This window comes from Caballeronia sp. S22 (genome assembly GCF_964261745.1).
GTDB lineage: Bacteria > Pseudomonadota > Gammaproteobacteria > Burkholderiales > Burkholderiaceae > Caballeronia > Caballeronia jiangsuensis.
This window is the reverse complement of record NZ_OZ180040.1, coordinates 173,015-288,357: the sequence shown is the minus strand read 5'-3', so window position 1 is coordinate 288,357 and position 115,343 is coordinate 173,015. Positions and strand designations below refer to the sequence as shown.

Below are 115,343 nucleotides of genomic sequence, written 5' to 3'. Positions count from 1 at the left end.
TAGTCGATTGCATTCGCCGCTATCGTTGAGATAACCTCGTCCGTGAGCTCGCGGATCACCTTCGCGGGTGACCCGATGATCAAGCTTCGTTCGGCATATGACTTGCCCTCTCCAACGAGGGCGCCCGCCCCGACAAGGCTATTTGCCGCGATGACTGCGCCGTTGAGGACAATCGCTTGGATACCCACGAGGCAGTTTTCGTGCACCATGCAGCCATGGAGCATTGCTTGATGACCAATCGATACAGCTGTCCCAATGCTGACGGGAAAACCGGGGTCCGCGTGTATGATCGCGCCGTCTTGAACATTGGCGTCACGGCGGATCAAGATTTTTTCGTTGTCGCCGCGGATGACAACTCCTGGCCAGACTGACGCTCCATCTTCAATCTCAACATCACCGATAATCACGGCATGTTCAGACACATAAGCGCCAGGATGGATTACCGGCCGACGTGATTCGAGCTGATAGAGAGGCATGTTACTCACTCACTGTAGGGCTAGCGCAAGTCTCCCGCGTCTGTTTTTCCAGCAAGGCGCGCACATCCTTCTTCGTGATCTTTCCATAGGCCGACTTGGGCAGTGCATCCCAGAACACGACGATCCGCGGCCACTTATACCGCGCGAGCTTTCCTTCCAGGTGATTGATCAACTCCTCGGGCGCGACTTCAGCATTTGTTTTGCGGACAACCACGGCTACACCGAGCTCGCCCCATTTAGGGTCGGTCATTCCCAATACCACCACCTCACTCACGCCCACATGAGTCAGTAATGCCTCTTCGACTTCGCGGGGATAGACATTTGAGCCGCCGGAAATGTACATATCAGAAGAGCGGCCCGTTATGTACAGGAATCCCTCTTTGTCTAGGTGCCCGAGGTCACCGGTATGAAACCAACCGTGTTTGAACGCTTTCGTGTTCGCATCTGGATTGTTGTCATATCCGAGCATTACCGCAGGTCCTCTTACGCAAATCTCACCCGTTTCATAGGGTGCCAGGCGCTTTCCCTCGTCGTCGAAGATGGCAATGTCGATGCCGGTGCGCGCATAGCCGCAGGTACCGGCGCGACAGTTTGGAGCAGCATCGTCTTCTTCGTGCAGCGAGGGGGGCAAAACTGTAATGTTCCCGGTGACTTCGCCAAGGCCGTAATACTGCACAAGGACGCGTCCGAGCTTGAGCAGTGCATGCTTCTGATCCGACCGATACATTGGTGCACCAGCGTAAATAACGAACTTAAGCGAGCTGTGGTCATGGCTGTCCACCGCTTCATGCTCAGTTAGCATTTTGACGATGGTTGGCACCGTGAACATGTTATCTACTCGATGCTTCTCGACCAGCGACCATACCTCATCTGGGTCCATGCGCTCCGACCCCGGCAGAACGCTTGCTGCGCCTCTCGCGGTATTGACGATTGCATGAATACCTGCGCCGTGCGACAGCGGCGCTACAACAAGCGAGCGCGAGCGATAGGTAATCCCGGGCATCAGATCTGCCAGATGATTGGTTACAACAAAGGCCATTTGCCCGTGTGTCAAGGTTCCGGCTTTTGGATGGCCGGTCGTGCCCGACGTGTAGAAAAACCACAACGGGTCATCGCGATCTACCTCTTCTGCCACAAATGGCGCCGAAGGGGCCGAACAAAGGGCCGCGTACGCCAGCTCGCCTTCGCGCGGCTCGCCCAACGCAACAACAAGTTCGAGTGCGGAGGATGCCTCACGGACTGTGTCGACGTAGGCATCGAATCCGCTGTCATAAATCATCACTCGAGCGCCGCTCGACTTAGCAAGATAAGCGGCCTCAGGCGGCGCAATGCGGTAGTTGGTCGGAACCCAGACAGCGCCGAGTTTGAACGCAATCCATGCGCTTTCGAAGAGGGGCAGGTTGTTGCGTGAGTGCACAAGGATCTTGTCGCCTTTTTTGATCCCGCGCCCGCGCAGTGCCGCACACACGGCGTCTACGCGTTGATTAATCTCGGACCAAGTGTGTGTCTGCGCGGGCGTGATGAATCCTGCTTCGTTTGGTAGGCGGCGAGCGACCTGCGTCAACAGGTCACCGAGGTTCATGACAGTCGTGAGCATTGCTAGTCTCTTTTATCGAAATGTTGAAGTGCTCAAACGCGGCGTTCGAGGATGCTCAGATAATTCGTGACCGCTGCACCGCCCATGTTGAAGACGCCGGCGAGGTTGGCGTTCGGAATCTGCATCTCTCCGGCTTCCCCCGCGAGTTGCATCGCCGCCATCACATGCATCGAAACGCCAGTTGCGCCGATCGGATGTCCTTTCGACTTGAGTCCGCCCGACGGATTGATCGGCAGCCGGCCTTCCTTTGTACTAACGCCGTCAAGAATCACGCGCGCTCCTTGACCCGGCTTAGCGAGACCCATCGCTTCGTATTCAAGCAATTCGGCAACGGTAAAGCAGTCATGCGTTTCGACAAACGCGAGGTCATCGAGCGTGAGTTGCGCGTCGCTGAGCCCGCGTTGCCATGCATGCCGCGCCCCGGCAAACTCTGTGCGATCCCGCCTTGAGAGCGGCAGGAAGTCGCTCACCTGCACCGATGAACGGAACGTGATCGCTCGGATCGCCTCTCCGGCCACTTCAGGCGCGGCGATTACCATCGCGGCCGCCCCATCGGAGACCAGCGAGCAGTCGGTGCGCTTCAGCGGACCAGCCACAAACGGATTTTTCTCTGATGGCGTGCGACAAAAATCGAAGCCAAAGTCTCGCCGCATGTGCGCGTAGGGATTCGATACACCGTTGTGGTGATTCTTGGCGGCGATCGCGGCCAGCGCATCGGATTGGTCGCCATATCGATCGAAATAGGCCTGCGCGATTGTGCCGAAGATGCCCGCGAAACCGCCGGGCACGCCTGCTTCTTCCTTTGCATAGGAACACTTCTGTAGCACGTCACCAACTTCCTTCGTGGGCAAGCTTGTCATTTTTTCATAGCCGATCACCAGCGCGTACTTCGAGCGGCCAGCACGGATGGCGTCGAGCGCAGAATAAATAGCCGCTGACCCGGTAGCGCAGGCGTTCTCGCAACGCACTGTCGATATGTAGCGAAGCTCAGGGATCGAGTTGAAAACAAGCGCAGACGGAAAGTCTTGATATACGAAACCACCGTTGAAGGTGCCGACATGGACTGAATCGATTAAGGTTGCGTCGATGCCGGCGTGCTGCAGAGCGGCAATTGCGGTCTTCGAGATCATTTCCTCCGGTTCAAGCGCGTCGAGTTTCCCGAAAGGAAGATGGCTCCAGCCGATGATAGAAGGTTGCATGTTTTGCTCCTTGAAATGGAATGTCGGTTCCTGGCAATCGCCAGGACAGGTTTTGTTCGTGTCGTTGCGGCGTCGACTGGAAGCGTCAAGCGCTACCTAGTTGGCGGAAAGCCAGCCATCCGGAAATTGCTATGCATTCCCCCCGTGTCTCAGAGGGCGCGATGCCTGCATCAAAGAAATCCGGTCGAGATCCAAGGGACGAGCGCTACCGCGACTACCCCTACGACTAGCGCCACCATGTAGTACAGAAGTGGGCCCACGCCTTCATCCGGGTTGACTTTCCCAACCGCGCAAGCCGTGTAATAGCCCACCCCAAAAGGCGGTGCGAACAGGCCGATGCCCATGGAAAGAATTACGACCATTGCGTAATGGACCTCACTAATCCCGACCATCTTCGCGATCGGAAACAAGAGCGGCCCAAACAGAACGATTGCGGGAATACCCTCAAGCACGCTACCCAAAACGATGAATCCCGCTACAGACGCTGCCATGAAACTCCATTTGCCACCAGGTAGGGCGGTCGCCGCTTGCGCGAGTGCCTCGGAAAAGCCGGACTGTGTTAGCGCCCAAGCCATGCCGGTAGCTGCGCCAATGATGAGCAAGATGGCGCCTGACAGTGAGGCCGCATCGACGAGCATCGTCTTGAGTCGCTTCCACTCAAATTGTCGGTACACAAGAAGTCCGACGACAATCGCATACGCGATACCAATAGTTGAGACTTCCGTTGCTGTCGCGACGCCCTCGACGACGGCGAAGCGGATCAAAAAAGGTAGGACAAGTGCCGGTAAGGCAGCGACGAACGCGAGGAGGATGTCACGGCGGGACTGCTTCTTCCCGGCCGCCATTTTGATCGTTCGGTTCCGGAACCACACGGCGACGCAAAGCATCGCGCCCACGACCAGTGCCGGCAGAATACCGCCCGTGAACAAGGCCGTAATTGACACACCCGTTACCGAACCGACCGTGATCAGAACAAGACTAGGTGGAATGGTCTCGGTTTGAGCGCCGGAGGCAGAGAGTAGTGCGACCAATTCACCTGGCTTGCACCCTTGCTTTCGCATTTCAGGGAAGAGCGCCGGAGCAATAGCAGCCATGTCGGCAGCCTTAGAACCAGAGATCCCAGAGACGAGGTACATCGCACCAAGCAGAACATAGGACAGACCGCCGCGGACATGTCCGAGCAGCGCTGCAAGGAACGCAATAAGCCGCTGAGCCATACCGGTCATCTCAATCAATAAGCCCAAGAAAACAAACAAGGGAACTGATAGCAAGATCATGTGCGACATCCCTTCAGCCATCCGGCCAACCAAAATCACAGTCGGCGTGGTGGTGGTAAGCGTCAGGTAAGCTAATGTTGAAAGTCCAAATGAGAACGCGATAGGAACGCCAGAGAACACACCGACGCTGAGCATCCCGACAAAAAAGATTACAAGGTTGAAGTTTCCTAAAGTAACAAGCCATGGCTTTGCGAAGACCAGGATGGCGGCGACGATGCCGATTACGAGTGCTGCCCGAAGAAGAGTTGTCAGCCGAACCGACCCGATCAAGCGCAAGAGCGCGCTTCCAACCATGAGCACGGCGCCAACCGGAAGCGCCGCCGATCGCCACGCGGCCGACACGTCGAGCGCTGGGAGCGTCATCATCTGCTCGTCGACCGCAAACTCGTATGCGGGCTCAAGGATTAGAAAAAGAAAGACGACGGCGATGAGAGTTGAGACAATGTTAAAAAACGCCTGTGTGTCAGCTGACATCTTGTTGACGAAGGAAGACATTCGCATGTGCTCGCCGCGACGGAGGGCCACGACTGCTCCGAGCATTGCTAGCCACAAAAACAGGACTGAAGCCAACTCATCAGACCAGGTCAAAGGTTGCTTCACCACATACCTCGCGATGATGCCGGCTAGCAATAGCACGATCTCGGCAACGACGAGGAGTGCCGCGGATATTTCGACGGCGTACCCGATGAGGCGTTCAAAGCCAAGCGCGAGAGAAGTCAGCCCTCGCGGCGGTGCTACAGTAGGCGTCGAGGACGGCGTTGGCATATTCCGAAAGGAGGTCATGACATTCTCCAGCGGGCCAGGGCACGGACCGCCTCAAAGGGGTAGGTAAAAGCCAAGCAGGGCCGACGTGCAGACGAGCTTGCGCGCCTGCGTTGTAGCAAGCTTGCCAATCAGGCAAGTTTGCCCGTATAAGCTTCAAGTTGAGCCCAGGCTTCAGCCCCAAATTTTTCCTTCCACGTTGAGTAAAACCCGGCCGCCACGAGCTTTTTCTGGAACGCCGTGGCGTCGATTTTGTTGAACACAATTCCTTTGGAAGACAGCTCTTGCTGAAGAGACACAGCCAGTTTCTCGCTGTCCTCGCGCTGTGCGACCGCGCCTTCATTAAAAATCCGATTGACCACGTCACGCAGAGCCGGGGGCAAGGCTTCCCATGAGCGCTTGTTGCCCAGCAGCCAGTAGCCGTCCCAGACATGCGACGTCAGTGCGCAGCGCTTTTGAACCTCGTACAACTTGGCGGTGGCGACGATCGGAAGCGGATTTTCCTGGGCGTCGATCACGTGAGTCTGCAACGAGCTGTACAACTCGTTGAAGTTGATCGGAGTGGGAGAAGCGCCGAGAGACTTGAAGAGAGAGAGAAGCAGCGGGCTTACCGGCACCCTAATCCTCATGCTCGCAAGTTCGGCTGGCGTATTGATCGGAGTGTTCGAAGTGATTTGTCTAAAGCCGTTGTCCCATACTTTATCGGCAACAATGAGACCGGTCTTGGCGATATGACTGCGGATGTAAGCGCCAAGATTTCCGTCCATCGCCTTCCAGACCGAAGGATAGTCGGGGAAAGCAAATCCAACGCTGTTCAGCGAGGCCATCGGCGCAAGGTTAGCCAGCACCACGCCGGGCAGCGTGAGGAAGTCAATCCCGCCACTGCGCACTTGGCTCAGCATCTCAGTGTCGCCTCCCAGCTGACCACTTGGAAAGACGCGGATGTCAACCTTCCCCTGGGTTTCGGCTTTAATCTTCTCGCTCGCTTCCTTTAATCGAATATAAATAGGGTGCGTTATGGGTACATTTGTTCCGACTTTGTAGTTAAACTGCGCGGTCTGAGCAAAGAGCGGACGTCCGGCAATGCTCGCGAGTCCTAATGATACAGATACCTTTAGTACGTCGCGGCGAGAGATGTTCATGATTGTCTCCGATATATCGTTTAGATGGTTGCTGCGCTCGGTCTAGGCGCAGCGGCCCGTGAGTCCGCCATCGACTACAAGACTCGTTCCGGTGATATATCTGGCCTCATCCGAGGCGAGAAACAAGGCAGCGAGGGCGGTGTCCCAGCCGTTACCCATCTTCCCAGTGGGAACCTGCATATCGCGCTTGCCGACCATCGCATCGACGTCGCCACCGTACGTTTCCTTCAGCGGTTCGCGGATGAGCGGCGTGTCCATGAAGCCTGGAAGGACGCAGTTCGCGCGGATTCCGTCTGCCGCATACTGCACGGCCATGTTTTGAGTCATTGCGAGCATGGCCGCCTTCGCCGCACTATATGCAAGATAGGGAAAGCCAATCCAGCGAATCGCGGCGATTGAAGCAATATTTACGATTGCGCCGGACTTGCGCTCAAGCATGTGAGGTAACACATGCTTGCAGGTTAGAAAGACGCTTGTTTGATTGACTGCGATGACTTTGTGCCATGCCTCTTCACTGGTCTCGATGGGACCGCCCACTTCTACAATTCCGACGTTGTTGTGAAGAACGTCGATCTTGCCGAATCGCTCGATACATTCCCGAGCCATCCTCTTAACGTCCTCCGAACTAGCGACATTGGCGCGTCCGGCGACGCAAACTCCACCTTCACCATTGATGATGTCGGCCGTTTCCTGCGCAGCCTCGAGCCGATTGTCTACGGCGAAAACCTGCGCCCCTTCGCGTGCGTAGAGAGCCGCTGCTGCCTTCCCGTTACCCCATCCCGGGCCCGATGACCCCGCGCCTGTGACAATGACAACCTTATCTTTCATGCGATCAGTCATATCGACCTCTTAGTTGCGAAGCAGCTTCCACTGCTGAGAATACTTCTGGCAGGCCTTTTAGCTAAGGCAGACCGGTCTAATTAGTAGTACAAAACAAAGCCGATACGGCTTTATTCGCAAATGCTTCGAAAGCGCGCTCTGAGGTCTTCTTGACCGGCGTGAAGTCACGGTGCGCAATGAAGTCCGGACGTGTGGGGCTCTGGATAGCATTTGAGACTGCGGAAAGCGTCAGGTAGACGATCCGCCGGGGATAGGGGGTAATGTTGCCTGCCGATCCATGAACAATATTGCCGTGGAACATGAGAAGACCACCCGCCTTTCCAGTGGGCGCCAGAATGGAATTATTTTGAACGAGATCGGTAACCGTCTGGTTATCAAGGGTCCACAGCGGGTAAGAAGTCGTTTGCAGGTCATGCGACGCTTCGAGCGCGCCTGCCTTGTGGCTCCGCGGGACGATCATGAGCGGCCCGTTGATAGGAAGAACGTCGTCTAAAAAGACAGCGATGTTCATCGCTCGGGGCTCAGGCATCCCATCGTCCTTATGCCAGGTGGGGAAGTCCTGATGCCATTGCCACACTTCGCCGGTAAATGCGGCTTTGGCGTTGATCTTAAACTGATGCAGGTAGACTTCTTCGCCAAACAATTGCTCAACGGGTTCAACGAGGCGTTCGTCTGAGGCAAGCAGACTGCACGCTTCGCTATATTGATGGCATGCAAACGCGGTCCTCGGCGCGCCGTTCTTCTCCCGCCATATCTCGGGACGCTCCTGACTGAAGATCTCGTTCGATGCATGACGAAGCGCTTCGACCTGAGCAATCGGAAACGCTTCCGGCATGAAGATATATCCGAGTTCGTCAAATTCTTGAAGTTGCTGTTCTGAGAGTTTCATGATTCATCCTCGATTTTCGGAAAAAAGCTCGCCCGCCCCGGGTGAGCGGGGTACGCGACACTTAAACGGTCCTGAAGAGTGCTGCTAGGTGTTGGTCGTAACCACCAATTCCGTCAGCTTCTTGTACATGTCCGTGCTGGCTCGCTGGAGATGCCTCGCGGCCAGTTCCGAAGCGTCCAAAACATTTCCAGCAAGCACGTTTTCGGCTATTCCGTCATGTTCTTCCCACGCCCTACCGGGTGTGTATGGATCATCAAGGACGATCAACATCGACCGCATGAGATGAGCCCATCGCCCACTCATCATTTGTCCAATAACGGCGTTCCCAGACAGCTGATAGAGCGCTGAATGAAATTTGTAATCCGCTTGAATGAGCAGCGGCAGTGACTCGTGATGGTCATATGTCCGGTGCCCGTTCTCTAACGCATGTTTCAAGGCGTCAATTTCAGCAGTTGGCGCTTTACGGTCCGCAATCCGTTGTGCGGCTAGTCCTATCGCAGTCACCTCTAGCGCTTTGCGGGCCTGGTAGAGCTGCCGCATGTATTCGGGGTCGATCGGGGTTACCTCAACTCCCTGCCTCCCGGCATCCCGAACCAATCCCTCGTGCTTCAAAAGTTGGAGAGCATGGCTGATTGGCTGACGTGAAACATTCAGCCGAGCGGCCAGCGCCGCCTGTCTGATGCGTTCGCCGGGCTTTAATTCGCCCACGGCGATTGCCTTCAGCAGACTTTCGAAGACCTGGTTGATGAACAACGGGCTGTCTTCGACTAGAGTTTCTTGAATTCCGAATTCCATGATCGTAGAGTAGAAGTCCGGTTAATAAACGTCAATCGATATTACCTAGGTAGTTTCCCTTTTGGTTGGAATTCCGCGCCTTGCTGGGAATGGTGGCTCAACGCGCTACATCGCGCACACGCCCGCTCAGCGGGGCAATCGCGCCGAAAGCTGACAAATCGTTCGGAACTGAAATCGCTGTCGAATCGGTCAAGTAGTAAACCCGTAAGAGGGAATACCCTGCCGAAAATGGCGTTGACGGGCTTCAGAACCCCACGTAGTCTTCAAAAAAACGGAATTCCGAATTCCGTAGTGCCGTAGGTTGCCACGGCGAGCCCGAAAGTTAGGCCTTTTCAAAAGTACCCGCCAGCAATTTTTCCCGCCTTGTTTGGGCCGCTGCTGCCGGAGTAAGCCCACATCCACCCTTGGAGCTGCACATGGAAACGAAATCTGACAAGCCGAACCATGACGCGACGTCGAAGAAAATGATCCCCTACGGCGGTTATTTCATGAGCAAAGTACCGGCGGCCGATCCGGAACTCACAGCAGTGGGCCCTGGAACGCCGATGGGCGAATATATGCGCAGCTTTTGGACCCCTGTTTGCATGTCTGCGGAAATCACCGACACGCCTGTGTTTGTGCGAATCCTGGGTGAGGATCTCGTCACTTTCCGCGACAAGAGCGGACGCATTGGACTGCTGCATGCGCATTGTGCACATCGTGGGACTTCGCTCGAGTACGGGGCAGTTCAAGAACGTGGCATCCGTTGTTGCTACCACGGGATGGTGTGGGACGTTGACGGAAGCTGTATTGAAGTCCCGTTTCCAAAGGGCGAGGAAAAGGAAGCCGAGAAATATGCGTGCACGGTGAGGCAGGGCGCGTATAAAGCATTCGAATATCACGGAATTGTCTTCGCCTACATGGGCAACCCAGCCAAGGAGCCTCCGTTTCCCAAGTGGGAGGAGAACTTCACTGTTGGCCCTGACGATGACCTCGTTCCATACAGCCATTGGCAGCACTGCAACTGGCTCCAAGTGCAGGACAATGCCGCCGACAATTTCCATACTGCCGCGCTGCATGCGGCCAAATACGTCGTAGACGGTAAGTTCCAGGGAACGACCTTTAACGAGAATACGTATGGCGCCTTGGAAGTCGCACCGGACATGCTTTTCGTTCCAGTCCATGGTGGTAGGGGACTGTCATGCACCGGGGCTCGTCGCGTCAACAAAGACCGCATATTTGTGCGCGTTCAGCACCAAGTATTGCCAAACATCAGCCTGCACGCATATGTGCACGAGGACGGATCGGAACGCAAGCACTTCGGGCGCTTGAATCTCGTGCGTTGGACGGTTCCCGTCGACGATGTGAACAGCAAGATGATCGGTTGGCAAATCATGGGCCCCGGCGTCGACGTGCGTAACAAACAGAAGCGCGAGATGGTCGGGTATGAAGCGATCGATTTTCTGGACGGCCAGGTTGCCATGCGGCGCCCAGAACGCTTCGGCACCTACAAGATTGACGACCTGCCGCCTATTCCGCCTAATCACAGAGAGCGGTCTTGCTACAAGGATGCACAGTATGCTCCGGGCGACTACGAGGCAATCGTTAGCCAGCGGCCCACGGCAGTGCATGCTCTAGAGCACCCAACTAAATTTGATACAGGGGTCTACCTGTTCCGCAAGATGTTACGCGAAGCGCTTCGCGGATCTAACCCGGCCACTGGGGCCGAGGGCTTCCTGGACTGGTTTGTCTCAGAAGACGGGGCTCCCAACACCTACTGCTCCGACTACGTCCTAGAGATCCCAGAGGGAAAGACGATCGAAGAGGAAGTCCAACGGCGTCGGTCCTTAACCAAACAGATCGTGCAAATCCTTACGTCAAGCGACAAGCTCAAAGGTGCCGCCCGTACCGCCTTCGTAACTGAAAAAATCGCGGAGCTTGAACGAGCGATGCAGGTCGTGTGAGAGAACGCCGCTACGCCCCGTTTCCAAAGCGCGAGAAGGCGGCGCCCGCAACATCGGCGCGGCGGCACATTGGTCGGCCCCGACCTCAGGAGACTTTCAATGAATGCAATTTCGCAAGCGGCGAATTCGGCTTCCCGCCTGAAGCTGATGATCCGGCAAGTTGCGTACGAGGCCGTTGGGGTACGCTCGTATGAATTGGTCGACCCAACTGGCGAGGACCTCCCTCCGGTCACCCCTGGTTCGCACATTGACCTACATCTCGAAGACGGCACGGTACGGCAGTATTCGCTTTGCAACGATCCGTCTGAACGGCATCGATATGTGATCGCTGTTCTCAAGGAGGAATGGGGACGTGGCGGCTCGAAGGCTGTACACCAAAACTTTCATGTTGAACACACCGTCGATGTTGGCGTTCCACGCAATAGTTTTGCGCTTGATCCGCAGGCGACAAAGCACATTCTCATCGCCGGTGGCATCGGGGTCACACCGCTGAAAGCCATGGCGCACCAGCTGCAGGCCAACGGTGCAGACTATGAACTTCACTACTGTGCTAAGACCCCGGCCCACGCTGCGTTTTCGCGGGAGTTGCTGGACCGGCTTGATTCCGACATGGTCTCACTGCACTTTGACGGCGGCAATCCTGTCGACGGACTAAACATCACCGATCTGCTCCACGAGCAGCCCGATGGGGCACATTTGTACTACTGTGGACCGGAAGGATTTATGGCCGCGTGCGACAAGGCTGCATCTCATTGGCGACCGGGCACTGTGCATTTTGAGCATTTCAAAGCTCCATCGCCTTCCAAGTCGGTAGTAGACTCGGCCCTCTCACCCGTGGCCCAGCCGGGCGAGGCGGAGTTCTCGATCCAGATTGCAAGCACAGGACTAGTGTTTGAGGTGCCTGAGAATCGCACAATCGCGCAGGTATTGGCAGACGCTAATATCCCGATCGAGACGTCTTGTGAAGCCGGGCTGTGCGGCGCATGCAAGATTGGGTATGTGGAAGGCGAGGTCGACCACCGTGACTTCATCCTCAGTGACGAGGAACACCAAGGGTGTCTTACCGCGTGTATATCACGAGCGAAGACTCCATTGTTGGTACTTGATCTTTAGCGAATGGGCGCGGTAGTTTAATAGCACCGAGCGGTTCTTGGTGTGTGACTTGAACGCGCGTGAGACTTAGCCGCAGCTCCGTAAATTTTCGCGCCATCCGATGCGGGCAGTAGACGCGTCCCCGTTTTCCAGTCGCGCTTGAACGGCGTGCGCGGGTTGCCAATTTAGGACGCTTCGTGAACTTCATGTCACCCTCCTCGTATCCGCGCTCCCGGATGATAGTTCATCCAGGTCCTTTCAATCCGACGCGAATCCAGAGTCGTCAGGCGAAGAGCGCGCGTCATATAAGACTTCAGCTAGCCCCGGGGTTGAGCCTCTTTGAAGCGCTCGTACGGCCGCTCAAAGCGTCGGGTAGGTGTGCGGCGCCGTGCACAGGTGGTCGAACGAGCCTATCAACTCGGATTGATCGGCAATTAGTACTACGCAACCGTCGAAATCGGATGGATGGATATTGATTGTCGTTCGTAGCAAACTCCGCGAGGCCTGACGTGGGAAGTTTTTCCCCGCGTCAAATGCAATTAAGGAGGCGCCTAAAAAACAAGTTAAAGCGATGAAGTAGTAGTTCGTTTCGAACCCAAGACCGCGATGCTTGAGTGGTGGCACAGAGAATCGGCTGCGTTAATCGTCATCACCATAGACGCCACATTTTCCAGTGCGAGATTCGCATTTACCCTACGCTACTACCGTAGTAGCGCGGTCTTTGTCGCGGAGCAGTTGAGGCCTCGTCATTACCGTCGGCGTGAACCCGAAGACTGCGCCTCAAGCGACCATGCCGCCGGTCCTCTCCCCTCTCGCGCATCCAACACTCTACCGCGAGCCTGCCGAATTCGGTGTTCGTTGAAGGCGAGAATGCGGCTGGTGTAGTGGTCCACTAAAAATCCCTATCTTTTGGCAGGTGTCCACCAATCTGTCGGAGCCTAACGTGTTAGCTACGGGACGCGCGGTCGTTCTACCACATTGTGCCGGCACACGTCGGAAGCGCCAGGAACTGCGTCCGCCGACGCAACGTTAGACCATCGGAGATAGGAAACAGCAATGACGACGCCAGCAAAGGAAAACGAGCAACTTGTGATCGGATTCTTCGAGACACTCAGCGCTGGGGATTCTTTCCGCGGTAAGCCGGGGTCGCAGTTGTTACGGGCTTGCTCCCAGAAGCAGACGTCGGCTGATAGTAGCCGTTTCCTCCGTTCCAAACCTTGCTGAGACCAAGGGAACTCACGCGGTGTCTGTTGAGTCTTCCGTTGGGAAGGTTCGGATGGCGTGTGGCGCTGGTGCCGATGTGAAGAGTGCTAGTGACGGATCCGGGGCGAGCAGCGAACCTCCGAGCGCGCAGAGAACTTAACATAAAGGCATTTACCGCTAATCGATTCATAATCCTAATTATTGTTTTGGACTTGGGCTTATAGTGGAAGTGCTGCAACCGCATGGCTAGAATGTAAACTGCGGCATGCACTTCCTGGATCTGATTCAGGAAGGCAATATTGGCTTGATGAAGGCCGTGGACAAATTTGAGTATCGACGTGGCTGGAAGTTTTCCACCTATGCGACATGGTGGGTACGGCAAGCTGTGACGCGTTCGCTTGCAGACCAGGCACGCACGATTCGCGTGCCGGTGCATATGATCGAATCGATCAATAAACTCAATCGGATTTCGCGCGAGATTCTGCAGCAGACCGGAAAGGAAGCTCATCCTGCATTACTGGCGCAGCGCATGGAATTGACCGAAGAAAAGGTCCGGGACATGTTGAAGGTCGCCAAACAACCGGTGTCGCTCGAGATGCCGGTGGGCGAGAATGCGGACGCAACGCTTGGCGACATGATCGAAGATCCGATGGCGGCGTCTCCCGCGGACGCGGTGGGGAACGCGAAGTTGCGCGCGGCGATCGACGAGGCGCTCGACGCGCTGTCGCCGCGTGAAGCGAAGGTACTGCGGATGCGATTCGGGATCGATACCCCATCCGACTTCACGCTCGAAGAGCTTGGCGAACAATTCGACGTGACGCGCGAGCGGATTCGACAGATCGAAAGCAAGGCCATGCGAAAGCTGATGCACTCGAGTCGCGCGGACAAGCTGCGGCAATTCCTTGACCACTGAGTCACGGGCCGGCGTCGAGGCCTTGGGACCTGATCTCGGAGTTACAACAATATCGCTTGCTGCAAGAGCTCTAGTGCTTTCAACTCGTCCAATCGACCCGTGCGTGCTTTGCCCGCAAGCGTCTTGATCAAGGCTTCCGCTATCGGTTCGATACCGTGAAGATGGTCCAGGCTGGTCACGGAAAGGGAGGGGAGCGATACGGCTTCTCGCTGGGGGAGCGCGTAGGCGAGCGGCGGCGCCATTGTTGTGGGTGAGGCTGGTGGGAAATGCCGCTCGCTCTCGTCACGTGAGTGGCCAGCAAGCTCGCTGAGAGAAGCACTGGCATGACCCTGCGGGCCGACCATGATCGTCTCTTCCTCACTCGGAACATTTGCCGCCCCAGCTAAGCTTTGGGCATCAGCCGGTGCGTCCAGCGGAGCGCCTTCTGGGCCTGCTTTTGCAGCGGCGCGCTTCGCCGGCACGCTGTTTTCGATTGCAAGCGCGAGCGGCTCGTCGTGTTGAGCAGATGCGCGGCCGCGCGAAGCAGGGGTAAGCAAACGTGACACCGACTCCGGAATTTCGGCTTCAGAGCGCGGCGTGTCGAGCCAGCCAACTGGCAAGCCAAGGCGTTCCGTGAAACGGTCAGCTTCAACATCGTCCATGCGTTTTTTGCCATGCAGCCGATGGGCCATGTTAGACCCGCTCAACGCCATGACCACACCAAGTCTTACTTTCGATCCGTTGCGGGTCGTCAAAACGTGAAGGTTAGCGCGTCGAATGCTTTCAACATCGTGGCCGTCGCTGAGGGGCAGTGGGTGTTGCTGGGTCGTCTTTCTCGATGCTTTGGATTTCGAAGGTGCGCCCCTAAGCGAAGCATCCCGGTTCGGCTGCTTAACCATTTCGCTCCCACTACTCCTGTTAGACTGGGGCGAGCCGCCCGCTGGTTTCCTTGGCATTTCCGCTTCCTCGGAAGAACTGACTTCAATAGATGGTTGCTGGTTGACGTCGGGGACTGAAGCAGGCTTACGTATTTCCGACTCTGCTTCCGCCTCCTCGTCCGATTGAACGAAGTCGAGCGGTGCCTTCAGGCGAGCAATGGTCTCGGGCGTGAGTACCGGATGAGGCTGATCAAAAAAGCGGTGTGGCAACCCGAGCGTAGTTTCCATGTGAAAGGCGGTCTCGGGCGTGAACCTTTCACCCTTCAAGAGTTCGCCCACTCGCGTCATGCTCGAATCCAGTCCTAACGCGATATTCTCGGCGCCCACTGCATCGACCAGAAACTGAAACGAACGCGTTTTGAAAATCGAGGCTGTTTGGGCAGAGTCTCGAGAAGGCGCCTTCGCGTGCGACGGTTTCGGCCGGTTGGACGAGGGTTGGTTCAGGTGGCGAGGTTGGCGCTTGCCGCTGTCTCGAGATCCCGCATATCGGCCGCGGGGTTGACTCATAGGGTAGGGCTCCATGCAATCGTTGATAGCTAACGTTTGGATTATAGTCGAGGCGGGATTGATGTCCGACCGGAGACAAACGGGAAAGTATGTCTTCAGAAGACCGCAGCAACGTGGAACGAGTGCAGTGTCGCGATTGGTCCGCGAGGAACTAATCATCGGGAAAAAGCGGCACCCGGATCAGCATCGGAGAATCGTAAAGTTGATAAATCAAAGTACCAACTAAAACCGATAGCGCGTTCATTTCACAGCCGTGCAACCGATTTCCCCACACGCAATCTTTGGGGATAGCTGTTCGGAGGTGTGGTGAGGCGTGCGTGACGAAGAACACTCCGTCGCTCCGCGCTCGAACGTACCTACCTGGATGACCTTCGCAACCGGCACCATGCCGCTGCCTTGCGGCTCGACTTCCTGTACTCGGACCCCGGGTGACGCTCCTGCGGAACCTAACTCTGGCGGCCGGACGCACAGGGCCGGGAGTGTAAGTTCTTGATGCAGGAGCAACATCCTGATGCTCGACACCGCCGTCTCGGCAACGGTTTTGACGATGGCGTCTTTCTTGGACAACTGGTTTCCAGGCGCCGAGCTTCAGCAGGTCATGGCGGCTATCGAAGCCGCGAAGGCGGGAGGCGCCAAAGTCCTAGCGGGCGGTACGCGCCCCGAACCGCAGATCGGACCGTGACCGGCGTTTCTTTGGGCTTTCGCTGTCCGCGAATTCTGTCTATAATGAGACGGCAGTTCGTCTATTTCGATACGGAGCGCTAGCCATGACGCTTGGTCAGAAGTCACATGCCAGACGCCAAGTTGGCGGCCTGTCCGCCCGGGCGGACGAATTTTCTACGATCGTCTACGAGCCAGAAAAAGGGGTTGATGCTTATGTGCGCGAGGTGAGTGCTGCTACGCCAATGGAAATCGTCGGGCTCGAACGGCACGGCGTACAGGGCATCCTTTTGAAAGATTTGTCAAAGAGGATGGCGCTTCCTGCGTCGCGCTTCTTCACAATTATCGGCGTGCCTAAAGCGACCGCGGAGAAGAAGGCCGCTGCTGGCGAGTTTGTCAGCGGCGCCGGCGGCCAAGCAGCGATAGGAATGATCAAGCTTCTCGGCATCGCACAGGACATTGTTGGAGACAGTACGGCGGAAGCTGCGAACGAGTTCGACGCTGCCAGGTGGCTGGGCGAGTGGATTGAGAGGCCGCAGCCCGCGCTCGGCGGCCGAAAGCCATCGGAGCTCATTGATACGCCCACTGGAGTTGACGTTGTCGCTCGGCTGCTCGGCTCGCTCGAGAGTGGCTCGTATCAATGAAACTTTGGCGCATTGCAACCGAGACTCGAAAGTATCCCGCCGACGATATGAGTGGTGCAGGCGCAGCGAGCAAGCCCGGGCGATGGAATGACACAGGAAAAGCAGTTATCTATGCCGCGCCGACGATCGCCATTGCGGTGCTCGAGACGGCGGCCTACGTCGACGACGGCGGCTTGCCGTTGAACCGCTTTCTGGTTGAACTCGACTTACCTGACGACGTGTGGAACTCCCGGGAAGAGTTGAATGCGTCGTCGTTGCCGCCAGCATGGGCAGCAATTCCTGCCGGCCAAACGAGCGTCAAAATCGGCTGTGATTGGCTGGACTCGATGAGGTCGCCCGTTCTCCTCGTGCCGTCCGTGATCGTGCCAGAAGAGAACGCCGCACTGATCAATCCGAAGCATGGGCCCTCGCTGAAGATTACGTCCCGAGTGGTCCGTCAATTCGAATATAACCGTCTGTTCCGTACCTAGCTGCAATAGCCATTGGATGTAGCAAGGATCATATTCGAAGGTGACAGTCGCCTACTTCTCCGACGAGTGTTTGACATAACGCCGTCGTGTCGTTCGTCGCATCAATCTGCGATTCCTGTTTCATATCAGGAACATAGCACTTGGTTTGGGGGCGTTATTTACACGGTTATCCACGTAAGATGTGGATAAGTTAAGTAAGCCCCCTGCGGCCCCGTGCAAAGCGGAAGCGGCTCCGGATCGCTGCGATAGCGACCTCGTGGAATTTCCGGAGTCCGGCCATGATGGAACATCCCAGATTGCCGTCGATCGGACGCTCCGACGTCAGCTTCGCTTCCGGGAAGGGCCATACAATCGACGGCGCGCCCCTTGCCCGTTGGGACAGTATTCGGCGTCGCTGGCGCATGGCGGATATGAGCCGCAACAGCAGTCTAGTTGTCGAACCCTTCGCCACCGCACAGCCCGGTTTAGCGCAAGAGTTCACCTGCAGCGCCGGTACCGTTCAGTTTGTTCGACGCCTGCCCTCGATTCACGGCTCACGAGCCAACGACAACGCGTATGGGGCGCTTCAAACCTCGATGAACAATGCAGCAACAGTGTGGCGCTGATGTCGGCGCCTCGATGCGGGAACTCATGGGGATGTGCGCCCCGACTCAGCGGCCATGTCGGAGAGTAGCGCGAAGACCTGATCGGTCAGCGCTTCCGCGAAAGGAGTCCGCCGTAATGCGGTTGATTGCCGGTTGGTGTCGACCAAGCTCTCGACCAGTCTGACCGTCGCCGCGATCCTGCAAAGTCCAATTCACGAAATACGAAAAAAGCCGCCCAATGAGACGGCCTAAAAGACATGACCGAGGTCCGATGTCCTGAGAGAACTGTGATTGTACTGTGTTGTTATATGTGATGCTTAACACCATTTGTCGAACGTGTACGTTTTTTGCCCATCGTTGATGCGATATGTTTTTACAAAGATCTCGGGCTTCCTCTTCCCATCTAGGAGCGTCGAGAATGAAGGGCATTGACCTAGAGGTGCGGAACCGCTAGACGACTGAATTTCTTCCACAAGGCCTTCATCGCGTCGTGGTCCTCCGCCGCTCGCGAGGCGAGGTACCCACGCGCGAATCCTGCGCCCGCTGCGGTTTCGGGCTTAGTCTCTCCTAACGACCGGAGCAGTCCGCTTGCCACGACGACGTCGTTGCGCCAACCCAGGTCGTCCTGCAGATCGCTCAGGGCGTTGATGTAATGCTTGACCGCCCGACGATCAAACAGGGAAGCAAAGAACTCGGTCGCATAGCGCACTTTCTTAGCCGCAATGCGTGCTCGATGGCGCGTTTCATCATCGAGTTCAGCGAGGCCGTCCCCTCGCTTGAGCAGTTTCTTGTGCCGGCGTTTGAGCGTCTCGCTGGCGAAGCCGGTGATGGGCTTGTCCAGCGTGTCGAGGAATTCCTTCGACTGATTCGTCCGCCATCCCTTTAGGTTGATCCAAAGCGTGAACTGGATGATCAAGCGCGTGTAGCGCACGGAGTTGACAGCGGCAACGGCGGCCTTGCGGTTCTCTGTCGCGATGGCCTGCGCCGCGTGCTGTACTGCCGTTGCGTCGGCGTCATCGGCAGCCGAACCAAATGCTTTTTTCAGCGTCGCACCTGCAAGCACTTTCCAGTCGCGCGCCTGGCCCAGCTCCCCGGCGATCCATCTTAATTCGCTGTCGAAATCAGTCGGCGCGGGGATGACCGGTGCGAACAGGTCGAGTGCGGAGCGCAGGCGGCGAAGTCCGACTCGCATCTGATGCACGCTTGACGGGTCCTGACCGAACACCACGCCTCGTTCATTGCCGTGTATTTGAGCCAGACAGTTTCTGGCGATCGCCCGAAAGGCTTCTTCGACGGAATCGCGCTTCTTCAGCTTGAGCGGCTCGGCTCTTACAGCGGCGCTCGGCTCTTGCACGAGCAGACCATAACCTCGGTCCGCCTTGCTGAGATGATCGATGCGAAGCGGTACGTCATGCAGTATCGCCAGCGCAAGTTTATAAAGTTGCTCAGGCTCGCCGCTCTTTAGCTCCAGCTCGATGCCGTGGATGGGAGCCGACGGTCCAGCGGTGGCTTCGACTGCGCCGTCGTCCATCGCAAGCTCGAGTTCTGTCCCGTCGGGCAACTGCAACGTGGCGGCGCATCGACTGATGCGGGTGAGAAAGAGCGGATCTAGGCGCTCGGCGAGCTCAGGCTCGGCAAGTATCTGGATGGCCTTCGAGTCTTTCGGTATCAGCGCGAGCAACGCGTCGAGGTCCGGGCGATCTTCGTTCACTGGGCACTCGAACTCATCGCGCTCAAACAGACCAGCGGTGATGGTCCCTTCCAGCTTAAGCGTTTGAAGGCGTTGCTCACCCACGGTGCGCACGCGCAGGGAGGCGCCGCTCTTACGCAGATGCATGTCCGGCGTGTCGAAGTAGGTGCTTACAAGATCGTCCGAATATGCCGAGCCGTTCATTAGCCGGCTGACTGCCGGGGCATGCATGATCTGGCTTGCCTTGCCAGCGGTCACCTGCAGCTTGAGTTCCTTTTCCATCGCGGCTACGTCCCCAGAAGACAATCACACGTGATGTAGCATGATTTGTACTTGGCTAACTGCGAGTCCTTTTGTTAGCTAGGCGGTGCCAATCGGAGGAACCTTCAACGGTCACGCGCAGTCATTGTTGCAATGCAACATCAACGACGTGACGAGAACGACCGTGAAGACACAGACCGTATTGGCGGTAGTGCGCGTGGAAACTCGCGAGATAGCCGCGGATTTCGAGGTTGCGACCGGGCGCTTGCTCATCTTCGAAGGTTCGACTGTCTTTGAGGACATCGGCCCGCCGGACTCATGGATGGCGTTCGCATCGTTAAGCGGTGGCAGCGCATGGGGAACGCGCCCGACTTCTGTTGACTTGCAGACCTTCCTCGAGCGCTATGTGGCCAGCCACCCACGTTTTCAGCTCGTTTGACGTTTGGCCGACAGCGCAAGGCGAGCCTTCGCCTCGGGGCTGCCGTCGACGTAATACTTGTCGGCCCAACGTCGATCGCGCTGCAGGCGCAACGGCGTTTTGTCCGTGCTATGCGTCGTCGCGGCGATGGCGAGTGCCCGCGCGCGATAGTGCTCGTATAGCCGCAGAAACTCCGCCAGATAGATGCCTGCGACGCGCGCATCGCGGATCTCGAGCAAGTTCTCGTCGTTGCGATGCTCGGAGTTCTCGCTCATGTTCGCGGATCCCGAATAAACGATCGGCTGTGCGCCTTCCGCGTCGATCACCACGAACTTGTGATGCACGACCACCGGCGGGAACGGCGGCGGTTTCTCGCCTGGAAATTGCCGCATCTCGACGTCGAAACCTTCGGGGACCGTCGCCTGCGTGAAGAATTTGCCATCGATCACATCGCGATTCGTGCGGCTGCGGTGATAAAGCTCGACCGCCGCGAGTTCGGACGCGTTCAGGATGGCGCCGTCTTCTTGCTTGTCTTCTCCTGTCTGCGCCGCGCGTGCAGAGATGGCATTGACGAGCCCGAACATCATCAGGCCCTTGTCGCCTGCGTCGAAGCACGCCTTGCGTAGCGCCCCGTCGGTTGGCGAGAACAGACAGAAGAGGACCGAGTGCTGCGCGCGGGTGATCGCCTCGACAATCGTATCGATCTGCGTTCGCTGGGTCGTCGGCTCAGGCGCGAACGACACACGCACCGACGCGCGGCCGACATGAACTCGTTCGCTCCAACCATCGTGCAGCTTTCGGGTAGCCGCGAGCGTCGGGTCGCTGGAAAGCTCTCGTGCGCGGTCGTCATAGTGTTGAGCGAGTGTCGGCGACTGAAACAGGTGCAGAAGATTCGCCTGTTCGGTCACCCCTTCGGTCGTGAAGTTTGCCGAGCCGGTAAGCAGCCGCGCGGGTTGCCCGTTGCTGTCGCGGCTGTCGGTCACGATGAACTTGTCGTGCATGATGTTCGAGGCACGGCGCGGATGAAAATCGATTTGGTCGCCAAGCGCGTCGACGGCCGGTTGATTGGGCGACGGTGTGGCTGCGCCGCCCTTCGGTGCATCGCCCGGGTGCGCGTCGTAGACGACGGCGGCTGCGTGAGGGCCGTTCGCGTGCGCAAAGCGTTTCAGCGCGGGAATCACCCAAAGATTGTCGGTCAGGTGATAGATGGCCGACGTGGCGCGCGTCGCGCCTTCGAGGACGGCAGTGAAACTCTGATTCAGATCGTTGGCAAGCCAGCTACGCAGTTCGCGCGCCTTGTCCGCGGGCGGGGGCTTTATGCGATCGAGGCCCATCGCGGCGACCTTGCGCGAGAACGCCTGCGAACTCACGACGGCACGATTGAACCACGTGCCAATGCCGTCCTCCATATGCGCCGGCAGCGTAACCTTCAGCGTGGCGGCTTGGTCGTCCAGCAATTGCGGCGACTCGACACTGTCGACGACCGGGTACGCGACATACTCGAAAGACGTTTCCCGATCCGGCTCGTCGATACGCGCGTCCCACCACATGAACTTCTGAATGGGCGCATGGTTCGACGGCGCATCGGCGTGTCCGGCGCGCACTGGGCCCTCGAACGTGAGGCGGTTTGGCAACCAGCTGTGTGCTTCGCGGTATGTGCCGTCGGCAGACCAGAAGCCGGGCGAGCGCCGGATGGCAAAGCCCAGAAAATCGGGGCGCGTTCTGCCGTCTTCCCAGTTGAGCGCGAGCAGCACGAGGGTGGGCGAAAGATAAGCGCGAATCTCGATGGCCATGTTTTTCTCCGAAGCGCGGCCATAGTAGACCCATCGCGTGACAAATCATGTCTCGACGATGACATGCTAGATTATGGGCAACGTCCATTGAGCAAACCCCACGTTCTGCGCAGCATTCAGGAGTTCGAACGCGATCTCGCTGATCTCCTCAGCGCGCGCCTGACAACAGACCAGTTCGACGAAAGGGTTCGAACGGCTGTGGGACCACATCAACCAGGTCGCCGCCGCGAAAATGCTTTCGCCAAGCGGCCGGCCGTACATCGCTCTTTTGTCCCGCATGCACGCTGTATGGGCATATCGAAAGCTCTCCGCCACGTCTAGACCGGGCGCGTATGCAATCCATTAACGGGTTCTCTTCCGCTCGCCTAGATTGTCGCCCCGGCAAGGCTCGGCGATCCGACGCGCCATGTGCTATTACCAGGCAAGTCACGGCCCGCACTTGTCGCAACTGACGCATCAAGATCGCTGGCGCACCGGCGGCGACCATACGGTATGCGCCGGCCGGATCAAGGATGTCTAAGAAACGACCGTGGCTTTTAGACGTCACGAGCACGCGATGGGCGAGGGCTATCGACGAGGCTTCAGAGCGTTCGAGGCGTCAGATCCCGCCGCTCCCGGCGCGTCCCCCGATGGTTATAGCGACTTCCTGCTTGCACTACGCAATGAGGTGGTCGCGTTTAAGCCGGTCGCCTATGTGCACGGCGATTCGCACTACTTCCGCATCGACCTGCCATTTCAGGATGCCCAAGGCCGGCGACTCGAAAACTTCCTGCGCGTCGAAACGTTCGGCGACAATCAGGCCAACGGCAACAACGACGTGCACTGGCTGAAAGTTTTCGTCGATGCCCGTTCCTGCGAAGTGTTTTCCTTCCAGCCGCAGATCGTGCCGGGAAACAGAACCGCTGTTCCGCAGCCCTAGACCAACAGGCTAGCGCGCGTTGAGAGCCGCGAGGGACCCGAACCCGCGGCATGCTGCGTGCTCTTCAGTCGTGTTACCACTAGTTAAGAGAGGCCAGCATGTCAGATGCTCAGACCGACCCGAAGGCGGACCCTTCGAGCGAACCGTTGACGCATTGCCGCCTGCGGTCGCGAAGAAGACGATTATCGTTCTGACTTCGGACCATGGCGACTATGCGGGCGCCCATGGCCTGATCTCGGGTAAGACCGGGACGTGCTACGAGGAGGCGTTTAACGTCCCGCTCATCGTCGTGGATCCGACCGGGCAGTACAACGGAGATCTTGATGTCGTTCGCAGCGGCCTGACGTCGTCCGTCGACATCCTGCCGATGTTGGCATCAATTGCGAACGGCGGTACGCGAAGCTGGATGACTGGAGATTACGCGCAGATGTACGGGAATCGGCATGACATGCTTCCGATGCTGAAAAGCGCGAGCGCGCCAGGCCGGCCGTATGTGGTCTTTGCATCTGATGAGATCGTGCCCGAGGTGTACAACTTCAATTCATCGGCATCGCACATCATTGGCGTAAGAACTGAGGCCGGCAAACTCGGGACGTACTCGTACTGGGCGCCATCGACGACCACTATCAGCGGTTCGAGCGATCTCGAGTATTACGACTACGGAACCGAACATGGGAGGCTCGAGCTGGACAATCAGTCTAGTTCGCGCGCGGCGCAGGACCTGTATCAGCAGTTGATGAAGGACATCCTTCCGAATGAGCTGCAGGCCCCGCTCCCAGGGAAATTCGTCGCCGCGCAGGATACGGCGCAGTCGCGGTATCTCGAGTACATCAGCCTGATCAACAGCGGGGGGAACTTCGAACTGCCGTTTAAGATCGGGGACGTCTAGCATCATCGGGGTTGCCTGGGTCGAAAGGCCTACCGGCCTACCGCACTATCGATGACGCGATCCGAAAAAGCAACCCGCCTTTTCCTACACGGTTCAGGCGGCCTTTTTGTGAAGTATCGACATGCGTTAGGTGAAAACCGTGGGCCCGGCTGACCCCTTTTCGTCAGAACACGCGAAACTAGGATTCTCGGGCGATATGCGGCCGGGCCGTTGGCTGAACCCGACGTAGCACGCGCGGATACGCCGGGACTTCGAACACGGGTTCATCGGACTGACGCCTGGGTACGGCGCGGCGGCGGCGCGAGCGATGCGAAACGGAGTGAGGGTGTAGGGGTTATCCGGTTCGTGGTCGGATGGTCGGCGAGCGGTGCGCCGCTTATGTCGGAAATCGGACATTCGCTTCGATCCAGATACGACCCCACAAAGTCGCATACTTGACGGCTTCGACGTTGTCATAGAAGAAGTCGAGATCATGGAACGTGCGGGCTTGGCCGCCTTGCCTTTCGATCCTAATGCTGGCCGTGTGCAGGCCGTCCCGCCGAGGTCCGGCAGATGCAATCAGACGAAAGCCTCGGTAACGTGTTCGAAGAGATTGCATCGACTCGAAGAGATAGATTTCAGAAACGGAGAAAGCTCATATCACCGATCGCATCATGCTCACCGCGGTTTACGCGGCGATGACCGAACGCGCGTCGGCAGTCATCGCTGCGTGTTCTCGAGAGCCTCGATCAACCCGGTGGGGCGTTCCCACTCGCCATGCTGTGCCCGATTTCCTGCAAGCAGCCCTCTCCAAACGAACTCCGTGCGGTCGCGTTGACTCTTCGCTCGTTCATGGGCCTCTTTGATCGAAGAAAACGCCGTCAGCGGTCAGCACGGTTTTTTTTTGCAAATCCAACCTGACATCGAGGCGGGTCGTGGATTACGGCAAGCCGACTATTTCCGATCGGGTTCGAGATGCAATCCGCTCCGATCACGCCGCTTTCTTCGGCACACGGCATCGCGCTTAAGCATTTGTTAAGAATAGCTTACCGCCCCGTCGGGCCTGCACGATGCCCTCGGCCAAAGCGAAACGGCGAGGAATGCGCGGCGTGAACACAAATCCTTCGCGTCCGTCAGCAAAGTGCAGGCAGTTTGAATCCAAATGTTCCAGCAAGCGTCACGATTCATTTCTAAGGTGCTCCGTGTAATGCGCGGTAACGAATGAAAGCCGCCTTACAAACGAAGTCAAACGGCAACTTCGCAAGGAGCTTTTATGAGCGTGGACAAAAGCAGGCTTCCTCCGGGCCGCTTCGCATTGAGCGTGGCCAGCCTCGCCTTGACGATCGCAAGCGCGATCTATCCGGGTCTCGCAGACAGTCAGTCGCAAATGCCCGATGCGTCGATGGACACGGCATCGCCCATCAAGCACGTGATCGTCATTGTTGGAGAGAATCGAACGTTCGACCATGTATTCGGTGTCTACAAGCCGCGTCACGGTCAGAGCGTGTCCAACCTGCTGTCCAAGGGCATCGTCACTGAAGACGGCAAGCCCGGCCCCAACTTCTCGCTGGCCGCGCAATACACGGCGGTGGCGAAGAACCCGAAACGTTTCGATCTCAGCCCGCACGAAAAGCACTTGTACAGTGTGTTGCCCGCGCCGAATACGGGCTCAACGGCGACCAAAGGAAGCGATACGCCCAGCACGACCGACACGAGCCCGCCGCCCTTCGCGACCTACGCGGCGGCGCAGAAGGCGGAAGGCGCCGTGCTCTATCCGGAGGACATCAGGCAATTGACGTACGGCGGGACAGGTTTGCCGCAAAAGGTTCCGGATACGCGTTTCGGCGCGAACACGTTCGATCTTCCGAACGGCCCTTATCAGATCTCCCGTGTCGGTCCTGACTACAACCAGTACATGAACAGCCCCGTGCACCGCTTCTATCAGAACTGGCAGCAGTCCGATTGCAACGTCGCTCATGCCACCAGCGACAACCCGAGCGGCTGCAAGATGGATCTCTTCGCGTGGGTCGAGACGTCGGTCGGCGCCGGATCGAACGGCGGCCCGTTACCGGCCAATTTCACGGATCAGTCGACGGGTGAAGGCGCGACCGCGCTCGGCTACTACAACGTGAATACGGGCGACATGCCGTACTTCTATCAGCTCGCGCGCGAATACACGATCAGCGACAACTATCATCAACCGGTGATGGGCGGCACAGGCGCGAACAGCATCATGATCGGCACGGCCGACGCGCTCTACTACACCGACGGAAAGGGGAGCGCCACCCAGCCCCCGCAGCTTCAGATCGAAAATCCGCGCCCGCAGGCCAATACCAACAACTGGTACACGCAAGACGGCTATTCCGGCGGCACATACAGCAATTGCTCGGACAGGAGCCAGCCGGGGGTCGGCGCGGTGCGTCGATATCTGGATTCGCTGCCTTATCATCCCGATGCGAACTGCGCGCCGGGCACGTGGTATCTGCTCAACAACTACAACCCGGGCTATAACGGCAACGGCAGCGTGAACACAACCGACTTTACGATTCCGCCTTCGCCGGTTCGCACGATCGGCGATACCTTGCTCGAAAAGAACGTTTCGTGGAAGTACTACGGAGAAGGTTGGCAGACGTTCGTCGCGCAATCATCGACCAGCGTGTATTGCAACATCTGCAATCCGTTCCTATATGAAACCGCCATCATGACGAAGCCGGATATCGTGAAAGCGCACCTCCAGGACACGAGCGATCTTTATGCGGACATATCGAGCGGCGCCTTGCCTGCGGTGTCGTTCGTGAAACCCGGCGGCCTGCTGGACGGCCATCCCGAATCGTCAAAGTTCGGTCTGTTCGAGGCATTCACGCGCAAGCTCGTCGATGCCGTGAAGAATAATCCGACGTTGTGGGCATCAACGGCGATTTTCATCACGACGGACGAAGGCGGCGGCTACTACGACTCGGGCTATATCCAGCCGGTCGATTTCTTCGGCGACGGCCCGCGCATTCCGTTGATCGTGGTGTCGCCATACTCGCGCGGCGGGCGTGTGGTTCACGAGTATGCCGATCATGCGTCGATCGTCAAATTCATCGACCGCAACTGGAAGCTCTCGCCGATCACATCGCGCAGCCGCGACAATCTGCCGAATCCCGTGCAGCAGCCCGATAACCCTTATGTTCCGGTCAATGCGCCTGCAATAGGCGATTTGTTCCAATCGTTCCGATTTAATCATGATCACCGTCACGATGACGGCCACGGCCACGATTCGCAGGACGATGACAATGCGCCGGGCAGCATGGGCATGTTGCCATTCTGAGCCTCGCGATCGGTCGGGCCACTTCGGTGGCCCTTCTTCCTTCATGCGCCGCAAACAATCGTCCGTAAATAGGTAGCAGGTGCAGAGCGACCGTTCAACTCTGATGTCTATGCTGCGCACCTTTTGGCCTGATTGTCGGTAACGGGTCGCTGCACCGAAAGCTGCGTGCCGGCCCGCGTCCGCGAAGGCCCCCCGATCAATCCCATAATGAACTGGTCAGGTACGGTATCTGCGCCGCCGCTGCTGCTGCCTGTCGGATGCGTTGCGCGCCGACCGACCTATTCGCAGAGCGCGGAATGGCAGGTTCAGAGAGAATCTGACTGAGATTCGTTGAAGCAGTCGATGCTTGCTTTCCTTTGTATCAATCCAATACGGTGTGCGGCCATGTTCTTCCACGCGCTTGCAACGGATTATGACGGGACGATCGCAGAAGACGGGGTAGTGAAGGACCCCACCTTCGAGGCGCTGGCTCGCCTTCGCGAGTCCGGACGACGACTGATCCTGGTCACCGGAAGGGAGATTGAGGACCTAAAACGGGTTTGCCCCCGTCTGGACATTTTCGACGAGGTTGTCGCCGAAAATGGGGGCGTTATCTATCGGCCCGCGACCCAAGCGGTCGATCTATTGGCTGAGCCGCCGCCGGCTGCATTCGTCAACCGGCTTCGCGACCGTGGCGTCACGCCTCTGTCCGTCGGTCACGTGATCGTCGCCACTTGGGAGCCAAACCAAGACATCGTGCTGGAAACCATCAAGGATCTCGGGCTTGAATTGCAGATCATTTTCAATAAGGGCGCGGTCATGGTGTTGCCGCCGGGGATCAACAAGGCCAGCGGGCTGAAGGCCGCGCTGCGCAATTTATCCTTAGCTTCGATCAATGTCGTGGGCGTAGGCGACGCCGAGAACGATCATGCGTTGCTCAACGCCTGCGGCTGCTCGGTCGCCGTCGCGAATGCCGTTCCAATGCTGAAGGCGGCAGCAGATTGGATAACAGACTCCCCGCGGGGGGCGGGTGTCGTCGAACTTGTGGATCACCTCCTGAAGGACGATTTGGCGGACATTGCCCGTAGCGACCGTCATACGGTGGCATTCGGCACAGTGATGGGCGAGCACTCCAGTGAACTCGAACCGGTTTCGATGCCGGTCGGTCAACCAGGTCGAATGCTGATTTGCGGCACCTCTGGAAGTGGAAAATCCACATTCACGCAGGGCTTTCTTGAGCGCCTCGCAGTTGCCGGCATGCAATATTGCATCATCGATCCCGAAGGGGATTATGAGGGTTTTGCAGGGGTTACCAGCATCGGCGATGCCAAGCGGTCGCCCTCTTTGCAAAACGTGACCGAGCTTCTCGAGTATCCGGATCGCAATGTGGCGGTCAATCTTCTCGGACTGCCACTGGACGACCGTCCGGATTTTTTGTCGTCCCTGATTCCGAAGCTGATTGAGCTTCGCGCGCGAACCGGTCGGCCACACTGGCTGGTAATTGACGAGGCGCATCATATGATGCCCTCAGAAAACGAATCAATGGCCAAGAGTTTGCCGGCGGATTTCGATCGGGTCACCTTCATCACCGTGCATCCCGACCATATGGCGAAATCCGCGCTTGTCGGCACGACATGGTTGGTCGCGCTCGGAATCGCCATCGGGGATACTGTGACGAAATTTGCGGCAGCAACTGGCTTGGCTGCCCCGGCGGGTCTTCCTGCCGCTTTAGATACCGGGTGCGCGCTGGTCTGGCCAATTGGTGCGGGACAACGGCCTGCGCCGGTTCACGTGATCCCGCCAAGCGAGGAGCATCGTCGACATTTGCGGAAATATGCCACAGGTACGCTCGGTGAGGATATCAGCTTCTATTTTCGTGGTCCGGACGGCGCGCTTAACCTGCGGGCCCAGAATCTGGAAATGTTCTGTCAGCTCGGCGAAGGCGTCGATGAAGAGACGTGGCGTCACCATGCTCGGGCAAACGATTATTCTCGTTGGTTGCGAGATGGCATCAAGGACCCGGAACTAGCGGAGGAGATCGCGGGCATTGAACACGCGGCTGAAGCGGATATTCAGGAGAGCCGGCAAAAGGTTCGTGCGGCCATAGAACGGCGATACACAAAAGCTGAATAGTGTAATCGATCGATCGTCAGCGACAAGCCGAGCGAAGGCGCGGCTGTGTTCCGGCGGAGCCAGATAAATGAAAAAACTGCTCGAAATCTGTCTGGGCGTCGTGACGGGGGGTTTCTGGAGATGGGATCGCTGGCGACGGCGGCACAGGGCGGCGCCATGTTTCGCTTCGAGCTCGGCTGGGCAATCGTGGTCGGCACGGTATGTCTCATCTCTCTTACCGAGATGGCCGGGCGCTTCTCCGCGGTGAGCCAGCATACGATCGCCGACGGGATCCGCGACCGATTCGGCATCAAGTTCTTTCTGTTCCCCCTCATCGGACTCGTCATTGTCAATACGCTGGTTCTGTCGGCCGAATCGGAGGCGTGAGCGTCGCGCCGAAGATGGCCACCGGCATTCGGCACGCATGGTGGGCGTTGCCCATCGCGATGCTTGCGTGGTTCGTGCTGTGGCGTGGCACATTCGGGCTGATCGAAAAAGGCATGTCACTGCTCGGCCTCGTCACGTTAAGCTTCGTCGCCGCCGTTGTTCCACTCCCGTCGAGCATGGTGCATAGGTGGACGACCGGTTTTGAGTGAAGGAGACGTCCGAGGGACCGCCTGCTGGCGATGGCGAATGACGACTGGTCGGAGAACTCCGCCTCGTTCCGAACTTCCGAGGACGACTCAGTATCCCGACGCTGTGTGAGGGGAAGCCGAATAGGAAGAGGATGACCCCACCTTCCGGAATACAATCAACGACTCTATGTCCGTGTAGCAGGATATACGGCAGATCCACTTTTCCCGGAATCACTGTGATCGATTGGAGAACTCTGATGAGCAAAAAATCACCGGCCGACAGTATCTGCGGCTCGAATGAAACAACTGAAACGACGCTGGCCGCGCTCGCTTTACAGATCAATGCTTTCGTCCTCCAAGGAAGCTTGGATAGCCGATGCGCCGTGAAGCTCGTCAAGAGACTGAAAAAGGAAGCCGACGCCATCCGGGAAGTAGGCAATTCGACGAAGCTCGGTCAGAACGAGTTAAACGTGGCCTTCGAAGCAGTCGACGCCACGTTGCGCGACCATGACGCAGCGCTGCTGGTAATGGCCAACGCGGCGCTCCGGTCGACAGACGACAAGGGGGGAACAAAAAAGTCAAAATAGCGACCGCAGGCGAAGCCGACGGATCGCCGAGCCCGTAAGAATATGTATCGTCGTTTCGTCGTCCGGCCGACGCTGTCGTAGTGCTCTCGTCAAACGAGCTGATCCGCACGAAAGCGTTCATAACCGGCCTTGTGCAGGTTAAATCGCCTCTCTCGGACGTCGCCAACTTTCACCGGAGGAGCATCGAATGGCTCATTCAAACATCGAGGACGTCGTACGAGCTATCGCAGAGGATACGCAGGCGTCATTCGAGACTATTGCCCAGTATATTCAGATCCATCAAGCGGCCCGGGGGTTGACTTGCTGGGTGGCTTTCGGGTAGCGTCCACGCCCCACGTCTGAAACGGGAATACGATGGAAACAAGCTGCGGAGATTTGGCCTCGGTCGAGATTGAACACGATGGAGTGCGGTTGAGGGGAAGATACCGCGTCATGGGTAAAACGGTCGTCGTCTACTTTGACGACAAAATCAAATTCGTCGACTATGGGTTGGACAGACCTGAGACCGTTGCCAAATGGCTGCTCTCGGACCTATCCCGTGCGAAGCCCCGGAAGAAACGAACGTGGTAACAGCACACACAGTCGCTGGCGTGGAGTTGCGCCACGGGCAACGTCGCTGCCGGCAACACAACCTCGATCTGACCTTTTCAGGACTTACTTCGTTTTTGACCGCGAGCGTCGAAAACTTTCTTTCTGGGTCGATCGCGAGATTCTTTCTCTCAACTCAGAAATGAGCCTTCAAATCGTGGCGGCTGGAATCGACCAGCTGAGACGCCGGCGAGAGGGCCCCATCCTGTGGCGGCCATCTTCAACCGGTCCACGAACGCTGTGTCAAGGGACAGCCGTGGCTTCGCAATACGCTCGGGCATAGTGTTTCGCTCGTGACCGCACGATTTACTACGCCTACTCTCTGTCAACCGCCGGACACACAACCGGAACATCCTTGCAAAACGCATAGCAAGGGTGATCGCCGAAGCATCGCGTTGATCGACAGCCTTGTCTATGTGCACTGGCCCGTTATCGCTTTGAAGCAGTTCGGGCTGACAGCACAGCGAGAACAAGGATCGATCATGGACGACATGTCTACCCCGAATCCACGGATCAGCCCTGAACATACCCGGAGCGGTCTTGGCGTCGAGGCGTTGACGCGCGATATCGTCGACAACCTGATATGTCTTCAGGCGCGATATCCCGAGATCGCAACGCCACACGACTGGTATATGGCGCTCGCCTACGCTGTCCGTGATCGCATGATGACACGCAGGGTTGCGACCACGCACACGTATGTCGCGCACGGAGCGAAGATCGCCTGCTATTTGTCCGCTGAGTTTCTCATCGGTCCGCAGCTCGGCAACAATCTGATCAATCTCGGTATCGAGGGCAACGCGCGCGATGCGCTGCAGGCGCTGGGCATCGAGCTCGAGAGCCTGCTTGCGATCGAAGAAGAACCGGGTCTCGGCAACGGCGGACTCGGGCGCCTTGCGGCGTGTTATCTCGATTCGCTCTCGACGCTCGAAATTCCGGCCATCGGTTACGGAATCCGCTATGAATTTGGCATCTTCGACCAGGAGATTCGTGACGGCTGGCAGGTCGAGGTCACCGACAAATGGCTCCAGAAAGGAAACCCCTGGGAGATCCTGCGCCCGGATGTTGCGTTCTACGTGAAATTCGGCGGCCGCACGGAGAGCGAAACCGATGAACATGGCCGGTTCGTGGTGCGCTGGATTCCGGCCTACACGGTGAAGGGCGTAGCCTGCGATACGCCGATTACCGGCTTTCGCGTGAACACATGCAACTCGCTGAGACTTTGGAAGAGCGAAGCGGTTGAATCATTCGACCTGCAGGACTTCAACGCCGGCGATTACTACGAGGCCGTGCACGAAAAGGTGCAGTCGGAAACGCTGTCGAAGGTGCTTTATCCGAATGACGAACCGGAGGCCGGCAAGCGGCTGCGGCTCGCGCAGCAATATTTCTTCGTCTCGTGTTCATTGCAGGACATGCTGCGGTTACTCGCGTTGAAGGGCGAACCGATCAGTCGCCTCGCCGACATGTTCTCCGCGCAGATGAACGACACCCACCCGTCGATTGCCGTTGCCGAACTGATGCGCTTGCTGGTCGACGAACGTGAAGTGGCCTGGGACGAAGCGTGGGAGATCACACGGCGCACGCTTGCTTATACGAATCACACACTCTTGCCCGAAGCACTCGAGACGTGGGGGCTGGCGCTGTTTCAGGACTTGCTTCCGCGCCTTCTCGACATCATTTACGAGATCAACGGTCGCTTCCTCAACGAGGTCCGGCAGCGATACCCGAGCGATGACGCGCGGATCGCCCGCATGTCGTTGATTGACGAGAACGGTGCGAAGCGTGTGCGCATGGCGCATCTGGCGACGGTCGGCAGTCACGCGATCAACGGCGTCGCGGCGCTTCATTCGAAGCTGCTCGAAGAGACCGTGTTGCGGGATTTCGCCGAGCTGTGGCCGGAGCGCTTTCACAACGTGACCAATGGCGTCACGCCGCGCCGCTTCATGATGCTCAGCAACCCGGGCCTTGTAAGCCTGCTCGACGAAACACTCTGCGAGGGCTGGGCGACCGATCTCAACCGGCTGCGCGAGCTCGACGAGCACGCGGACGACCCCGCGTTTCAGGAGCGCTGGCGCCGTGTGAAGCAGGCAAACAAGGAGGAGCTCGCCGCACAGATCAAACGCGCGACGGGCATCGTGGTGGACCCAACCGCGCTATTCGACATACAGGTCAAGCGGATTCACGAATACAAGCGGCAACATCTGAACGCGCTTTACATCGTCACTCTGTACCAGCGCCTGCGGCGCGATCCGCAACTCGCGCTGACGCCTCGCTGTTTCGTGTTCGGCGGCAAGGCTGCGCCTGGATACGCGATGGCGAAGCTCATGATCCGCCTGATCAACGGGATCGCGGAAGTCGTCAATGATGATCCCATCGTGAACGGTCGCCTGAAGGTCGTGTTCTTTCCGGATTTCAATGTGAAGAATGCACACTTCATCTATCCGGCCGCGGACCTCTCCGAGCAGATTTCTACTGCCGGCAAGGAGGCCTCGGGCACTGGCAACATGAAGTTTATGATGAACGGCGCATTGACGATCGGTACGCTCGATGGCGCCAACGTCGAGATTCGCGAAGAGGTTGGCGACGACAACTTCTTCCTGTTCGGCCTCAATGCGGACGACGTGGTACGCGTCAAACGTGAAGGCTACCGGCCGGGCGATTATGTCGATGCGAACCAGGAACTGCATGAAGCAATTGAGGTGATTGGAAGCGGCCACTTTTCACGCGGAAATCGGGAAGTGTTCCGGCCGCTGATCGATAATCTGCTGCACGCCGATCCGTTCCTTGTTCTCGCCGATTATGCTGCGTACGTCGCGCGCCAGGACGACGTTAGCGCCGCCTGGCAGGACGTGCCGCGCTGGAGCCGCATGTCGATACTGAACACCGCATATGCGGGCAAATTCTCCTCGGACCGGGCGATCCGCGAGTACTGCGAGCGGATCTGGAAGATCGGACCAGTGAAGATCGCCCTCGACCGGTGACCCTGAAAGCGCCTATACATGGCGCTCGACGTTCGGTACGGTAAGGTCTGGCAAAATATCTTTGTACGGATCGATGCTGAAATGGATACGGATGGTGACTGGTCGTTGCCGCGACCAAAAATTCTTTCCGGGAATTTTTAACGAGATTCCGTCTGAGGTAGTGCAGGAATTGCTGCACGCTCGAAGAGCAGAAGTCCCGGCGAATGCGTCAAGCATCCCGTCGAGTGAGAGCCATCGCTGGCTGAAAGCCAAGGGGACGGGTGTGGCAGCCACTCCTCAAGCTTGCGACTAACGATCGACGCCGACGTCGACTCCGTTGAGCAGGACGGCATGCCGCTAGTCGCGGCCCAACTCGTCGAGGTCGTGCCGGCGAACAGGGTGACACAAAGTGGCCCGAGCAGCGGGCCAAGCAGTGGTCCAAGCGGCGGCTCGGATTCGGAGAATCGGCTTACCGACCGACTGACCCTGGCGCCCCTCGAGCGACTCGCGGTACCGCACGCGCTCTCCGGTGCCGACGGCGAAAACCGGTCGACCGAGTTTTGTTACATCGAGGCGAACCACGATCTCGATGCGGTGCGCGCGTATCTGAACCGCTATCGCGATCAGCCCAAAACGCTGCGCGCGTACACCAAGGAACTCGAACGTTTTCTGTTGTGGGCGGTGGTGTTGCGCGGCAAAGCGCTGAGTGGTCTGGGAGATGCCGCGCATCAGACGCCGCCCTTTATGGGCCAAGGGATGGCGGCCGGTATTCGTGACGCATCGTGTCAGGCAACGCGCGTTGCGCGGCTTCTGTCGGAATCAGTCTGGAGCGACCACTCGTGCCGCGATGGAAGAGCGGCATGCCTAACATTTCTTCAAGTGATCGGACGAGTTGTCCAACCGCGGCCGACGTAACGTTGAGCTCGGCGGCGGCCGCCGAGAAGCTTTGATGCCGTGCGCTGGCCTCGAAGGCTCTCATCGCATTGAGGAAAATAGGCGCTTTCATGAAGAAAAGTAGTGCTAGCGGGTTGCAAACAATATAGCAGTTGCAAGGTGCGAGTTAATGGCGGAGAACCCTCGTACGAGGAGTCGTCGTCCATCTGCAGGAGGAGGATCTGATCGGCTTCGTCATCCGATGGTAGCGTAGTGACGGTCGGGCTTGCATCAGATCTCGCGTCTTTCAGCGGCGGTTGCTGCCTGGAAGCCGTGCTGTGACTAGGCCGTATCCGACCCATGAGCTACGCTCACAGACCCGTGAGAAAGAACCATTGTTGCTTGGAATTTCGTGCTGCTAGTCTAGCCGCAATAGGAGTCACGCCACCGGCGTGCCGTTCAGCGGATGGAAACTATCGTGAAGCTTCATCTCGAGTCGCAGGGCAGCGGCGCAGCACACAGGGATTTTGGATCAGAGTTCGACGTCGTCATCGATCGAAAGAAGTCGAATTCACTGAAGTGGGCATTCGCCGAAAGGCTCCTTGCAGCCGACGAATATGCCGCTGATCCGTTGCCGATGTGGGTTGCGGACATGGACTTCCGTACGCCCCAGCCGGTCATTGACGCGCTGCATGAGGCTGTCGAATATGGCGTTTTCGGCTACTCGCGCGGCGCCACTGAGAGCTATGTCAACGGGGTCACCGGCTGGCAGGCAAGACGCTTTGGTTGGGAGGTCGCAAGCGATTGGGTATTGCAATCGAGCGGCATCATTACCGCGCTCAAGAACTCCATTCAGGCCTTTTCGTCGCCAGGCGACTCCGTCCTGATCCAGCCTCCTGTGTATTCGCATTTCCATGAGGATGTTTTATTGAACGGGCGGCAGCTCGCCTACGCACCGCTAGAACGCGTCGGCACGCAATATCGCTTCAATGAAAAGACTTTTGAGGCGGCGATCAGGGACAACACCAAGCTTTTCATTCTCAGCAACCCGCACAACCCTACCGGTAACGTCTGGTCTGAAGCCGAACTGAAGGCCATGGGTGAAATCTGTATGCGCCATGGAGTTCTTGTGATTTCGGACGAGATCCACCAAGACCTCGTGATTAATCCGCTCAAAAAACATATTCCGTTCGCATCGCTCGGCGCGGCGTTCGCCGAGAACAGCATCACGTGCACGGCACCGAGCAAAACCTTCAACTTGCCTGGTTTGCAGAGCGCGAACCTTTTTGTGCCGAACCGCCGTCTGCGCGAAGAACTTCGGCGGCAGTTCGACCGAAACATGTATCAGTCGGTCAATACCCTGGGCATGGTCGCGGCTGAAGCGGCCTATACGCACGGTGAGCCTTGGGTGGAGGCGCTCGTGTCCTACATCCGTCAGAATCAAGCGCACTTCCGCAATGCCGTGCACAGCCTCACTTCCAAGATTGAAGTCTTGCCAACGGACTCGCTGTACCTCGCCTGGATAGATTGCCGGGGCCTTGGAATGGACGCGGACGTGCTCAACAAATTTATGTTGGTCGAAGCTCGACTCTGGCTCGACAAAGGGCAGAAGTTCGGTATTGAAGGTCATGGGTACATGCGCGCAAACCTCGGTTGCCCCCGGTCGATCATTGATGAAGCCATCTGCCGTTTGACGAACGCGTTAGCCGCCGTGTAGGGCCGCGCCGAGCGTTGCCGGAAGCGTTGCAACGATCTTCTGGCTTCGCGCAGCGAGTGCTAGACGCAGCGTTATCGCCCCCGAATAGGAGATTAACGAATCGCACTACTAAACGAAGCGGGAAACAACGAAAACTACGTTCAAACCATTTCAACATCACTTCAATAATAAAAACGAGCTTACTCATATGGAGGCGACATGAGCAATGAAAACAGCGCTCAGAACTACGAGCAGGAAGATTTAAAGCGCGAACTGAAGAACCGCCACATTCAGATGATCGCGATTGGCGGCGCAGTCGGAACTGGACTCTTCTATGGATCGTCGTGGGCCATCAGGACAGCGGGCCCAGCGATCCTGCTCGTGTATATCCTCGCCGCTATTGCAATCAATTTCGTCATGCGGGGAGTTATGGTCGGATCTGGTGTTTGGGTGAGGCAGGGATTTGAAGGCGGTGGCGGTTTAGCTGAGAATGTTGCTTGTCCAGAGTAACAACCAGCCAAACCGGAATCCACCACCAATGAAGAAGGTTACAGAAGAACTCAAGAGTGCCGAGTTCTTGCTCGCCCTTTTCACGGTCTCGATTCGACGATCGAGAGCGTCAGTCCACTTCTCGGCGATCCACTCCCGTTCGCCTAAGAGCCGCAGCACTTCTTGTATTTGCGCCCCGAGCCGCAGGGACATGGGATATTGCGCTCCACCTTCGTGGACTGCATGGGTAACGGTGGATTGAGCGCATTCTCAAGGTCAGAAATGTCCTCTGAACCTTCGAAGCCAATGATGTAATGCCAGCCGTTCTGCTGGCATACTCGCGCCACATAGTGAGCACGATCATCTGACGTCACTCGGACAATGATCGGTCGTTGTTCTGAGCCAATCTTTGGCATGTTCGATCCTGTGATTGCGGTTAAGGGGGCGGAGATTAAACCTGACGCCCGTTTCGTGCAGCATATAAGCCTGTACGGTTGGTTAAAACATTCGTAACCTCCCCGGCGCAGTTTTTTCAACTGCCGTTCTTTAGATTACTAATTTAGTAGTACTATGCAAACTAGTCAATACGAAAGCTCGAAGACTAACGATGACGCTTTGGATGGCTTGGTGGGACGCGATCTGGTTACTGCGCCCGGCGTTCTCGCGCCTGCGCAGCTTCATGTGGTTCGCAACCGTCGTGGCCGGCTTCACGGTGCGCACCGAGTTGTTGGGCGTGACCAGCGTCGTGCGTGCACTCAAGCTGCGACCTGCTCTGTACAACAAGCTGCGTGACAGCTTGCACAGCAACGCCGTGCAACTCGATCAGCTCACGGCGCTGTGGACTCAGGCGGTGTTGCGCCTGTTCCCGGATCCGCTACGCGTCAATGGCCGGCGCGTCCTGGTCGGAGACGGCATCAAGGTGGCCAAGTCCGGCAAGAAGATGCCCGGCGTCAAACTGCTGCATCAACAGTCCGACTCCAACAGCAAGCCCGAATACATAATGGGACACTCCATGCAGGCGGTCAGCATACTCGTGGGGGCCGCCCAGAGCGTCTTTGCCATACCGCTGGCCGTGCGCATTCACGAAGGTCTCGTGTGGTCCAACCGCGATCGGCGTACCTTGCTCGACAAGATGATTGCGCTGCTGGATATCGTCTCGGTGAAGGAGCCGTTCTACTTCGTCGCCGATGCCTACTACGCTGCTCGCAAGATCGTCAAAGGCCTGCGCGATCAGGACAACCACCTGGTCACACGCGTGAAATCCAATGCAGTCGCCTATGTCCCGTACCTGCAGCAAGGACCGCGCAAACGAGGCCGCCCCAGACTTTACGGTGACAAGGTCAAACTGAAATCGCTCCTGGCTGAACCCCAGTTCTCGAAATCAGCCGCCAGCCCTGTCTATGGCGAGCACGACCTCACCATTCAGTATCGTGTCCGCGATCTACTGTGGCCTGCGTGCGGAGGACGGGTGGTTCGCTTCGTGGCAGTGATTCACCCTTGCAGGGGTTCGTGCCTGTTGATGTGCACCGATCTCAGCCTCGATCCCATCCAGATCATTCGCTTGTACGGGTTGCGCTTCAAGATCGAACACACCTTCAAACAGGCGGTACATCGGATCGGCACTTTCGCCTACCACTTTTGGATGCAAGACATGAAGCCGCTTGGCCGCAAAAACCGCGATCAATACCTTCATCGCGAATCCCTCGAGTACCGCAACGCCATTAAGCGCAAGACACACGCCTACCACGTCTTCATCCAGGCCGGCATTATCTGTCAGGGACTGCTTCAGTACCTGGCAGTGGTGTTCCCTTCACTCGTCTGGAGTTCATTTGCATCCTGGCTGCGCACCATCCGCCCCGGCATCCCCCCATCGGAATTGGTCGTCGCCAATGCACTACGCCAATGCCTGCCCGAATTTCTCGTGAATAGCACTAAAACCAATTTCTTTGCGAAATTCATCGCCGAAAGGCAGGACCCTGACAACTTCGAGATGTTCCGCCTGGCCACATAGCTTCAAGACCGCGCCGAACACGGCACTCTCGAGAGAAGAAACGAGCGCGGGTAAATCGGAAGCACGGCCCAGCGGCCTTGACGATTTGATTCAACAAGGCGCCCGGCAGATCATCCAGCAAGCGATTGAGGCGGAGTTGACGACATTGCTCGAACGCTACGACAACGTGAAGACTCTCGATGGAAGACGGGCCGTGATTCGCAATGGCTACCTGCCTGAGCGCGAGGTTGTGACCGCGATTGGCCCGGTCACCGTGAAGGTGCCGAAGGTCCGCGATCGCTCGGGCTCGGGTGTGAAGTTCAATTCGAACATCGTGCCGCCCTACATTCGGAAGTCGCCCCGCGTGTCGGCGGCATTGCCCTGGCTGTATCTACGTGGCGTGTCGACCGGCGACATGGGCGAGGCGCTGAGCGTGCTGTTGGGCGAAGAGGCCAAAGGTCTTTCGCCCAATGTGGTCAGCCGTCTAAAGGCTCAGTGGGCCGACGAGCACACTTTGTGGAATCAGCGTGATCTGTCAAACGCGCGGTGGGTCTATTGGTGGGCCGATGGCATCCACACGGGGCTGCGCAGCGACGATTCGGACGGCCAGTGCTTGTTGGTCATCATCGGCGTCAAGCCTGATGGAACGAAAGAACGCGTGTCGATCGGCGATGGTTTCCGCGAGTCGAAGGACGCTTGGTGCGAGCTCTTGCTGGATCTGAAGGCACGAGGCCTGCAAAGCGGTCCGCTGCTCGCGGCCGGCGATGGGGCAATGGGTCTGTGGGCGGCATTGGCTGAAGTGTTTCCAAAGACCCGGCACCAGCGCTGCTGGTTCCATAAGACTGGAAACATTCTCAGCGCCTTGCCTAAATCCCAGCATGGTCGGGCCAAAGCTGGCCTGCAGGAGATCTGGCAAGCCGCCACACGCGAGGAAGCCCTCGCGGCCTTCAACCGCTTTATTGACGCTTATGCGGCCAAGTATCCGAAGGCGACGGAGAAACTCGTAAAAGACAGTGATGAGTTGCTTGCCTTCTATGACTTTCCTGCCGAACACTGGCAGCACTTGCGAACGACCAATCCCATTGAGTCGACCTTTGCCACCGTTCGGCATCGAACAACTCGCACGCGCAATTGCGTTTCGCGTCCGACCTTCCTTGGCCTCGCATTCAAGCTGATTGAGTCGGCGGAAAAATCGTGGCGGCGCATTCGTGCGCCCGAAAAAGTCGCCTCCCTGCTCGAAGGAGTTCCTTTCAAAGACGGGCTACCGGTGACTGACAGCACACCGGCTCAGCAACCGCTTGCCGCCTGATCAGACCAAACTCTCCAAACACCACATTTGACTTTATCTCTCATGCGGGCGCTGGGCGAGTTAGCAGTGGAAGAGCCTGTTTCGGGCTCGTACATCTCATACTCGAATCGTTATATTCATCGGTTCGCAGGTTTTTTGAATGGGTGGAACGCATTCATCTTTTTGTTGGCGACGAGCGCGGCGGAATTAAATGCCCTGGGGAACTATGTTCATTTCTGGTTTCCAGTCATACCTATCTGGATAACCGCTGGCGCCGCCGTGTCGCTTCTGTTCGTTGTCAACATCGTCGGTGTGAAGTTCTATGGTGAGGCAGAGTTCTGGTTTGCACTGGTCAAGGTCGCAGCCATCGTCGCCCTGATCATCTTTGGCATCGGCATGATCTTCTTCGGAATCGGAAACAGCGGAGTGCCGGTCGGCTACCACAATCTGGTCGATAATGGCGGCTTCTTCCCGAAGGGGGTCGGCGGAGCGTTTCTCGCAATTGTAATGGTCGCATTCTCGTTTGGCGGCGTTGAGAATCTTGGACTGGCCGCTGGCGAAGCAAAGGATGTCAAAAAGACGATGCCGAAGGCGGTCAGTGCGACCTTCTGGCGACTACTGATTTTTTATGTCGGCGCCATTGCGGTCCTGCTGATGATCTTCCCGTGGACGTCGTTGACCACGAAGGGAAGCCCGTTCGTCGATGTGTTTTCACGAATCGGTATTCCGGCGGCAGCAGGTATTATGAATTTGGTCGTGGTGACGGCGGTATTGTCTGCGGTCAATTCTAGTGTCTTCACCAATAGCCGTACCTTCTATAACCTAGCACTGCAGAAGAACGCGCCCGCGTGGCTGGGCGTGACCAATAGCCGGAAGGTGCCGCACCGCGCGATCTTTATGGTTTTCGTGACGATGTTCGCGGGCGTCGGGCTGAACTTTATGATGCCAGAGCAGGCCTTCGAGATCTTCTCGTCGGTGACCGTGTTTGCGCTAGTTTGCGCATGGGGTTCCATCGTTATCAGCCACCTCAGGTTCCGGAAGCTCAAGATTCAGAACGGCGAAGCGGATCAGATCTCCTACAAGATGCCGTTTTACCCTTATGGAAACTACATCGCCCTGTTCTTCATTGCTGCTGTGATGGTCGGCATCTCGATTCTGCCGGACATGCGCATGTCGCTGGTGGTATCGGCAATCTGGGTGTTTGTGGTGTATATCGCCTATCGGTTCTATGTGAGGAAGGAAGCGGCGCAGGATGCCGCCAATGCGGAGCCAGCGGAGGTAAAGGATTTGTTGGCTTAATGGTTCTTCGGGCATCGGTGACAAAGAGATGTAGCGCCCGACGGTTGCATCCGAAGTAGCATGCAGCAACGGCGGTTCGTAGCGGGAGACCGAAGCGAGCCGCCGTTCGAGAGTGGGACTACAGAGCTGCCTGATTCAGTTTCCGCCGGACCCGCTGTTTAACCCTTCAGTGGCTCTCTGTGGCCAACTTCGGATCGACTGAAACGGGCTCCGCTACGTCGCTGCCGCGGCCGCGCATATAAGCTTGTGGACTGCTCCCCATCTCCAGGCGAAACGCATACACAAACGCCGATGTGGATCCATAGCCAAGTTCCATTGCTGTTCGCGTTACACCCATGCCACCCCCGAGCAGTTCAATCGCTCTGAACAAACGCATCCGTCGACGCCATGAACGCAGGCTTATTCCCGTATCGGCAAGAAAGCGCCGCGCCAGTGTGCGCTCGGACATCCCAAGGATCTTTCCCCAGTCTTCCGGCCCTCGCGGGTCTGCCGGATCGGCGTATAGGGCCTCGCAGAGTGGTATCAGAGGATCGTCTCGCGGCCACGGAAGCGCAGTGGGAAGCGGGCGCGCACGACGCAACTGATCGAGAATCAGGTGCGTGATTCGACTGGCGTAGCCGTCATCGTCTTTCTGGCCTTCGATGTCCGTCGCCTCGACGATGAGCGCCTTCAACAGTGTAGTGACGGCAAACACCGTCGGGTTCTGGTCGGCAAGTGTTGGCCCAACGGTATCTGAAATCCACAAGCTTCGGAATTCCGCGCCAAGGAGGGAGCCGACGCGATGGCGCAGTCCGGCGGGCAACCAGATTGCCTGCTCTGGGGAGATAACCAGCGAACCGCCTTCGGAAATGACGGTAAGGCACCCGGAGATTGCGTAGACCATCTGGTGCCATGCGTGTGAATGCTCGGCGAAGAAGTGGCGCGCCGGAATCGATTGCGCTCTCACCTTCAGCGGCGCAGGGGGGGCAATGCCAGGTGGCGCCTCGATTGTCTTCCAGTTCATGTCCGTCTCCACGTTGACGGATATTCTATATAACTTGGCTATTCGTCGAAAGACAGTCAATGAAGGAGTTGATTTAATGTTGCTTACAGAAGGGAAACACTGCCCCGGTGCGTCTACGATCGCCGCCTCAGGGCGTCCCGCTTTAACCGGAGTTGCCAGCGCTATGTCTCGCCAAGACCGATACGACCTTCCTTTCTCCACGAATTCTGACCTTGCCGCCGATCGTTATCGTGCGGGCGTGGATCTGCTTTTGTCGCTTTGGCCTGGCGCTGCCGAGGCGCTCGATGAAGCAATTGCAGCGGATCCGGACTTTGCGCTCGCCTATGCCGCGCGCGCGCGACTGCAAGCAATCCGAGCGGAGCTGACTGAGGCTCGCGCGACGATTGTGAAGGCGGCCGAACTCGTCGCTCGCAACGGAACAGAGCGCGAGCGCAGCCATGTGGAAGTCATTTCCTTTGCCATCAATGGTCAGTCAGCAAAGGCGCTGGCAGCGGCTCTCGCCCACACCGACAAGTGGCCGCGCGACATCGTTATCTTGTCGATGCCGCTTGGCGCGTTCGGTCTCTTCGCATTTTCTGGAATGGCCGACCATGACCAGGCGCGGGTTGACCTTTGCGAACGTCATGCGCGGCACTTCGATGCCAACGACTGGTGGTTTCTTACGTATCGCGGTTGGGCACATGGGGAGAACGGCAACGTACCGCTTGGCCGAGAGTTGACCCAGCGCTCGCTCGAACTGCGCAGACAGAATGTGAATGCCGTCCATGCGGTCGCCCATGTGCTGTATGAAGCTGGCGCCAATGAAGACGCTGAGCGGGTGATCACCGGCTGGCTTCCCGAGTACGATAAGAGCGGCGTTCTGCACAGTCATATTGCGTGGCACGCAGCGCTCATTGCGCTCGAGCGGGGCGATTCCGAGCGCGCTATCGAAATTTATAACGAGCATGTTGCTCCGTCGTCGAGCGGCGTCCCCGTGAACGTCGTGAGTGACACTGCGTCGTTCCTCTGGCGCGTGCAGGCCTATGGGCATTCCGTCCCGGCCGGGTTGTGGGCCGACGCGGCGAAGTATGCGTCGGGATATTTTAAGCAGCCTGGATTTCCCTTCGCCGATTTCCACATGGCCCTTGTCGCCGCAGCGACGGGAGACAAAGCTGCGGTCGAGGAGCGCGTGGCGGCGCTCGGAAAACTCATCGAGGCAGGAACCCTGCCGGCAGGTACGGTCGTGCCGGCTATCTGCCGCGCTGCGGTGGCATTCGCTCAAGAAAACTACGCGCTATGCGCGGAAATTTTGGCGCCTGTCGCACGTGAGGTCGTGCGCATCGGCGGTAGTGGTGCTCAACGCGAAATCGTCGAAGACACGTTGCTGATATCGCTCATGCGTAGCGGGCAGGGTGCCAAAGCCCACGCACTTCTTGAAAAGCGATTACATCGTCGGCCGTCGCCGCGAGACGCGCGCTGGTTGAATCAGCTGATGACTGTTTAGCTCACAAACGCGCAGACGGCCCTGAAGGCGACCTCGATATCCGCGCCTGCTTTCAGAGCCGTCCGCGGCACGGCAAGTCGTTGTTTGGCGCCGTATAGGGCCAACACAATGCGCGGCTGGTCTTCAATGTTGGATGTAAGCAAGTGGACGTATGATGAATTCAAGCGTAACCGGGCGGGCCACGACGCTTCGCAAGGCGCTCGTGGAGGGAGTGGGTCCGGTTGCCACCATCGCGATCGCGCAGCTCTTCGGAACGGCACTATGGTTCAGTGCCAATGGCATTGCGTCCGACCTGATGAAAGTCTGGGACGCGAGCGCCTCGGATATTGGATGGCTGACGAATGCAGTGCAACTGGGCTTTATCCTCGGCACGCTGACGATCTCACTAAGCGGCATCGCAGACCGTTTTCGCGCCAGCCGGATCTTCGTCTGTAGCGCCATAGCTGGCGCGATCTTCAATCTCTGCTTCGGATGGCTTGCGTCGGGGCTGTTGAGCGGGGCGATTTGCCGATTGGCCGTGGGCGTTTGTCTTGCTGGCATCTACCCAATGGGGATGAAGCTGATTGTTGGGTGGGCGCCGAATCGCACCGGCCAGGCGCTCGCGCAACTCGTGGCGATGCTGGTGCTGGGCACCGCACTTCCTCATTCGATGCGTGTGGTCGGCGCTGGCTTTGCCTGGCAGCTCATCATTTCCGCCTCCTCGGTCCTTGCGGTGATGGGCGCGTTCGTCATCCACGTACTCGGCGATGGACCGCACTCGGCGATCAAAGCGCAGGTAGCAAAGAGCGCCCGTGGCAAACCGGCGCCCGCTTCGTCGGTGCTCGGCGCATTCCGGATCCGCCAGTTTCGCGCCGCGACATTTGGTTATCTCGGTCACATGTGGGAGCTCTATGCGTTCTGGGCCGCCGTCCCGCTGCTGATCGCGCACACGTCGCTTCCAATCCGCTTTCCCGGCCTCAGTGTTTCCGCGATGTCGTTTGCCGTCATTGGAATCGGCGCTTTGGGTTCTCTGGCGGGTGGCATCCTGTCTCGCCATATCGGCAGCGCGAAGGTAGCGGTGGCCGCCTTGGCAATTTTCAGGTCTGTGCGGGACGACCTTCGCGCTTGGATGGCGCGATCTTTCCCCCGAGGCCATCGCGGTATTGCTGGCGGTATGGGGCGCCTCGGTCGTGGCTGACTCGCCCCAGTTCTCGGCGCTTGCGGCGAAGGCATGTCCGCCGACTCTAGTGGGCAGCGCGCTTGCCATTCAGAACTCGATCGGCTTCGCCGTTACGGTGCTATCCATCGCAGCGACAACGGCGCTCCTGCAGCGGGTTGGACTGGATGCGACCTGGCTTCTGGTTCCTGGCCCGGCGATTGGCCTGGCTGCATTCGCCCTCACATCGCGTCGCAAGGCCGTCTCGGATCAAGGAGATTGAAATGCTAGACCTCCAGTACCTCTCGATCGTCAAGGAAGTTGAGCGTCTCGGCAGTGTGACGGCGGCAGCAGAAAGGCTCTGCGTCACGCAGTCGGCGCTTTCGCATATGGTCCGCAAATTCGAGGAACGGCATGGCGTCAAGTTGTGGACCAAGCAGGGGCGCGGCTTGCGTTTTACGCAGGCGGGCGAATATCTCGCCGCGCTGGCCGAGCGTGTACTTCCCCAGATGGAGCACGCCGAGCGAACGCTCGCTGATTTCGCCGAAGGCCGCCGCGGCGTGTTGCGGGTCGGGATGGAGTGCCATCCGTGCCAGAAGTGGCTTAGCCGGCTCACGCCGCATTACCTTGCGGCGTGGCCGGACGTCGACTTTGACGTTCGAACGGCGTTTCGCTTCGATGGCGTGGCAGCACTCCTCGGATTCCAGATCGACGTGCTGATCACGCCCGATCCCATTGACGTGACCGACGTCGCCTTCTTTCCAGTGATCGACTACGAACTCGTGTTGGTGGTGCCGGAGGCCCACGCGCTCGCGATGCGCGAATTTGTTCTGCCAAAGGATCTGCTGACCGAGGAGCTGATCACAGTCCCGGTGAGCAAGGAAAGGCTCGATGTCTTCACGCGCTTTCTGGTCCCCGCGCATTGCAAACCGAAGTTCCACCGGACGGCCGAACAAACCGATCTGATGCTGCAACTCGTGGCGGCGGGGCGCGGTATCGCAGTTCTTCCAGATTGGCTCGTTGTGGAGGAGGGCCAGGGTCTTCCCATACGGGCATTGCGACTAGGCGAGCGTGGTTTGCACAAAAGCATCAATCTCGGCGTGCGGCGAGGCGAAGAAGACGTCGCCTATATCGCTGGATTTCTGGACCTTGCACAAAAGTTAGGCGTGCGTGTAGGTCATAACGTTGCCGCCTAGAACGCGAGCGTGTATCAGCGGCGAAGAGTCGCTCGATATTTCACAACAGATAGACTTGGCGGAATGAACATGGAAGCCACGCAGGAAACTTCGTCGTTCGCGACTACGACTGCGAGAAGCAATGTCGCGAGATTGACGATCGCTCAGGCGCTTGCTGGCGCGAACTCGACGGTCATCTACGCGACCGGTGCAATTATTGGAAGCATGCTCGCGCCGCGGCAGGCATTGGCTACGTTGCCCATCTCGATATTCGTCGTCGGGATGGCAGCGCTGTCGCTTCCTGCTGGCGCAATCGCTCAGCGATACGGTCGTAGAGCAGCTTTCCTGGTCGGCACCGGGAACGGCGTACTCGTGGGGATTCTGGCCGCAATTGCCGTCGTTATCGGTTCTTTCTGGCTGTTTTGCGTCGCCATGTTCTTCGGAGGTGCATACGCTGCCGTCGTTCTCTCGTTCCGTTTCGCAGCGGCCGATTGCGTGCGACCCGAGCTCAGACCGCGCGCGCTGTCGTTCGTCATGGCGGGCGGTGTTTTCGCAGGCGTGATCGGCCCGCAGCTTGTCACCCTCACGATGAGTCTATGGCCACCGTACACCTTCGCGGTCACCTTCGTGGCGCAGGCTGCCGTCGCGGCGCTCGCCGGACTCGTGCTGCTCGGCGTGCGTATTCCGTCGCCGACAGCCAAGGAAATCGCCTCGGGCCGGCCTCTCTGGACGATTGCACGCCAACCGACCTTCGGGGTCGCAGTCGTGTGCGCGGTCGTTTCCTACCTTCTGATGAACTTCCTGATGACCGCCGCGCCACTCGCGATGCGCATGTGCGGTCTATCGCAGGCGTCGTCGAACCAAGGGATCCAATGGCACGTCATCGCGATGTACGCGCCGGGCTTCTTTACAGGACGCCTCATCTCGCGGTTCGGCGCGCGCAGTGTGGTGATGGCAGGCCTGGCACTGATCGCGCTTGCGGCAGCCGCGGGCCTGCATGGATTGGACACGGCCCATTTCTATCTCACGCTCATCCTGCTGGGCGTCGGATGGAGTTTCGGTTTTATCGGCGCCTCGGCGATGTTGCTGGAGTGCCATCGGCCGGAGGAAAAGGCGAAAGTCCAGTCGTTCAACGATTTCATCGTGTTCGGCACGATGGCATGCGGCTCTTTCCTGTCGGGTAGCCTTCTGACTGCGTATGGCTGGGAATCGGTGCTTCGCCTGACCTTTGTTCCCATGGTGCTGGCCACCATGGTGCTACTCGCGTCGACGCGCATGCGGGGTGAACGCAGTCTTCAGAATTGAGCGCGCGACGGGCGGCGAAGCAGCAGACTTCGCCGCTGGTCAGTGCTACATGCGAAGCACCATGCGGAACTTCGCGTCGCCCGAGCGCATTCTTTGATAGGCCTTGTTCGCATCTTCAAGCGGCATGACTTCGATTCGCGCGCGGATTCCCGCCAGCACGCTGAAGTCGAGCGTTTTCTCGTTATCCAGCGGCGAGCCGGTGATCGAACCCAGGACGCTGCGTTCCCCGCCAACGAAATAGCCCGTCGCTACGGGCAGCGGGTCCTTGCCCGCGCCAAGCATGACAAGGCGGCCCTGAGGCGCCAACCCGGCGAGCACGCTCGATACCGCGTCGGTCTGGCTGATGGTGGAGACGATCGCGCGGGCTCCGCCCATGTTTTCGAGTTTCGAAGCGGCGTCCTCCTCATTGACATCGATGTATGAATGGGCACCCAAGGATCGGGCATCGTCAGCGATGTCACTGCCGCGACCGACGGCGACGACCCTAAATCCCATTCGTCGGGCGTACTGCAAGGCCATATGGCCGAGCCCACCGATGCCGAGAATGACAACGGTGTCGCCGGCCTCGGCACCGCACTTCTTCAATGCATTGAACGTGGCGATACCGGCGCACAGGATCGGCGCGGCTTCTTCGGAGCTGAATTCTTCGGGAATGGACACTTCTCTCCCTCAAATTCAGCCCGGCACGCTCGCGCAATGATCATCGCACAGACCTTCTTCTACCCATCGCGATGAAACGTACGAAAAGAAGCCAACTATTAATACGTGGACGCAGAAGCGAACGAGCGCGGTGCTCGCCGTGCCGAGCGCGGTCGTCCCTGCTGAAACGAACTATCTGCTCAACCTCCTTCATCCAGACTTCGCGCGGACCGCCCTTGGGCGCGCGATGAATGGGAAACCGACCCGCGGTGGTTGCGGCGCGCCGCTCGGAACGACGCATGACACAGTGTCGCGCGCTCCAGTTGGACGTCGCCGGGCCCCCAGTTCGCCATGAGCCCCGAGTTATGCGGTCGTATCTACCGGTCGCAGATCAATGCAGCAGCATCGCGCATAGCGCCGTGCCGGTGATGTAAGTTCCGACGGCGCCGACGAAGCGAAATGGGTTGGGTTTCGCCATCGTTCGGCACACGATCAGTCCGACGACGACTAAACAGCGGCACGCGGTCGCCGCGACGATTAACGACAATGTCGCCGCCGAAGGCGCTCGTGCCCCAAGGTAGAAAAACAGCAACGCGAGGAACGGCGCGTATTCGGCCGTGTTGGCATGAGCCCGCACGAGCTTATGTAGCGCATGCGTGGGATCCGGCTCGCAGCCTGAGCCGATGCCGGTCCGAAAGCGCATCACCGATACAGATATTCCGAGGCCGAACAAGAGCAGCCCTAAAACGATCACGCATGCGAGAGCAACGTTGTCCATTTGAACAGTCTCCCTTGCCGCAAAACAACGAACGCTGGATGTCGGTCCCCTCGATTGCAACGGGCAGTGCACAACGACTGCCGTCGAAATCAATCGCAAGGGTGTTAGCCCGGCCTCTCGGCTGGTCCATAAGGGCCAGGAGCTCCGCATCAAGGCGGTGCTTCTTGCAAGCAACCCGTTGATACTCGCTTCGGCGACGGCGAAGGGACGTGCCCTTCACGCGGGAGAAGTGCCAACTCTTAGAGTTTTGCCGTCTCCCGAGATTTCCTTCGATGAGCGTCTTGAGCGGCTTCAACATCGCGAAATATAGGCGTCGAACACTAAAAGAGACGTACTCTGAGGAAGCACTCTTCGCTGATCCATGAAGGCTTACTCCGGCATCGCGGACGAATGGTGATTTAAAATCTTCCATTCACGATCGACTCGTTTATACACAAATGTATAGCGAGCCTGCACCTTTTGGTGCCTGCCACTTTTCGTCTAGTCGAACGTGTAGACGCCCGTGTCCACCGCCGAACTGTCATTCAGCATGCGGATTTCCCGAAGGTTGATGGTGCCGTTCGGCTTCAGCTTCAGAAATTTCACAAAATAGTCTTTGATGCCAGCGGGAGTTGTGCGGACTTCATTGGACACCGTGGGTTCGAGTACCGCATCGGGCGCGTACAGCTGGGCCACGGAGTCGGCGTTACCCGTTGCGAGGGCCGCATTCCAACGATCGAACAGCGACGCGATTTCTGCGTTGCGCTGATCTGTCGGTGCCGCGGCGATGTCATGGTAGACCTTCGGTACGTATACTTCGCTCGCAACGACGTTTGCGCTGAGAACAACTGCGGCGGCGATCAAAATATGCTTCATCATTGCGCTTAGCTCTTTCAAATGAGACGCCAACGCGGCGTCGGGGACACGCAGCCGATCGCGATTTTAGGCTTCGGCCTAAGTCAGTCATTGCCGCTTGGCCACGCCTGGCAAGCTATGTCGTCGAGTTCAGGAAGGAATCTTTGGCGGGAATTGCGACGGCGGCTGCTGCGGCATCTGCTTGCCAAGGTATTGCTGGATTTGCGCAGGGGTGACGTAGCCTTGATGAGCTGTATCGATTTGATCGAAATGCTCAGCAAGCGGCGGCATCAAGACTCGCAACTGCTCCTTGGTCAACTTGGCGTTGGGGTCGTTATTCGGTAAAGACGGTGGCGTGGGCAACTGCAGCGCTTGGCTTTGCGCGAAGACGGGCACGGTTGTGAGCACCGCTAACATTAATAGGTTGATTTGCTTCATTTCGGTTTCCTTGGGTCGTGTCCTGTCCATCAGTCGACCTTGTCGGGGACGGCTTTAGACATTAAACTCAAGATTGATAAAATAGTCAATAGATAGAGAAGAATGCGCATCTTCGTCCGGAAAAGAGCGCGCAGTTCAGCAGGGCAGAGAGTCCCTAGATTGGACTATAAATGGCGTTTCGGGCTGTTGGGTAGTCGCCCCGCGTGACGGCAGGCGCACGGCTCGCACGGCTCGCACGCCGTACTGGCGATCGCGGCTACGGCTAGCTGATTAAATCAGTATTGACTATAGGCGCGTAAGTGATATTATCATCATCTATTGACTGTCTGCGGGGCTGCTTTTGATGAGTCGCAGCGTTGCCAACGAGCCCTGCCTTACTAACTACGAGGGATCGGTCCGATGACTTCTCGGCGAAAGCGGAATGATCCTCTAGGACCGTGCCGCAAATGAAACGACCTGGTTTCTTCTTTACGTCGGTGTGTGCATGCGCGCTCGCTGCGACGGTCTGCGGCTGCTCCAGGACTGTGATGCCCACGCAGCGTGTAATCGCGATCATTGTTCCTGCGATGCCAGCCCCGCCAATCGCTGCGCCGCCGGATCCAATGGCGTCTCCTTGGTTGATCGAAATCACCGGGCACTCCAGGGGGCCATCGCAGACCAGCAACAATAAGCCAGCAACACAGCAAGACCCGCCACGTGGGCAAGGAAACGATAGGCGCACCCGCAGCGTGGATAGCGGCGCGACGCTGATCTGATGGATGCGGCCCGCCGCGACCGGTGCGCCGCCTGGCGTCTGCGTTCGCCGGAGCTTCCGTCGATGGCTTGACGCCACGGCGCTGTTACTTGACTCCTCGCCCAACCGGGGCGCTTATGACCGTTTATCATCGCCAATCTCTGTTTTGGGGCGCCGTTGCGTTAGCCGCTGGCCTCTTGCTGTGGAACCTGCGGGCCGTCCTCACGCCTTTTGTGCTTGGCGCCCTCGTCGCATACATCTTGCAACCTGGCGTGGAGTGGCTGGTGCGCCGTCGAACTCCGCGTGGACTCGCGGCACTGGCGATGATCTGTTTGTTCGCTCTGTCGGTCGCCCTGGTGATGCTGCTTATGTGTGTCGTAATCGAGAAAGAAGGGCCCGAACTCGTGCGGCAAGTTCCAGTTATCGTTGCAAAAATTGATGGATGGCTAAAACCGCATCTGGCTGCCTTGGGAGTGCATTCTTCGCTCGATGTAACGAATATCCGCGACGTGCTGGCGGGACGCCTCAAAGCTGATGAGCACGGCGCGCTGCTTGCCGTAGGGCGGTACCTTCGCACCGGCAGCAACGTAATGATTAATGTGGTGAGCAACGCGGTGCTGATGCCACTCGTCCTGTTCTATCTGCTCTACGACAGGCACGAGGCGTTCGCCCGCATCGAAGGCTTCGTCCCGCGGCGCTGGGTCGGCAAGGCACGAGAGTTCGTCGGCGAGATCGATCGCATGATGTCGCAGTACCTGCGCGGGCAACTGCTGGTTATTGCAGTGTTGGCCGTGTTCTATCCGACCGTACTGATGATCGCAGGGTTGGATATGGCAGTGCCCGTCGGCCTGTTTAGCGCGCTTGCGGTATTTGTTCCCTACATGGGTTTTGCGACCGGCTTCGTGTTTGCGCTCCTCGCGGCACTATTGCAATTCGGCGACTGGTATGGCCTCGGCATAGTAATCGCCGTGTATGGCGTCGGGCAGATGCTCGAGAGTTTTGTGTTGATGCCGAGACTGGTTGGCGAGCGCATCGGCCTTCATCCGCTTGCGGTCATATTCGCGCTCCTGGCTTTCGGCCGGGTGTTCGGCTTCTTCGGCGTACTGCTCGCGTTGCCGGTCAGCGCAATTCTCGCATCGGTACTGCGGGAACTGCGCCGCCGCTATCTGGCGAGTGCGCTTTACACGAGTTGACCTGCATCGCGATCGCCCCATCCAATGTCAAAGCGCCTCTCCCGCCTGTCCGTCAACTCATCGGCTCAACATTAGACCGCGAGGCCCCATCGGAAAAGGCCGCGCGAATCGCGCCGCTATCGCCAGGCTTAACCGCCCGGGCCGGCGGGCAGTGGACCTCGTGCGATCCGCTCGGCCTCGACGCGTGTGAGGCCAAACGCCTGCAACACAATCGCCGCGGTTCGTTGCGCAAACTTCTCTTCTCGCGAGCGGAGCACCTTTCGCGCCCGAACAGTTCGTTTGGATAAGGTTGCCAGCTGCAGTTCGGCGGAAACTCCCGCGAGTACGGTGCCAATCACGGAGATGACGCACATGAGCCGGTCCGCGACGACAAAGCGTCTTTCCGAAATTCCTCTCTCGCTATCACGCAACAGCCGTTGACCGAGCCCCCTGCTCAGCGCGCGGGGTGACAAGCTTTCGCGTATCAAGAGTTGGCCCCATACAGGTTCCCGATAGGCCCGCAAGAGCGTGTGCCGCACTGAGACGGAAATCACTTCCGCTGGGTCAGCGAGCTCGCTAGAGAGGCGATCGAGTGTCTTCGCGAATTCTTCGAAAAGCCATTCGACGAGCGCGTTGACGATCCCTTCCTTCGACGTGAAGTGATTGTAAAACGACCCGAAGCCAACATCGGCCGCCTCAGTAATCTCATTGATCGTGACGCCGTCGATGCCCTTTTCCGCGACAAGTGCGAATGCAGCCTCGAGAAGACGGGCGCGCGTCTCGCGCTTGCGCCGGGACGCGCGCGCATAGCATTCAACGGCGGTCTCACGCGCTTCCATTGACGCTTTGGGGACCCGCCGGCGGCTCCCGTGCGAATTCGGACCGTTGACCACGTTGGCTCCTTAATTATTGTACGTCCAGACTATAGATTTAAACGTCATTATTGACAATAGAATCAGTATTGGGTCTAATGTCACTAGAGCGAGATGCACGGGACGGGGGAGACCCGGGCACCGCCGTTTAAGCCGGTGCAGAACTTTGCGAAGGGTAAGCCTCGGTTCCGGAAAGAAGAGGGCCAGCCGGTCCCGCGGTCGCATATGCATGCGACACCCATCTCGGACGCTGGTTGCGCGCATAGCCCACGGGTCATATGTCGACGGTAAGCACAGGATATATGTAGGGATACCTACGATATCAAGCAATTTTCTCTGTGTGTCGAAGCTGATGGCCAACCGTGCTAGGTGGCACGCGTGCCCACAGCACCACAACCTTTTATTTGGGGCATCACCTGCCTTTTGAACATCGTGAAACATACCGGCCTTGACGCGCCGAAGCATGCGCGCTTCTTCTTAGCTTCCTTCGTACGATCCCCGCGGCGGGCGCATGTCATGCTCGCCGCTTGCGGGGCAATTTTGCTGTCCGCATGCCACCCTCGCGAAGCCGTTACGCCGGAGCTCAAGCCCGTCGTCGCGCGTGCGGTTCACCCAGACGGGCGCGTGTCCAGCACCTCGCTGCCTGCCCAGGTGCAGGCGCGATATTCCACGCCGCTTTCGTTTCGCGTCGGCGGTAAGGTTATCGAGCGCCGGGCTCGCATCGGCGATACGGTCAAGGCGGGACAGACGGTCGCGTTGCTCGATCCCACCGATCTGCGCAATAACCTTGCTAACGCGCGTGCGCAGCTCGATGCCGCCGAGCATCGGCTCACCTATGCGAAGCAGCAGCTCGATCGTGACCAGGCGCAGGCGCAGGCCAACCTGATCCCGCCCGCTCAACTGGAGCAGACCCAAAATGCCTACGCTTCCGCGCTCGCGCAGCGAGATTCGGCGCTAGCTTCGATGGCGCTCGCCACGGATCAACTGCGCTACGCCACGCTAACGGCGGACCATGACGGGGTCATCACATCGGAAGATGTCGACACTGGGCAGAACGTTCAGGCAACGCAAGCCGTCTACCACCTCGATTGGACGGGCGACGTGGACATCGTCTGCGACTCGCCCGAGCGCACGCTTAACTCGCTGACAGTGGGCAGCAAGGCCCGCGTGACGCTGCCCGCGCTGCCGGGCAAGAGCTTTGAGGCCCGCGTGCGGGAGGTATCGCCTGCTGCTGACCGCGAAAGCCGCACCTGGCGCGTCAAGCTGACATTGGCCGATCCGAGCCCCGATGTGCGCCTCGGCATGACGGCCGCTGTCGCGTTCGATGCTGTCGGCGACGCGCCCGCCGGCCAGATTTTCACGCTGCCGGTGACGTCGCTCTTTCACCGAGGAGAGAGTCCCGCGGTCTGGGTCGTGCGCGCCGGCAGCGACAGCCTCGAACTGCGCCCTGTGACGGTCCAACGATATGACGAGCGCACCGTTTCGATCGAATCGGGCCTAAAGGAGGGCGACCGCGTCATGCTGCAGGGCGCACACGCCGTGAGCGCAGGCCAGCACGTACAAGTGGTGCCGCCCCTGCATCCGGAGGATTTCCCGTCATGAATGCACGCGACAGCGAATCCGCCGCCACGAGCGTGCCGGTTCCCCATTCCGAGGCCGAAAAGCCCGGCGAAGGTGGATTTAACCTGTCCGCATGGACATTGCGCCATCAGCAACTCGTGATCTTTCTGATCGGACTGGCGACGCTCTTCGGCGTGATCGGCTATACCCATCTTCCGCAATCGGAGGACCCGCCGTTCACGTTCCGCACGATGGTGATCCAGTCTTACTGGCCGGGCGCGACGGCCCGCGAAGTGCAGGAGCAGATCACCGACCGGATCGGCCGCCAACTCCAGGCGGCGCCCTATATCGACAACATCAAGAGCTATTCGCGGCCCGGTGAGTCGATGATCTTCTTCGCGATGAAGGATTCGGCGCCCGTCAAGGAAGTGCCCGAGACTTGGTATCAGGTGCGCAAGAAAGTCGGCGACATCCGGGCGACGTTGCCGAAGGGGACGGTCGGGCCGTTCTTCAACGACGAATTTGGTGACGTCTATACGAACATCTATGCGCTGGAAGGCGATGGCTTCTCGCCTGCGCAACTGCACGACTACGCCGACAAGCTGCGCACAGTCCTGCTGCGTGTACCTGGTGTGGCAAAGGTCGATTACTTCGGCGACCCGGACCAGCGCATCTTCGTCGAGGTATCGAATGCGGAGCTGACTCGGCTTGCCATTACTCCGCAGCAACTCGCCCAGGCTATCGACGCACAAAATACGGTCGCGCCCGTCGGCACCATCATGACCGCGGACGACCGGGTGTTCGTGCGGCCGAGCGGTGCGTTCAAGGACCTGCAGGCGCTCGCGGACATGCTGATCACCGTGAACAAGCGGACGTTCCGCCTCGGCGATATCGCGAAGGTCACGCGTGGCTACGACGATCCGCCGGTGACCCAGATGCGCGTCGGTGGCCAGGCGGTGCTTGGCATTGGCGTGACGATGCAAAAGGGCGGTGACGTGATCGATCTCGGCAAGGCGCTTGACGCGAAAGCGGCTGAACTGCAGGCAACGCTACCCGCGGGTCTCAAGCTGGCGCCGGTCTCCAGCATGCCGCATGCGGTCAAGCATTCGGTGGATGAGTTTGTGAGGTCGGTTGGTGAGGCGGTCGCGATCGTACTGGTCGTGAGCCTCGTTTCGCTCGGCCTGCGCACAGGCATGGTTGTCGTAATCACGATTCCCATCGTGCTGGCTGTGACCGCACTGTGCATGCATATCTTCGGCATCGGCCTGGACAAAGTCTCGCTGGGCACGCTTGTGCTGGCGTTGGGGCTGCTCGTCGACGATGCGATCATCGCCGTCGAAATGATGGCGGTGAAGCTTGAGCAGGGCTGGAGTCGCATGCGCGCGGCCGCCTTTGCCTATACAAGCACGGCATTCCCGATGCTGACGGGCACGCTCGTCACGGTGTGCGGCTTCCTCCCTATCGCGCTTGCAAAATCTAGCACGGGCGAATACACGCGCTCGATCTTCGAAGTGTCGGCGATCTCGTTGATCGTTTCGTGGTTCGCGGCCGTCGTATTGGTGCCGCTGCTCGGCTTTCACATCCTGCCTGAACGCAAGGGCCGCACCGGCGGCGCAGACCATCACGAAGAGGATATCTATAACACTGGCTTCTACCGGCGACTGTCGGGATGGGTCACGTGGTGTATTGTGCGCCGCTGGGTTGTGCTCGGCGTCACTGCCGCACTCTTTGCGATCGCGATGATGGCCTTCACACGCGTGCCGCAGCAGTTCTTTCCAAATTCCGAGCGGCCAGAGTTGCTCGTGGACCTGCGACTACCCGAGGGTGCGTCGTTCGAGGCGACGCTGCGTGAGGCGAAGCGCCTCGAGAAGGTCCTCGAAGGCAAATCCGAGATCGAGCACTTTGTCGACTTCATCGGCACGGGTGCGCCGCGCTTCTATCTGCCGCTCGACCAGCAGCTCCAGCAACCCAACTTCGCCCAGTTCGTGATCACGACCAAAAGCGTTGAAAACCGCGAGGAGTTGATGCGATGGCTCGATTCGAAACTCGAGAAGGATTTTTCCGGCGTGCGTACGCGTGTAGCACGGCTTGAGAACGGTCCGCCCGTCGGCTTCCCGATCAAGTTCCGAGTGAGCGGCGACGACATCGCGACCGTGCGCTCGATTGCGGACACGGTCGCGGAAACGGTGCGCGCTGACCCGCGCACGCGCAATGTGCAGTTCGATTGGGATGAGCCAGCGGAACGGTCAATCTCGTTCGAGATCGACCAGAACCGCGCGCGCCAGCTTGGCGTGACGTCCGAGGACGTATCCAGCTTCCTCGCGATGACACTATCGGGCTTTACGGTGACGCAGTATCGCGAACGCGACAAACTCATCAACGTCGATCTGCGCGCGCCCAAGAGCGAGCGCGTGGATCCGGCGAAGCTCACGGGCCTTGCGATCCCGACGCCCAACGGCCCGGTACCGCTCGGTTCGCTCGGACACGTCCGGAACGCGCTCGAATACGGCGTGATTTGGCAGCGCGACCGGCAACCGACCATCACCGTGCAGGCCGATGTGCGCGGCGACGCGCAGGGCATTGACGTGACTCACGACATCGAAAATGCCCTTGCAACGCAACGCGCAAAAATGCCGGTGGGCTATCGCATCGACGCGGGTGGCGCGGTCGAAGAGAGCGTCAAAGGTCAAACATCGATCAACGCGGAAATGCCGCTCATGATCATCGCCGTGCTGACGCTGCTGATGATCCAGCTCAAGAACTTCGCGCGTACGCTCATCGTCGTGTTGACGGCCCCGCTTGGATTGATTGGCGTCGTGGCCGCGCTGCTCCTGTTCGGCAAGCCCTTCGGCTTCGTTGCGTTACTTGGCGTGATTGCGATGTTCGGCATCATCATGCGTAACTCCGTCATCCTGGTTGACCAGATCGATCAGGACATCGCGGCAGGGCACGGGCGTTTCGACGCAATTATCGGCGCGACGGTGCGGCGTTTCAGGCCAATCATGCTGACGGCGGCCGCCGCTGTGCTCGCCCTCATACCGCTGCTGCGCTCGGGCTTCTTCGGCCCGATGGCGACCGCACTGATGGGCGGCATCACGATCGCCACCGTTCTGACGGTGTTCTTTTTGCCCGCCTTGTACGCGACATGCTTCAGCGTTCGGCGCGACGAGCGTGGACTGGAACAGGTCGTCGTCGCCGAGCAAACGGAGGTTTGAACATGATCTCTCAACATAAGACGTCTGTTCTCGCTGTGGCAACGGCCCTTGCGATGACGGCTTGTTCGTTCGGCCCCGGCGGCGAGCCGCCTGCCATGCCATCGCCCGATCACTACGGCGCCCAAGCGCTGCCTTCCAAGACGGTTTCGGTGGGTGGTGTCGCGCAGCGGTTCGATATCGGCGCCACGACTGTGCCGCAATGGTGGCGACTTTACCGCTCAGACGCGCTTGATGCGCTCGTCGAGGAAGGCCTGCGCAACAGTCCGACGCTCGCCGCCTCGCAGCGCACGCTTGCAGCCGCGCAAGAAGAACTGCGCGCGCAGGTCGGCGCGTCGACGCTGCCCTCGATCGACGGCGCCGCTCAGATCGAACGCGCGCGTTCTCCGGTCGTGCCTGGGCTCGGCCCGGAGCAGGTGCAATATAACTTTTTCGCCGGGCAGTTTCTGGCGCACTACACGTTCGACCTCTTCGGCCAAACGCGTTACGCGAACTCGGCAAGTGCCGCCCGCGTGAACGTGCAGACGTATGAGCTGGAAGCGGCCCGGCGCGCGCTCGCGGCGAACATTGTCGGCACGACCATTAGTGTGGCGGCACTTGATCGCCAGATAGCGCTTACTGAGCGTCTCGTCGCTGTGGCCAACGAGACCGCGACCGAGGACCAGCAGCGGTACGCCCTCGGCTCTGTCTCGCGGGCGCAGTCGCTCGCGTCGACGCAGGACGCGGCTTCGTTGGCGGCTACCCTGCCGACTCTACGTCAGCAGCGCGCGCGCTCTATCCACGCGCTGGCGGTTCTGATGGGCCGCACGCCCGATCAGGCGCCGACCGTTCCTGTCTTCGAGAGCCTGTCGTTGCCTGAGCATGTGCCCGTGGTCGTGCCGTCGGATTTCCTGCGTTCGCGTCCCGACATTCAAGCAGCCGACGCGGCGTTGAAGGCCGCTGCCGCTGAAGTTGGGGCTGCAACCGCCCAACTCTTTCCGAGTCTGTCACTGACGGCCTCGATGGGACGCGGCGGCTTTAGCTGGCCGACGGTCCTCTCGGGAGCGGGTGGGCTGTGGGCTATCGGTGCGAGCCTGTCGCAGCCGATCTTCCACGGTGGCGCGCTGTTCGCGCAACGCCGCGCGTCGATCGACGCTTACGATGCGGCAGTCCTGCACTACAAATCGACGGTGCTATCGGCATTTCAGGACGTCGCGGACTCATTGGCCGCATTGGATAACGACGCGCAGACAGCCGCATCGACTGAAGCGGGGGCTGAGGCAGCGCGCGCGGCATTCGATGACACTGCATCGCGCAAGCGCCTGGGCTCGCTGCCTTCAACTGCAGAGCAGGCCAGCGAGCAGCGATTTCTCAATGCACAGATCGGGGCCGTGCGCGCAACAAGCCAACGCATGAGTGATACGACAGCACTGTTCCAGGCAATGGGTGAAATGCCGGGCGGTCAACCGCAGGCAGCGTCAACACAATGATCGCGAGCCGGTGAGGCAGGGGGTGGGAGGCTGCGAGGTCGCGGCTTTCGTTCGGGAGGCATGGCGCGTGCCACAGGTAACAGGTATTCGAATGACGAACGTGCCCGGTAAACATAATGATGCAAACGGTGTATGGCCTGCGTCGGATAGCGATGAATCGTCACTCTGGTCGGTTTCGGGTATAGAGAAAGCCAGCGGCGTCGTGCCCGGACTCGGGCTCTGCGCAATGAGCCCGTGTCTCGTCGTCGGTTGGAGATTGCAATCGAACCCGCGCTGGTCCGGCCAGCGTTGAGAGGTTGGAGAAAGGGCCAACAGCGAAGCGCTTGTCTGCAGAGCCGAAAGCAGACCGCTCCCATCCTGGTCTTCGCTTGCCTTGCCGGTCCAAGTGTCTGCCGGGGACAATTTTCAACCCAGAGCAAAATAATCCCGACAACGAGCAGCAAGCGCGGTACGCCATCATCACTGTGCCGCGACGGCGACGGTTCCTGGGGTACCGTCATCGCGTTCCAGCTTCAATTTGCTTCAACGGTCTCTTCTACAACGGGAAGAGGACGCACCGCAATTTTCTCCGCCTCCGCGCGCTTGAGCCCGAGTGTCTGGAGCAGCGTCGCGGCCGTGCGCTCAGGGAGATGTTCGCCGCTAAAGCCGAGCTCCTCGAGAACGCCTGCCGCGGGTGCGCCTGGCGCAACATAGTTCAGCTCGGCGGCAATCACCGAGAGGACAGTGCCGCCCACCGCAAGAAATCCGATGAACGGGTCGGCGACCACGAAGCGCTTCGCGGCAATGCCATTGCCGATGTCGCGCAGCAGCCGTTGACCCAGTCCGCGGCTCGTTGCTCGCGCTGAAAACCCTTCACGTATCAGAAAGCGCCCCCACACAGGGTCGTGCCGGGCCCGAAGGACCGTATGACGCACGGCCACGGCGATCACTTCGGCTGGGTCGGAAAGCCCACTGCCGAGGCGATCCAGCATGTTCGCAAACTCCTCGAACACACTGTCGACAAGGGTCGCGTAAATCGCCTCCTTTGAATCGAAGTGGTTGTAGAACGAGCCGAAGCCGACATCCGCGGCTTCGGTTATTTCATTGATCGCCACGCCCTCCATGCCCTTTTCGGCCATCAGTTTGAGGGCTGCATCGAGCAGACGGGCTCGCGTCTCGCGCTTTCGACGCGCGCCGCGCGGCTCCCGTTCTTCGGGGACGGCAACCGGGGAGACTGGCGCGGCCTGGGCGGGTCGCTTTGCGGTCCGGCGATTTGCAGTGTTCGGCATGGTCAGTCCAGGGTTTTGATCTCGTACCAGTATAGATGCAAGTCTCTATATTGACAAAACGATCAACGATGAGTTTAATGTCATAAAACGGCGCCCCCCGAAGGCCGATTCAACTCACAAAAGTTGGAGGGACTGTGGAGACAGCAACAGTAAGCGGTGCCGCGACGTCCGTCCGGCACGGCCCGGTTCGTTCATCGGTTGATGTGCTTCCGCAAGCGGTGGATGTCCTATTGGTCGGTTGCGGACCGATCGGCGCAACGATTGCCAATCTGCTGGCACGACACGGCGTGCATGTGATGGTGGTCGACAAGTCGACGAAAGCCTTCATGGCGTCTCGTGCGATCGCACTGGATTCTGAAGCGCTACGCATCCTTCAGCTTGCGGGCATCGGCGAGCGCGATCTCGAGACGGTCGCCATTGCTGGCACCCCGCGGATTCGCTTGATGCCCAAGCTTGGACAAACTTCCGAGGCTAATTTGCTGGGCGGAATCGACGGTGGATCTGAGCGCGTCACGCTCTGTCAGTCGGAGCTTGAGCGTTGCCTGCGCACCCGACTGAGGCGCTATGAGCGGGCTCATGTTGCGCTGGGCGTCGGCCTCGCACGGTTCACGCAGGACCGGGATCGCGTCGTCGCGACGCTCGACCTGGGGCACGGGCGCACGCATGTGCTTTGTGCCAGATATCTGGTCGGGGCGGACGGGGCGAACTCGCTCGTCAAGGCACTCCTCACGGGCAAGACGTTGGCAAAGAGTCAGCCCGACGTCGACACGCGGGTTGCTTCACGCCGAATCGATTATGTCGAGCGTATCGGCGATCCCCGTCAAACAAGTCGATACGTAGCCGTGCCCGATCAGGTCTGCTCGTTCGAGTCGCTCGCTTCATTGGATGACTCGGCAGACGCGACGATCAGACGCAGCGCTGTCGATCGCTTCAACGAGCGAAGCGGCGATGGATTGTGTGAAGGACGTGTCTTTCTCGCAGGTGACGCCGCCAATATCACGTACCCATCCCTCGGCACCGAACTCGTCGAAGGCCTGCGGGATGCAGCCAACTTGTCCTGGAAGCTCGCGTGGGTGATTCAAGGCCGCGCGGATTCACGCATTCTCGACACTTACGAGCAAGAGAGGCGGCCTCGCGAGGGAGCGACGATAAAGCTCACGAGGTTCATCGAAAAGCTCGTCATGCCGCGCAATAGCGGCATCGCCCTGTTGCCACACTGGCTGATGCAATTGTCACGAGTGAAGTCTCGGCTGTGCACAGCGATTGACGGATTACAGACCGAGCCGAAAAGCGCTCTGAAAAAAGGGCTGTATGTAAAAGGCCGCTCACCGACAAAACTTGTCCGGGGCGCCGTCATTGCGCAGGGGCGGATACGAGGTTCGGACGGCAAGACATGCCTAAGCGACGACGTGCTCGGGCAGGGACTGGTGCTGCTTGGATTTGGCACCGATGCAAGAGGCTCACTGGATCGTGCTGCGGCCGCCGCTTTTGTGCGCGCCGGCGGAAGCTATGTGCAGATTGCACGCCGCGGACTGCGGCGACATCTGAGCCGGCATGAGAGCTGGGAGGACCTCGACGATGCGTTCTTTGCACGACTCCCACTCGGATGGGCTGCCGTTGTGCGGCCCGACAGGACCGTGATCCACGATGGACCAGCAACCGATGCTTCACGGCTCGTGCGCGAAAGTCTTTCGTTGCTAGGCCAGCACTGCTGGGTCCTGCATTAAACGCGACGCGCGCCTGCCGCCATGAAACCGTTACCCCACTACGTGAACCTTCGACGCCAATGAATTTGACCACTGCACAGCCGGCGCGACATCCTGATCCCACTACGAAAGCATCGGCCTTAGCATATTTGATATTTGAACGGCCCGATCTTGAGAAAGCGGAACACTTTCTCAATGATTTTGGCCTTCAAACAATAATGCGCGGCGATTCGATCGTCCTTCTGCGCGGAACAGCGGCTTCGCACTTCTGCTACGTCGTCAGAAAAGCGCCGAAATCCCGGTTCGTTGGCTTCGGACTGAAAGTCGACAACAGGGCGGATCTCGATGCACTTGCCAAACTGCCTGGCGCCTCGGGGGTTGAACGGTCGCACCTGCCCGGGGGCGGCTACACGGTACGGCTGACTGATCCTTCGGGCTTTCGCGTCGATGCGATATGGGGCCAGGCGACAGCTCCGAAGTTGTCCCACCGATCGGCACTGTCGTTCAACTCCGTGGACGCGGCGGTCCGCATTAACGGGACGCAGCGCCCGCCCGAGCGTGCGCCAGAAATTATCCGGCTGGGGCATGTCGTGCTTGAAGTCGCCGATTATCAGGAAACCTGCGCGTGGTACGCGCAGCATTTCGGCTTTATCCCCAGCGATGTTCAGGTGCTTCCCGATGGCTCGCCCGTCGTCGCCTTCATGCGGCTCGATCTTGGGGCGAAACCGGTCGACCACCACACGCTCGCGCTTGCTCAAGGCTTTGCGGCGGCCTACAGCCATAGCGCCTTCGAAGTCGTTGACGCCGACGCGGTCGGCATGGGCCAGCGCGTCCTGCGCGACGGCGGCTGGACGCACGCGTGGGGAATTGGCCGCCATATTCTGGGCAGCCAGATTTTTGACTACTGGCAGGACCCGTGGGGCGACAAGCATGAGCACTATTGCGACGGTGATCTATTTACGGCTGATGTGCCAACAGGCGTCCATGCCGTCAGCCGCGAGGCGATGGCGCAATGGGGACCGACGATGCCCCGCAGCTTCACAAAACCCAGATTCACGCCCGCGAGTATTGTGGCGCTCTTCAGAAACCTGCGCCGCAGTCCCGACCTGACGCTGAGCAAGCTGCGCAAGCTTGCGAAGCTTTTTGCCTGAACCAACTCATTCATCGATTAGGGAGATCTGTCAATGGCACTTCATGTTCTTCATTACAGGCATCATGAGCGAGACCAGTGGGGCATTGTTGCCGACGGCGCTATCACCCCGATTGCGGGCGAGTTCAAATCAACTGCCGACTTTGTCGAGGCCAATCCAGTTGAACGGCTGCTCGGTCTGAGCGGTCCGACGATCCCCGAATCGGAGGTGCAATGGCTGTCGCCCGTGACCGCCAATCAGCAGTTCATCTGCCAGGGCGCGAATTATCGTCAACATATGATCGAGTCCGGCATGGATCCGGATGTGAAGAAGTTCAATATGATCTTCACGAAGGCGACGAGTTGCATCGTTCCTGCCGACTCGACCGTGGTAAAGCCTAAGGAGGTACGGTTTCTTGACTATGAGATTGAACTCGGTCTTGTCCTGAAACGCGACATCACCTCCCGCGAGACCGTCACGGAGGAGAACCTGCACGAATACCTTGCCGGCGCCGTCATCGTCAACGACTATTCCGCGCGCGACATCCAGATTCCGCAGATGCAGTTTTACAAAGGCAAAAGCTATCGCACCTTTGGCCCGGTCGGTCCTTACCTCTGTCTGCTGGAGAGACAAGATTTCCCGAAGCTGAAGGAACTCGTGCTGACCCTGACCGTAAACTGTACCGTCCGTCAGAACGACTCCACTGCGGGTCTCGTCTATGGGCCGGCGGAGACCTTGACGGAGCTCTCCGGCATACACGATTTGCAAGCAGGGGACCTGCTCGCGACGGGCACGCCCTCCGGCTGTGCTCTCAGCATACCGTCGCCGGAAAAGCAACGCGCCGCGGCGCAGTTGCCTGATGCCGAAAAATGGCGGCTCTTCCTGAATATGCAGGAGGAAAGACCTCAGTACCTGCAGATGGGCGACGTTGTCGAAGCGCGTATCGCTAGCTACGACGGCTCGATCAACCTGGGGGTGCAGCATAACGTCATTGTGGAAGCGACAGCATGAACGGCGTCGCAAACATCGAGGACGTCCTTCGCATCGAAACGCTCGAGCCATCGGAAAAGCTACCGTCAAGCACCTACGAGATGATCTGCCGGGGCGCCGCCATCAATCCATCGGCGCCGGCGCTTTCGTTCTTCGCAACGGTCGACGACTACCGGGGCGCCGAATGCTGGACGTATAGCGAGCTGGTGCGCGATATAACGCGCACGGCAAACATGTTATGGCGCGTGGGCGTGCAGCGTGGCTCGGTCGTGGCCTATGTCTTGCCGAATCTTCCTGAGACTCACTTTGTGATTTGGGGAGGGGAAGCGGCGGGCATTGTCTGCGCGATCAATCCACTGCTCGAAAGTGAGGCGCTTGGCGAACTGCTCATCGCCTCGGGCGCCAGTGTACTTGTCACGCTGGCGCCGTATCCCGGGGTCGACCTCTGGCAAAAAGTTCAATCAGTGTTGGACAAGGTTCCCGCTCTACAAGATCTGGTGCTCGTCAACCTGGCCGACCGAATGCCAGACGACAAGCAACTCGTGGCGCGGATGCTTCAGCGCGGCGAGTGCTCACGGCTGTATGGGGACGGCGGTGTGCGTAGCGCGGTTCCTTCGCACATCCAGATCCACGATTTCAGCACCGCTGTCGCACGTGAGTCAGGCGTGGCACTCATTAGCACGCATGCAATCGGCAGCGATGACGTATCGTCCTGCTTTTGCACCGGCGGCACCACGGGACTGCCGAAGATTGCGATGCGCAGGCACGGCAACGAGGTGGCCAATGCGTGGAGCGCAGGGCAGTTCCTCGGCGAAAGCATCGGGCCGGGCAAAACGCTTTTTTGCGGTCTGCCGCTCTTTCACGTCAATGCCGTGATGGTGACGGGGTTATTGGCGTTCTCTCGCGGAGCGCATGTCGTGCTCGGCACCGCGCAAGGCTATCGGGACGAGGGCGTTGTAAAGCACTTCTGGGCAATCGTCGAGCATTACCGCGTCAACTTCTTCAGCGGGGTCCCGACACTCTACGGCTCCCTGCTGGACGTCCCGGTAGGCCGAGACGATATCCGTTCGCTCGAATATGGCCTATGCGGCGCCGCACCCATGCCGGTGGAATTGCTCCGCACATTCCAGCACCGTACGGGAGTAAGAATCCTTGAAGGCTATGGTCTGACGGAGGGTACCTGTGTGAGCAGCGTCAACCCACCGGCCGGCGAGCGGCGAGTCGGTTCGATCGGTCTTCGTCTTCCCGGTCAGGCTATGAAAGCCGTCGTGATCGATGAATCTGGCCGGTACGTGCGGGATTGTGTCGCGGATGAGGTGGGTCAGCTCGTCGTCTCCGGCCCCAACGTCTTCGCTGGCTATACCCGTCAGGAACAGAACAGCGGCATCTGGATGGAGCTTGGTGACGGCGGGCGATGGCTCAATACCGGCGATCTCGGGCGCTGCGACTCTGACGGTTACTTTTGGCTTACTGGCCGAAAGAAGGAACTGATTATCCGGGGCGGACACAACATTGACCCGGCAGCAATTGAGGAACCACTGCATCGCCATCCCGCAGTCCAGATCGCGGCAGCGGTAGGGCGGCCCGACATGCACGCGGGCGAGTTGCCAGTTGTCTACGTCCAGCTAAAACCGGGCGTAACCATAACCGAGACGGAATTGGCGGATTTTCTGCGTCACGAGATCAGCGAGCGCGCGGCGGTCCCAAAGGGTATTCGGATTGTTGATGCGATGCCACTCACGGGCGTCGGCAAGATTTTCAAACCGGCGTTGAAACGGCGGGAGACCGTGGACGCGGTATCGTCGGCGCTCGTTCAGGCTGGCGTCCCAGGTGCAACCGTTAGCCTTGTCGACGACAACTTGCACGGGATGTCACTCCAGGTCGAACTTTCCGCTCCCGCGCTTGAATCACTGGCAATTTCCGCGCTCGGGCGCTTTCCGTTCCCATTTTCGGTTTCGGCCGTCGCGAACACATCACAGAAAGATCAACGCTGACAGGTGAACTGCATTGGAGACGCTTGGCAGGTCAAGCTTCGGCTAGCTGGAGAAGAGAATGGATGTTGCATCGGATAGGTCCTTGCGGCCGCTGGTTGAAAAATGACTCGGGCCGATTTCGGCGGCGCCAGTTCGGGTTACCCGGTTCGGTCGTGCAAGCTCGGGGCAAAAGCACTATGTGCGCATCGAGCTATTGCTAACGTCGGGCGCAGTCGGGCTGTTTTTCTTCCGGCACCGCGACGGCGCGTGGCGCGCGTTCCCGCCTGCCGCTGAACGGGCGGCGATGCGCGCATATTAGCGCAGTTGGCTAGCAGTGTTCAGAAGATATCTATACATGACCGTACTTAGTATTACTACGTAGTTGCATTTATTTTGGTCTTTGTCGTCGGATGAAGACTATGAAGAGCGACGCAACGCCCCAAGGCCGTGGAGCGGATCGGGTCCGCAGCGTCAGAAAAAAAGTCCAGGCATCGAGACAGGAGAAGACACTTGAGAGATTACAGGCGAACGATCGGCTCCGCGGGGATGGCGGCTTGCATCTGCTCGGCCATGCTCACGGACAATGCCAATGCGCAGTCGGCCGGGAGCATCACACTGGCGACAGGGTGGCTTCACGTCGCGCCCCAGGGCAACGCAACGCCACTCACGGTAGAAAGCATTGGTGGCGTGGCCGTGAATCAGCAGCTAGCCGGCAGCGGGGCGCATCCGACTTCAACGGACACGGTGGGAATTACCACTGAGTACTACGTCACGGACAACATTGGTGTCGCCATGCTGTTGGGGCTGCCACTCAAAGTAGATCTGGTTGGCGAGGGGACGCTTCAAAAATACGGCAACCTCGGCTCGACTAAGCCGATACCGCCCGCCATTGAACTTCGATACCACCTGTTTTCAGCCGGATCTAAATTCCGTCCATTCATAGGTCTTGGCGTGAACTATACGTGGTTCACTCAGGTCCGGATTTCGAATAGCCAGTTTGTCACTGATAACCTTGGACCAGGCGGTTCGGCCCACGCGGATCTCAGTTCATCGTGGAATCCCGTATTCGAGATCGGGGCCAATTATGCGATGACAAAACATTGGTCCGTCGGGACCTCGGTCGGCTACATTCCGGTGAAAACGCGTCTGACGTTATATGGACAAACCGCCAAGGGAACGCAGATCGTTTCCACATCGACCCTCCGACTCAATCCGCTGAACGTCTTCGTGAACGTCGCCTACACGTTCTAGCGGGTACAGGTCATCAACGCGAAGACATAGATGGAATATGTCATTTCCGCCCATCGCACCGTCGGCGACTTTGTTGCCGACTACACGACACGTTGCCCGCACGCTGTTGCAATGGGCGCCAGCGCATTCAGGCCATTTAAGTCCCGGCCCGGGATGATCAGGGCGCCCGATTAATTCGCACCCTCGGCGAACCGGTCGCTAGTGCCGTCATGCCAGCGCGTGTACTGCGAACTTCCTTTTTGGAACGAATAATGAAACGACAGGTCCTCAAGACCATTCTTTTTGCCTTGCCCAAGATCCTTGACCTGACGGCACGCCGCTTTCCCGTCTATCGTGATCGCTTGAAGGAGCGCGATCTCGTGGCATGGATTGGACTCGCGGATAAAAGCATTGGACGCGTCATCGAGTTCAGGAGCGGACGAGTTCGGTCGATAGCCGGCGGGCATCCGAGACCCGACGTGCGCATGGTCTTCAAGGATGTGCCCACGGCTCTGAAGTTCCTTTCGCCCAAGCCAGACCATGGCGAAATCATCCACGCTGCCAAAAACTTTAAGGTCGTCACCGAGGGTGAGGACGAACTGGTGGTCTGGCTGTTGCAAACCCTGAGCATGATGCAGACTGTTGGCCTGCCGATGGGCACGCCGATGCGCGACGGCACCCGCCGCTACACCACTTGCACCAACGGCGGTCCGCTGTTCGTCTACGTCAAGGATGGACGAGTTGTTCGGGTGACGCCCATCGAGCTGGACTGCACCGATGCGCCAAGTTGGGTGATTGAGGCGCGCGGGCGACGCTTTAGTCCGCCACGGCGTGGCCTGGTGGCGCCGCATGCCTTGACGCTCAAATCGCTCGTCTACTCCGACAAGCGCATCCTTCATCCCATGAAGCGGGTCGACTTCAACCCTGCCGGCGAACGCAATCCTCAGAACCGGGGAAAGTCCGGCTATGTCCGAATTGGTTGGGACGAAGCCCTGGACATTGTCGCGAAGGAAATCAACCGGCAGAAGCGCGTTCACGGTCCCGGTTCCATCACCTTCCCGATGTCGTCCCATCACCAATGGGGCAATGTGGGCTACTACCTTAGCGCGCTGACGCGCTTCGCAAACTTGATCGGCTTTACCCGCGTCGCGGCGAATCCGGACAGTTGGGAAGGCTGGTATTGGGGCGCCATGCATCACTTCGGCAATTCAATGCGTATCGGCGTGCCAGCCGGCTACGGCGGCGTCGAAGATTGCCTGAAAGAGGCCGACATGATCGTCTTTTGGTCCTGCGATCCTGAAAGCACCAACGGGGCCTATGCGGGATTCGAAGGAACCCCGCGGCGTCTATGGGCGAAGGAACTCGGCATCGAGTTCGTTCACATTGACCCGCACTGCAACCCCACTGCACAATTGCTGGGCGGACGCTGGATTCCGATCCGACCGCAAACGGATGCTGCCCTGGCCACGGCGATTATGTACGTGTGGGCGGTGGAGGACCTATACGACAAGGACTACGTCGCTGCGCGCACGACCGGGTTCGACGAATGGAAGGCCTATCTGCTGGGCGACATTGACGGCGTTCCCAAGACTCCCGAGTGGCAGGAGAGCGAGACCGGCGTGCCCGCCAAGGACGCCCGAGCGTTGGCGCGTCGCTGGGGAAAAAAGAAGGTTCATCTTGCCGTCGGGATGACCGGCACCGGATTCGGCGGTGCTGGACGTGGCGCGACGGGAGCGCAATGGGCGCGCTGCATGATCATGATGATGGCGATGCAAGGCTGGGGCAAGCCGGGGGTCAATTTTGGCTGTCTTGAAATCGGCGTTCCCCACGACCTCCATTTCTATTTTCCCGGTTACGCAGACGGGGGCATTTCCGGCGATTTGGCCTGGACCGCCAACGCGGTCAACAATTACCAGCGCATGCCGCACATCCTGAGCATGAATCCGGTCAAGCAAATGGTCCCGCGGCAGCAACTGCCCGATGCAATCATAAACGGCCACGCTACGGGCTATTTGTGGGACGGCATGTCCCAGGAAGCCCAGTTCGCACCGTTCAGCTACCCGATGCCAGGATATTCGCCGATCCACATGATCTACCGATACGGCGGGTCCGCCTTCAGCACGGTGACGAATTCCGGGCGTTGGGCCGACGCCTATAGGCATAACAGCATCGAGTTCGTAGTCAACCAGTCGATCTGGATGGAGGGTGAGGCTCAGTTCGCCGACATCATTCTTCCTGCATGCACGTCGCTAGAGCGCTGGGACATCGGCGAATGGTCGAATGCGGGCGGCTACGGCCACCACGGGCATGGCACCGTCAACCATCGCATGGTGACGCTGCAGCACAAGTGCATCGAGCCGTTGGGCGAGTCCCGCTCGGACTACGACATCTTCACCGCCATTCTGACCCGGCTGGGCTTGGGCGGAGTTTTCACCGAAGGATGCGGCGAGCTCGACTGGGTCAAACGGGTCTTCGACTCGTCGGACTTGCCCGATCACATTTCGTGGCGGGCATTCTGTCGCAAGGGTTATTTCGTCGTGCCGCCCGAGAAGCCCGAGTTGCGCCATCCGGTGGACATGCGTTGGTTCGCCGAGGGCAGGCGAAAGGATCTGCAGGAGCCTCATCCGCTGCCCTCCCAGTTCGCCGAAACGTTCGGCATGGGCCTGCAAACGCCGAGTGGCAAGCTGGAGTTCGTGCCCGAGGTGCTGAAGCGGAACACTGCGGACAACCCTGAACGGCCTGCGCTCAACCGCTATTTCCCCTCCTGGGAGGGGCTGCGCTCGGACTTGGCTCAGCGCTATCCACTGCAGTTGATCGCCACCCACAGCCGTTACAGCTTCCATACCCATTCTGACGGCAAGAACTCTTCGATCAACAGCCTGGACGATCATCGCGCACTGATTGGAGGGCATCGATTCTGGCTGCTGAGGCTGAGTCCGACCGATGCGGCGATTCGGGGCATTGCCCATCGCAATCTGGTCAAGGTGTACAACGACCGCGGCGCGGTGATCTGTGCGGCCGACGTTTCGCCGTTGGTCAGCGCGGGAGTAGTCAAATCGTACGAAGCGAGCGCCGAATTCAAACTGGTCGAAGTCGATGGCGAGCGCGTCGAAATCGGTGGTTGCATGAATATGCTTACCCCCGACCGACCGCAAACCGCCGGCACGAGCAGTATGAGTCCGAACTCCTGCCTGGTGCAGGTCGGGAAGTGGAAAAATGCCGACACGTTCATGATCGGTCGCGCAGCGTGAGGAATACAAAATGAGCAAGTGGAACCTGGTTATCAAGGTCGGGCATTGCGAGAACTGCAACAACTGCGTCATCGCCGCCCGGGACGAACACGTCGGCAACGACTTCCCCGGTTACACGGCGCCCGCTTCGGCCGACGCCGACAGCCCTATCCGCATCCTGCGCCGCGTGCAGGGCGACTCGCACATGGTGCGGACGACCTACCTGCCGGTCATGTGCAACCACTGCGACGAAGCACCCTGCATGCAGGTCGGCGGCGACGCCATTCGCAAGCGCACGGACGGCATCGTCATTATCGATCCCGAAAAGGCGCGGGGCAGAAAGGACATCGTGAAGTCCTGTCCATACAAAGCGATCGTCTGGAACGAGGAGCTTCAACTGCCGCAGACTTGGATTTTCGATGCCCATTTGCTCGATCAAGGCTGGCATCAGCCGCGTTGCCAGCAGTCATGTCCCACCGACGTTTTCGAGACGGTCAAGCTCGATGATGCCGCAATGGCCGACAAGGCCCGGCGCGAGGGGCTCAGGGTATTGCGGCCGAATCTGGGCACGAAGCCGCGCGTATGGTACAGCGCCCTCGAGCGTTGGGACACCTGTTTTATTGGCGGCAGCGTCAGCGCTCACGTCGGAGGCGCGATCGAGTGTGTCGCGGATGCGGCGGTTAGCCTATACGTCGGGAGTCAGAAGATGGCCGAAACCGTTTCGGACGCCTTCGGCGATTTCCGGTTCGACGGTCTGGCCAAAGGAAGCGGCAAATACCGAGTTGAAATCCGTCATACCCTTGGCAACACCTGGCGCGAATGCGAATTGGGGGAGAGCGTCTACCTGGGCGAGCTCGGCCTCGTCTGCTCGACAAACGCCGTCGGGGCCGTGTGAGTGGACAACGACGCTGCTTTGCCCGAGACCCGAGCGGACCGCCCGCCTGGACCGCGTTACGTCGTACCGAACTCCAAAGGCGCACGCTACCGCTGGAACGTCTCCGATATCTTGACCGAGCAACGCTGCTCTCGACCCGCTCCTCGGACCCCTCGCAACGGGCGCGCTGGCGCTTCCTGCGGGCATCTCGGCGTATTCTAAGGGTTCCCCTGTTGCAGACGGTTCCTTCCGAAGGCGGCAACCAAACCGTGCCGCCGACGTTGACTTGTGTATCAGAATTGAGTCTAATGTCAAGAATCGGGCGGCGTACGACAACCGGATCCATAGCCATTGTTGGTTAAAATATTCGTGGAAGCCATCATCCCGACAAGCCCGCCCATTTGGGCGGCACCAAAGAACCGCCTGACCGGTACCGTATGTCATGAAAACGCAACGCCTGACACGCGCGGAGAGCAGAGAGCAGACGCGAGAACGCCTGCTCGAAGCTGCACGGAAGTTGTTCGTTAGAAAGGGAGTGGCTGCGACCAGCGTTGAGGACATTGCTGAGGTGGCCGGGTACACGCGCGGTGCGTTTTATTCGAATTTCGGGGGCAAACTGGAGTTGCTGCTCGAGTCGTTGCGCCGCGACGACGATAGGGCGCGCGCGAGTCTCCAGGCGATTATCGAAGAGAGTGACACGCCTGAAGAAATGAAGGCGCGCACCATCGCCTATTTCGAGCAATGTCTCCTTGAACACGAATCTTTTGCTCTTTGGCTTGAGGCTACCCGGCTTGCATGCCGAAATACTGGCCTTCAGGCGCGCATTGGCGCGTTCCAGCACGATAGACTCGAGCACCTCAGCGCGCACATCCGTATGGTTTCCGAGCGCATCGGCAGGCCGCTGTCCGTTCAAGCTGACGCCGTCGCGTTCAGCCTGGCAGCCCTGTGCGAAGGCGTGCAGTTATTCAGAATGCGCAACCATCAAATGATGAGCGACCAAGCGATTCAGACCGCTCTTGCCGGATTCTTTTCGTACGTTTCGTCGCAATGGGTAGAAGAAGGTCTGTGCCATGATCATTGCGCGAGCGTGCCGGGCTGAATTTGCGGGAGAGAAGCAATGACACCGTTCGCGGCGCTTGAGCAGTTGAACTCAGCACTATTAATCAGTTACCCGACGTATTTAACATAAAGGAATATAACGCCGTAATGCATAGGTGTACTTCCGGAAAAAATGGATGTGCAGAAGTACTTCAAACTGAATGTAAATGGGTCAAGTCCGGGAAGCCACCTCGCAGTCGTTGCCGTCGACGCGGCCGTTGGGCTGAGAACTTCGGCAACCGGCCAGTAAGGGACATTCGACTTCTGCGGCGAGGTCGTTGACGATTAGGCGAATCTTACGGCCGAGACGCTTCCAGCCTAAAGATTTCAGGTCTGCCCGCCGTAAACACGTATGCCCTATCGGCTTCGCGATAAGCCAATACTACGTTCCGTTGAAAGCTATTATTGCAAACTGGTCCGACATTGCGAATGATCCAATCTGAGTCGAATTTTGGCCGTACTAGGTCGCTGCCGTCATTTCAACAGCGTTGTGTCGTCGGTTGGAGCATTGTCACGATCATCGCGATAATCGACGCCCTTTGGATTGCAACCAGTGCTCATTCAGTGAGATGGACAAGCCTTATCCCAACTTGCAAAGGGGCGTTAGTTCTGCTCGGCATTGCGGTGGTATTGCGGGCCATTGGCCGCATTCCTCGCTATCACGTCCTCACTAAGAAGTTGCATTACGCGAGGGTGTCGGACACAGCTGCATGGTGCGCGCTGCTTTCGTTGTTCGTATCGGCGACTTGTATCCTGTCTTATCTCTGCGTCTCGCTGGACGCGCCTCTCGTTGAGCGCTCGTTGATTGCGTTTGACCGTTCGCTAGGTTTCGACTGGCCCGTCGTTTATCAATGGGTACTGGCTCACCCGCGCCTCTCCGGAGTGCTTGAATTTGCATATGCAAGCGGACAATGGCAGTTAATGGTAGTACCTGTCTTCCTTGGATTGTTCGGAGCGCGCGAGGAATTGCCTGCTTTCTTTTTTTTACTTGTGATTGCAAGCGGATACTTGCTTCTGATCTCGACGCCTTTTCCGGCAACGAGCGCGTTCGTTCATTTCAATGTGAACGACAACGCCGCTAAGGCGACGGTGTCCGACTTCGCATTGCTCCGCGCGGGGTCTCTAAAGGTTATTAACCTCGCCAATGCACAGGGATTAGTGTCTCTGCCATCGTTCCACACGGCATTGGCAGTGCTCTTCACGTATTCTTTGCGAAGGGTCCCTTGGCTCGTATGCATCGCCGTACCGCTCAACGTGATTATGATTCTGTCCACGCCTACGCAGGGCGGTCATTATCTGGCTGACGTAATCGCAGGGCTTCTCCTGTTTGCACTGACTCTCTTTACTTACAACGCAATCGTCTGCCGGAGATCGTCGTTACCGAATGCTATTGCTCGTCCGCGCGGTGAGATGGCCGACTTTGCTGCTCGCGAGCGTCCGCTTTAGAGCGGCCGCGATGTCTCTTCCGGGTCGTGAAGGTGAGTTCACTGATGAAGGCCGTTGCCATCCGACAGTCGAGGCCGCCAACGTCAGCGATCCGGCCATTTGCAGACTTACAGTAAGAAGCTCCTTCCTCCGACGTAGGCCCAGGTGAAGCCGCAGCGTCGACGAATTCGCGGTGCCGTGAAAGCGACTTTGGCGCGAGGACTCCTGCGTCACGGTGGATCTGCGCCTCAAAAATGAATTCTCGTCGACAACCGGCGGGCAAAGTGGGAGAGCGATTGCTTCATGCACAGCTCGAAAATAAGCGGGGAGCTGGCGACAAAATCAGGATTGGTTCAGGCGATTTCACAGAAGGTAACGGAGGGGCGGATAGCGCGTCGCCTCCGTCCACTTGCAACTAATCGTCTGTCGCGCACTTCCGCTCAACAGCTGCGCCATTAAAACTTGCCGTCAACGTAGTCGAGGGCCGACGGTCACCTCAGCCGCGGGCGAAGTCAGCCGTCGTCAATTCAAGGCGTGCCGAGGGATGCGCGAGTAGCTTTCGATGAGCGACGGCGTAGATACGGTTGGCGCCATCCTGAAAAGTCTTCAACGTTTTGGCATCGTCCGCATCCGGCGGCAGCCAGAAACAGGCTTCCAACGCGGCGCGCGCAATCAAGCATTCAACGGTGCCGGCCTTCCCCGCGAGGACGAAGATCACGCCGCGTCGATTGGCCGAAATCTGAGCTTCAAGGTCAAGTGCTTCCATGGCGAGCGAGTCGTAGTGCGAGTTCGAGCGATTTTGGCATGACGTCGCACGATTTGGGACGCGTGTCGCTTGACTGTGTGCGCCACAGCGCTCCTGCCCAAGTCCGTCACCAGTCGATGCGATGTTTCTCGTCGGTTTCCCGATGACGTCGATCATCGTCGATATGCAGGTACAGGCTTGTCGTGGTCAGCGATGCGTGTCCGAGATTGTCGCGTACGAGCCGCAAGTCGACCTGTTGGTCAGCCATGTGCGAGCCCGCGCTGTGGCGCAACCAATGAGCCGAGGCTTTCTCCAGCAGATCGGCGTGGGCAGCGGACGATGCGTCGCGCTCGCGTAGTCGGGCTGCGGCGCTCGCGAACACCGCTTTGACGATCGCATGCAACGCGGCGCGCGTCAGCGGCGCACAGGTCTTGGTGCCGTGGTTCGCTGCCGTCGCGCCGATCGGCAAGACCAACGGCGTATCCTCATTCGGAGAGGGGAGCGCGCTCAGCCCGAGGTGTTGTCGGTAACGCGAGAGTTCCAGCATCATTTCCCGCGTCGCCGGCACCAGACGGTCCTTGCCCCCTTTGCCATGCACGGTCAGCCACCAGCGCATCGTGCCATCCGCATCACGCCGAACGAAGAACTGGCCCATGGTATTGGCACCGACCTCCGCGATGCGCAGTCCCCGAGGTAGAGGAGGGTGAAGAGCCACCGTACCCGGTACGCATGAGCGATCTCGCGGTCGGTCTCTCGCGGCATGGTAGCGATGGTGTCCTTGACCTCCTGCCAGACACTCGGCTCCAGGTAGCGTGTGATGCGTGGGGCTGCGTGCCGGGCGCGCTGACGAGAAAGGGAGAGTGGATTGCCGGCCAGATAGCCTGCTTGCACCAGCCACGAGAACAGCGCATTGAGGATCACGATCGCCTGGCGCTGACTGGCGAGCGACAGCGCACCATAGAACGGACGCCAGCGCGCATCGCTGCGCGCGTGCTCGCGGCCGCCGCCGGCGACCCACGTCGCGGCCGGTTGCGGATCGGCCAAGAACTGCTGATAGCGCAGGCAGTCTTCGTGCGTGAGCGAGGACAGCGGTTTGCCAAGCATGACGACCGACCAGAGCAAGAGCCGCTCGGCCTCTTTGCGGTAGTTCTCGAACGTGGTCTTGGTGTCCGTGAAGCGTGACAGCCACGCCCGGATCGCATCGAGATCGTTGTTGGCGGCGATCTGCGCGCGCCCGGTGACCGCGCGGTTCAGGCCCGTGCTGCCGTCCAACTCGGACGGAATGACGAGCCTCTCCAGCGGCATAGGCTGAAGTGCAAGTAGGGTGGGCGGGGGCGGGGCGGGCGTCAAGATCACGCGAATCCCTTATCGACGTTTCGACCATTGTAGCTAACATTATAAGCGGAACGTCAGACCAAAAAAGGTCGCAGAATCAACAAGATAATAGAATGCTCGCGTCCGATTTAGAAGTTCGGCTTGCAATCTAGAAGCGCCCCTGTAAGATGTAGCACATCTGTAGCACACCGAGGGCTGTCATGTCGACCACCACGCTTCGCCTGCCACCGGATCTTCGCGATCGTATCTCTCGCCTCGCCGAGCAGTCGGGGACCACGGCACACAGTTTTATGCTCGACGCCATCGCGGAACGGGTAGCGAACGAGGAGTTGCGCCAAGCGCTGTTCGATCAGGGAAGCACGCGCTTCGCGAACATGCTCGAGACGGGTGCCGGGCTCGACTGGACAGAGATGCGTGAGTTTTTGCGCGAACGCGCAGCAGGCGGCTCGCCACAAATGCCCAAGGTAAGGCGATGGCGCGAGTAATCCTGGCGCAGGAAATTGGAGACGACTTCGATCGGATATTCGAGTTTCTTTTCGAACACACGCCCGAGCGTGCGGCAGAGCGCATCGCCGACATCGTGTCCGCCCTCGACATTCTCCAGTCAAGTCCAATGATCGGCAGGCCGGTCGACAACCACCCAGGCATGCGCGAATTGGTCATTTCAAATGGAGCGCATGGGTATCTGGCGTTGTATCGGTTTTTGCCTGAGTTTGACGCGGTTTTCGTCCTAGCGATTCGAAGTCAGCGAGAACTACGCTACCGACGAGAAGCTCCTTGAGCGTTCTTGCTGATTCGTTGACGTTCAATCCAGCACAACGCATCCGTTGCGCAGCGAGGGGCGCGAAATGGTCAACCCAACTCGACCGCTGAAAAACCGGGAAGTATGCAGAACGACTATTCAATTGATGCGTCAGCTAAGCAGGACAAGCTGCTGCAGTTCCTAAGTGGAGTCGGTATTTCTGCAAGGAGAGCTGAGATACGGCACCCGGCCGAAAATCCGCTCGCACCGATTTCGTAGCTTCTTGGCAATCATGCCTCGCTGTTACGATCATTAATCGACGGCAACCTCAATGCTGCGCAGTGCGAGATGCTCAGGTGCACCGAGGAGACGCGTCTCACCGGGATGCTCCAATGAATTGGGCTGTGATCAAAAGCTCAGATCCGGAGGCCACCGCATGGGCGCGGGCAGCCGGCGTTCAACTGGGCCTGCCGCGCGGCGAGAGCATCCGCGACGATGAGTTCGATGGCGAAGGGGTACACATTCGACTGATCTTGCCGATGAATGGATACATCCGCATTCATCGATTAGCTCCAGCGGGCTTCTGGACATAGTCGCAAGCGCGGCGATCACCACGCATGGCCGCGCTCCAACTTCTGGACAATAGAAGTCGCCGCAGACGCGGGAGCGCAGCAACTTGACATGTCGGTAAAGGACGAAAAACCGTCATCGTTGCTGCGATGAACGACATGAACTTCTCAGGCCAACAAGGTAAAGCGACACGGCGCCAGAAACAGGAGAAGGAATCGAGACGAGTGAAAACGAAGTGATCGAGGCTGCGAAAGCGAAGTGGAACGCGCAGGCCGACGCGCACGACCAAAGGGACGAGCTGGGTTGCGACGAAAAGCTTGAACTGGCCGTGCGCACTGCGTTCGAAACGTTGAGCACGCAGGTCGTGGCGTGGACCACGGAAGATGGTGAGCGAGTCATCACCGACGCTTCGAAGCGCCGCCTGCCACGTGCCGTGCAGGCACCCTATACGCTGGCACTTGTGCGGGCAACATTGCGCGGGCGCTGATGGACGGCGAACAGTGAAGCAAATCGGCACTACCGCCGGTTCATCGGCCAGCGTTGGGTTGGCGGTGCGCAGGCATTTCCGATTCTGGCGGATCGAATGACACTGCGGGATGGAAGATACATGGCGTTCTGTAAGGAGCGCAGCGCCTTGCTGCTGCCGTCAATGAGCATGGTTCTGTATATCCGCAGGCCCCGTGCAAAGTCGCGAAGGGTATGGATGTCTTTCTCCGAGAGGGCAACGAGGCCTGGCGGTGCAACGCTGGGTACGCAGAACTTCATTTCGTGCTCGAGCCGATCGATTGATGCACCACCGGTGCTGTTCGAGACCGCAGACGCCTGCACGGCGAGACGCACTCGACGCCGACGTGTGGCTGACGCGCAGAATATTGCCTTCAGGAGTGACTTGGCGCGGAATGTCCTCGAAGGTCCACCGCCGCTTTATCTGTAGACCGAAGGCCATCCGTTTTCCGCTACCGGAGGCCGCACTGACTCGCCGCTTCGCTGTGCGTGGCAACCTAGTCCCGCCGGCAGACGACGTTTGATGATTGACCGGCCTGTTGAGCCGGCGAGCCAACTTATGCGCGTTACGGTGGACCTCCGGTGGATTCCAAAACTCGACATAGTGCTCACCCGCCATGGAAGCCGAGGCGAATGCCATTCCTATCGATATAACAAACAGGCCCCTGCGCAATTGCTCTTCCTCGTTAGTTGTCGACTCTCTCGGCCGCCGGTGGCGTCGCACGTACAAATGTTGGCGGGAGAACGGTCGCGTGAATCACACCTACGACCACACGTTCCGGCGATGGCCCTCTGCTGACGTGTCCGCCAATGACCGGCTGGCGCGAGCATCGTGCCTCGGCAGCGAGGCGACCGGTCTTCGGGGTGCTATGCGGGTTCTTCGCTTTCTGAGATGGCATTTGTGCATCCTCGGACGAACCCTCCGCAACAAACAACTGTTCTTGTGTGACTGGAACGGCCGGCCCCGGCACCGCCTTGGCGTCGTCATCCAGGTCGTCGTCCGTTCGAACAAACTCAAGGGGCGTTTTCAAGCGAGCAATGAGTTCGGGCGAAAGGACAGGGTAGGGCTGATCGAAAAACCCTAGGCAGACCGAGCGCGGTCTCCATGTGGAAGGCAGTCTCGGGCGTGAATCTTTCGCCCTTCGTAAGCTCCGCGACACGTGACACAGTGGAACCCAGCGCCAACGCAATATTCTCGTGGCCGACCGCATTCCCCAAAAACTGAAGCGACCGCGTCTTGATGACTGAAGCCGTCGGAGCGGGCTCCCTGGAGGGCGACTGCGAGGACGTACGGCTACCGGACGAGAGATTGGCTTTAGACAGGTGTTGAGGCTGGCGGCTGTTCGCCTTTTCTCGGCGTCCCGCATTTCGCCTGCGGGTCTGACTCATAGCTTAAGCTCCAGTGCGGCGCGTTGACTTTTGAACTTGGATTATAGGCGAGAGATGGTCGGCTGCCGCTATGCGAAAGCCTGCCGGAAACCCATCTCAATCGCCGTTAGCGCGGCGTCGTGATAGTGGGACGATCGCGTATTCGAAGCACCCTACTCGGTCTTCGCCGCCGCGGATTGCAAGCAAATCAAAGGCCGAATGTAGGGATGCAGCCGAGACTTTCGAAATGCACACCGATCTTGCTCAGAAGCGGGAGTCCATGGACGAATATGAAGCTGCACCGATCCTGTATGTCAGAGACTATGAGTGCTTGTTCGAACAGGGGCGCGTTCGTATGTGTTGAAGATGAGGCGTGTCGACATCTTCAGTCGTAGTCGAGGCAGTTCGCGCCGGGTCCGGCATACGGTTCGATCGGCGTGTTCGCATCGAATAGCTTTACTCTTTGCAGGCCTTCCATGACGCCGAGGCGAATGTGATCCTGCTGCAATCTTCCGCGCAGGTAGTTCAGCGTCGAATCGGCGCCGGGCATCGCGGCCAGCGGCTTCGACAGCGGCTTGAAGAAGTTGTCCCAGTGCACGGGAATGACGAGCGAGGGGCGCGCGCAGCCCACGGTATTGTCGTAGTAACGCGCGCGGAAATCGGAACCGCCCGTGAGCAGTCCGGCGGTGGACAGGAACACGGTTTCCGCATGCACGTTGTACAAGGCGCCTGCTTCGAAGTTGGCGGAGGCGACCACCAGTATGCTGTGCCCGCCGTTACGGATCAGGAGGTCATACGTGCGGCCTTCGACAAAGGCCTTCGCGGGTGCAGGCAACGTAAGGGGCGTGCGAATCTGCTGACCCAAATCGTCGTTGATGAAGCGAATCGGCGTCGAGTGCTTCGAGGGTATCGGCGTGACCTCGAAGTTGCCGACGCGATTGCCTTGTCCGCTTGCGAGATGAACGAGTTGTTCGCCCTTGAGACCGCCGCCGCGCCCGATGTTGAGCACGCTGTTCGATCCGTACAGCCGCGCGCCGGTCTTGTGCGCGAGATAGGCGACATCGAGCGCGTGATCGTAATGCGCATGCGTCACGAAGATGCCCTTGACGCGGGTCGCGCCCGTCTGCTTCAGGATCTCGTTGACCGCGCTGGGCGCGGTCTGCACCTTGTCGAGCGCGACGTTGGCGATCGATGGCCGCGTGATGAACGCGTCGACGAGAATCTGCGTGTCGCCGTCGTCGAACAGAAGGGTGGTGGTACCCAGAAACGTGACCATGATCGTTCCGGGACGCGCCGCCTGCGTGTATGCCGGCAGCTTCTCGTCGCCGGATACCGTGAGCGCCACGGCGCGCGCGGCGGTGACGAGCGCGAGGCACAGGAGCAGCCCGGCGATCAGCAGATTCTTCATGGCGGCTCCCCTGAGCGCGTTGTGAGCGAAAGCCTCGTGCGGTTACATCGCTTCGTTGCCAAGGATAGGAAAATAAACCGTGAACCGGGGCATCGCGTTTCCACGGATTGCAAGATGGCCGCGCGACAAGCGGTGAGGCCGTTCAAAGCGCGCCCTCGCCGCTCGTCTATGCAAAAGAGCGGAACGCGTCACGACAGCGCGGCGCGCCGACCCGTGTCGTGCATGACCGATCGAGGCTCAACGCGCCATGAACCATGCTGCCATTTCAGCCCATCATCACGTCGGTAACCTTGCCGATCCCGTTCGCATTCTCGGCGTGCCGATCTCGTCCTATTCGCACGCGTTGCTCCAGACGCTGGCGCAGCGCGCGCATCTGCCTTCGGTCTACGTGACGAGCGCCGAGCGCGCCGTATGCGATCAGGCTCGAATCTTCTTTCAGAAGCACGTGGTGGAAGGCAAGGAAGCGTCGTACAAGAATCACGCGGTCCCGAAGATCATCGCGCATGCGCGGGCGTTGCACGCGACCCATGCGGGCGAGCGCATCGCCATTGCCTACCTGATCCGCGCCATCGAGGGCGTGCATGGCGGACCGCAGTCGATCTCGCGGCACCTGGGGCGCAGCCCGTTCGTCGAAGTATTCGACGTCGCTCACTACAGCGGCCCGACCACCGGGCCGGGCAGGCGCAACAGCATGGAGCCCGCTCAGGCGAAGGCGTTTCTCGAAGCGTGCCGAACCTTCATGGCGTTTCCGATCCTCCGGCTGGGCCATTCCGTCGAACTGGGTTTCACACATGCCGGCGAGTTCAAGGACGAAAAGTGCTTTCACTTCGAGGTCGCTCAGCCGGCCTTCGACCGCCTGTCGATACCCGGCGGCGCCTTGACGGCCTAGCGCTTCGCGTGCATCGATCGATCCGATGAAATTCGCCGTCACCGTGGTTTCGCCGCCGGGCTATGTGCATTCCGCCGCCTTCCATGAAGTGGCCGAGACGCTTCATTACGCGCTGCTCGCGCTCGGTCACGACAGCGTGATGACTCGCGAAGGACGGCTCGACGGGCGGCGTCACATCGTGCTCGGCTCGAATCTGCTGCCGCACTATCCGTTGACGCTCGCGCCCGATGCGATTCTCTACAACCTCGAACAAGTCCACGCAGGTTCGCCTTGGATCACGCCGCCATTCCTCGCGCTCCTGCGCCGTCATGCCGTGTGGGACTACGACGCCGCCAACGCGCGCGCTTCGCGGCCCTCGGCGTGCGCGTCGTGCCGGTCGGATACGTGCCGGAACTCACGCGCATCCGTTTCGCCGAGCCGCGCGATATCGACGTGCTGTTCATCGGCTCGCTGTGCCCGCGGCGCGCGCGAGTCATCGAGCGCATGCGTGCCGCGGGCATCGGCATCGTCGCCGCGTTCGGCGTGTACGGCCGCGCCCGCGACCGGCTCATCGCGCGCGCGAAGCTGCTGTTCAATGTGCATGGCCGCGCGGACATCGAATTCGAGTACAAGCCGCAGGACGACAAGGGCGCGCTCGGCGGCGCGGTCAAGTTCGGCTGGGACGTGCGCACGACCGAAGTGCGCTGATTCTCGATGCGGAGGCGCCGATGGCCAGCAACGATGCCGTAACGGCGCAACCGCTCGCAAGCGTCGATACGCCGCTCGCCGACGACCTGCGCTTTCTGTCGCTGCGCGCGAGCGCGGCGCTCGGGCGCATGCCGTGCTGCGAGCTTACGCTCGTGTCGAAGCGCGCGGATATCGACATCGCGCGGATACTCGGCAAGCGCGTGAGCGTGTCGCTGCATCTGGAAGGCGCAAAGCCGCGCGTGTTCGGCGGCTATGTGGTGAGCTTCCGGCAGACCGGCATGCGCGGACGCCTCTTCATGTACGAAGCGGCGGTGCGCCCGTGGCTGTGGCTGCTCACACGCCGCAGCAACTGCCGCATCTTCCAGAACAAGACGGTGGAGGAGATCGTGAAGGCGATCTTCTCCGATCCGGTCTACAAGCAGCTCGAAATCGGCGAAGTCAAGTGGAAGGCCAACGAGCGCACGCATCCGCCGCGTGAATACTGCGTGCAGTATCGGGAGTCGGATTTCAACTTCGTCAGCCGTCTGCTGGAAGACGAGGGCATCTACTACTGGTTTCAGGACACGGACGGCAAGGAAGCGCTCATCCTGACCGACACGCCCGCCGCGCGCGACAGCGTCGCGGGCTGCGAATCGCTGCCGTACGGCGCGGTGATGAACGCCGCGCCCGCCATCGATTATGTGAGCGAGTGGCGTGTCAATCACATGATCGAAACGCGCAACTGGCTGCTCACCGACTACGACTTCAAGCATCCGTCGCGCGCCTTGCAGAAACAGGCCGTCAAGCAGATGCCGGGCTTCGACGCATTTTCCGGGCTGGAGCATTTCGACTATCCCGGCGGCTATGCCGACGCGAATCACGGCGAAAGCCGGACGAAAACGCGTGCCGACGAATGGCTCGTCGAGGGCGGCGCGAGCGCGGACCCAAGCATCAACTGGCATCAGGCCGACGCGCGCACCAACAGCAAGCGCGTGCGCACGGGCGCATTGCTCAAGCTGACGCGCCATCCGCGCGCCGATCAGAACACGCAGTATCTCGTCACGCGCACGCAATACGAGATCGATCTGGCGGATTACGAAGCCTTCGACGGCGCGCAGTCGAACCGCTGCGAGTGCTGGTTCTCCGCGATCGACGCGAAGCAGGCCTTCGCGCCCGCACGCGTGACGCGCAAGCCGTTCGTGCAGGGGCCGCAGACGGCGGTGGTCGTCGGGCCCGGCGGCGACGAAATTCATACGGACGCGTACGGCCGGGTCAAGGTGCAGTTCTTCTGGGACCGGCAAGGCAAGCGCGACGAAAACAGCTCGTGCTGGATACGCGTGTCGCAGCCGTGGGCGGGCAAGGGCTTCGGCGCAATCGCGATTCCGCGCATGGGGCAGGAAGTGATCGTCGATTTTCTGGAAGGCGATCCCGACCGGCCGATCATCACGGGGCGCGTCTACATCGCCGAGCAGATGCCGCCTTACGACCTGCCCGCGAACATGACGCAGACCGGCATCAAAAGCCGCTCGTCGAAGGGCGGCAGCGCGGCGAACTGCAACGAATTTCGCTTCGAGGACAAGAAGGGCGCCGAGCAGGTCTTGCTGCATGCCGAGCGCAATCAGGATATCGAAGTGGAGAAGGACGAGACGCATTGGGTCGGCAATGACCGCAAGAAGAACGTCGACCACGACGAGACCACGGTCGTGAAGCACAACCGCACGGAAAAACGGTCGGCAACGACGAGAAGATCGATGTCGTGATGAATCGCACGGAGACGGTGGGCGTCGACGAGCGCATCACGATCGGCTCGAACCGGACCAAGACCGTGAAGGCGAGCGAGACCGCGACGGTGTTTCTGCAACGCACCCACAGCGTGGGCATCAACGAGACCATTACGGTGGGCGCCGCGCAGGAGGTCACCGTCGGCGCGTTCCAGGCCGTGACGGTCGGCGCGTATCAGATCGTGACCATTGGCGCTTATCACACGGAGACCGTCGGCGCGAGTCAGACGGTGAGCGTCGGGTCCAGCGGTGGGCTCGGATCAGACCGTGAGCGTGGGCGGCAAGCAGTCGACGAGCGTGGGCGGCGATCAGTCGCTCGCGGTGAGCGGCGCACAGACGGTGACGGTCGCGAAGGATGCGAGCGAGTCGATCGACGGCGCGCAGTCGAGCACGGTGCGCAAGGGGCGCACGACCTCGGTGACCGAGGACGACGCACTCAAGGTGGGCAAGAATCTCATCATCGAGGCGGCGGAGTCGGTGGTCATCAAGACGGGCGATGCGAGCATTCTCATGAAGAAGGATGGCACCATCCAGATCAAGGGGAAGAATGTGTCGATCGTCGCGAGCGGGAAGATCAACGCGAAGGCGGACAGCGAAATCGCGATGACGGGTTCGAAGATTCTGCAGAACTGAACCGTGCCGCCGGGCCGCCCGGCGCGCTCACGGTGTCTGCGCGACAGGCTCCAGAAACGGATTCGATGCGGCTGTCGCCTGCCGGAGCAACGCCGCACTCCAGCGCGCGCCTTCGCCGATGTCATAGGCATGGGTCGTATCGAGCACGCTGCGCGCGATGAGCGTACCGCGGCGGCGCGCGGTTTCCTCCGAGAAGAGATCGTCGAACGGATCGTCGGGCACGAAGGGAAAAAGCGCGGTGAGGCGGGTCAGCACGTCGCGCAGCCATTGCTCGAATGGATCGCGCCACGGGCAGACATGCACGGCGAGACGCGTCAGGTATTGCAGCGCGTCTTCGATTTCGAAAGGGAAATCGTCGCCCGAGGCCACCGCGGGCCGAAGCCATGTGACCGCGCACCACAACGGGCCGCGCACGGGCCCGAGCCACTCGCGACGCGCCAGCTCGAACAGCGCGATGCGCGACGGGTCCACGGTGGCGCACCACGCGGCTTCGAGCACTTGCCGGGGCACGGGGTCATCGACGAAAGCGTCGAAGCGCCACATGATCCATTCGTAGAGGCCGACGCACAGCACCATGTTTGCGCGCGTGGACATGCCCGCCGCCGCTTGCAGCACCCAGTCCGGATCGTAGCGATAGTCTGCCGAAGCGCGGGTGTCGTCCCAGATGTAGCGAAGCGGCGCATGCCGGTCGAGACAGGACGCAATGGGCGGCAGGCAGTCGAAGTGCATCATGGCTTTTGGGGCGGAACGGAAGCGGGATCGCGTTGCGCGCGCAGCACTTCGTCGGCGATCAGATACGGATTGCGCGCGGGGTCGAGCGAGGCGAGGAATGCGCGTAATTCGGTGGTGGCGTGGGCGGGGGTCCAGTCGGGGGTGAGGTCGAAGAATTCGCGGGGGACGGGGGATTGGTGTTCGGGCGGTTCATCCTCCACGTACGGATAGTGCTTCGCCGCGCGCTTCAAGACGGCGGATAGCCACGCGTCGTATTTCTTTCGCTGCGGACACACATGTCGCGCGAGCAGGGCCATGCTCAGCGACTCGTCCACCACGCCTTCGCCGTCTTTCGTGTACTCGAACGCCGTCGTAATGATCATGCGGGCGAGTTTCAAGGGACCGTGCGCATCTTGCAGTTCGTCGGGGAACGGTTCGCCGGGCGTCGGCAGTGTCGCGAGACGCGGGTCGATCACGGCGGCGTAGCCCGCCTCGATGCGCATGAGCGCATCGCCGATATCGATGATTCCCTCGAAGCGTTGCGCCACCCATTCGGCGCTGGCCATCGCAGCCGCGAGCGCCGCGCGGTCGCTGATGAGTTCGAATGCGCGCGCGAGTCGCGGATGCTCCTCTTCGAGCGGATAGGTGATGCTTCTCGACACCTCGACGTCCCACTCGTACTGGAGCGGGGCGCCCGCAATGCCCGCGTCGCGGATGACAGAAAGAATTTCCATGTCGTGCCCTCGTGTGTGAGCGTGGTGCATCATCAGGTTATGCCATACAAAGGATGCTCGCCCATGCGCTTGTCGAGATCGGCGAGGCCGTCTTTCGCGGGATCTTTTTTCTTTTTGCCGCTGCATCCGGGTTTGCCGCTCGGGTTCTCGAACGGAACGAGCTCGTTATTGGCATTGCACAGCATGATCTCGAGGCCGCATTTCGTCGCTTTACACATGGCCTGGTAGCAGCCACGGCACGGCATCCCTGATTGGCAGGCCCCTTTCTTATGCTTCTTCCTGCGCAGCGACGTGTAGCGCCAGTCCGTTTTGAAAATGAGGGTGCCCCCGGTGAGGTTTCCGCCGGTCGCGTTCGCCACTTCCGTGATGAGCCGCGCTTCGGCGTGATAGCCATACCCGCCCTGCTTGTGCTTGAAACTCGCGCCGTCGCACAGCCTGACGGTAGTGGTGCCTGCTCCCTGCTTGGATTCGCCGCCGGCCTTCAGCGAATCGGAGAAGCGCTCCTGGGCCTTCCCGCTGCTGCATGCGCTCCACGTTTGCCTGAGCGGGCCGCCGTTCGCAGCGGGGATGTTGGCGCGCATCGAGCCGAAGGTCATGCCCGCTTTCGACGCTTTCTCATGCACTTCCTTTCCTGCATTGGTGCGCGAGCCTTCGAATGCCTCGGTCACTTGCTCGCGGTTTTCCTGGTTCCGCTTGTCCATGTCCTTGCACCTGGGATCCACCTTCGGCTCCGCATTCGCCTTGTTGTTCGTCACGCCCCCGTTAGTCGTCATACTCACCTCAACTGGTATGGTTTCCCGTCGTCAGATCCAGTTGCCGCGCGGCGTTCTCGCCTTCGAACTTGACATCGAAGGACCAGGCCGCGAAGTAGCTCGGATGCGTGATCTGATGGCTCATCACACCCATGCCGAGCGACTTCGTCGCCGCTTCGTTGCCGGTGCTCGTCTTGTAGTTCGACGTGCTCTTGATCGTGACCTGCTCGTCGCCGATCTTCACCGAGCGCGTGCCATTGCTGATATCCGACGCCTTCGCGAAGTTCGGATACGGAATCGGCACCGGCCCCGCCGGCGGACTCGGCGGCGACAGGCACACGTCGGGCATCATCGCGAGCGACTCGTTGCCGTCCTTGCCCGCCGATACCTCGCGTCCATTGGCGAAAACGTTCTTGCTCATCGCGGCTCCTCGTTCATGCGCGCGACAATCGCCACACGCTCGCCCGCGTCGCTGCCGATATGGCACAGCGCGACAGGGCCGGGCGCGTAACGCAGCGTCGCGGCGTGCAGCGCCTGCGCGAGCAGGCACGGCAGGATGGCTGCGCCGATCTCGCCCAGATATTCGATCGGATGCCACAGCGCAAGCGGGCCGCTTCGGTCGTCATCCTTAAAACGGTTGTACGCGAACGCCGCTTCCTTGAACTTGTAGTGCTCGCCCGAAAGATCCGTCAGCCGGTAGCCGATGTCCTTCATGCGCATCCCGGCGCGCGCGAGCGCCTCGCGGATCGCCCGGGTGAGCGCGCGCGCAGTCAGCGGATTCGTCGAATCGATCGTCGCGCTCTCGGTATCGGCGGCCACGCCTTCGATCACCAGCGCGCGCGCCGGCACTCCTTCCGCACCGGCGACGAGCACCGCGCAGCCCGCTTCGCCGGGGAAGAAGCCGTTGGAGTTCATTTGCGTCATCACGCGCCGCCGCTGCATGTAGATATCGAGCGCGGGCTGGCTCAGGAAGCTGTCGACGCCCGCGACGATCACGCGCGTCGCCACGCCCTCGTCGATGAGCGCCTGCGCGTGCAGCAGCGCAAGCGCGCAACCGGCCTGATCGTGCGCGAACACGCGCGTATGCGGATGCCGCGCGAGCCGCAGACGGTCGTGCAGTTCGTCGAGCAGGCCTTCGTCGAGCTGCGCGAGGCGCGCGGGCCGCCCCGGCGCGGCAATGCCGATGAGCAGCGGAATCTCGCGCAGCGGCAGCGGATGCGCGGCGGCCGCGCACTCATGGATCGCGGGCGCGAGCAGGTTCGCGAGCTTGCCGACGCCGTCCCACCATTGCGGCAAGCGCGCCTTCGCGCCGCGCAGCGGCACGCCCGATTCGGTGTCGGCGAGCCACGTCTGTTCGATGCCGCTGACGCCCGCGCGCAACGCGGCCAGCGTCGCGGGCGCGTTGAAGCCGAGCGCCGTGACCATGCCGCTTGCGAGCACGGCTACGCGCGTCATGACCGGCTTCCCTTGCGCCGGTCGAGCGCGCGCACGGCATCGGCGAGACTCGGATACCACGGCTTGCCCGCGAAGCGCCGCGTCATGCGCGCCGCCCGCGAGCGCTCCCCGACGATGACCTCGCGCACATCGAAAATGCTCTTGCCGAGCGGCAGCACGCTGCGCCATGTGAGCGTATAGCGCGCTTCGTCGGGTTCCAGCACGATGGTGTCGAGCAGGGCGTCGCGCTCGACGTCGCGGCCCTGATACGGAATGAACGTGACCGGCATCGGCCGGTGAGGAATCGTGAAGCGCCGGTCGCCATCGGGCGTCAGGTTCGACAGCCGCACGTCGAGCGGTGCGCACGGAAACGCGATGATCTGGTCCGGCGGCGCCGCCTGAAAGTAGCGGTCGTCGAAATCGTCGGGCCAGCACGGCGCGGTGTTGTCGATCCACTGCTGATCGTAGGTGCCCGCGAACCGGCTGCGCGGCAGCCAGTTGCGTCCGATCGGCGAGAAGGCCATCGGCGTGTAGCGTGCCTCTGCCTGCGTGACGGGCTTGCCGTGTTCCGACGTGAAGGGCAGAAGCTGTCCGTCGAGGCTCGCCGGATGACGCGCGAAACCCCTGCCGGCGGGATTGGGAAGAAACGTGTCGACGCGTCCGGTCCGCTTCTCCTCGCTGCGGTCGACGCCGCCGAACGCGGTGCCGTAGTGAATCGGCAGACGCTCGAACGCCGCGGGCGCGCTGGCGGCCATGACGCTCGTGCCAAGCCGCCGGTGCCACACGCGCGGGCCGGTCACGTCGAAGCGTTTCGTCATCGCGCCGACCTGCAGGCCGACCTGCACGCGCAAGGCGGCACGCTGGCCCGGCGCATGGGCGCTGCCGAGCAGCAGAACGTCGCACGCGGTCTTGCAGTGCGCGTAGTCGGTCTCCCGCAACGGCGCGGAATACCCCGGTTCGCCGATGAACTGGTCCGCTTCCACGAGCGCTTGCTGCTGCGGTGCGAGCACGGTGGGTTCGCCGTTTTCCGGCAAGGTGAACGTGCCCTTCACGACGACGATGAGCCGTTCGCGTCCATCGCGCTGATAGCCCACGGTCCAGCTTGCGGGGCAGGTCGTTTCGTTGACGAAGATCATCCGCGTAGTCTCTCGTGCTGCCGGTCCGTGCGATCGCGCACGGGGAAAAGACCCAGCGCCGGATCGCTCAGCGAGAGTTCGAGCGCCGCCGCCGTGCGCTGGCGCTGGTAGCCTTCGGAAAGAACGCGGCGAGCCTGCGCGGCGCACACCGGCTGGCCGCGCAGATGACGCGTGCCGGCCGTGAACCGGCCGCGCTGCGCCTGCCACCATGCATGCACGCGCGGCGGGTCGGGCCAGTCGAGATCGTCGTCGTCCGGGGTCGCTTCGGGCGCATCGTCGGGAGCCGGGCGCTTCAGGCCGTCATAGTCGAGATCCGCGCCCGTGATCAGCGAGAACGCCGCGCCGGCTGCGCGCGCGCACGCCGGGTCGTCGGCATGATTGAGCAGCCACGGCACGCTCGCCGGATCGCCGAATGCGCCCGCGGCCCGCAGGGCGAGCCTGCGCTCGTCGTCGTTCGATGCGAGCGCGCGGATCGTGCCGCGAATCCAGCGGGGATCGCCGCGGCGCATCGACATGTCGAGCGCGGCGAGGCGCAGCGGCGGCAAGACGTCGCCGGCTTCCATGAGCGCGGGGCAATGCCGTGCATCGCCGAAGAGCACGAGCGTCCACGCGGCCCAGAAGCGGCACGCCGGGTCCGGGTCGCGCAGCGCGGCCTCCGCCTCGCGTGCCTGGCTCCTGAGCGCCAGCACGCCGATGCCGCGCAGGGCGATGGCGCGCAGTCCGGCGTCGTCGTCGCGCAAGGCGGTGTCCAGGCGGGCGAACGACGCCTGGCGCCGCGCGATGGCCGCCGCGAGCGCGAGCTTTCTGTGCTGCACGTGCCTCGACCGGCCGATGATCGCAAGCACCGCGCGCATCGCGCCTTCCTGCTGCCAGGCGAGCGCGGTGCGCACGGGCTTTTCGAAACGCGGCTCGTTCGCGAGCAGCGCGAGGACCTCGGCCATCGCGTTCGGTTCGAGCATCGCGAAGGCTACGAACGCCGCGACGAACACCGTGCCCGGCCCGGCGTCCTCGAGATTGCGCTGCGCCGCGCGCAAGCCGGCGGCGCCCGCGATCTCCAGCCCGCACAGATGCGCGATGAGACGCATGTCGAGCTTGTGGAAGTGAAGCAGCGTGTAATGCGGCGCATCCGCTGCCGACGTGCGCAGGCGCCACAGAAAGGCCGCTTCGCTCGCGTGCTCGTCGATGACCGCGCGATGGGGCATCGTCGAGATTTCGCGAGGCTCGAAGCCGAGGTATGGCTGTGACGCAGAGGTCATCGCGCGGGCTCCGGTTGGGTCGGCATCGAACGCATCAGTTGAGGGAGATGCGCCCTCCGCGAATGCGATTCACCGCGACGGCCTCGCTCACGATGCTGTGTCCCTTGATGTCGATGCGGCCGTCGCGGTGAAGCACGATGCGCGCCTCGCCGCAGGCAAGCACGAGCTGCTCGCGGGCGCGCACGAGCATGCGCTCGCCGTCCGCCTCGACTTCGACCTGTGCCGGCATGTCGGGCAGCGGCCAGCCGGACTGGCCGCGCAGCACGCCGAGCACGATGGGGCGAGTCATGTCGCCCGCCTCGAAGGCCAGCACCACGGTCTGGCCAATATGCGCCGCGTGCAGATCGACCGTGGCGCGGGCGCGCACGACCTGAGGCTATGCGTTGCGCTCGATCATGACCAGCGCGTCCCGGGTTTCGCCCGCGATCGCGAGCAGCTTGCCCGTGACGATCGTCGGCGGTGCGGCCGGGCACGTGGCGCTCGCACTCTCGGGCATGCAGCCCGGTTCGGTCAACTGATCGCGGAATCCCATCGGTGGCTCCTGGCAGCGTGTCGTCCACCTTTAGACGAGCGAAGCGCACGCCGTTTGAAGTGCGGAAGCACGCGGTATCACGCCTCGAACGGCAGAGCAATCGATAGTCATCCCGATCGTATCCGGCATCCCCGCGCGTACGATGGGTCTTCCCGAGCGAATGCGATGCAGGAGAGACGTCCCGTGAAAGCATCTCGTTTGATGGTCCTGTGCGCCGCGCTTGCCTCGTCCGCCACGGCCAGCCACGCGCAATCCCTGCAGAATCTCTATGTGACCGCCGGCTGGTTCCATCTGGCGCCGCAGGACAGCAGCGGCCCGTTCACGGTGACATCGGTCAATGGCCGGCCCGTCAATATCGTGCAGCCGAACACGGGCGGTGCCGAAATCACAGCCGACGCGCGCCGCGAGCCGCACGATTGATATCGGCTAGAGCATCGAGGCCATCGAGTCGTTAGCTCAGTTGGTAGAGCAGCGGACTTTTAATCCGTTGGTCACTGGTTCGAATCCAGTACGGCCCATCGAAGTGGGAACGCGAACTTGAGAGGAGGTCTGGCCATCGCCCTGATGAGCGCTGCATGTCGCACGCTGGCATCTCTTACTGCTGGAAGGCTGCGTCGCTTCCCGACGCAGACATGCTTGGGCCGACGATCCCTAGGCGCGACGAGATACGGCAGTGGCCCATCCAGATTGAAACCGATTGGACCCGAACAAAATCAAACTAAATCAGATTAGTTCTGCCCGGGCAAGACAGCATGCTTCCGGGTGTTGGAGTCGTCCGATGCTTGACGTACATCAGGAACATGGGGCGACTATACAGTTGGCATTCTGACGTTCCCAACCCTTGAGCTGCAGACGCGAACGTCCTCGCCCGACGGTTACGTCGCAATCGTGCGCATCGACAAGGGCGGCGAGGTACTCGCCGACTGGCATCTGCCGCATTCCTCCCGAGCGTCCGATAGTGCCTCCGAGGCTCAACGGAACGCCTTGGAATATGCAATCATTGTCATCGGGCGCGGCGTTTTCGACGAAACCTCGGGACAGGCATGACGCCCCTGCTGCGCGACGATGGGTCGCTGTGCATCCGATCAAGCTGTTGCATGAGGGCATTGCCTTCAAGGACGGCGAACCGGTGCAAGACGATGGACCGGTTCGGCAGAAACTCGCCGCCTGACGTCGCCGGTCATCAACCGCTCAAACACCAGACTTGACCGTATCTCACGTCGTGCCAATGCGAACCCATGCGCCGTCTGACTTCAGTAAGAATCCTAAGCATTACCGGGATAGCATTTCAGGGGTAAAATGGGGCTTTTCTGACTTATCAGAGAGGGCAGAGCGTGTGGCACAAGGCAGCGACGATTGTCCGGCCGATGACAGGGATCGGCGCGGCGCCGGCGAATATGAGCGCTGGCCTAGTCAGGCGCCCACGGCAGCGGTCGCGCGCGTCGTCCTCGAGCTCGACGAGGCGATTACCGTGAAGCGCCGGGCGGCCGCGGCATGGCTGACTGCTCACGGGGATGCGGTGCCGCTGCTGCCGATCAAGCCGTCTCGCCTCGAACTTTCGGTGATGATCGCACTCGTCGAAACCTTCGGTGGCGCGCTCACTCAAGACGCCCGCTTTGCGCCGGTGTTCGACTTCATCGCTGAGAGGGGCGCGGTCGCGCTGGTGCAGCGCGTGATGTGTGGCACGCACTCGGATCACGACCACAGCGACGACGGCGCGTGGGCCTTCGCCCCGGGAAATGAGCGGCTTGCCGAGGTGCTGCGCCCAGCATGTCCGGCATTCGAATTTCTGTGCGGCACGTGGCCAGAGATCTTCATGGCGCAGGCCAACGCGGCGCTCATCCGGCTGGGGCTGACGAGTCTGGCGCCGCCGCCGTGTCGGCAACCGCCGAAGAAGCCGCCCCGTGCCGAGGACGACGCGGGTGAGAGCGACGACGAGGACGGGGGCCGTGCCTGAACGACCAAGGATTTCACGCGCTACGCGCGCACGTGCAGCGCGCATCCCACCCGCGGTGATCGCACGCAGCTATTACGACCCCGTCGAGGATCCGCACGCGGCGACGCCCGGTGCGATGGAGCGTTATCTCAACAGCATGCTCGACATGCTGGAGCAACTCGCGCTCGCCCATGGCTCGACCGCACCCGCGGAGCCCCTTCGTGCGTCGAGCCGGCAGCACGGGCGACGGTTGCTCACGGCGGTGACATTCCGCGTGGTCGCCGACACCGTGCATGTCGGCGGTCGAGTTTGGAGACCCTTGTGGGCCCGACAGCGCGATCTGCAGCCCGTGGCCCGCGTGCTGAAATCGAGCGCGAATGTGAGCGGCTCGAAATGCTACGCCAACAGATCCGCCGCCGCGAAGCTGAACAGGAGCAACAGGTGAAAGCGGCGCGAATCCCGGCATGGCGCTGCTGGCGCGACTTGCCAGCATAGGTGCAGGCAGCGCTTCTACGCGGGTTAGCGAGCTTTTTGGCTGCGGCAATTTCGCGACCGTCGGGAACTGGCCGGCTGCCTGGGGTTGTCGCCCACGCCCAACGCCAGCGGCACCGGCGAGGTTAAACAAGGTATCAGCAAAGTGGGCAATCGGCGATGCCTTTGGCCGATGGCGGAGCTCGCGTGGAGGCGGTGCGACTCGCCGCGAGGCTGAGCGTAGATAGCTATGTAGATGGTTTCATGCCATGGGCTATTGCGGACGATGAACTAGCGTTTTCGCGTCGCGTGCCGGCTGCTTCTTCGCGCCGTAGGCTTAGGGCACAATGTACGTGGTCTAGAATGTCTTCGGGACAGCGCTCAGAGCAGAGGCATGCAGTCTCGTAGTCTTCGCCGGGACGTCGTTATTCAACGAGGGGGCTAATGCAGAACAACGATCACGACATCGACTCAACATGGCAATCGCTGTTGATCGCGCATGTCTCGGAGTATGCAATCTTCAGGCTGACGGGCCGCGGCGAGGTAGTCAGCTGGAACGCTGGCGCGCGACGCATCAAAGGCTATGAGGCTGACGAGATCCTTGGGCGAAACTTTTCCGTCTTTTACACAGTAGAAGACCAGCGCAACGGCGTTCCGGCTGCGGCGCTGCGCGAGGCGCGGGAGCACGGCCGATACGATTTAGAAGGGTGGCGCGTACGCAAGGACGGCACGAAATTCTGGGCCAGTGTGCACATCACAGCGCTTACTGCGGCCGACGGTACGTTCATTGGCTTCGGCAAGATTGTGCGGGACACGAGCGACAAACGCCTGGCGCATGAGGCTGTGACGGAAAGCGAGCGGCGGTTCCGGCTGCTGGTCCAAGGGGTAACTGACTATGCGATCTTCATGCTTTCGCCTGAGGGACTGGTGACGAACTGGAACTTGGGCGCCGCTCGCATCAAGGGCTACGAAGCTCGTGAAGTGGTCGGTGCGCACTTCAGGCGGTTCTATACGGCGGAAGACGCCGCTGAAGGTCTGCCAGAACACGGCCTACATACAGCCGCGACGGAAGGGCGGTTTGAGACCGAGGGCTGGCGGGTCAGAAAAGACGGCAGCCGGTTCTGGGCCAACGTCGTGATTGATGCGATCCGCGACGAAGAGGGAGATCTTGTCGGATTCGCCAAGATCACACGCGACATCACGGAACGCAAGACCGCTCAGGAACAACTCGAAAAGGCCCGTGCAGCGCTGCTCCAGAGCCAGAAGATGGAGGCGCTCGGCAAACTGACGGGTGGCGTCGCCCACGATTTCAATAACGTGCTCCAGGTGTTGCGCGGCAATCTTGAATTGCTCGAAGGCCGCCATGGCCGCGATGCCTGGAGCAGAGAACGCCTGCACAAAGCGATCGATGCAGTCGAGCACGGCGCCAACCTTGCCTCCCAACTGCTCGCGTTCGGACGCCGCCAGGCACTGGAGCCCAGGGTCGTGAATCTGGCTCTGATGCTTCGCAGCATGGACGACCTGCTCCGGCGGGCGTTGGGCGAGGTGATTGACGTGGAAACCGTCATTGCCGGCGGGCTGTGGAATACGCTGGTGGACCCGAACCACCTCGAAAACGTGGTATTGAACCTAGCGATCAACGCGCGCGACGCGATGCCGGAGGGCGGCAAGATGACGCTGGAGCTGTCAAATGCAATGCTTGATGCGCATTACAGCGCGCTCGCCGATGACGTTCGCGAGGGGCAATATGTGCTGCTCGCCATTACTGATACCGGTACGGGCATGACGCGCGATGTCCTCGAGCGCGCTTTTGAGCCGTTTTTCACGACCAAGCCCGAAGGGCAAGGCACGGGTTTGGGCTTGAGCATGGCGTATGGCTTCATCAAGCAAAGCGGAGGTCACGCCAGGATCTACAGCGAACCTGGGCACGGGACAACCGTAAAAATCTACCTACCCCGCTCGATGGAGAAAGCCGCTGCGATCGAAGCCAGGCAGCCGGCGGTGCTCGCCGGCGGGTCGGAGACCATCCTCGTCGTTGAGGACGACAGACGCGTTCAGGCAACCGTGGTCGAAACGCTCAGACAATTCGGTTATACCGTACTGAAGGCCGACGACGCGCAGAGCGCGCTCGTGGTCGTGCAAAGCGGGATCCACATCGACCTTCTTTTCACGGACGTGGTAATGCCCGGCACAATGCGCAGCACTGAGCTCGCGAAACTCGCGACCCGGATGCTACCGCACTTAAAGGTTCTTTTTACCTCGGGATACACCCAGAACGCCATTGTGCATGGTGGCCGGCTGGACGAAGGCGTGCACCTGCTGAGCAAACCCTATAGTCGCGAACAACTCGCATCGAAGATTCGGCGGATGCTCGGACCCGCCCGCACGGTTGATGTGCCTTCGTCCCGCGGAACAGCGTCAGCGCACTCGACGTCCTGGGAGCAGTCCTACGCACCAGCGAACCTCGCGATACTTGTGGTGGACGATGACGATAGCTCGCGGGAGGCGATGAGTGAACTGTTGACCAGCATGGGCTATGACGTGCGCCAAGCTGCCGACGCGGAGGCAGGAATGCACGCCCTCACGACGGCGAAGATCGACGTACTGCTCACGGATATCGTCCTTCCAGGTCGGTCGGGCATTGAGTTGGCCAAAGCTGCTAGTGAGCGCGATCCGAGCATCAAGATTGTCTTCGCCTCCGGCCGAGATGCTCCTACGCCCGAAGAAGCCGGATTCGATTGTGCGTCGCTGCGCAAGCCCTTCACGATCGAGCAGTTGCATGCGCTCATCGCGCCGATGCACGGGTCAACTAAGACAGGGCGGCAGAATTATTGAGTTGTACCGAATCATGCCAACTGATTTCTCGCTTTAAGTTATATGATCATCATCTTGATCAAGGATGCTCTTCGTTGGCAAGATGAACGAGCGATGCGCAACCGAATCCGAGCTGGCCGCTTGCTGCCGGCGGGGCAAGAGCCGCCGGAAGCCGTCAAGCGCGTCGGCATCGGGGGCACTTGATACATGGAAGACCCGTCTGGACGAAGGCGGGATCGAAGCGCCGCGTGTGACGGCCGCGGATGGACAGCGTCAATTATAATAGGACGGCCAGCGCGTTCTCATGTCGCGCAGCGTAGGATGGTCGGCCGAAGAAGGCGACGTACACCCGACACGGGGCCGCCGCCAATCGTCCAGCCTCCGGCGCACCCAGCGACTCAGAAGTCTTCCAGTAGCCCGGCAGCATCCTTCAATACTTTCGACTGCGCTGGAGCTTCTCGAGCCAACATTTGCGCGCGGATTCTCAATTGCGCAACAAGCTTCGCCTTATTGTTCGTCGGTTCGCCACTCTGCCAAATGTCGATATGCTTGACGGCGTTCTCAACGAGAATCGACACGCGTCGCGACACGTCTTCGCCGCTCTCGCTTTTCACTCCGAGCTGGCAGAACATCCCAACATAGTGCTTCACGATCCCACCGTCTTCTTCGAGGTCCGACATTTCCGCCTCCGTCGCAAGATATAGGATTTTAGCGTGAGCGGAGGAGTATTCCAGACAATAGTGCGATGCGGTGCACTCATCGGCACGTCGGGTTTCCTGCGGGGAGCAGCCGATGAGCGAGAAGGAACCCTTCGTTGTTGCTTCGCGTGGCGGCGCGAACACGTGATCGTCGCATGACGCTCGAAGAGTTCTCCACAAGCACGTGCAGAAGCTCGCTATTCTGCACGGAAACATGACGAGACGCTTTACACGAATTTCGTCGACGTGGGCATCACGCTGTGCAGGGTGTATGGTTGCCCCTTAGCCGAGAAGGCGCACGCGCTCCACGCACCGCTGCAGTCGTCGGATAAGCACGTCAGCGCGCCGAAGAAGCCGTGGCTTCCGAGGGGAGGCCGGTTTCCTGAGCCGGTGTACCGCGCCTTTCGAAGGCTGCGGGCGTCCTACTATTTGCTGCGGTGGCTGCACATCTCCTGGTTTTCGGTCTACAGCAAGGCAAGCACTTACCCGTTAGAAATGCGGATGGCATCTTCCACGATATCCCGCTGATCACGGGGAGCGCGGATGCTGTTCTTCATGCGCGGCGCATGACCGGGAGGTGACGACCGATCAGCCCAAGTGTGGACAGTCATGGCAGGGATCACTTGCCAACGGCTACCGCCTAGACGCATAGAATGGACCAGCGGCAACATCAAGGTACAACTCCCCGCCCGGGCTCAACGAGTCAAGAGGGCGTCGTCAGGAACAGGCGGCGGAGGAGATGATGGAAGCGCGAGGACTCGTTCGGACGGCGCCACGGCGTTCTCTTAGACCGACCAGCTTTGGATCTGGAGTTGATTTATCGTGCCGACGCTCGTCTACATGGCGAGGGCGGCCAGAAAACCATGTGGACGCCGCATTCGGGTTCGCCCAGTTTAGGAACGGTGGACTCTCGACCTACCGGGGATGATCGCGCAGAAGGTTGGCGCTCAGTGCGGATGTCTTACGGGGTCCATTGCTTTCGTGAGAACGTGACCTTGCATTAACTCGCTGATGTGCCAACGCAGAGCCAAATGCTGCACGGCTCGTGGGCCGAGCCCAAATTTGAGGCGACATGGATGGCAAACGGCTGAGCAGTCGCGGCGGCGGGTTGACCGATGCAGGTTCTGCCGTCTGGGACGCATCATTGAGGATCTATTCAATAGGCGGCAGGTTGCGCCTGCACGACCGCAGACTCGGGCGACGCGCCGCAGAGCCATGTACGGATCCGACAAACGCACGCATTCATTTGCTCGAGCGACTGAACGACCGGACGGTGAGCATCGCTTGGCGCGATGCTACTCCTTGTCACTACGCTGAACAGGTTTGGACACGGTGCGTTGCACGGGCGACTAAGGTTCGGGCTGGTGCAAGTAAATCAGTGCGGAGCACTGAGGCCCGTCGGAAAAAGTGGACGCCAACATTCCGTAAAATTGAGGAATGGAGGCATACATGAATCGAATCCCCAAAGCCGTCTACACGAAGGAGTTCCGTGAAGAGGCGGTGAAGCTTGCAATGACCGAGGGCGTTGGCGTATCGGAGGCTGCGCGTCGGCTGTCGATATCAATGAAGACGTTGGCAAACTGGGTGCGTGCTGCGAAGGCCGGCAAGCTGGAGCGTGTAGGTCAGCATCAAAAGCCGCTGACGGAAATCGAAGCTGAACTCGGACGAGTCAAGCGGGAGCTGGCCGAAGTTAAAATGGAGCGCGATTTATTAAAAAAATTCGCGACGTACTTTGCGAGGGAGTCGCGGTGAAGTACGGCGTTATTGACCAGATGCGACAGGACTATCCGGTGCCGCCGATGTGTCGGCTGCTGGGCGTCTCCGTGAGCGGCTATTACGCGTGGCGCAAGCGCTCGCCGTCGTTGCGGGCACAGCAGGAGCCGCGACTGGAGGCCGAAGTGCTCGCGGCGCATCAGCGTACGCGCGAGAGCTTCGGGCCCGAACGCTTGCAGAAGCACCTTGACGAGCACGGCGTGCGGCTCGGTGTTCACCGCATAAAAAGGCTACGCAAGAAGCTTGGACTACGCTGCAAGCAGAAACGCAAGTTCAAGGCGACCACCAATTCGAAGCACGACCTACCGGTAGCACCGAACCTGCTGAACCAGGATTTCACTGCAACCTCGCCGAATCAGGCCTGGTGCGGCGACATCACGTATATCGCGACTGACGAGGGCTGGCTGTACCTCGCCGGCCTGAAAGATCTGTTTAGTGGCGAGCGGGTCGGCTACGCCATGAGCGAGCGCATGACGAAGCATCTGGTTATGCAGGCGCTGTTCCGTGCGGTTGCATCGCAGCGCCCCGCTCCTGGCCTGATCCATCACACGGACCGCGGGTCCCAATACTGCGCTCACGCCTATCAGGATCTCGTCGGCCAGTTCCGCATGCAGGCGTCAATGAGTCGACGAGGAAACTGCTTTGACAACGCGCCGATCGAATCGTTTTGGGGCACGCTAAAAAGCGAGCTGGTCTATCATCGACGCTTCGCCACGCGCGATGAGGCCAGGCGAGCCATCAGCGAATACATCGAGATGTTTTATAACCGGCAGCGCACGCAGGCTCGTCTCGATTACCTGTCGCCTGTAGCATTCACGCAGCGATACTATCTGAATCAGGTCGCTGCTTAACCCGTTGGCGTCCACGCGTCTCGACCGACCTCACACCCGTATTGATTCTGCGTCGCGCCTTGTGCCGAACGTTGGCGGGGCGACCAGACAGCAGCCCGCCCGGCGGACTGTGAAGACGCATTGCCTCGACCAATCGTCCTAAGTTCAACTCAATGAAAGATTGACGTTGAACGAAGGGCGAACATCGGAGATCCGCGGGCAATATATGCGATAACACCGACTAGCAGGCCCGAGGCAGATGACAACCGTCGCCCCCGACCGCGCCAACAGCCGCTTTCCCAGCGAGCGCGAAAGCGTCGTTGCTAGCAGTCCTTTGGTGAGTGCCCGTGGCCGGCGATGAACAGCCCCAAAAGAAAGCCCGCTCGATGACGAGCGGGCCGAATCCATATCAGGAGACATGGAGGAGACGGGCCTAGTATAAACCCGTATCGTAATGTTGCAAGCGGTCTGCGTACGAGCAACAACAAGCGCTCGAACCCGGTTTGCAGTTCGCAATTCGAGCCCGCTGAGCGGGATGCCTTTCGCCGGTTGCGCACTGCTGGCGAAAACGCCGTCAAATTCATAAGCGAGACGTACGCAGGCTTTAGCTTCGGCGGCCTGTACGCGTTCTCGAACCAGATGGGCGCGCGTGGAGCGTCGGCGCGAGCTACGCGATCGGCGAACTCACTGCGGCGGGCGCTTTCGCGATCGATTAACTATGGCGTGACCAACGCGGACGCTGGCGACCCGGCTTTATCGATCGTTGAGCAACTACGGAATCAACGCGACGTATCAACTGACGACGGCCGTCGCGCTCGCCGGCCCGGTCGATGGCGCGGGCTCATCCTATGCCGCCGCCGAACGCCACCGTCTTGCCGGCCGCCTTACCGGAACGTTTTTTTGGGCCGACGACACGAGACGCTGGATCGGTATCCAGCTGGCTTTGTGAGCAAGGGTCCGAAAGGTGCATCTGGCGCCACGGCCCTTCGCTGCCTTTTCCGCTCGTACCGGACTCTTGATGGGCGGTATTCCGTTGTTTAACGAAGGGAGGTTAGCGACGCGTTTGGATAGCGAAGAGTTTCTGCCGGATTTACCCTATAACGCAGATTCCCGCAAGGTTACTGCACGATCTCCACGGGACCGTGGTCGTCGCAATGGTCGCCGTGCGGATGGTGAAGGTGTCCATCAACTATTGAGTTTTCCGTAAAACATGACAACCGATTCGATTCTGGCGCGTTATATCTCTGACGGATTGATCGGAGATGCGCGCCATGGCAACGAAGCCGTTGGACGAGGCAACGAAGAAGCGTTTGCGGGCCGCCCGGATGCTTTTGGCGGGCAAAGGTCCGGCAGAGGTGGCACTTGCCGGGGGGGTAGCCCGACAGACGGTGTACACATGGAAGCGGTTACTCGATGAAGGCGGAATCGATGCGCTGCGTGCGGTGCCGGGTCGAGGTCGTCCAGCGCGGCTTGATGCGCAGCAATTGGCGCAGCTACGGCAGGCATTGCTACAGAAGCCGACCGAACACGGCTTTGGCACCGAGCTATGGACGCTCAAGCGCGTCGGCGTGCTCATCAAGCGCATGTATGGGGTCGAGTTCGGACAAACGCAAATCTGGCGCATTCTGGGGACGCTTGGTTTCAGCGCACAGAAGCCTGAGCGGCGCGCAATCGAGCGCGACGAAGAAGCGGTGCGCCACTGGAAGCGGCACACCTGGCCCGCGCTTAAAAAAAAGCCAAGCGCGAAGGCCGATTGATTGTCTTTATCGACGAGACCGGCATCAGCGAGCGCCCCACACGGGTGCGCACCTGGGCGCCGAAGGGGCAAACGCCAGTTATCCAGTTTCATTTCAACCGGCACCACGTGTCGGCGATCGCGGGCCTCAGTCGCACGAACTACCTGTTTCGGTTGTACGAAGGTAGCGTAAAGAAGGAACAGGTGGTCGAGTTTCTCAAGGCGCTCAAAGCGCATCTGAAGCAGCCGCTGCTTATCATCTGGGATGGTGCCAGGCCTCACCACGCCGCGATTGTCCGCCAATACCTGGATTCGCTCGACGGCCTTATTCAGATCACCTTTCTGCCACCGTATTGCCCGGAACTCAATCCCGTCGAATACCTGTGGGCATGGCTCAAGCGTCATGCGATTGCAAACTTCTGCCCCGACAATCTCAGCGAGTTGCACACCGTTGCTCGCAACAAACTCAAAAGCGCTCAGCACCGACCTTCGATCATCGCCGCGTGCTGGATTCAGGCAACGTTGTGGTGATGTCATGATTGATGAAAACGTCAATAAGTAATCAACGTAATCGCCGTGCGGCACGGGTTCGTGTCCACAACCTGGGCCGTGCACATGATCGGGTTCGTGACCACCGGCGCCGTGCGTACAGTCATCGGGGTTCTTCGCGCTCACTTCTACCTTGTGCTCATCTACATGATCTCCATGGGGATGATGCAGGTGCCCGTCGTGCAAGTAATCGACGTGATCACCATGCGATCGGGACTGGCACGTCATCGCCAGCAGCCCGGGATTGAGCCGTACGTTCCGCGCGTATCTACAGCACGATTTCGATGTCGCCAGCGCTGCGATCGCGAAAGCCGCGGCACAGGCTGCGATGACGGGGGCGGCGTCGTCGCAGGCGGCGGACCTTGAAGTGCCGGTCGAGATGCTGGCCGCCGGCAAGGCGCCACGGCAATTCTTCGCGCCGCGCACGCTGAACGACACCATCCGTATTCAGCCCTTGCTCACACCGGATAACTACCCAGGCCATGTGAAGACGCTGATCGAATCCGCGCAAACCAGTTTCTACATGCAGACCCAGTACATTCATCCCAGCGACAAGCCGGGCGACGAGGCGCACGAGGCGCTGATCATCGCCGTGAAGGCGCTGGCCGATCGTGGCCTCGACGTGCGGCTGATCACGAGCCAGTTCCAGGACGGCGGCTGGGTCGACAAGCTGGCGAGTGCGGGCATTCATCCTTCGGTGCTGCGGCGTCAGACCGGCGTGCATAACAAGGGCATCATCGTGGACGGGAAAGTGGTGATGGTGAGCAGCCAGAATTGGTCCGCGGACGGTACGCTGCGGAATCGCGACGCCGGTCTCATCATCTACAGTGCGGAAGCGGCCGCGTATGTTCAGCAGATCTTTCTGCACGACTGGAACAATCTCGCCTCGCCGGTGACGAGTTGATTCGGCCGTGGCACCAGCGGGCAGCCGCCGTGCGGGGCTTTCCGCATGATCCCTTGCTGACATGATGGTGCGCATGAGAATCGGCGTGAATTTGCGATTGCGACGAGCCTGAAGCGTTCTCGTCGGGCAAATCCCAGATCAGACTGTTCTCCGGTCCGAAGTTGAGCAAGTAACTCCGCGCCGTTTCGCGATCGCGAGGGGAGGGCAGGCCGTCCCAACGCACACGAAGCTTTTGCGCGGCCGCCATCATGAGCATGACGCAGAGCGGCGGCAGACTGCTCAGGTCCGTGTGCCGCATGACCGTAAACGGTAATTCCTCCGCATCTGGCAAGCCCAGCTGAGGAGGGTCAAGCTTGTGTCCGCAATCACAACTTGCGGACGCAAACATGACCCCTGACGATCTTGGTTTCCTCCCTCTCAAAGTCACGCACATCGATGAAGGCGGCCGGCGCTGCTTTGATCCAGAGGGCAAGCGCCGGCTGATCGAGGCATGCCGAAGACCAGGCGCGTCGGTGTCCGGGCTGGCCCTCAAGGCTGGCGTGAACGCCAATCAGTTGCGCAAATGGGTTCAGCGCGAGCGCGGAGAGTGCCGCCGCACGGAGAAGCCCCTTGACGTCCACGTGCCGGCGTTCGTGCCGGTCGTAGAGCTCGCCCTTCCCGGGCCGGTGACGTCCGAAGCCTTGCCAGCCTCAACGCGACGGGAAGCAGTGCGGCCCTCGCACCGCCCGCCATTGCCCTCACGCCTGGTGGCGCAGTTGCCCAACGGAGTGAGTCTTGAACTTGAATGTGGCCAACAAGATACGGCGCTGCTCACGGCGATGATCGGCGCGTTGAGGAGTCGCTGATGCTGCGCTTCGCCGATGACCTGAGGGTCTACCTCTACCGCGAGCCGATCGACTGAGGTCGGTCGAGACGCGTGGACGCCAACGGGTTAAGCAGCGACCTGATTCAGATAGTATCGCTGCGTGAATGCTACAGGCGACAGGTAATCGAGACGAGCCTGCGTGCGCTGCCGGTTATAAAACATCTCGATGTATTCGCTGATGGCTCGCCTGGCCTCATCGCGCGTGGCGAAGCGTCGATGATAGACCAGCTCGCTTTTTAGCGTGCCCCAAAACGATTCGATCGGCGCGTTGTCAAAGCAGTTTCCTCGTCGACTCATTGACGCCTGCATGCGGAACTGGCCGACGAGATCCTGATAGGCGTGAGCGCAGTATTGGGACCCGCGGTCCGTGTGATGGATCAGGCCAGGAGCGGGGCGCTGCGATGCAACCGCACGGAACAGCGCCTGCATAACCAGATGCTTCGTCATGCGCTCGCTCATGGCGTAGCCGACCCGCTCGCCACTAAACAGATCTTTCAGGCCGGCGAGGTACAGCCAGCCCTCGTCAGTCGCGATATACGTGATGTCGCCGCACCAGGCCTGATTCGGCGAGGTTGCAGTGAAATCCTGGTTCAGCAGGTTCGGTGCTACCGGTAGGTCGTGCTTCGAATTGGTGGTCGCCTTGAACTTGCGTTTCTGCTTGCAGCGTAGTCCAAGCTTCTTGCGTAGCCTTTTTATGCGGTGAACACCGAGCCGCACGCCGTGCTCGTCAAGGTGCTTCTGCAAGCGTTCGGGCCCGAAGCTCTCGCGCGTACGCTGATGCGCCGCGAGCACTTCGGCCTCCAGTCGCGGCTCCTGCTGTGCCCGCAACGACGGCGAGCGCTTGCGCCACGCGTAATAGCCGCTCACGGAGACGCCCAGCAGCCGACACATCGGCGGCACCGGATAGTCCTGTCGCATCTGGTCAATAACGCCGTACTTCACCGCGACTCCCTCGCAAAGTACGTCGCGAATTTTTTTAATAAATCGCGCTCCATTTTAACTTCGGCCAGCTCCCGCTTGACTCGTCCGAGTTCAGCTTCGATTTCCGTCAGCGGCTTTTGATGCTGACCTACACGCTCCAGCTTGCCGGCCTTCGCAGCACGCACCCAGTTTGCCAACGTCTTCATTGATATCGACAGCCGACGCGCAGCCTCCGATACGCCAACGCCCTCGGTCATTGCAAGCTTCACCGCCTCTTCACGGAACTCCTTCGTGTAGACGGCTTTGGGGATTCGATTCATGTATGCCTCCATTCCTCAATTTTACGGAATGTTGGCGTCCACTTTTTCCGACGGGCCTCACATCGACATCGACGCGCTTTGCCGTCATCCTGTGCGCCATTACCAGCACGCCAGCTAGCCCGGTGCGTTGCATGTAAACAACGGGAGGCGCGCCTTTTACGAATTTAGGTAAACCTACGACGCGCCGCGCTTCGCTACCCTGGAGCGCATGAAGAATGCACCCGACCTCAAGCACGTACCTACGGACGTTCAGGGCTATATCCAGGCCCTCGAGGCGCGTGTAGCCGACGACGCGAAACACATCGGCGAACTGAGCCAGCGCGTCGAGCAACTTGAGGAACAGGTCCGGCTGCTGCAGGCCGAGCGTTACGCGCCGAAAAGCGAAAAGCGCAAGGATCGCGTGTTCGACGAAGCCGAGCAGATTGCACGGACCGAACCCTACGACGACAACGATGAGGGAGTCCAGTCCGCGCTGCCCGACACCGGATCGCCATCGGCCAGCCAGCCTGAACGACGCAAGGCCGGACGCAAGCCGTTGCCGGCGTACCTGACCCGTGAACCAGTCGAATACGACCTGCCGGAGGACCACCGAGGCTGCCCCTGTTGCGGCAATCCGATGCATCGCATCGGCGAGGACGTCAGCGAACAGTTGCACGTCGAGGTCAAGTGGACAGTCCGCAAAAACGTACGTTCCAAGTGGGCCTGCCGACATTGCGAGCGGCACGCCGAACATACGCCGGTCGTGCTTGCGCCGATGCCGGTTCAGCCGATCCCGGGAAGCCATGCGGACGCATCGGTGATCGCGACGGTCGCGACCGCGAAGTACGTCGACGGCATGCCGTTGTACCGGATGCAGGAGGCGCTCGCACGCTGGCAGATTCCGGTGAGTCGCGGCACGCTCGCCCATTGGGTCATTCGCCCCAGCGAACTGCACTACGGCCGCCTGTACGACGCGCTGCATAAAACGTTGCTATCGCAACCGCTGATCCACGGTGATGAAACAACAGTTCAGGTACTCAAAGAGCCCGGCAAGTCCGCGCAGAGCAAGAGTTACATGTGGTGCTACCGCAGCGCGCAGGATTGCGCCGAGCCCGTGGTGTTGTTCGAGTACCAGCCGGGACGCGGCCAGGAGCATCCGAAGAAGTTTCTGGGCGACTACAGCGGCATGCTGATGAGCGACGGCTACAGCGCCTGGCGCACGCTTAAAAAGGCGGCGCACTTCGGATGCATGGCGCACGCGCGCAGGCTGTTCGTCAAGGCGGACAAGGCGGCTACAAAAAAGACGGACTCTGGCAAGCAGAAGATGCCGAACGCTCGCGTGGCGAAGGCGCTTGAGTACTTCCAGGCCCTATACCGCGTTGAGGCACTGGCCAAAGGCGATCTGCCCGCCGGCCAGACACGTGCGGACTATACCTACGACTTGCGGCAAAAACACAGTGTGCCGCTGCTCGAGGCCTTCAAGGCGTGGCTCGATGAACTGGCACCGAAGGTGACGCCGCAGAGCCTGCTCGGCAAGGCGATTGCCTATACGCGCAACCAGTGGGAATATCTCAGTCGCTACGTCACTGATGGTCGCGCCGCCATCGATAACAATGTCATCGAGCGCGACGTAAGGCCGTTTGCCACTTCGAGAAAATCGTGGCTGTTCAGTGACACGGTTGATGGCGCAAAGGCCAGCGCCACGATCTACAGTCTGGTGCTGACGTGCCGGGCTTGCGGCGTCGAGCCGTACGACTACCTGCTTCATGTACTCACGGAGCTGCCGCAGCGTGCGCCCGATGCAGACGTGACCGACTTGTTGCCATTCAATTATGCGCGGCAACAGCAGACCAAGGCGGAGACCGGCTGACTGACAGGCCGCGCGCCGGTCATCGTGACTGCGCGCTTCCCTCACTCCGATGCAGACTCACGAGTTGATATCCACCGCCGCGGTGCGGCTCCGCTCGATCGTCACTTGCAAACAATTCTCGATACGGTGTGCTAAAGCTCGCGCTTACGCATGACCAGCATCGTCTCGCGCGACTGAGGACTTTTCCAACGAGCGACTCGGAATACGGCGGAAACCACACGACGAGCGAGATTTCCGTTGAGAAGGGGCGAAACGCGGATGACCTTTGGTCGCGTTCGTCGCCCATTTTGCGAAGGACATCGTCGAACGCCATTTCCATGTCCTCGCCGATCTCGTCAAGGACTCGCTTGATGTTATCGCGCGGCGGCAGATGAAACCCGAGCATGCGCAACGCGAGCGCGATGACGGAAATCGGCGACACCCGAAGGCTTTCACGTAGGGTCAATTGCCGAACGCGAGCACACTGCGCAGGAAGTTGGTCCAGTCCTCGAGCGGTGGCGCGAACGCGCTTACCCTGAATACGTTCCCGGGCCCCACCTTGTTCGCCGCGCACATGATCAATTCGAACTGGGCCCGCCGAGTCCGCACGGCAAATGCTTCGTCGCCCGGGCCGATGACGAAACTGGACCACGCTTTCCGGGAGACGAGGCTCAGATGACCTGAGCAGTAATCCTTCGCAGCGGCGAGCTTTGTCGTTCTTCATATTTTCCCATAAACCCCTCACGGTTGATGTCCAACCTTTGGGGTTCACAACTTGCGGACGCAAACATGACCCCAGACGACCTTGATTTCCTCCCTCTCAAAGTCACGCATATCGATGAAGGCGGCCGGCGCTGCCTTGATCAAGAGGACAAGCGCCGGCTGATCGAGGCGTGCCGAAGACCAGGGGCATCGGTGTCCGGGCTGGCCCTTAAGGCTGGCATGAACGCCAACCAGTTGCGCAAAACGGTCCAGCGCGTTCAACCCTCCGGTCGTAGCTTTTGGACAACGTCAGCCAGCGCCTGGAGATTGAATGGCTTCGAAAGGCAGGCGTCGCAGCCGGCCTCACGCGCAAGCGCCTCCTCTTGCATTACAGGTCGACCACTCACCGCTACTATCGGAACACCGGAGCAAGTTTGCAGTTGCCGCAGTCGCGCGACAAGTTGGTAGCCGTCCATATCCGGCAAATTCAGATCGGTGACGATAACGTCGAACTCGGACGCTTGCGCCGCGCGTAACGCCTCGGCTGCGCTCGGCGAAGCCGTAACCCGTGCGTCGTACAGGGAAAACAGCTCTGCCATCGCCTGCAACGACTCTTCGGAATCCTCGACTAGCAGCACGCGGGCCCCCGCGAAGATCGAAAGGTTTGCCGGCTTGTCACCGGCTTGCCGATGAACGAACGAGGTCTCGGCCGGAAGCAAGACGACGAAGCGAGCGCCTCGACCCTCGCCTTCGGAAAATGCCTCGGCCTTTCCGCCGTGCAGGTGAGCCAGTTGGCGCACCAGAGATAGACCGATGCCCAATCCGACAGCTCGCGCACGCGGGGGCACGTTGGGGGCTTGCTGGAAGATATCAAAGATCGACTCAAGCAGATTGGGAGCGATGCCGACGCCCGTGTCGGCCACCTCCAGACACACCTGATTCGCTTGGTGCTGCAACCGGATGGTGACTGTTCCGCCCGGCGGCGTGAACTTCAATGCATTGCTGAGCAGATTCCAGACGATCTGTTCCATGCGTATGGCATCGGCCTCGATAACGACCGGTGTCGACGGAATGTGCACCTGTAGCTCGATCTTGTTTGCGGCGAAATCGTCGCGTACCGCCTCTGAGATCGACCGAACGACATTCGTCAGATCCGTGGGTGCGAAGCGTAGAGAAAGCTTGCCTGTCTGAATTCGCGAAAAATCGAGCAGGTCATCGATGATCTGCGCTTGCCCGAGCACTGACTTCTGGATCGCATCGGCGACTTCGCGAACACGGCTGATGTGTCGCGCTTCCGGAAGACGAGCGAGGATCTCCGCTTTCATATGGATGAGATTGAGCGGGTTTTTCAGTTCATGGGACAGCACCGCAATGAACTCATCTTTCAACCGGCTCGATTTTCGAATCTCGGTGTAATCGGCACGCTGCCGCGCCAGCACAAGGTCTCGCTTTCCCTGTACCAGCTTGCGTCTCGTCGCATCGTGAACGATCTTGGCAAAGCCGGAAAACCCGGGCACATCGATGCGACTCAGCAAGCCGCTGCAAAAGACGCGCTCACCGCTTTTGGTCGCGTGCCAGCGCTCGTCTTCGGCTCGGCCGTTATGGCGGGCTTTGTCGCGCTCGCGCGCCGGTACGCCAGCCGCGAGATCTTCAGATGTAAAAATTGCGTCTAGGGGGCCGCCCAGCATCTCGTTGGCCTTGTAACCGAAAATGCGACTCGCGCCTGCGTTCCAGCTGACCACTACGCCATCGTCGTCGAGGACAGCAATGGCGACGTCATGCGTCTCCTGTGCAGCGAGCTTGAGCCTCTCTGCGCTCGCGCGCGCCTGGTTTTGAGCGGCTTTCTGTTCTGAAATGTCGATCAGTGCGAGCACGGCCCCATCGATACGATCATCGTCGGTGCGATACGGAAGGACCCGGGCGAGGAAGGTGCGACCGTCCTTGCTCCGCACTTCCTTTTCGATCTTCTTGAGCGTCTCGAACGCGGCGCGCAGATCGTCGATCATGTCCGGATAATCCAGTTTGTGCGTCAGATGCTGAAGCGGTCGACCGGTGTCACTGGGCAGGATGTTGAAAAGCGTGTCGGCCGGAGACGTGTACCGGTTTATGTTGAGCGTACGGTCGACGAACACCGTCGCCACGCCGACCAAGGCGATGAGGTTTTTAAGATCATCGCTCACGCGGGCGGCCTCCTGGACCTTCGTCAGGAGCTCCGAGTTCACCGTGACCAGTTCCTCGTTAAGCGACTGCAATTCCTCGCGGCTCGCTTCTAATTCCTCGGTTGCCGAGCGCAATTCCTCGTTCATGGCCTGCAGCTCTTCGTTCGATGCTCTGAGCTCCTCGGCCGATTTCTGCGCGTCGTGCAAGGAGTTGCGCACGCGGCCCTCGCTTCCCGCCAATGCATGCCTAAGCGAGTCCAGCGTCTCGTCGGCAGGCTCGCCGCTCGCCGCGGGATCGGCCGCCGGAAGTGGCGTCAAAGGGTCACATGTGAGGGAGATCAGATCCTCGTCCCGTACAGGGTCGTGGTAGGGCCAGAAAGACAGATTCACCGCAATCTCGCCTGATGCGGTCGAGAAAGGCAGCGCCTGTTCGTCCTGGCGTCGTCCGGTCGTGGCACAGCGCCGCATCGCTTGCCGGATGCGAGGATGGGCGTCTTCACGGGTGATGTCGAAGAGATTGAGGGCACGGGCACGCCGCACGTCCTCAGTCAGCCTATGGGCATTGGCGGAACGATGGACGATGGTGCCGTCGGTGCGTACCACAATGACTGGCGGCCCAAACAGGTCGAGCGATCGTGCCGGGTTGGGCGCTTCGACATCAATCGGTTGGCTGCTGATTGGCGCAGTAAAGAACGCTTGACCGCCGCCATCGTGCGGGTGCTGTTGAATGTTGACGTAGGTCGGCAAGGGATTGGTTGCGGCGCTTGGCACCACTCGGTAGATCTTCTTGTACTTATCCACCGGCGCAAAGAGCTCGTGGGCGAAGTCAGCCGATTCGGCCGAGCCGAGAAACAGCAGGCCGTCGGGGCGCAACGAGAAATGGAACGCTTCGAAGACGCGTCTCTGGGCGCGGCGGTCGAAGTAGATCAGGACGTTGCGGCAGGAAATCAGATCGATGCGCGAGAAGGGTGGATCGCGCAGCAGATTATGAGCAGCAAAGATCACGGTGTCGCGCAGCGATTTCACCAGTCGGTATCGGTTCCCCTCCTGGGTGAAATACTGCGTCAGACGGGCAGGCGACAGGTCGTTCGAAATGGCCGAAGGATAGCTGGCCGCCCGCGCGATGGCGATCGCGCGTTCATCGATGTCACTCGCGTAGACCGTTATCCTCGGCCGATGGGGCAATCGACGTACTGCTTCGTCCAGCAGCATGGCGATTGAAAAAGCCTCTTCCCCTGTTGCGCAGGCCGGCACCCACGCACGCACTTCGTCACGGTCCTTGAGGCTTTGTATGAGCTCCGCCGGCAAGGCTTTCTCGAGCGCATCAAACGCTTCGGGATCGCGAAAGAAGTTCGTCACGCCGATCAGCATGTCCGCCAGGAGTTTCGGCGTCTCGTCGACATTCTCGGTTAAGAAATTCTTGTACCCAGCCACCGACGTCAGCGCATTGACCTGCATGCGGCGCTCGATACGACGCACGATCGTGCCGCGCTTGTAGTTGGAGAAATCGTGACGGGTCCGGGCACGTAGCGTGTCCAGCACCTCGTCAATTGCATGGGCATCGGGAATGGGCGATTCGATGCTGCCGACCTCTTCATCGGGATCCGACGGCGCGGGCAAGGCGATTCTCGCCGCGCTTTTGACGAGTTCCAGAAGCCTGGGAAGGATCTGCGCTACCGGCAATACGAGGTCGACGTCCCCGGTTGCAATCGCGTTGCTCGGCATTTCGCCGTACTGCGCTTCTTCCGGACGCTGAGCGATGGTGATGCCGCCCCGTTCCCTGACGCGAGCAATGCCCACCGAGCCGTCTGCGCCTGAACCCGACAAGACGACGGCCACAGCGCGGGCACCGTGAGCGTCGGCCAGGCTACGAAAAAACACGTCGATGCTTGTGGGCGGCAGGCGCGGCGGTTCCGGGTCGCTCAGGCACAGGTGTCCATCGACCATGGATAGGAGCTTGCCGGGCGGAATGACATAGACATTATTTTTTTCGAGCGGCACCGGGGTACTGACTTGCCGCACGCGCAAGGGGGTCACGTTTTGAAGGACCTCGTGCGCGTGGCTCGTATGATCGGGCGACAGATGCAGGACCACCACGAAGGCGATGCCCGGCGCGGGTGGGGCAGTTTCGAAAAGCCGCAACAGCGCTTCGACGCCGCCAGCGGAGGCGCCAATTCCGACCACTGCAAAGTCGGGTCCCACGGGTTTGCGTTGTTCTTTTGGGGTCATATCGGTAGCCTATTTCCTCCGACCCACTGACGCGCATCAGATAAGATCAAGCCGGGCAACTCACGTTGAAGCGCCACGCACACAAAACACGGGGCAATGCCCCCATTAAAGCGCGGCGACGCGTGCAATGATATCCAGTAAAGGCCCGGTTCCCGCGCCTTTCTGACAAAAGGCGTCGAAGCCTGCCGCAATCCCAAGTGGCTGTACGGCTTGCTCGTCCATCGAGGTAAACGCGATGAGCACGGCTTCGCCGGCACCGTGAGCCGTACGCAGCATCGCGGCGAGTTGGAAACCATCGGGCGACGGCATATTGATGTCGAGCACCGCGATGTCCGGGCTCCACGATGCGATGCGTTCAAAGGCGGAGTGCCCATCGGATGCAAAACGGGTTTCATGACCCCCGAACGAGAGCGCAAGCGCCACGGCTTCAGCGCCAAGCGCGTCATCGTCGACGACCAGAATGCGTAGCGGACGGCGCGGGGACGCTTTCCTATCGGTCCAGATTCCGGTCCAAGTTCCGCTTTTCATGTCGGTTCAGGTAATTGCGTCGGCTGCGGTGCTCGCGCAAGCACCATTCCCAGGTTCGCTGCTTGCTGTCTAGGCCATGCGGTCCGGACTCCGGAACTGCAATGAAGATCCAAGGGCGGCGACCCGGCCCGCCGCAGCCACAGTCTGAAGGCACGCAGTGCATCACGATCAGCCTATCGAGAATCGGATCGTCGCGGTCGGTACGTCGCTGGGCGGTCTCGACGCACTTCGCACGCTGCTGTCGTCACTGGCGACGGATTTTACCGCTCCGGTCTTGATCGTCATGCATATTGGCGCGCATCGCAGTCTGCTGCCTGAGCTACTGGCGCCGGTTTGCTGTTTGCCGGTTGCCCATGCGATAGACAACATTCCGCTCGAACCGTCGCGGATTTATGTCGCACCCTCCGATCGGCATATGCTGGTTCATGATGGGCGGATACGGCTGAGCGCTGGCCCGAAAGAAAATTTCACGCGTCCCGCCATTGACCCGTTATTCCGCTCAGTGGCCGTCGAGTATGGCGCTCGCGCCGTCGCAGTGGTCTTGACAGGGGACCTTGACGACGGGGCGGCTGGCGCTGCCGCGGTCAACGCCTGTGGCGGTCGTGTCATCGTACAAGCGCCGCAAGACAGCGTCGCCCAGTCAATGCCGGCCTCCGCGCTTCGCGCGGTCCCGGCCGCTACGGTGGCGTGCCTTGACCGGCTTGCGCAGGCCATCGTTGACGCGGTTCACCAACCCATAAAAGGAGGCCCCATGAGCGCCGATAAGCGACCGATCGAGATCGAAGCGCAGATCGCGCTCACTGGTGTCTCTTCGCCCGCACTGCTCGATCAGTTGGGCAAGCGCAGCACACTCACCTGTCCGGACTGCGGAGGTATCGTTTGGGAAGTAGGCGGTGCCGCGCCCCTTCGCTACCGATGCCATACCGGGCACGCTTTCACAGAAGCTTCGCTGGACGCCGCGCAAGAGGCGGATCTTGAAGATGCGCTGTGGGCGTCGGTGCGTCGAGTAGAAGAACGCGCGGCGCTCGCCGCCAGCCGCGCTCGTGCAGCCGAAACACAGGGCGATGAAGCGCGCGCGCAATCGGAGCACGCGTTATCCGAAAAATTGCACAGGCTCGAAGGGTCCCTGCGAGAATTCATCATGGGAAGCGCCAGGGCAGAGGATGATCAGACATTCGCGGTTCAGAAAACTGCAAGCCTTCGCACAAAGGGTGCGGCGGATGGCTCCGCAGTTCGTGAAGCCCGACGTGAAGACCAATAAGAACGACATGGCGGATGCAGAAGCGATCTGCGAGGCAGTACGCGTTCCGCTTATTGATCCAGCGCTTGACCGATCATCCGAAGGAACTCGATCGGCACGTCGAAGAGCTCGAGACGCAGATCAAAGCTTGGCATCATGCCAACGACGCCAGCCGAAGGATTGCATAGATTCGCGGGATCGGCCCCATCACAGCCAGTGCGCTCGTGTCCCAAATGACGCCGGCAAGCTCGCGTGCAACGGCGATGATTGCAACTTGCGCGCTCTCGCGGCGACACGTGCTTGCGAACATTGATGGTCCATGGGGCGCGCGCAGTCGTTCGCTACCTGGCCGATAACGATGATTCGTTCTCCGGCCTGCCTCGCCGTCTCCCGACGCGGACAGGCGGCCGGACTGGACCTGATACTGGCAGCGCTGCCGCCTGCACCTGCCACGTCGCCTAAACGAAATGTGACCGCCTATGTGGGGTCGAAGGTCACGCGTACAAGGTGTCACCGCCGCGGCCAGTTCGCCGCGCCAGTTGTGCCGCTCGTGCATGATGCACGGCAACTTTAACCATGTCGTGCTATTGCGAACGTGTACTTCTGCTCGTGCCGTCGGTCGTCGTGGACTGGCCATCACCGGCGGGACGGCTCGCGTGCCGGTCTGCTGACCGGCTGCAGCGCCATGCGCAACTGATCAAGTGTGAAGGGCTTGCGCAGCGCCGCCCATTCGTATCCGAAGCTCTCGTCGTCCGGCACAGCGTTTCCTGAGGCAAAAATGATCCGGAGCTCCGGACGGGTGGCAAACACGCGTCGTGCCAGTTCGGTGCCTGACATATCTGGCATGACGACGTCAGTGAACAGGACGTCGAAGTCGTTCTTTCCGTCAAGCGCGTTCAGCGCCTGCGCCGCGCTTGCTGCGCGCTGCGGACGCATCCCGATCAGCATCAGCAGTTCGCAGGTTGCGTCGAGCGGCGCGGCATCGTCGTCCACGACCAGGATGCGCAGGCCGTCCCCATCTCCAGCTGTCCCGGATCCGTCGCCAGCGCGCGTGCCGGCCGCGCCGGCTTCGCTCGCTTCGACGTCGCTGGTGCCGAGCTCCTGCCGCAGCTTGTCGGCGAGCTGCCGGCGGCTGTATGGCTTGCTCAGCAGTTCGACGCCCGGATCCAGTCGGCCGCCATGCACAATGGCATTCTGCGTGTAACCCGAGGCGAAAAGAACTTTCAGCCCCGGCAGCATCTCGACTGCCCGACGGGCCATTTCGGGGCTGCGCAGCAAGCCGGGCATTACCACGTCCGTGAACAGCAG

At 59.9% G+C, this 115,343-nt stretch carries 89 protein-coding genes, 1 tRNA gene and 13 pseudogenes (2 of these 103 running past the window's edge); 65 read left to right on the top strand and 38 right to left on the bottom strand.

All coding sequences use genetic code 11. The features are described from left to right. The 8 genes from ACEN42_RS39585 to ACEN42_RS39550 all read right to left on the bottom strand — a co-directional run. Positions 1-476 carry the 5' portion of a gamma carbonic anhydrase family protein gene (locus tag ACEN42_RS39585; RefSeq protein ID WP_371884512.1) on the bottom strand. Its footprint begins 49 nt before the window's first position, so only the first 476 of its 525 coding nucleotides appear in the window; its start codon is at positions 474-476; its stop codon lies off the left edge, out of view. A 1-nt stretch (position 477) separates the two neighbouring features. Beyond that, positions 478-2,073, bottom strand: a complete 1,596-nt coding sequence (locus ACEN42_RS39580) for an acyl-CoA synthetase (protein ID WP_371884511.1) — start codon at positions 2,071-2,073, stop codon at positions 478-480. A gap of 32 nt (positions 2,074-2,105) precedes the next feature. Beyond that, complete coding sequence (locus ACEN42_RS39575; RefSeq protein WP_371884510.1) at positions 2,106-3,272, bottom strand: acetyl-CoA acetyltransferase; 1,167 nt, start codon at positions 3,270-3,272, stop codon at positions 2,106-2,108. A 170-nt stretch (positions 3,273-3,442) separates the two neighbouring features. Beyond that, the gene (locus tag ACEN42_RS39570; RefSeq protein ID WP_371884509.1) at positions 3,443-5,332 is read right to left on the bottom strand and encodes a TRAP transporter large permease subunit; all 1,890 of its coding nucleotides are present in this window, start codon (positions 5,330-5,332) and stop codon (positions 3,443-3,445) included. A 110-nt stretch (positions 5,333-5,442) separates the two neighbouring features. Further along, complete coding sequence (locus tag ACEN42_RS39565) at positions 5,443-6,453, bottom strand: TRAP transporter substrate-binding protein (RefSeq protein ID WP_371884508.1); 1,011 nt, start codon at positions 6,451-6,453, stop codon at positions 5,443-5,445. Positions 6,454-6,495: 42 nt separating this feature from the next. Beyond that, positions 6,496-7,293, bottom strand: a complete 798-nt coding sequence (locus ACEN42_RS39560; protein ID WP_371884507.1) for an SDR family NAD(P)-dependent oxidoreductase — start codon at positions 7,291-7,293, stop codon at positions 6,496-6,498. Between the two features lie 76 nt (positions 7,294-7,369). Then, positions 7,370-8,182, bottom strand: coding sequence for a phytanoyl-CoA dioxygenase family protein (locus ACEN42_RS39555; protein ID WP_371884506.1), 813 nt, complete (start codon positions 8,180-8,182; stop codon positions 7,370-7,372). Between the two features lie 84 nt (positions 8,183-8,266). Next, positions 8,267-8,977 carry a GntR family transcriptional regulator gene (locus tag ACEN42_RS39550; protein ID WP_371884505.1) on the bottom strand — a complete coding sequence of 237 codons (711 nt, stop codon included), beginning with the start codon at positions 8,975-8,977 and terminating at the stop codon, positions 8,267-8,269. A gap of 416 nt (positions 8,978-9,393) precedes the next feature. Between ACEN42_RS39550 and ACEN42_RS39545 the strand changes: the two genes are divergently transcribed. From ACEN42_RS39545 to ACEN42_RS39535, 3 genes and pseudogenes are all read left to right on the top strand, one after another. Then, positions 9,394-10,920 (top strand): Rieske 2Fe-2S domain-containing protein, encoded by a 1,527-nt coding sequence (locus tag ACEN42_RS39545; RefSeq protein WP_371884504.1) that lies wholly within the window; start codon positions 9,394-9,396, stop codon positions 10,918-10,920. A 99-nt stretch (positions 10,921-11,019) separates the two neighbouring features. Next, positions 11,020-12,033, top strand: a complete 1,014-nt coding sequence (locus ACEN42_RS39540; protein WP_371884503.1) for a 2Fe-2S iron-sulfur cluster-binding protein — start codon at positions 11,020-11,022, stop codon at positions 12,031-12,033. Positions 12,034-13,468: 1,435 nt separating this feature from the next. Next, positions 13,469-14,128 (top strand): annotated as a pseudogene (locus ACEN42_RS39535) (sigma-70 family RNA polymerase sigma factor); the annotation flags it as partial. A gap of 41 nt (positions 14,129-14,169) precedes the next feature. Here the strand turns inward: ACEN42_RS39535 and ACEN42_RS39530 are convergent. Further along, positions 14,170-15,552, bottom strand: coding sequence for a hypothetical protein (locus ACEN42_RS39530; RefSeq protein ID WP_371884502.1), 1,383 nt, complete (start codon positions 15,550-15,552; stop codon positions 14,170-14,172). Positions 15,553-16,063: 511 nt separating this feature from the next. Here ACEN42_RS39530 and ACEN42_RS39525 point away from each other — a divergent pair. The 4 genes from ACEN42_RS39525 (at position 16,064) to ACEN42_RS39510 (ending at position 17,931) form a co-directional block, all read left to right on the top strand. After that, positions 16,064-16,234 (top strand): hypothetical protein, encoded by a 171-nt coding sequence (locus tag ACEN42_RS39525; protein WP_371884501.1) that lies wholly within the window; start codon positions 16,064-16,066, stop codon positions 16,232-16,234. Between the two features lie 85 nt (positions 16,235-16,319). Continuing rightward, positions 16,320-16,856 carry an antitoxin Xre/MbcA/ParS toxin-binding domain-containing protein gene (locus ACEN42_RS39520; protein ID WP_371884500.1) on the top strand — a complete coding sequence of 179 codons (537 nt, stop codon included), beginning with the start codon at positions 16,320-16,322 and terminating at the stop codon, positions 16,854-16,856. Then, the gene (locus ACEN42_RS39515) at positions 16,853-17,326 is read left to right on the top strand and encodes an RES family NAD+ phosphorylase (RefSeq protein WP_371884499.1); all 474 of its coding nucleotides are present in this window, start codon (positions 16,853-16,855) and stop codon (positions 17,324-17,326) included. The genes ACEN42_RS39520 and ACEN42_RS39515 overlap by 4 nt, the downstream gene beginning before the upstream one ends. A 278-nt stretch (positions 17,327-17,604) precedes the next feature. Beyond that, positions 17,605-17,931, top strand: a complete 327-nt coding sequence (locus ACEN42_RS39510) for a hypothetical protein (protein WP_371884498.1) — start codon at positions 17,605-17,607, stop codon at positions 17,929-17,931. Positions 17,932-18,343: 412 nt separating this feature from the next. Here ACEN42_RS39510 and ACEN42_RS39505 read toward each other — a convergent pair whose 3' ends face one another. Then, the gene (locus tag ACEN42_RS39505; RefSeq protein ID WP_371884497.1) at positions 18,344-19,882 is read right to left on the bottom strand and encodes a CHAD domain-containing protein; all 1,539 of its coding nucleotides are present in this window, start codon (positions 19,880-19,882) and stop codon (positions 18,344-18,346) included. 163 nt (positions 19,883-20,045) lie between these two features. Here ACEN42_RS39505 and ACEN42_RS39500 point away from each other — a divergent pair, with 163 nt between their 5' ends. Next, the gene (locus ACEN42_RS39500; RefSeq protein ID WP_371884496.1) at positions 20,046-20,300 is read left to right on the top strand and encodes a hypothetical protein; all 255 of its coding nucleotides are present in this window, start codon (positions 20,046-20,048) and stop codon (positions 20,298-20,300) included. Here ACEN42_RS39500 and ACEN42_RS39495 read toward each other — a convergent pair. Next, entirely contained in the window at positions 20,288-22,072 is a 1,785-nt protein-coding gene (locus ACEN42_RS39495) for a phospholipase D-like domain-containing protein (protein ID WP_371884495.1), read from the bottom strand. The genes ACEN42_RS39500 and ACEN42_RS39495 overlap by 13 nt on opposite strands. A 622-nt stretch (positions 22,073-22,694) precedes the next feature. On the opposite strand from ACEN42_RS39495, the pseudogene ACEN42_RS39490 reads away from it, so the two are divergent. The 9 genes and pseudogenes from ACEN42_RS39490 to ACEN42_RS39450 form a co-directional block, all read left to right on the top strand. After that, a pseudogene (locus tag ACEN42_RS39490) lies at positions 22,695-22,991 on the top strand (hypothetical protein); the annotation flags it as partial. Between the two features lie 154 nt (positions 22,992-23,145). Next, a complete protein-coding gene (locus ACEN42_RS39485; protein WP_371884494.1) occupies positions 23,146-23,880 on the top strand; it encodes a sulfatase-like hydrolase/transferase in 735 nt (244 codons plus the stop codon). A gap of 1,252 nt (positions 23,881-25,132) precedes the next feature. Next, positions 25,133-27,172 (top strand): alkaline phosphatase family protein, encoded by a 2,040-nt coding sequence (locus tag ACEN42_RS39480; RefSeq protein ID WP_371884493.1) that lies wholly within the window; start codon positions 25,133-25,135, stop codon positions 27,170-27,172. Positions 27,173-27,556: 384 nt separating this feature from the next. Beyond that, positions 27,557-29,284, top strand: coding sequence for an HAD-IIB family hydrolase (locus tag ACEN42_RS39475; RefSeq protein WP_371884492.1), 1,728 nt, complete (start codon positions 27,557-27,559; stop codon positions 29,282-29,284). 120 nt (positions 29,285-29,404) lie between these two features. Then, positions 29,405-29,650, top strand: coding sequence for a divalent metal cation transporter (locus ACEN42_RS39470; RefSeq protein WP_371884491.1), 246 nt, complete (start codon positions 29,405-29,407; stop codon positions 29,648-29,650). Next, a complete protein-coding gene (locus tag ACEN42_RS39465) occupies positions 29,647-29,859 on the top strand; it encodes a hypothetical protein (RefSeq protein WP_371884490.1) in 213 nt (70 codons plus the stop codon). Before ACEN42_RS39470 ends, ACEN42_RS39465 begins: the two co-directional genes overlap by 4 nt. 236 nt (positions 29,860-30,095) lie before the next feature. After that, positions 30,096-30,425 (top strand): hypothetical protein, encoded by a 330-nt coding sequence (locus tag ACEN42_RS39460; protein ID WP_371884489.1) that lies wholly within the window; start codon positions 30,096-30,098, stop codon positions 30,423-30,425. A 1,079-nt stretch (positions 30,426-31,504) separates the two neighbouring features. Beyond that, entirely contained in the window at positions 31,505-33,991 is a 2,487-nt protein-coding gene (locus ACEN42_RS39455) for a glycogen/starch/alpha-glucan phosphorylase (RefSeq protein ID WP_371884673.1), read from the top strand. A gap of 276 nt (positions 33,992-34,267) precedes the next feature. Next, positions 34,268-34,684, top strand: a pseudogene (locus ACEN42_RS39450) (hypothetical protein); the annotation flags it as partial. 70 nt (positions 34,685-34,754) lie between these two features. Here the strand turns inward: ACEN42_RS39450 and ACEN42_RS39445 are convergent. Further along, a pseudogene (locus tag ACEN42_RS39445) lies at positions 34,755-34,976 on the bottom strand (LysR family transcriptional regulator); the annotation flags it as partial. A 333-nt stretch (positions 34,977-35,309) separates the two neighbouring features. Between ACEN42_RS39445 and ACEN42_RS39440 the strand changes: the two are divergent. Next, positions 35,310-36,560 carry a MalY/PatB family protein gene (locus ACEN42_RS39440; RefSeq protein WP_371884488.1) on the top strand — a complete coding sequence of 417 codons (1,251 nt, stop codon included), beginning with the start codon at positions 35,310-35,312 and terminating at the stop codon, positions 36,558-36,560. 198 nt (positions 36,561-36,758) lie between these two features. Continuing rightward, a pseudogene (locus tag ACEN42_RS39435) lies at positions 36,759-36,968 on the top strand (amino acid permease); the annotation flags it as partial. Positions 36,969-37,192: 224 nt separating this feature from the next. Here the strand turns inward: ACEN42_RS39435 and ACEN42_RS39430 are convergent. Then, on the bottom strand, positions 37,193-37,444 hold the full coding sequence (locus ACEN42_RS39430; RefSeq protein WP_371880216.1) for a PBPRA1643 family SWIM/SEC-C metal-binding motif protein: 252 nt from the start codon (positions 37,442-37,444) through the stop codon (positions 37,193-37,195). Positions 37,445-37,635: 191 nt separating this feature from the next. Between ACEN42_RS39430 and ACEN42_RS39425 the strand changes: the two genes are divergently transcribed. From ACEN42_RS39425 to ACEN42_RS39415, 3 genes are all read left to right on the top strand, one after another. Next, positions 37,636-39,039, top strand: a complete 1,404-nt coding sequence (locus ACEN42_RS39425) for a transposase (RefSeq protein ID WP_371880217.1) — start codon at positions 37,636-37,638, stop codon at positions 39,037-39,039. Then, a complete protein-coding gene (locus tag ACEN42_RS39420; RefSeq protein WP_371884672.1) occupies positions 39,005-40,327 on the top strand; it encodes an IS256 family transposase in 1,323 nt (440 codons plus the stop codon). Before ACEN42_RS39425 ends, ACEN42_RS39420 begins: the two co-directional genes overlap by 35 nt. A gap of 66 nt (positions 40,328-40,393) precedes the next feature. Beyond that, complete coding sequence (locus ACEN42_RS39415; RefSeq protein ID WP_371884487.1) at positions 40,394-41,605, top strand: amino acid permease; 1,212 nt, start codon at positions 40,394-40,396, stop codon at positions 41,603-41,605. 166 nt (positions 41,606-41,771) lie between these two features. Here the strand turns inward: ACEN42_RS39415 and ACEN42_RS39410 are convergent, their stop codons facing one another. Continuing rightward, positions 41,772-42,608, bottom strand: a complete 837-nt coding sequence (locus ACEN42_RS39410) for a helix-turn-helix transcriptional regulator (protein WP_371884486.1) — start codon at positions 42,606-42,608, stop codon at positions 41,772-41,774. A 163-nt stretch (positions 42,609-42,771) separates the two neighbouring features. Between ACEN42_RS39410 and ACEN42_RS39405 the strand changes: the two genes are divergently transcribed. From ACEN42_RS39405 to ACEN42_RS39390, 4 genes and pseudogenes are all read left to right on the top strand, one after another. Continuing rightward, complete coding sequence (locus ACEN42_RS39405) at positions 42,772-44,091, top strand: tetratricopeptide repeat protein (RefSeq protein WP_371884485.1); 1,320 nt, start codon at positions 42,772-42,774, stop codon at positions 44,089-44,091. Between the two features lie 154 nt (positions 44,092-44,245). Continuing rightward, a pseudogene (locus ACEN42_RS39400) lies at positions 44,246-45,509 on the top strand (MFS transporter). A gap of 1 nt (position 45,510) precedes the next feature. Beyond that, positions 45,511-46,422 (top strand): LysR family transcriptional regulator, encoded by a 912-nt coding sequence (locus tag ACEN42_RS39395; protein WP_371884484.1) that lies wholly within the window; start codon positions 45,511-45,513, stop codon positions 46,420-46,422. A 69-nt stretch (positions 46,423-46,491) separates the two neighbouring features. Beyond that, a complete protein-coding gene (locus tag ACEN42_RS39390; protein WP_371884483.1) occupies positions 46,492-47,706 on the top strand; it encodes an MFS transporter in 1,215 nt (404 codons plus the stop codon). A 45-nt stretch (positions 47,707-47,751) separates the two neighbouring features. On the opposite strand, the pseudogene ACEN42_RS39385 reads toward ACEN42_RS39390, so the two are convergent. The 4 genes and pseudogenes from ACEN42_RS39385 to ACEN42_RS39370 form a co-directional block, all read right to left on the bottom strand. Next, positions 47,752-48,366, bottom strand: a pseudogene (locus ACEN42_RS39385) (zinc-binding dehydrogenase); the annotation flags it as partial. Between the two features lie 370 nt (positions 48,367-48,736). After that, complete coding sequence (locus tag ACEN42_RS39380) at positions 48,737-49,123, bottom strand: MAPEG family protein (RefSeq protein WP_371884671.1); 387 nt, start codon at positions 49,121-49,123, stop codon at positions 48,737-48,739. A 369-nt stretch (positions 49,124-49,492) separates the two neighbouring features. Beyond that, positions 49,493-49,978, bottom strand: a pseudogene (locus ACEN42_RS39375) (SgcJ/EcaC family oxidoreductase). Positions 49,979-50,107: 129 nt separating this feature from the next. Continuing rightward, the gene (locus ACEN42_RS39370; RefSeq protein WP_371884482.1) at positions 50,108-50,395 is read right to left on the bottom strand and encodes an EF-hand domain-containing protein; all 288 of its coding nucleotides are present in this window, start codon (positions 50,393-50,395) and stop codon (positions 50,108-50,110) included. 870 nt (positions 50,396-51,265) lie between these two features. Here ACEN42_RS39370 and ACEN42_RS39365 point away from each other — a divergent pair. Next, a complete protein-coding gene (locus tag ACEN42_RS39365) occupies positions 51,266-52,321 on the top strand; it encodes an AI-2E family transporter (protein WP_371884481.1) in 1,056 nt (351 codons plus the stop codon). 128 nt (positions 52,322-52,449) lie between these two features. Here ACEN42_RS39365 and ACEN42_RS39360 read toward each other — a convergent pair whose 3' ends face one another. Further along, the gene (locus ACEN42_RS39360) at positions 52,450-53,139 is read right to left on the bottom strand and encodes a TetR/AcrR family transcriptional regulator (protein WP_371884480.1); all 690 of its coding nucleotides are present in this window, start codon (positions 53,137-53,139) and stop codon (positions 52,450-52,452) included. A gap of 549 nt (positions 53,140-53,688) precedes the next feature. Between ACEN42_RS39360 and ACEN42_RS39355 the strand changes: the two genes are divergently transcribed. Genes ACEN42_RS39355 through ACEN42_RS39345 form a run of 3 tightly spaced genes read left to right on the top strand, consistent with a single transcriptional unit; the run spans position 53,689 to position 59,413 of the window. Continuing rightward, positions 53,689-54,774: an efflux RND transporter periplasmic adaptor subunit gene (locus ACEN42_RS39355; protein ID WP_371884670.1), complete on the top strand. Its 1,086-nt coding sequence runs from the start codon at positions 53,689-53,691 to the stop codon at positions 54,772-54,774. Then, the gene (locus tag ACEN42_RS39350) at positions 54,771-57,947 is read left to right on the top strand and encodes an efflux RND transporter permease subunit (RefSeq protein WP_371884479.1); all 3,177 of its coding nucleotides are present in this window, start codon (positions 54,771-54,773) and stop codon (positions 57,945-57,947) included. Before ACEN42_RS39355 ends, ACEN42_RS39350 begins: the two co-directional genes overlap by 4 nt. Positions 57,948-57,949: 2 nt before the next feature. Then, positions 57,950-59,413: an efflux transporter outer membrane subunit gene (locus tag ACEN42_RS39345; RefSeq protein WP_371884478.1), complete on the top strand. Its 1,464-nt coding sequence runs from the start codon at positions 57,950-57,952 to the stop codon at positions 59,411-59,413. A 512-nt stretch (positions 59,414-59,925) separates the two neighbouring features. On the opposite strand, the gene ACEN42_RS39340 is transcribed toward ACEN42_RS39345, so the two are convergent. Next, the gene (locus tag ACEN42_RS39340; protein WP_371884477.1) at positions 59,926-60,681 is read right to left on the bottom strand and encodes a TetR/AcrR family transcriptional regulator; all 756 of its coding nucleotides are present in this window, start codon (positions 60,679-60,681) and stop codon (positions 59,926-59,928) included. 134 nt (positions 60,682-60,815) lie between these two features. Between ACEN42_RS39340 and ACEN42_RS39335 the strand changes: the two genes are divergently transcribed. The 9 genes from ACEN42_RS39335 (at position 60,816) to ACEN42_RS39295 (ending at position 74,358) form a co-directional block, all read left to right on the top strand. After that, positions 60,816-62,408 carry an FAD-dependent monooxygenase gene (locus ACEN42_RS39335; RefSeq protein WP_371884476.1) on the top strand — a complete coding sequence of 531 codons (1,593 nt, stop codon included), beginning with the start codon at positions 60,816-60,818 and terminating at the stop codon, positions 62,406-62,408. A 59-nt stretch (positions 62,409-62,467) separates the two neighbouring features. Continuing rightward, positions 62,468-63,538 (top strand): VOC family protein, encoded by a 1,071-nt coding sequence (locus ACEN42_RS39330; RefSeq protein WP_371884475.1) that lies wholly within the window; start codon positions 62,468-62,470, stop codon positions 63,536-63,538. Positions 63,539-63,571: 33 nt separating this feature from the next. Beyond that, a complete protein-coding gene (locus ACEN42_RS39325; protein WP_371884474.1) occupies positions 63,572-64,528 on the top strand; it encodes a fumarylacetoacetate hydrolase family protein in 957 nt (318 codons plus the stop codon). Further along, positions 64,525-66,501: an acyl-CoA synthetase gene (locus ACEN42_RS39320; RefSeq protein ID WP_371884473.1), complete on the top strand. Its 1,977-nt coding sequence runs from the start codon at positions 64,525-64,527 to the stop codon at positions 66,499-66,501. Before ACEN42_RS39325 ends, ACEN42_RS39320 begins: the two co-directional genes overlap by 4 nt. 525 nt (positions 66,502-67,026) lie before the next feature. Then, entirely contained in the window at positions 67,027-67,731 is a 705-nt protein-coding gene (locus ACEN42_RS39315) for an OmpW family protein (protein ID WP_371884669.1), read from the top strand. A gap of 251 nt (positions 67,732-67,982) precedes the next feature. Continuing rightward, positions 67,983-70,961 (top strand): molybdopterin-dependent oxidoreductase, encoded by a 2,979-nt coding sequence (locus tag ACEN42_RS39310; protein WP_371884472.1) that lies wholly within the window; start codon positions 67,983-67,985, stop codon positions 70,959-70,961. Between the two features lie 10 nt (positions 70,962-70,971). Beyond that, positions 70,972-71,835, top strand: a complete 864-nt coding sequence (locus ACEN42_RS39305; protein WP_371884471.1) for a 4Fe-4S dicluster domain-containing protein — start codon at positions 70,972-70,974, stop codon at positions 71,833-71,835. A 421-nt stretch (positions 71,836-72,256) separates the two neighbouring features. Beyond that, positions 72,257-72,913 carry a TetR/AcrR family transcriptional regulator gene (locus ACEN42_RS39300; RefSeq protein ID WP_371884470.1) on the top strand — a complete coding sequence of 219 codons (657 nt, stop codon included), beginning with the start codon at positions 72,257-72,259 and terminating at the stop codon, positions 72,911-72,913. 428 nt (positions 72,914-73,341) lie between these two features. Beyond that, complete coding sequence (locus ACEN42_RS39295; protein ID WP_371884469.1) at positions 73,342-74,358, top strand: phosphatase PAP2 family protein; 1,017 nt, start codon at positions 73,342-73,344, stop codon at positions 74,356-74,358. A 475-nt stretch (positions 74,359-74,833) separates the two neighbouring features. On the opposite strand, the gene ACEN42_RS39290 is transcribed toward ACEN42_RS39295, so the two are convergent. Then, positions 74,834-75,103: a DUF1488 family protein gene (locus ACEN42_RS39290; protein ID WP_371884468.1), complete on the bottom strand. Its 270-nt coding sequence runs from the start codon at positions 75,101-75,103 to the stop codon at positions 74,834-74,836. 106 nt (positions 75,104-75,209) lie between these two features. Then, a pseudogene (locus ACEN42_RS39285) lies at positions 75,210-76,387 on the bottom strand (tyrosine-type recombinase/integrase). Positions 76,388-76,617: 230 nt separating this feature from the next. Between ACEN42_RS39285 and ACEN42_RS39280 the strand changes: the two are divergent. From ACEN42_RS39280 to ACEN42_RS39260, 5 genes are all read left to right on the top strand, one after another. Then, positions 76,618-76,902, top strand: a complete 285-nt coding sequence (locus ACEN42_RS39280; protein WP_187609694.1) for a CopG family ribbon-helix-helix protein — start codon at positions 76,618-76,620, stop codon at positions 76,900-76,902. Continuing rightward, a complete protein-coding gene (locus ACEN42_RS39275) occupies positions 76,890-77,198 on the top strand; it encodes a type II toxin-antitoxin system RelE/ParE family toxin (RefSeq protein WP_250491325.1) in 309 nt (102 codons plus the stop codon). The genes ACEN42_RS39280 and ACEN42_RS39275 overlap by 13 nt, the downstream gene beginning before the upstream one ends. A 353-nt stretch (positions 77,199-77,551) precedes the next feature. Then, on the top strand, positions 77,552-77,752 hold the full coding sequence (locus ACEN42_RS39270; protein WP_371884467.1) for a hypothetical protein: 201 nt from the start codon (positions 77,552-77,554) through the stop codon (positions 77,750-77,752). 212 nt (positions 77,753-77,964) lie between these two features. Next, the gene (locus ACEN42_RS39265; protein WP_187609697.1) at positions 77,965-78,216 is read left to right on the top strand and encodes a hypothetical protein; all 252 of its coding nucleotides are present in this window, start codon (positions 77,965-77,967) and stop codon (positions 78,214-78,216) included. Positions 78,217-78,985: 769 nt separating this feature from the next. Continuing rightward, positions 78,986-79,318 carry a hypothetical protein gene (locus tag ACEN42_RS39260; protein ID WP_371884466.1) on the top strand — a complete coding sequence of 111 codons (333 nt, stop codon included), beginning with the start codon at positions 78,986-78,988 and terminating at the stop codon, positions 79,316-79,318. Positions 79,319-79,986: 668 nt separating this feature from the next. Here the strand turns inward: ACEN42_RS39260 and ACEN42_RS39255 are convergent. Beyond that, positions 79,987-81,009, bottom strand: coding sequence for an MBL fold metallo-hydrolase (locus ACEN42_RS39255; protein WP_187609698.1), 1,023 nt, complete (start codon positions 81,007-81,009; stop codon positions 79,987-79,989). Between the two features lie 247 nt (positions 81,010-81,256). Between ACEN42_RS39255 and ACEN42_RS39250 the strand changes: the two genes are divergently transcribed. From ACEN42_RS39250 to ACEN42_RS39230, 5 genes and pseudogenes are all read left to right on the top strand, one after another. Next, entirely contained in the window at positions 81,257-81,898 is a 642-nt protein-coding gene (locus ACEN42_RS39250) for a hypothetical protein (RefSeq protein WP_371884465.1), read from the top strand. A gap of 315 nt (positions 81,899-82,213) precedes the next feature. After that, entirely contained in the window at positions 82,214-82,585 is a 372-nt protein-coding gene (locus ACEN42_RS39245; RefSeq protein WP_371884464.1) for a hypothetical protein, read from the top strand. A gap of 20 nt (positions 82,586-82,605) precedes the next feature. Further along, positions 82,606-84,324 carry a type VI secretion system Vgr family protein gene (locus tag ACEN42_RS39240; RefSeq protein ID WP_371884463.1) on the top strand — a complete coding sequence of 573 codons (1,719 nt, stop codon included), beginning with the start codon at positions 82,606-82,608 and terminating at the stop codon, positions 84,322-84,324. Beyond that, positions 84,324-84,455, top strand: a pseudogene (locus ACEN42_RS39235) (hypothetical protein); the annotation flags it as partial. The gene ACEN42_RS39240 and the pseudogene ACEN42_RS39235, both read left to right, overlap by 1 nt. A 139-nt stretch (positions 84,456-84,594) precedes the next feature. Next, on the top strand, positions 84,595-84,978 hold the full coding sequence (locus tag ACEN42_RS39230; RefSeq protein WP_371884462.1) for a bacteriophage T4 gp5 trimerisation domain-containing protein: 384 nt from the start codon (positions 84,595-84,597) through the stop codon (positions 84,976-84,978). Positions 84,979-85,005: 27 nt separating this feature from the next. On the opposite strand, the gene ACEN42_RS39225 is transcribed toward ACEN42_RS39230, so the two are convergent. From ACEN42_RS39225 to ACEN42_RS39185, 9 genes are read right to left on the bottom strand one after another with little or no spacing between them, the layout of a single operon-like run. Further along, a complete protein-coding gene (locus ACEN42_RS39225; RefSeq protein WP_371884461.1) occupies positions 85,006-85,710 on the bottom strand; it encodes a hypothetical protein in 705 nt (234 codons plus the stop codon). Then, positions 85,707-86,423 (bottom strand): hypothetical protein, encoded by a 717-nt coding sequence (locus ACEN42_RS39220; RefSeq protein WP_371884460.1) that lies wholly within the window; start codon positions 86,421-86,423, stop codon positions 85,707-85,709. The genes ACEN42_RS39225 and ACEN42_RS39220 overlap by 4 nt, the downstream gene beginning before the upstream one ends. Before the next feature lie 32 nt (positions 86,424-86,455). Next, entirely contained in the window at positions 86,456-87,178 is a 723-nt protein-coding gene (locus tag ACEN42_RS39215) for a hypothetical protein (protein ID WP_371884459.1), read from the bottom strand. A 25-nt stretch (positions 87,179-87,203) separates the two neighbouring features. After that, a complete protein-coding gene (locus tag ACEN42_RS39210) occupies positions 87,204-87,596 on the bottom strand; it encodes a DUF4150 domain-containing protein (protein ID WP_077160612.1) in 393 nt (130 codons plus the stop codon). Then, complete coding sequence (locus ACEN42_RS39205) at positions 87,593-88,630, bottom strand: hypothetical protein (RefSeq protein ID WP_371884458.1); 1,038 nt, start codon at positions 88,628-88,630, stop codon at positions 87,593-87,595. Before ACEN42_RS39205 ends, ACEN42_RS39210 begins: the two co-directional genes overlap by 4 nt. After that, the gene (locus ACEN42_RS39200) at positions 88,627-89,745 is read right to left on the bottom strand and encodes a DUF2169 domain-containing protein (protein ID WP_371884457.1); all 1,119 of its coding nucleotides are present in this window, start codon (positions 89,743-89,745) and stop codon (positions 88,627-88,629) included. Before ACEN42_RS39200 ends, ACEN42_RS39205 begins: the two co-directional genes overlap by 4 nt. Beyond that, positions 89,742-91,001 (bottom strand): TIGR02270 family protein, encoded by a 1,260-nt coding sequence (locus ACEN42_RS39195; RefSeq protein WP_371884456.1) that lies wholly within the window; start codon positions 90,999-91,001, stop codon positions 89,742-89,744. Before ACEN42_RS39195 ends, ACEN42_RS39200 begins: the two co-directional genes overlap by 4 nt. 34 nt (positions 91,002-91,035) lie before the next feature. After that, positions 91,036-91,368 (bottom strand): DUF6484 domain-containing protein, encoded by a 333-nt coding sequence (locus tag ACEN42_RS39190; protein WP_371884455.1) that lies wholly within the window; start codon positions 91,366-91,368, stop codon positions 91,036-91,038. Between the two features lie 9 nt (positions 91,369-91,377). Continuing rightward, on the bottom strand, positions 91,378-91,533 hold the full coding sequence (locus ACEN42_RS39185; RefSeq protein ID WP_371884454.1) for a hypothetical protein: 156 nt from the start codon (positions 91,531-91,533) through the stop codon (positions 91,378-91,380). Between the two features lie 183 nt (positions 91,534-91,716). On the opposite strand from ACEN42_RS39185, the gene ACEN42_RS39180 reads away from it, so the two are divergent. The 6 genes from ACEN42_RS39180 (at position 91,717) to ACEN42_RS39155 (ending at position 96,775) form a co-directional block, all read left to right on the top strand. Continuing rightward, positions 91,717-91,953 carry a hypothetical protein gene (locus ACEN42_RS39180; RefSeq protein ID WP_371884453.1) on the top strand — a complete coding sequence of 79 codons (237 nt, stop codon included), beginning with the start codon at positions 91,717-91,719 and terminating at the stop codon, positions 91,951-91,953. Between the two features lie 25 nt (positions 91,954-91,978). Next, positions 91,979-92,051: transfer RNA gene (locus ACEN42_RS39175), tRNA-Lys, on the top strand. A gap of 818 nt (positions 92,052-92,869) precedes the next feature. After that, on the top strand, positions 92,870-93,490 hold the full coding sequence (locus ACEN42_RS39170) for a hypothetical protein (RefSeq protein WP_371884452.1): 621 nt from the start codon (positions 92,870-92,872) through the stop codon (positions 93,488-93,490). A gap of 55 nt (positions 93,491-93,545) precedes the next feature. Next, the gene (locus ACEN42_RS39165) at positions 93,546-93,914 is read left to right on the top strand and encodes a hypothetical protein (RefSeq protein ID WP_371884451.1); all 369 of its coding nucleotides are present in this window, start codon (positions 93,546-93,548) and stop codon (positions 93,912-93,914) included. Between the two features lie 135 nt (positions 93,915-94,049). Continuing rightward, positions 94,050-94,178 (top strand): hypothetical protein, encoded by a 129-nt coding sequence (locus tag ACEN42_RS39160; protein ID WP_371884450.1) that lies wholly within the window; start codon positions 94,050-94,052, stop codon positions 94,176-94,178. Between the two features lie 206 nt (positions 94,179-94,384). Continuing rightward, the gene (locus tag ACEN42_RS39155; RefSeq protein WP_371884449.1) at positions 94,385-96,775 is read left to right on the top strand and encodes a PAS domain S-box protein; all 2,391 of its coding nucleotides are present in this window, start codon (positions 94,385-94,387) and stop codon (positions 96,773-96,775) included. A 377-nt stretch (positions 96,776-97,152) separates the two neighbouring features. On the opposite strand, the gene ACEN42_RS39150 is transcribed toward ACEN42_RS39155, so the two are convergent. After that, entirely contained in the window at positions 97,153-97,434 is a 282-nt protein-coding gene (locus tag ACEN42_RS39150; protein ID WP_371884448.1) for a hypothetical protein, read from the bottom strand. A gap of 1,090 nt (positions 97,435-98,524) precedes the next feature. Here ACEN42_RS39150 and ACEN42_RS39145 point away from each other — a divergent pair. The 4 genes from ACEN42_RS39145 to ACEN42_RS39130 all read left to right on the top strand — a co-directional run bounded on the left by ACEN42_RS39145 (position 98,525) and on the right by ACEN42_RS39130 (position 102,321). Beyond that, positions 98,525-98,905, top strand: coding sequence for a DUF3331 domain-containing protein (locus ACEN42_RS39145; RefSeq protein ID WP_371884447.1), 381 nt, complete (start codon positions 98,525-98,527; stop codon positions 98,903-98,905). Next, positions 98,902-100,076, top strand: a protein-coding gene (locus ACEN42_RS39140) for an IS3 family transposase (RefSeq protein ID WP_371884442.1) whose coding sequence is annotated in 2 segments (ribosomal slippage) — positions 98,902-99,172 and positions 99,172-100,076 — 1,176 coding nt in all. Because the reading frame shifts where the segments join, the coding sequence is not laid out codon by codon here. Before ACEN42_RS39145 ends, ACEN42_RS39140 begins: the two co-directional genes overlap by 4 nt. Positions 100,077-100,818: 742 nt before the next feature. Continuing rightward, positions 100,819-101,004 (top strand): hypothetical protein, encoded by a 186-nt coding sequence (locus ACEN42_RS39135; protein ID WP_371884446.1) that lies wholly within the window; start codon positions 100,819-100,821, stop codon positions 101,002-101,004. Between the two features lie 322 nt (positions 101,005-101,326). Next, positions 101,327-102,321 (top strand): IS630 family transposase gene (locus tag ACEN42_RS39130; protein WP_371884445.1). Its coding sequence is split into 2 segments (ribosomal slippage): positions 101,327-101,792 and positions 101,792-102,321, totalling 996 coding nucleotides; the frame shifts between segments, so codons are not numbered across the junction. A gap of 21 nt (positions 102,322-102,342) precedes the next feature. Here the strand turns inward: ACEN42_RS39130 and ACEN42_RS39125 are convergent. Beyond that, positions 102,343-102,546, bottom strand: a pseudogene (locus ACEN42_RS39125) (hypothetical protein); the annotation flags it as partial. Positions 102,547-102,583: 37 nt separating this feature from the next. Here ACEN42_RS39125 and ACEN42_RS39120 point away from each other — a divergent pair. Beyond that, a complete protein-coding gene (locus ACEN42_RS39120; RefSeq protein ID WP_371884444.1) occupies positions 102,584-103,243 on the top strand; it encodes a phospholipase D-like domain-containing protein in 660 nt (219 codons plus the stop codon). 386 nt (positions 103,244-103,629) lie between these two features. Next, positions 103,630-104,088: an IS66-like element accessory protein TnpA gene (locus tag ACEN42_RS39115; protein WP_371884443.1), complete on the top strand. Its 459-nt coding sequence runs from the start codon at positions 103,630-103,632 to the stop codon at positions 104,086-104,088. Positions 104,089-104,174: 86 nt separating this feature from the next. On the opposite strand, the gene ACEN42_RS39110 is transcribed toward ACEN42_RS39115, so the two are convergent. Then, positions 104,175-105,349 (bottom strand): IS3 family transposase gene (locus tag ACEN42_RS39110; protein ID WP_371884442.1). Its coding sequence is split into 2 segments (ribosomal slippage): positions 104,175-105,079 and positions 105,079-105,349, totalling 1,176 coding nucleotides; the frame shifts between segments, so codons are not numbered across the junction. 208 nt (positions 105,350-105,557) lie between these two features. Here ACEN42_RS39110 and ACEN42_RS39105 point away from each other — a divergent pair. From ACEN42_RS39105 to ACEN42_RS39095, 3 genes and pseudogenes are all read left to right on the top strand, one after another. Then, on the top strand, positions 105,558-107,198 hold the full coding sequence (locus tag ACEN42_RS39105) for an IS66 family transposase (RefSeq protein ID WP_371884441.1): 1,641 nt from the start codon (positions 105,558-105,560) through the stop codon (positions 107,196-107,198). Positions 107,199-107,463: 265 nt separating this feature from the next. Continuing rightward, positions 107,464-107,637: a hypothetical protein gene (locus tag ACEN42_RS39100; RefSeq protein WP_371884440.1), complete on the top strand. Its 174-nt coding sequence runs from the start codon at positions 107,464-107,466 to the stop codon at positions 107,635-107,637. Between the two features lie 329 nt (positions 107,638-107,966). Next, positions 107,967-108,152 (top strand): annotated as a pseudogene (locus ACEN42_RS39095) (IS66 family insertion sequence element accessory protein TnpB); the annotation flags it as partial. Positions 108,153-108,157: 5 nt separating this feature from the next. Here the strand turns inward: ACEN42_RS39095 and ACEN42_RS39090 are convergent. Both ACEN42_RS39090 and ACEN42_RS39085 read right to left on the bottom strand, forming a co-directional pair. Continuing rightward, positions 108,158-112,267, bottom strand: coding sequence for a CheR family methyltransferase (locus ACEN42_RS39090; RefSeq protein WP_371884439.1), 4,110 nt, complete (start codon positions 112,265-112,267; stop codon positions 108,158-108,160). Positions 112,268-112,372: 105 nt separating this feature from the next. Beyond that, positions 112,373-112,795, bottom strand: a complete 423-nt coding sequence (locus ACEN42_RS39085) for a response regulator (protein WP_371884438.1) — start codon at positions 112,793-112,795, stop codon at positions 112,373-112,375. A 157-nt stretch (positions 112,796-112,952) separates the two neighbouring features. Here ACEN42_RS39085 and ACEN42_RS39080 point away from each other — a divergent pair, with 157 nt between their 5' ends. Then, positions 112,953-114,056, top strand: a complete 1,104-nt coding sequence (locus ACEN42_RS39080) for a chemotaxis protein CheB (RefSeq protein ID WP_371884437.1) — start codon at positions 112,953-112,955, stop codon at positions 114,054-114,056. Positions 114,057-114,671: 615 nt separating this feature from the next. Here the strand turns inward: ACEN42_RS39080 and ACEN42_RS39075 are convergent. Further along, positions 114,672-115,343, bottom strand: a pseudogene (locus tag ACEN42_RS39075) (response regulator) (its annotated part continues 875 nt past the right edge of the window); the annotation flags it as partial.

Bases quoted from the DNA above. Each gene is read 5' to 3' on its own strand.
- ACEN42_RS39580 (WP_371884511.1), bottom strand. From the start codon at position 2,073: ATGCTCACGACTGTCATGAACCTCGGTGACCTGTTGACGCAGGTCGCT.
- ACEN42_RS39575 (WP_371884510.1), bottom strand. From the start codon at position 3,272: ATGCAACCTTCTATCATCGGCTGGAGCCATCTTCCTTTCGGGAAACTC.
- ACEN42_RS39570 (WP_371884509.1), bottom strand. From the start codon at position 5,332: ATGACCTCCTTTCGGAATATGCCAACGCCGTCCTCGACGCCTACTGTA.
- ACEN42_RS39565 (WP_371884508.1), bottom strand. From the start codon at position 6,453: ATGAACATCTCTCGCCGCGACGTACTAAAGGTATCTGTATCATTAGGA.
- ACEN42_RS39560 (WP_371884507.1), bottom strand. From the start codon at position 7,293: ATGACTGATCGCATGAAAGATAAGGTTGTCATTGTCACAGGCGCGGGG.
- ACEN42_RS39555 (WP_371884506.1), bottom strand. From the start codon at position 8,182: ATGAAACTCTCAGAACAGCAACTTCAAGAATTTGACGAACTCGGATAT.
- ACEN42_RS39550 (WP_371884505.1), bottom strand. From the start codon at position 8,977: ATGGAATTCGGAATTCAAGAAACTCTAGTCGAAGACAGCCCGTTGTTC.
- ACEN42_RS39545 (WP_371884504.1), top strand. From the start codon at position 9,394: ATGGAAACGAAATCTGACAAGCCGAACCATGACGCGACGTCGAAGAAA.
- ACEN42_RS39540 (WP_371884503.1), top strand. From the start codon at position 11,020: ATGAATGCAATTTCGCAAGCGGCGAATTCGGCTTCCCGCCTGAAGCTG.
- ACEN42_RS39530 (WP_371884502.1), bottom strand. From the start codon at position 15,552: ATGAGTCAACCCCGCGGCCGATATGCGGGATCTCGAGACAGCGGCAAG.
- ACEN42_RS39525 (WP_371884501.1), top strand. From the start codon at position 16,064: ATGCTCGACACCGCCGTCTCGGCAACGGTTTTGACGATGGCGTCTTTC.
- ACEN42_RS39520 (WP_371884500.1), top strand. From the start codon at position 16,320: ATGACGCTTGGTCAGAAGTCACATGCCAGACGCCAAGTTGGCGGCCTG.
- ACEN42_RS39515 (WP_371884499.1), top strand. From the start codon at position 16,853: ATGAAACTTTGGCGCATTGCAACCGAGACTCGAAAGTATCCCGCCGAC.
- ACEN42_RS39510 (WP_371884498.1), top strand. From the start codon at position 17,605: ATGATGGAACATCCCAGATTGCCGTCGATCGGACGCTCCGACGTCAGC.
- ACEN42_RS39505 (WP_371884497.1), bottom strand. From the start codon at position 19,882: ATGGAAAAGGAACTCAAGCTGCAGGTGACCGCTGGCAAGGCAAGCCAG.
- ACEN42_RS39495 (WP_371884495.1), bottom strand. From the start codon at position 22,072: ATGGCCATCGAGATTCGCGCTTATCTTTCGCCCACCCTCGTGCTGCTC.
- ACEN42_RS39480 (WP_371884493.1), top strand. From the start codon at position 25,133: ATGAGCGTGGACAAAAGCAGGCTTCCTCCGGGCCGCTTCGCATTGAGC.
- ACEN42_RS39475 (WP_371884492.1), top strand. From the start codon at position 27,557: ATGTTCTTCCACGCGCTTGCAACGGATTATGACGGGACGATCGCAGAA.
- ACEN42_RS39470 (WP_371884491.1), top strand. From the start codon at position 29,405: ATGGGATCGCTGGCGACGGCGGCACAGGGCGGCGCCATGTTTCGCTTC.
- ACEN42_RS39460 (WP_371884489.1), top strand. From the start codon at position 30,096: ATGAGCAAAAAATCACCGGCCGACAGTATCTGCGGCTCGAATGAAACA.
- ACEN42_RS39455 (WP_371884673.1), top strand. From the start codon at position 31,505: ATGTCTACCCCGAATCCACGGATCAGCCCTGAACATACCCGGAGCGGT.
- ACEN42_RS39440 (WP_371884488.1), top strand. From the start codon at position 35,310: ATGGAAACTATCGTGAAGCTTCATCTCGAGTCGCAGGGCAGCGGCGCA.
- ACEN42_RS39430 (WP_371880216.1), bottom strand. From the start codon at position 37,444: ATGCCAAAGATTGGCTCAGAACAACGACCGATCATTGTCCGAGTGACG.
- ACEN42_RS39425 (WP_371880217.1), top strand. From the start codon at position 37,636: ATGACGCTTTGGATGGCTTGGTGGGACGCGATCTGGTTACTGCGCCCG.
- ACEN42_RS39410 (WP_371884486.1), bottom strand. From the start codon at position 42,608: ATGAACTGGAAGACAATCGAGGCGCCACCTGGCATTGCCCCCCCTGCG.
- ACEN42_RS39405 (WP_371884485.1), top strand. From the start codon at position 42,772: ATGTCTCGCCAAGACCGATACGACCTTCCTTTCTCCACGAATTCTGAC.
- ACEN42_RS39395 (WP_371884484.1), top strand. From the start codon at position 45,511: ATGCTAGACCTCCAGTACCTCTCGATCGTCAAGGAAGTTGAGCGTCTC.
- ACEN42_RS39390 (WP_371884483.1), top strand. From the start codon at position 46,492: ATGGAAGCCACGCAGGAAACTTCGTCGTTCGCGACTACGACTGCGAGA.
- ACEN42_RS39380 (WP_371884671.1), bottom strand. From the start codon at position 49,123: ATGGACAACGTTGCTCTCGCATGCGTGATCGTTTTAGGGCTGCTCTTG.
- ACEN42_RS39370 (WP_371884482.1), bottom strand. From the start codon at position 50,395: ATGAAGCAAATCAACCTATTAATGTTAGCGGTGCTCACAACCGTGCCC.
- ACEN42_RS39365 (WP_371884481.1), top strand. From the start codon at position 51,266: ATGACCGTTTATCATCGCCAATCTCTGTTTTGGGGCGCCGTTGCGTTA.
- ACEN42_RS39360 (WP_371884480.1), bottom strand. From the start codon at position 53,139: ATGGAAGCGCGTGAGACCGCCGTTGAATGCTATGCGCGCGCGTCCCGG.
- ACEN42_RS39355 (WP_371884670.1), top strand. From the start codon at position 53,689: ATGCTCGCCGCTTGCGGGGCAATTTTGCTGTCCGCATGCCACCCTCGC.
- ACEN42_RS39350 (WP_371884479.1), top strand. From the start codon at position 54,771: ATGAATGCACGCGACAGCGAATCCGCCGCCACGAGCGTGCCGGTTCCC.
- ACEN42_RS39345 (WP_371884478.1), top strand. From the start codon at position 57,950: ATGATCTCTCAACATAAGACGTCTGTTCTCGCTGTGGCAACGGCCCTT.
- ACEN42_RS39340 (WP_371884477.1), bottom strand. From the start codon at position 60,681: ATGCCGAACACTGCAAATCGCCGGACCGCAAAGCGACCCGCCCAGGCC.
- ACEN42_RS39330 (WP_371884475.1), top strand. From the start codon at position 62,468: ATGAATTTGACCACTGCACAGCCGGCGCGACATCCTGATCCCACTACG.
- ACEN42_RS39325 (WP_371884474.1), top strand. From the start codon at position 63,572: ATGGCACTTCATGTTCTTCATTACAGGCATCATGAGCGAGACCAGTGG.
- ACEN42_RS39320 (WP_371884473.1), top strand. From the start codon at position 64,525: ATGAACGGCGTCGCAAACATCGAGGACGTCCTTCGCATCGAAACGCTC.
- ACEN42_RS39315 (WP_371884669.1), top strand. From the start codon at position 67,027: ATGGCGGCTTGCATCTGCTCGGCCATGCTCACGGACAATGCCAATGCG.
- ACEN42_RS39310 (WP_371884472.1), top strand. From the start codon at position 67,983: ATGAAACGACAGGTCCTCAAGACCATTCTTTTTGCCTTGCCCAAGATC.
- ACEN42_RS39305 (WP_371884471.1), top strand. From the start codon at position 70,972: ATGAGCAAGTGGAACCTGGTTATCAAGGTCGGGCATTGCGAGAACTGC.
- ACEN42_RS39300 (WP_371884470.1), top strand. From the start codon at position 72,257: ATGAAAACGCAACGCCTGACACGCGCGGAGAGCAGAGAGCAGACGCGA.
- ACEN42_RS39295 (WP_371884469.1), top strand. From the start codon at position 73,342: ATGATCCAATCTGAGTCGAATTTTGGCCGTACTAGGTCGCTGCCGTCA.
- ACEN42_RS39290 (WP_371884468.1), bottom strand. From the start codon at position 75,103: ATGGAAGCACTTGACCTTGAAGCTCAGATTTCGGCCAATCGACGCGGC.
- ACEN42_RS39280 (WP_187609694.1), top strand. From the start codon at position 76,618: ATGTCGACCACCACGCTTCGCCTGCCACCGGATCTTCGCGATCGTATC.
- ACEN42_RS39275 (WP_250491325.1), top strand. From the start codon at position 76,890: ATGGCGCGAGTAATCCTGGCGCAGGAAATTGGAGACGACTTCGATCGG.
- ACEN42_RS39270 (WP_371884467.1), top strand. From the start codon at position 77,552: ATGAATTGGGCTGTGATCAAAAGCTCAGATCCGGAGGCCACCGCATGG.
- ACEN42_RS39255 (WP_187609698.1), bottom strand. From the start codon at position 81,009: ATGAAGAATCTGCTGATCGCCGGGCTGCTCCTGTGCCTCGCGCTCGTC.
- ACEN42_RS39250 (WP_371884465.1), top strand. From the start codon at position 81,257: ATGAACCATGCTGCCATTTCAGCCCATCATCACGTCGGTAACCTTGCC.
- ACEN42_RS39240 (WP_371884463.1), top strand. From the start codon at position 82,606: ATGGCCAGCAACGATGCCGTAACGGCGCAACCGCTCGCAAGCGTCGAT.
- ACEN42_RS39225 (WP_371884461.1), bottom strand. From the start codon at position 85,710: ATGATGCACTTCGACTGCCTGCCGCCCATTGCGTCCTGTCTCGACCGG.
- ACEN42_RS39220 (WP_371884460.1), bottom strand. From the start codon at position 86,423: ATGGAAATTCTTTCTGTCATCCGCGACGCGGGCATTGCGGGCGCCCCG.
- ACEN42_RS39210 (WP_077160612.1), bottom strand. From the start codon at position 87,596: ATGAGCAAGAACGTTTTCGCCAATGGACGCGAGGTATCGGCGGGCAAG.
- ACEN42_RS39205 (WP_371884458.1), bottom strand. From the start codon at position 88,630: ATGACGCGCGTAGCCGTGCTCGCAAGCGGCATGGTCACGGCGCTCGGC.
- ACEN42_RS39200 (WP_371884457.1), bottom strand. From the start codon at position 89,745: ATGATCTTCGTCAACGAAACGACCTGCCCCGCAAGCTGGACCGTGGGC.
- ACEN42_RS39195 (WP_371884456.1), bottom strand. From the start codon at position 91,001: ATGACCTCTGCGTCACAGCCATACCTCGGCTTCGAGCCTCGCGAAATC.
- ACEN42_RS39185 (WP_371884454.1), bottom strand. From the start codon at position 91,533: ATGGGATTCCGCGATCAGTTGACCGAACCGGGCTGCATGCCCGAGAGT.
- ACEN42_RS39155 (WP_371884449.1), top strand. From the start codon at position 94,385: ATGCAGAACAACGATCACGACATCGACTCAACATGGCAATCGCTGTTG.
- ACEN42_RS39150 (WP_371884448.1), bottom strand. From the start codon at position 97,434: ATGTCGGACCTCGAAGAAGACGGTGGGATCGTGAAGCACTATGTTGGG.
- ACEN42_RS39145 (WP_371884447.1), top strand. From the start codon at position 98,525: ATGGATGGCAAACGGCTGAGCAGTCGCGGCGGCGGGTTGACCGATGCA.
- ACEN42_RS39115 (WP_371884443.1), top strand. From the start codon at position 103,630: ATGACCCCTGACGATCTTGGTTTCCTCCCTCTCAAAGTCACGCACATC.
- ACEN42_RS39105 (WP_371884441.1), top strand. From the start codon at position 105,558: ATGAAGAATGCACCCGACCTCAAGCACGTACCTACGGACGTTCAGGGC.
- ACEN42_RS39090 (WP_371884439.1), bottom strand. From the start codon at position 112,267: ATGACCCCAAAAGAACAACGCAAACCCGTGGGACCCGACTTTGCAGTG.
- ACEN42_RS39085 (WP_371884438.1), bottom strand. From the start codon at position 112,795: ATGAAAAGCGGAACTTGGACCGGAATCTGGACCGATAGGAAAGCGTCC.